Origin of the sequence: Rhizobium sp. 62_C5_N11_2 (genome assembly GCF_051811185.1) — a bacterium.
GTDB lineage: Bacteria > Pseudomonadota > Alphaproteobacteria > Rhizobiales > Rhizobiaceae > Rhizobium > Rhizobium leguminosarum.
The window spans coordinates 3927501-4040899 of sequence record NZ_JBPWPW010000001.1; the positions used below are offsets into that span (position 1 = coordinate 3927501).

108 protein-coding genes and 2 tRNA genes (2 of these 110 cut by a window edge) are annotated in these 113399 nt (G+C 61.3%); 53 read left to right on the forward strand and 57 right to left on the reverse strand.

The features are described 5' to 3' along the window. A protein-coding gene (locus AB8B31_RS19335) for a M23 family metallopeptidase (RefSeq protein WP_018243739.1) crosses the window boundary here: on the forward strand, nt 1-1729 show its 3' portion. Its footprint begins 212 nt before the window's first position; the window shows 1729 of its 1941 coding nt (coding positions 213-1941); the start codon falls outside the window, past its left edge; the stop codon is at nt 1727-1729. A gap of 98 nt (nt 1730-1827) precedes the next feature. Here the strand turns inward: AB8B31_RS19335 and clpB are convergent, their stop codons facing one another. The 6 genes from clpB to AB8B31_RS19365 all read right to left on the reverse strand — a co-directional run bounded on the left by clpB (nt 1828) and on the right by AB8B31_RS19365 (nt 11399). Then, on the reverse strand, nt 1828-4428 hold the full coding sequence (clpB, locus tag AB8B31_RS19340; protein WP_028734616.1) for an ATP-dependent chaperone ClpB: 2601 nt from the start codon (nt 4426-4428) through the stop codon (nt 1828-1830). A 252-nt stretch (nt 4429-4680) separates the two neighbouring features. Then, complete coding sequence (locus AB8B31_RS19345; RefSeq protein ID WP_028734615.1) at nt 4681-5460, reverse strand: DUF4167 domain-containing protein; 780 nt, start codon at nt 5458-5460, stop codon at nt 4681-4683. A 341-nt stretch (nt 5461-5801) separates the two neighbouring features. Continuing rightward, nucleotides 5802-6662: a peptide chain release factor N(5)-glutamine methyltransferase gene (prmC, locus tag AB8B31_RS19350; RefSeq protein WP_028734614.1), complete on the reverse strand. Its 861-nt coding sequence runs from the start codon at nt 6660-6662 to the stop codon at nt 5802-5804. Continuing rightward, nucleotides 6659-7738, reverse strand: coding sequence for a peptide chain release factor 1 (gene prfA, locus AB8B31_RS19355; protein WP_028734613.1), 1080 nt, complete (start codon nt 7736-7738; stop codon nt 6659-6661). Before prfA ends, prmC begins: the two co-directional genes overlap by 4 nt. A 29-nt stretch (nt 7739-7767) precedes the next feature. Further along, a complete protein-coding gene (ptsP, locus tag AB8B31_RS19360) occupies nt 7768-10035 on the reverse strand; it encodes a phosphoenolpyruvate--protein phosphotransferase (RefSeq protein ID WP_018243744.1) in 2268 nt (755 codons plus the stop codon). An 89-nt stretch (nt 10036-10124) separates the two neighbouring features. Then, the gene (locus AB8B31_RS19365; protein WP_011653679.1) at nt 10125-11399 is read right to left on the reverse strand and encodes an aspartate kinase; all 1275 of its coding nucleotides are present in this window, start codon (nt 11397-11399) and stop codon (nt 10125-10127) included. Nucleotides 11400-11695: 296 nt separating this feature from the next. On the opposite strand from AB8B31_RS19365, the gene ubiG reads away from it, so the two are divergent. After that, complete coding sequence (ubiG, locus tag AB8B31_RS19370) at nt 11696-12442, forward strand: bifunctional 2-polyprenyl-6-hydroxyphenol methylase/3-demethylubiquinol 3-O-methyltransferase UbiG (protein WP_028734612.1); 747 nt, start codon at nt 11696-11698, stop codon at nt 12440-12442. 81 nt (nt 12443-12523) lie between these two features. Here the strand turns inward: ubiG and AB8B31_RS19375 are convergent, their stop codons facing one another. From AB8B31_RS19375 to AB8B31_RS19390, 4 genes are read right to left on the reverse strand one after another with little or no spacing between them, the layout of a single operon-like run. Further along, nucleotides 12524-12952 carry a DUF1178 family protein gene (locus tag AB8B31_RS19375; RefSeq protein WP_028734611.1) on the reverse strand — a complete coding sequence of 143 codons (429 nt, stop codon included), beginning with the start codon at nt 12950-12952 and terminating at the stop codon, nt 12524-12526. Next, on the reverse strand, nt 12949-13806 hold the full coding sequence (locus AB8B31_RS19380) for a carbon-nitrogen hydrolase family protein (RefSeq protein WP_018448077.1): 858 nt from the start codon (nt 13804-13806) through the stop codon (nt 12949-12951). Before AB8B31_RS19380 ends, AB8B31_RS19375 begins: the two co-directional genes overlap by 4 nt. A 10-nt stretch (nt 13807-13816) precedes the next feature. After that, complete coding sequence (gene grxC, locus AB8B31_RS19385; RefSeq protein WP_011653683.1) at nt 13817-14074, reverse strand: glutaredoxin 3; 258 nt, start codon at nt 14072-14074, stop codon at nt 13817-13819. Between the two features lie 31 nt (nt 14075-14105). Then, nucleotides 14106-14882 carry a ComF family protein gene (locus tag AB8B31_RS19390; protein ID WP_018448078.1) on the reverse strand — a complete coding sequence of 259 codons (777 nt, stop codon included), beginning with the start codon at nt 14880-14882 and terminating at the stop codon, nt 14106-14108. A 77-nt stretch (nt 14883-14959) separates the two neighbouring features. Here AB8B31_RS19390 and AB8B31_RS19395 point away from each other — a divergent pair, with 77 nt between their 5' ends. After that, nucleotides 14960-15844 carry a methyltransferase domain-containing protein gene (locus tag AB8B31_RS19395; RefSeq protein WP_018448079.1) on the forward strand — a complete coding sequence of 295 codons (885 nt, stop codon included), beginning with the start codon at nt 14960-14962 and terminating at the stop codon, nt 15842-15844. A gap of 15 nt (nt 15845-15859) precedes the next feature. On the opposite strand, the gene AB8B31_RS19400 is transcribed toward AB8B31_RS19395, so the two are convergent. The 5 genes from AB8B31_RS19400 to argJ form a co-directional block, all read right to left on the reverse strand. Then, nucleotides 15860-16027, reverse strand: coding sequence for a Flp family type IVb pilin (locus tag AB8B31_RS19400; RefSeq protein ID WP_018448080.1), 168 nt, complete (start codon nt 16025-16027; stop codon nt 15860-15862). A gap of 74 nt (nt 16028-16101) precedes the next feature. Further along, nucleotides 16102-16419, reverse strand: a complete 318-nt coding sequence (locus AB8B31_RS19405; protein WP_018243751.1) for a hypothetical protein — start codon at nt 16417-16419, stop codon at nt 16102-16104. Nucleotides 16420-16545: 126 nt separating this feature from the next. Further along, the gene (mutT, locus tag AB8B31_RS19410) at nt 16546-16959 is read right to left on the reverse strand and encodes an 8-oxo-dGTP diphosphatase MutT (RefSeq protein WP_012759141.1); all 414 of its coding nucleotides are present in this window, start codon (nt 16957-16959) and stop codon (nt 16546-16548) included. Next, nucleotides 16956-17762, reverse strand: coding sequence for a GNAT family N-acetyltransferase (locus AB8B31_RS19415; protein ID WP_018448081.1), 807 nt, complete (start codon nt 17760-17762; stop codon nt 16956-16958). Before AB8B31_RS19415 ends, mutT begins: the two co-directional genes overlap by 4 nt. Then, the gene (argJ, locus tag AB8B31_RS19420) at nt 17743-18984 is read right to left on the reverse strand and encodes a bifunctional glutamate N-acetyltransferase/amino-acid acetyltransferase ArgJ (protein ID WP_018448082.1); all 1242 of its coding nucleotides are present in this window, start codon (nt 18982-18984) and stop codon (nt 17743-17745) included. The genes AB8B31_RS19415 and argJ overlap by 20 nt, the downstream gene beginning before the upstream one ends. Here argJ and AB8B31_RS19425 point away from each other — a divergent pair. Further along, nucleotides 18983-19174, forward strand: coding sequence for a hypothetical protein (locus AB8B31_RS19425; protein ID WP_018448083.1), 192 nt, complete (start codon nt 18983-18985; stop codon nt 19172-19174). The two genes, argJ and AB8B31_RS19425, sit on opposite strands and share 2 nt — an antisense overlap. Before the next feature lie 36 nt (nt 19175-19210). Here the strand turns inward: AB8B31_RS19425 and AB8B31_RS19430 are convergent, their stop codons facing one another. After that, nucleotides 19211-20092, reverse strand: coding sequence for a peptidylprolyl isomerase (locus tag AB8B31_RS19430; RefSeq protein ID WP_018448084.1), 882 nt, complete (start codon nt 20090-20092; stop codon nt 19211-19213). A 246-nt stretch (nt 20093-20338) separates the two neighbouring features. Here AB8B31_RS19430 and secA point away from each other — a divergent pair, with 246 nt between their 5' ends. The 3 genes from secA (at nt 20339) to AB8B31_RS19445 (ending at nt 25930) form a co-directional block, all read left to right on the forward strand. Further along, a complete protein-coding gene (gene secA / locus AB8B31_RS19435; RefSeq protein WP_018448085.1) occupies nt 20339-23056 on the forward strand; it encodes a preprotein translocase subunit SecA in 2718 nt (905 codons plus the stop codon). A gap of 180 nt (nt 23057-23236) precedes the next feature. After that, nucleotides 23237-24652 carry a lipopolysaccharide biosynthesis protein gene (locus AB8B31_RS19440; protein ID WP_032994771.1) on the forward strand — a complete coding sequence of 472 codons (1416 nt, stop codon included), beginning with the start codon at nt 23237-23239 and terminating at the stop codon, nt 24650-24652. Next, nucleotides 24653-25930, forward strand: a complete 1278-nt coding sequence (locus AB8B31_RS19445; RefSeq protein ID WP_018448087.1) for a GNAT family N-acetyltransferase — start codon at nt 24653-24655, stop codon at nt 25928-25930. Between the two features lie 149 nt (nt 25931-26079). Here the strand turns inward: AB8B31_RS19445 and AB8B31_RS19450 are convergent, their stop codons facing one another. Next, nucleotides 26080-27708: an AMP-binding protein gene (locus AB8B31_RS19450; RefSeq protein ID WP_018448088.1), complete on the reverse strand. Its 1629-nt coding sequence runs from the start codon at nt 27706-27708 to the stop codon at nt 26080-26082. A gap of 222 nt (nt 27709-27930) precedes the next feature. Here AB8B31_RS19450 and AB8B31_RS19455 point away from each other — a divergent pair, with 222 nt between their 5' ends. Then, nucleotides 27931-28911 carry an aldo/keto reductase gene (locus AB8B31_RS19455; RefSeq protein WP_018448089.1) on the forward strand — a complete coding sequence of 327 codons (981 nt, stop codon included), beginning with the start codon at nt 27931-27933 and terminating at the stop codon, nt 28909-28911. A 94-nt stretch (nt 28912-29005) separates the two neighbouring features. Here the strand turns inward: AB8B31_RS19455 and AB8B31_RS19460 are convergent, their stop codons facing one another. Continuing rightward, nucleotides 29006-29584: a TetR/AcrR family transcriptional regulator gene (locus AB8B31_RS19460; protein ID WP_018448090.1), complete on the reverse strand. Its 579-nt coding sequence runs from the start codon at nt 29582-29584 to the stop codon at nt 29006-29008. 128 nt (nt 29585-29712) lie between these two features. On the opposite strand from AB8B31_RS19460, the gene AB8B31_RS19465 reads away from it, so the two are divergent. After that, nucleotides 29713-31008 (forward strand): MFS transporter, encoded by a 1296-nt coding sequence (locus AB8B31_RS19465; RefSeq protein WP_018243762.1) that lies wholly within the window; start codon nt 29713-29715, stop codon nt 31006-31008. 125 nt (nt 31009-31133) lie between these two features. Then, nucleotides 31134-31218: transfer RNA gene (locus AB8B31_RS19470), tRNA-Leu, on the forward strand. A 122-nt stretch (nt 31219-31340) separates the two neighbouring features. Here the strand turns inward: AB8B31_RS19470 and AB8B31_RS19475 are convergent. Next, nucleotides 31341-31799, reverse strand: coding sequence for a DUF3237 domain-containing protein (locus tag AB8B31_RS19475; RefSeq protein WP_018448091.1), 459 nt, complete (start codon nt 31797-31799; stop codon nt 31341-31343). A 112-nt stretch (nt 31800-31911) separates the two neighbouring features. On the opposite strand from AB8B31_RS19475, the gene AB8B31_RS19480 reads away from it, so the two are divergent. Beyond that, nucleotides 31912-32769, forward strand: a complete 858-nt coding sequence (locus AB8B31_RS19480) for a LysR family transcriptional regulator (protein ID WP_128408749.1) — start codon at nt 31912-31914, stop codon at nt 32767-32769. Between the two features lie 230 nt (nt 32770-32999). Here the strand turns inward: AB8B31_RS19480 and AB8B31_RS19485 are convergent, their stop codons facing one another. Together AB8B31_RS19485 and AB8B31_RS19490 are read right to left on the reverse strand one after the other, a co-directional pair. Continuing rightward, nucleotides 33000-33287 (reverse strand): hypothetical protein, encoded by a 288-nt coding sequence (locus AB8B31_RS19485; RefSeq protein ID WP_012759154.1) that lies wholly within the window; start codon nt 33285-33287, stop codon nt 33000-33002. Nucleotides 33288-33456: 169 nt separating this feature from the next. After that, nucleotides 33457-33741, reverse strand: coding sequence for a hypothetical protein (locus AB8B31_RS19490; RefSeq protein ID WP_018243765.1), 285 nt, complete (start codon nt 33739-33741; stop codon nt 33457-33459). Between the two features lie 283 nt (nt 33742-34024). On the opposite strand from AB8B31_RS19490, the gene AB8B31_RS19495 reads away from it, so the two are divergent. After that, nucleotides 34025-35773, forward strand: a complete 1749-nt coding sequence (locus tag AB8B31_RS19495; protein ID WP_018243766.1) for a cation:proton antiporter domain-containing protein — start codon at nt 34025-34027, stop codon at nt 35771-35773. A 45-nt stretch (nt 35774-35818) separates the two neighbouring features. Here the strand turns inward: AB8B31_RS19495 and AB8B31_RS19500 are convergent, their stop codons facing one another. Beyond that, nucleotides 35819-36103, reverse strand: a complete 285-nt coding sequence (locus AB8B31_RS19500) for a hypothetical protein (RefSeq protein ID WP_018448093.1) — start codon at nt 36101-36103, stop codon at nt 35819-35821. 202 nt (nt 36104-36305) lie between these two features. On the opposite strand from AB8B31_RS19500, the gene AB8B31_RS19505 reads away from it, so the two are divergent. Continuing rightward, entirely contained in the window at nt 36306-36896 is a 591-nt protein-coding gene (locus tag AB8B31_RS19505; RefSeq protein ID WP_018243768.1) for a YqaA family protein, read from the forward strand. 78 nt (nt 36897-36974) lie between these two features. After that, nucleotides 36975-37493 carry a disulfide bond formation protein B gene (locus tag AB8B31_RS19510; protein ID WP_018448094.1) on the forward strand — a complete coding sequence of 173 codons (519 nt, stop codon included), beginning with the start codon at nt 36975-36977 and terminating at the stop codon, nt 37491-37493. Nucleotides 37494-37566: 73 nt separating this feature from the next. Here the strand turns inward: AB8B31_RS19510 and AB8B31_RS19515 are convergent, their stop codons facing one another. Next, nucleotides 37567-38124: an HNH endonuclease gene (locus AB8B31_RS19515; RefSeq protein ID WP_011653702.1), complete on the reverse strand. Its 558-nt coding sequence runs from the start codon at nt 38122-38124 to the stop codon at nt 37567-37569. A gap of 111 nt (nt 38125-38235) precedes the next feature. After that, nucleotides 38236-38928, reverse strand: a complete 693-nt coding sequence (locus tag AB8B31_RS19520) for a DNA-3-methyladenine glycosylase family protein (RefSeq protein WP_018448095.1) — start codon at nt 38926-38928, stop codon at nt 38236-38238. Between AB8B31_RS19520 and gluQRS the strand changes: the two genes are divergently transcribed. Then, nucleotides 38927-39808, forward strand: coding sequence for a tRNA glutamyl-Q(34) synthetase GluQRS (gene gluQRS / locus AB8B31_RS19525; protein WP_128408750.1), 882 nt, complete (start codon nt 38927-38929; stop codon nt 39806-39808). The genes AB8B31_RS19520 and gluQRS overlap by 2 nt on opposite strands. Here gluQRS and AB8B31_RS19530 read toward each other — a convergent pair. Then, a complete protein-coding gene (locus tag AB8B31_RS19530; protein WP_018243772.1) occupies nt 39773-40696 on the reverse strand; it encodes a YihY/virulence factor BrkB family protein in 924 nt (307 codons plus the stop codon). The two genes, gluQRS and AB8B31_RS19530, sit on opposite strands and share 36 nt — an antisense overlap. 76 nt (nt 40697-40772) lie before the next feature. Between AB8B31_RS19530 and AB8B31_RS19535 the strand changes: the two genes are divergently transcribed. The 7 genes from AB8B31_RS19535 (at nt 40773) to AB8B31_RS19565 (ending at nt 46167) form a co-directional block, all read left to right on the forward strand. Next, a complete protein-coding gene (locus AB8B31_RS19535; RefSeq protein ID WP_018243773.1) occupies nt 40773-41606 on the forward strand; it encodes an SDR family oxidoreductase in 834 nt (277 codons plus the stop codon). 18 nt (nt 41607-41624) lie between these two features. Then, the gene (locus AB8B31_RS19540; protein WP_018243774.1) at nt 41625-41828 is read left to right on the forward strand and encodes a twin transmembrane helix small protein; all 204 of its coding nucleotides are present in this window, start codon (nt 41625-41627) and stop codon (nt 41826-41828) included. 21 nt (nt 41829-41849) lie between these two features. Continuing rightward, nucleotides 41850-42428, forward strand: a complete 579-nt coding sequence (locus AB8B31_RS19545) for a cob(I)yrinic acid a,c-diamide adenosyltransferase (protein ID WP_128408751.1) — start codon at nt 41850-41852, stop codon at nt 42426-42428. Between the two features lie 33 nt (nt 42429-42461). Continuing rightward, nucleotides 42462-43247 carry a rhomboid family intramembrane serine protease gene (locus tag AB8B31_RS19550; RefSeq protein ID WP_018243776.1) on the forward strand — a complete coding sequence of 262 codons (786 nt, stop codon included), beginning with the start codon at nt 42462-42464 and terminating at the stop codon, nt 43245-43247. Nucleotides 43248-43432: 185 nt separating this feature from the next. Next, the gene (locus AB8B31_RS19555) at nt 43433-44182 is read left to right on the forward strand and encodes an electron transfer flavoprotein subunit beta/FixA family protein (RefSeq protein ID WP_018243777.1); all 750 of its coding nucleotides are present in this window, start codon (nt 43433-43435) and stop codon (nt 44180-44182) included. A 25-nt stretch (nt 44183-44207) separates the two neighbouring features. Beyond that, complete coding sequence (locus tag AB8B31_RS19560) at nt 44208-45137, forward strand: electron transfer flavoprotein subunit alpha/FixB family protein (RefSeq protein WP_018243778.1); 930 nt, start codon at nt 44208-44210, stop codon at nt 45135-45137. 148 nt (nt 45138-45285) lie between these two features. Next, the gene (locus tag AB8B31_RS19565; protein ID WP_003543296.1) at nt 45286-46167 is read left to right on the forward strand and encodes a 3-hydroxybutyryl-CoA dehydrogenase; all 882 of its coding nucleotides are present in this window, start codon (nt 45286-45288) and stop codon (nt 46165-46167) included. Between the two features lie 178 nt (nt 46168-46345). On the opposite strand, the gene tlpA is transcribed toward AB8B31_RS19565, so the two are convergent. Beyond that, entirely contained in the window at nt 46346-47008 is a 663-nt protein-coding gene (gene tlpA / locus AB8B31_RS19570) for a thiol:disulfide interchange protein TlpA (protein WP_018243780.1), read from the reverse strand. Between the two features lie 26 nt (nt 47009-47034). On the opposite strand from tlpA, the gene argH reads away from it, so the two are divergent. The 4 genes from argH (at nt 47035) to AB8B31_RS19590 (ending at nt 53084) form a co-directional block, all read left to right on the forward strand. Beyond that, the gene (gene argH, locus AB8B31_RS19575; RefSeq protein ID WP_018243781.1) at nt 47035-48438 is read left to right on the forward strand and encodes an argininosuccinate lyase; all 1404 of its coding nucleotides are present in this window, start codon (nt 47035-47037) and stop codon (nt 48436-48438) included. A gap of 132 nt (nt 48439-48570) precedes the next feature. Continuing rightward, nucleotides 48571-48783: an LPS translocon maturation chaperone LptM gene (lptM, locus tag AB8B31_RS19580; protein ID WP_018243782.1), complete on the forward strand. Its 213-nt coding sequence runs from the start codon at nt 48571-48573 to the stop codon at nt 48781-48783. 11 nt (nt 48784-48794) lie between these two features. After that, nucleotides 48795-50063, forward strand: coding sequence for a diaminopimelate decarboxylase (gene lysA, locus AB8B31_RS19585; RefSeq protein WP_018243783.1), 1269 nt, complete (start codon nt 48795-48797; stop codon nt 50061-50063). Nucleotides 50064-50429: 366 nt separating this feature from the next. Continuing rightward, nucleotides 50430-53084 (forward strand): TIGR02302 family protein, encoded by a 2655-nt coding sequence (locus tag AB8B31_RS19590; RefSeq protein ID WP_018448104.1) that lies wholly within the window; start codon nt 50430-50432, stop codon nt 53082-53084. Between the two features lie 240 nt (nt 53085-53324). Here AB8B31_RS19590 and AB8B31_RS19595 read toward each other — a convergent pair whose 3' ends face one another. From AB8B31_RS19595 to AB8B31_RS19605, 3 genes are all read right to left on the reverse strand, one after another. Further along, nucleotides 53325-53684 (reverse strand): response regulator, encoded by a 360-nt coding sequence (locus AB8B31_RS19595; protein WP_003543311.1) that lies wholly within the window; start codon nt 53682-53684, stop codon nt 53325-53327. 116 nt (nt 53685-53800) lie between these two features. Next, complete coding sequence (hpt, locus tag AB8B31_RS19600) at nt 53801-54343, reverse strand: hypoxanthine phosphoribosyltransferase (protein WP_003567049.1); 543 nt, start codon at nt 54341-54343, stop codon at nt 53801-53803. 134 nt (nt 54344-54477) lie between these two features. Beyond that, nucleotides 54478-55131, reverse strand: a complete 654-nt coding sequence (locus tag AB8B31_RS19605; protein WP_032994783.1) for a membrane protein — start codon at nt 55129-55131, stop codon at nt 54478-54480. A gap of 205 nt (nt 55132-55336) precedes the next feature. Here AB8B31_RS19605 and ftsE point away from each other — a divergent pair, with 205 nt between their 5' ends. The 4 genes from ftsE (at nt 55337) to AB8B31_RS19625 (ending at nt 58824) form a co-directional block, all read left to right on the forward strand. Beyond that, nucleotides 55337-55996: a cell division ATP-binding protein FtsE gene (gene ftsE / locus AB8B31_RS19610; protein ID WP_003543317.1), complete on the forward strand. Its 660-nt coding sequence runs from the start codon at nt 55337-55339 to the stop codon at nt 55994-55996. Then, entirely contained in the window at nt 55989-57002 is a 1014-nt protein-coding gene (locus AB8B31_RS19615; RefSeq protein ID WP_018243786.1) for a cell division protein FtsX, read from the forward strand. The genes ftsE and AB8B31_RS19615 overlap by 8 nt, the downstream gene beginning before the upstream one ends. 73 nt (nt 57003-57075) lie before the next feature. Further along, nucleotides 57076-57786 carry a YdcF family protein gene (locus AB8B31_RS19620; RefSeq protein ID WP_018243787.1) on the forward strand — a complete coding sequence of 237 codons (711 nt, stop codon included), beginning with the start codon at nt 57076-57078 and terminating at the stop codon, nt 57784-57786. A gap of 240 nt (nt 57787-58026) precedes the next feature. Continuing rightward, on the forward strand, nt 58027-58824 hold the full coding sequence (locus AB8B31_RS19625; protein ID WP_018448107.1) for a lysophospholipid acyltransferase family protein: 798 nt from the start codon (nt 58027-58029) through the stop codon (nt 58822-58824). Nucleotides 58825-58911: 87 nt separating this feature from the next. Here the strand turns inward: AB8B31_RS19625 and AB8B31_RS19630 are convergent, their stop codons facing one another. Continuing rightward, entirely contained in the window at nt 58912-59454 is a 543-nt protein-coding gene (locus AB8B31_RS19630) for a gamma-glutamylcyclotransferase (RefSeq protein ID WP_018517241.1), read from the reverse strand. A 50-nt stretch (nt 59455-59504) separates the two neighbouring features. On the opposite strand from AB8B31_RS19630, the gene AB8B31_RS19635 reads away from it, so the two are divergent. After that, the gene (locus tag AB8B31_RS19635; protein ID WP_018448108.1) at nt 59505-60521 is read left to right on the forward strand and encodes a DUF2125 domain-containing protein; all 1017 of its coding nucleotides are present in this window, start codon (nt 59505-59507) and stop codon (nt 60519-60521) included. Nucleotides 60522-60627: 106 nt separating this feature from the next. Here the strand turns inward: AB8B31_RS19635 and AB8B31_RS19640 are convergent, their stop codons facing one another. The 4 genes from AB8B31_RS19640 to AB8B31_RS19655 all read right to left on the reverse strand — a co-directional run bounded on the left by AB8B31_RS19640 (nt 60628) and on the right by AB8B31_RS19655 (nt 64090). Then, on the reverse strand, nt 60628-61047 hold the full coding sequence (locus tag AB8B31_RS19640; protein WP_018448109.1) for a GNAT family N-acetyltransferase: 420 nt from the start codon (nt 61045-61047) through the stop codon (nt 60628-60630). Between the two features lie 8 nt (nt 61048-61055). Continuing rightward, entirely contained in the window at nt 61056-61979 is a 924-nt protein-coding gene (locus tag AB8B31_RS19645; protein ID WP_018243792.1) for a prephenate/arogenate dehydrogenase family protein, read from the reverse strand. Next, nucleotides 61976-63073 (reverse strand): histidinol-phosphate transaminase, encoded by a 1098-nt coding sequence (gene hisC, locus AB8B31_RS19650; protein WP_018448110.1) that lies wholly within the window; start codon nt 63071-63073, stop codon nt 61976-61978. Before hisC ends, AB8B31_RS19645 begins: the two co-directional genes overlap by 4 nt. A 225-nt stretch (nt 63074-63298) precedes the next feature. Further along, nucleotides 63299-64090 carry a class I SAM-dependent methyltransferase gene (locus tag AB8B31_RS19655; RefSeq protein ID WP_018448111.1) on the reverse strand — a complete coding sequence of 264 codons (792 nt, stop codon included), beginning with the start codon at nt 64088-64090 and terminating at the stop codon, nt 63299-63301. Between the two features lie 53 nt (nt 64091-64143). On the opposite strand from AB8B31_RS19655, the gene gloB reads away from it, so the two are divergent. Next, nucleotides 64144-64914, forward strand: coding sequence for a hydroxyacylglutathione hydrolase (gene gloB / locus AB8B31_RS19660; protein ID WP_018243794.1), 771 nt, complete (start codon nt 64144-64146; stop codon nt 64912-64914). Then, on the forward strand, nt 64914-65336 hold the full coding sequence (locus AB8B31_RS19665) for a cupin domain-containing protein (RefSeq protein WP_018448113.1): 423 nt from the start codon (nt 64914-64916) through the stop codon (nt 65334-65336). The genes gloB and AB8B31_RS19665 overlap by 1 nt, the downstream gene beginning before the upstream one ends. A gap of 3 nt (nt 65337-65339) precedes the next feature. Here AB8B31_RS19665 and yddG read toward each other — a convergent pair whose 3' ends face one another. Next, a complete protein-coding gene (yddG, locus tag AB8B31_RS19670) occupies nt 65340-66230 on the reverse strand; it encodes an aromatic amino acid exporter YddG (RefSeq protein WP_028734279.1) in 891 nt (296 codons plus the stop codon). A 30-nt stretch (nt 66231-66260) separates the two neighbouring features. Then, complete coding sequence (locus AB8B31_RS19675) at nt 66261-67043, reverse strand: DUF3108 domain-containing protein (protein WP_018448115.1); 783 nt, start codon at nt 67041-67043, stop codon at nt 66261-66263. Nucleotides 67044-67286: 243 nt separating this feature from the next. Between AB8B31_RS19675 and rpmB the strand changes: the two genes are divergently transcribed. Then, nucleotides 67287-67583 (forward strand): 50S ribosomal protein L28, encoded by a 297-nt coding sequence (rpmB, locus tag AB8B31_RS19680; RefSeq protein ID WP_018243798.1) that lies wholly within the window; start codon nt 67287-67289, stop codon nt 67581-67583. Nucleotides 67584-67695: 112 nt separating this feature from the next. Then, nucleotides 67696-68331, forward strand: a complete 636-nt coding sequence (locus tag AB8B31_RS19685; protein WP_018448116.1) for a VUT family protein — start codon at nt 67696-67698, stop codon at nt 68329-68331. A 6-nt stretch (nt 68332-68337) separates the two neighbouring features. On the opposite strand, the gene AB8B31_RS19690 is transcribed toward AB8B31_RS19685, so the two are convergent. The 5 genes from AB8B31_RS19690 to AB8B31_RS19710 form a co-directional block, all read right to left on the reverse strand. After that, on the reverse strand, nt 68338-68904 hold the full coding sequence (locus AB8B31_RS19690) for an ATP-binding protein (RefSeq protein WP_028734278.1): 567 nt from the start codon (nt 68902-68904) through the stop codon (nt 68338-68340). Nucleotides 68905-69047: 143 nt separating this feature from the next. After that, nucleotides 69048-70085, reverse strand: a complete 1038-nt coding sequence (locus tag AB8B31_RS19695) for an esterase-like activity of phytase family protein (RefSeq protein WP_028734277.1) — start codon at nt 70083-70085, stop codon at nt 69048-69050. Between the two features lie 24 nt (nt 70086-70109). After that, nucleotides 70110-72011, reverse strand: coding sequence for a cobaltochelatase subunit CobT (gene cobT / locus AB8B31_RS19700; protein ID WP_018243802.1), 1902 nt, complete (start codon nt 72009-72011; stop codon nt 70110-70112). Nucleotides 72012-72023: 12 nt separating this feature from the next. Next, on the reverse strand, nt 72024-73016 hold the full coding sequence (cobS, locus tag AB8B31_RS19705) for a cobaltochelatase subunit CobS (RefSeq protein WP_018243803.1): 993 nt from the start codon (nt 73014-73016) through the stop codon (nt 72024-72026). Nucleotides 73017-73326: 310 nt separating this feature from the next. After that, nucleotides 73327-73944: a J domain-containing protein gene (locus tag AB8B31_RS19710; RefSeq protein WP_018243804.1), complete on the reverse strand. Its 618-nt coding sequence runs from the start codon at nt 73942-73944 to the stop codon at nt 73327-73329. A 102-nt stretch (nt 73945-74046) separates the two neighbouring features. Here AB8B31_RS19710 and AB8B31_RS19715 point away from each other — a divergent pair, with 102 nt between their 5' ends. Next, nucleotides 74047-74331, forward strand: coding sequence for a BolA family protein (locus AB8B31_RS19715; protein ID WP_018243805.1), 285 nt, complete (start codon nt 74047-74049; stop codon nt 74329-74331). A 101-nt stretch (nt 74332-74432) separates the two neighbouring features. Here AB8B31_RS19715 and AB8B31_RS19720 read toward each other — a convergent pair whose 3' ends face one another. Genes AB8B31_RS19720 through AB8B31_RS19730 form a run of 3 tightly spaced genes read right to left on the reverse strand, consistent with a single transcriptional unit; the run spans nt 74433 to nt 77460 of the window. Further along, nucleotides 74433-75743 (reverse strand): HlyC/CorC family transporter, encoded by a 1311-nt coding sequence (locus AB8B31_RS19720; RefSeq protein ID WP_028734276.1) that lies wholly within the window; start codon nt 75741-75743, stop codon nt 74433-74435. Beyond that, nucleotides 75743-76873: a 3-dehydroquinate synthase gene (gene aroB / locus AB8B31_RS19725; RefSeq protein ID WP_028734275.1), complete on the reverse strand. Its 1131-nt coding sequence runs from the start codon at nt 76871-76873 to the stop codon at nt 75743-75745. The genes AB8B31_RS19720 and aroB overlap by 1 nt, the downstream gene beginning before the upstream one ends. Next, entirely contained in the window at nt 76870-77460 is a 591-nt protein-coding gene (locus AB8B31_RS19730) for a shikimate kinase (protein ID WP_028734274.1), read from the reverse strand. Before AB8B31_RS19730 ends, aroB begins: the two co-directional genes overlap by 4 nt. A 148-nt stretch (nt 77461-77608) precedes the next feature. Here AB8B31_RS19730 and AB8B31_RS19735 point away from each other — a divergent pair, with 148 nt between their 5' ends. From AB8B31_RS19735 to AB8B31_RS19755, 5 genes are all read left to right on the forward strand, one after another. After that, nucleotides 77609-77785 carry a hypothetical protein gene (locus AB8B31_RS19735; protein ID WP_012759201.1) on the forward strand — a complete coding sequence of 59 codons (177 nt, stop codon included), beginning with the start codon at nt 77609-77611 and terminating at the stop codon, nt 77783-77785. A 5-nt stretch (nt 77786-77790) separates the two neighbouring features. Continuing rightward, nucleotides 77791-78744: a site-specific tyrosine recombinase XerD gene (gene xerD, locus AB8B31_RS19740; RefSeq protein WP_028734273.1), complete on the forward strand. Its 954-nt coding sequence runs from the start codon at nt 77791-77793 to the stop codon at nt 78742-78744. Between the two features lie 62 nt (nt 78745-78806). Beyond that, nucleotides 78807-79760, forward strand: coding sequence for an acetyl-CoA carboxylase carboxyltransferase subunit alpha (locus AB8B31_RS19745; RefSeq protein WP_028734272.1), 954 nt, complete (start codon nt 78807-78809; stop codon nt 79758-79760). 197 nt (nt 79761-79957) lie between these two features. Further along, entirely contained in the window at nt 79958-81196 is a 1239-nt protein-coding gene (locus tag AB8B31_RS19750; RefSeq protein ID WP_028734271.1) for a L,D-transpeptidase family protein, read from the forward strand. A gap of 5 nt (nt 81197-81201) precedes the next feature. Beyond that, nucleotides 81202-81426 carry a sulfurtransferase TusA family protein gene (locus AB8B31_RS19755; RefSeq protein ID WP_028734270.1) on the forward strand — a complete coding sequence of 75 codons (225 nt, stop codon included), beginning with the start codon at nt 81202-81204 and terminating at the stop codon, nt 81424-81426. A 99-nt stretch (nt 81427-81525) separates the two neighbouring features. Here the strand turns inward: AB8B31_RS19755 and AB8B31_RS19760 are convergent, their stop codons facing one another. Then, nucleotides 81526-82722, reverse strand: a complete 1197-nt coding sequence (locus AB8B31_RS19760; RefSeq protein ID WP_028734269.1) for a CobW family GTP-binding protein — start codon at nt 82720-82722, stop codon at nt 81526-81528. Between the two features lie 18 nt (nt 82723-82740). Beyond that, entirely contained in the window at nt 82741-83874 is a 1134-nt protein-coding gene (locus AB8B31_RS19765) for a D-alanyl-D-alanine carboxypeptidase family protein (protein ID WP_028734268.1), read from the reverse strand. A 157-nt stretch (nt 83875-84031) separates the two neighbouring features. On the opposite strand from AB8B31_RS19765, the gene AB8B31_RS19770 reads away from it, so the two are divergent. After that, nucleotides 84032-85195 carry a M20 aminoacylase family protein gene (locus AB8B31_RS19770; protein WP_115157139.1) on the forward strand — a complete coding sequence of 388 codons (1164 nt, stop codon included), beginning with the start codon at nt 84032-84034 and terminating at the stop codon, nt 85193-85195. Between the two features lie 54 nt (nt 85196-85249). Beyond that, nucleotides 85250-85326: transfer RNA gene (locus AB8B31_RS19775), tRNA-Arg, on the forward strand. Nucleotides 85327-85389: 63 nt separating this feature from the next. Here AB8B31_RS19775 and AB8B31_RS19780 read toward each other — a convergent pair. Further along, entirely contained in the window at nt 85390-87066 is a 1677-nt protein-coding gene (locus AB8B31_RS19780; protein ID WP_197730790.1) for a YecA family protein, read from the reverse strand. 817 nt (nt 87067-87883) lie between these two features. On the opposite strand from AB8B31_RS19780, the gene AB8B31_RS19785 reads away from it, so the two are divergent. The 4 genes from AB8B31_RS19785 to eat all read left to right on the forward strand — a co-directional run bounded on the left by AB8B31_RS19785 (nt 87884) and on the right by eat (nt 92748). Beyond that, nucleotides 87884-88462, forward strand: a complete 579-nt coding sequence (locus AB8B31_RS19785; RefSeq protein ID WP_028734265.1) for a hypothetical protein — start codon at nt 87884-87886, stop codon at nt 88460-88462. Between the two features lie 712 nt (nt 88463-89174). Continuing rightward, nucleotides 89175-90611: an ethanolamine ammonia-lyase subunit EutB gene (locus AB8B31_RS19790; protein WP_032998546.1), complete on the forward strand. Its 1437-nt coding sequence runs from the start codon at nt 89175-89177 to the stop codon at nt 90609-90611. Further along, the gene (gene eutC / locus AB8B31_RS19795; protein ID WP_018243817.1) at nt 90608-91354 is read left to right on the forward strand and encodes an ethanolamine ammonia-lyase subunit EutC; all 747 of its coding nucleotides are present in this window, start codon (nt 90608-90610) and stop codon (nt 91352-91354) included. The genes AB8B31_RS19790 and eutC overlap by 4 nt, the downstream gene beginning before the upstream one ends. 29 nt (nt 91355-91383) lie before the next feature. After that, nucleotides 91384-92748: an ethanolamine permease gene (gene eat, locus AB8B31_RS19800; protein ID WP_018243818.1), complete on the forward strand. Its 1365-nt coding sequence runs from the start codon at nt 91384-91386 to the stop codon at nt 92746-92748. A gap of 209 nt (nt 92749-92957) precedes the next feature. Here the strand turns inward: eat and AB8B31_RS19805 are convergent, their stop codons facing one another. After that, nucleotides 92958-93476, reverse strand: coding sequence for a DUF2937 family protein (locus AB8B31_RS19805; protein ID WP_028734263.1), 519 nt, complete (start codon nt 93474-93476; stop codon nt 92958-92960). 146 nt (nt 93477-93622) lie between these two features. Between AB8B31_RS19805 and AB8B31_RS19810 the strand changes: the two genes are divergently transcribed. Next, the gene (locus AB8B31_RS19810) at nt 93623-93865 is read left to right on the forward strand and encodes a hypothetical protein (protein ID WP_028734262.1); all 243 of its coding nucleotides are present in this window, start codon (nt 93623-93625) and stop codon (nt 93863-93865) included. A gap of 118 nt (nt 93866-93983) precedes the next feature. Further along, a complete protein-coding gene (locus AB8B31_RS19815; RefSeq protein WP_018448135.1) occupies nt 93984-94136 on the forward strand; it encodes a hypothetical protein in 153 nt (50 codons plus the stop codon). 80 nt (nt 94137-94216) lie between these two features. Here the strand turns inward: AB8B31_RS19815 and AB8B31_RS19820 are convergent, their stop codons facing one another. Then, entirely contained in the window at nt 94217-94507 is a 291-nt protein-coding gene (locus AB8B31_RS19820; protein WP_028734261.1) for a BON domain-containing protein, read from the reverse strand. A gap of 63 nt (nt 94508-94570) precedes the next feature. Next, the gene (locus AB8B31_RS19825; protein WP_032998545.1) at nt 94571-95221 is read right to left on the reverse strand and encodes a hypothetical protein; all 651 of its coding nucleotides are present in this window, start codon (nt 95219-95221) and stop codon (nt 94571-94573) included. Nucleotides 95222-95603: 382 nt separating this feature from the next. On the opposite strand from AB8B31_RS19825, the gene dxr reads away from it, so the two are divergent. After that, nucleotides 95604-96794, forward strand: coding sequence for a 1-deoxy-D-xylulose-5-phosphate reductoisomerase (gene dxr / locus AB8B31_RS19830; RefSeq protein WP_018448138.1), 1191 nt, complete (start codon nt 95604-95606; stop codon nt 96792-96794). A gap of 56 nt (nt 96795-96850) precedes the next feature. On the opposite strand, the gene AB8B31_RS19835 is transcribed toward dxr, so the two are convergent. The 7 genes from AB8B31_RS19835 to hemA form a co-directional block, all read right to left on the reverse strand. Beyond that, nucleotides 96851-97924 (reverse strand): ABC transporter ATP-binding protein, encoded by a 1074-nt coding sequence (locus AB8B31_RS19835; RefSeq protein ID WP_028734259.1) that lies wholly within the window; start codon nt 97922-97924, stop codon nt 96851-96853. 23 nt (nt 97925-97947) lie between these two features. After that, nucleotides 97948-99870, reverse strand: a complete 1923-nt coding sequence (locus AB8B31_RS19840; RefSeq protein ID WP_028734258.1) for a glycoside hydrolase family 127 protein — start codon at nt 99868-99870, stop codon at nt 97948-97950. Nucleotides 99871-99890: 20 nt separating this feature from the next. Next, nucleotides 99891-100754 carry a carbohydrate ABC transporter permease gene (locus tag AB8B31_RS19845; RefSeq protein ID WP_028734257.1) on the reverse strand — a complete coding sequence of 288 codons (864 nt, stop codon included), beginning with the start codon at nt 100752-100754 and terminating at the stop codon, nt 99891-99893. After that, complete coding sequence (locus AB8B31_RS19850) at nt 100751-101668, reverse strand: carbohydrate ABC transporter permease (RefSeq protein ID WP_028734256.1); 918 nt, start codon at nt 101666-101668, stop codon at nt 100751-100753. The genes AB8B31_RS19845 and AB8B31_RS19850 overlap by 4 nt, the downstream gene beginning before the upstream one ends. A 74-nt stretch (nt 101669-101742) precedes the next feature. Continuing rightward, nucleotides 101743-102981 (reverse strand): ABC transporter substrate-binding protein, encoded by a 1239-nt coding sequence (locus tag AB8B31_RS19855; protein WP_018448143.1) that lies wholly within the window; start codon nt 102979-102981, stop codon nt 101743-101745. A 54-nt stretch (nt 102982-103035) separates the two neighbouring features. Continuing rightward, the gene (locus AB8B31_RS19860; protein WP_028734255.1) at nt 103036-104013 is read right to left on the reverse strand and encodes a LacI family DNA-binding transcriptional regulator; all 978 of its coding nucleotides are present in this window, start codon (nt 104011-104013) and stop codon (nt 103036-103038) included. Between the two features lie 351 nt (nt 104014-104364). Continuing rightward, entirely contained in the window at nt 104365-105579 is a 1215-nt protein-coding gene (gene hemA, locus AB8B31_RS19865; RefSeq protein ID WP_018517247.1) for a 5-aminolevulinate synthase, read from the reverse strand. A gap of 325 nt (nt 105580-105904) precedes the next feature. On the opposite strand from hemA, the gene AB8B31_RS19870 reads away from it, so the two are divergent. The 3 genes from AB8B31_RS19870 to AB8B31_RS19880 form a co-directional block, all read left to right on the forward strand. Then, nucleotides 105905-106162 carry a YMGG-like glycine zipper-containing protein gene (locus AB8B31_RS19870; RefSeq protein WP_012759223.1) on the forward strand — a complete coding sequence of 86 codons (258 nt, stop codon included), beginning with the start codon at nt 105905-105907 and terminating at the stop codon, nt 106160-106162. A 169-nt stretch (nt 106163-106331) separates the two neighbouring features. After that, entirely contained in the window at nt 106332-108260 is a 1929-nt protein-coding gene (locus AB8B31_RS19875) for an autotransporter assembly complex protein TamA (RefSeq protein ID WP_028734254.1), read from the forward strand. Nucleotides 108261-108326: 66 nt separating this feature from the next. After that, nucleotides 108327-113399, forward strand: partial view of a translocation/assembly module TamB domain-containing protein gene (locus AB8B31_RS19880; protein ID WP_439007525.1) — the 5' portion only. Its footprint extends 1350 nt past the window's final position; the window shows 5073 of its 6423 coding nt (coding positions 1-5073); it begins with the start codon at nt 108327-108329; the stop codon falls past the right edge of the window.

A 113399-nucleotide genomic window follows, 5' to 3' on the forward strand; every position in this document is an offset into this window, starting at 1 on the left:
GAGCGTTGCGGCTGACGCGCATGAGGATACGACCGTGGTCCGTGGCGGCCGGCTGGTCGCGCCCGCCATTGCCGCAAAACCGTCTGACCGTGCCATCATGGAAGTTTCAACCGTCATCCACGACGGCGAAAAGGAAGTGGTGCGCCGCCAGCCCTTCGCGCATGTGAAGATGACGCTGGCCGCCAATCATGTGGCGACGGAGGACTATCCCGACTTCGATCCCCTGGCGATCTTTTCCGCCGACGAGCCGCAGCCCGCGCCGCAAAGCCGCACCGGCGCGCTTTACGGCTCCGACGTCGAATCCGAAGTCAGCCTGAAGACCATTCCGTTCCCGACCGGCAAGACCGGCATGCAGATGGCATCCGGCCTGTCGCTCGAGGAGGTCGAAGAGAATGTGCGCTCCAACGGCTCGGTGCTGACCGACGGCAATACTCAGCTCGCAGCCCTTTATTACGTCGATCCGCGTCGTTTCTCCAACGAGGATGCCGATGTCGATCTGACCGCCGGTCTGTCCGCCCGCGTACTCGAACAGAACATGACGGTCTCCGCATCGGAATCGATCACGCCGCAGACCGAAGAATTCGCCGACGACATCCTTCCCGTGCGCGTCGACACGCCGATCGCCAAGGCGCTGACGGATTCAGGCTATCCGCAGCAATATGCCGATGGCATTGCCGGCTACATCGCGCAGCAACTGGGTTCCAGTGATCTCGACAAGGGCGACGTGCTGCGCATCGGCATCATCCAGAAGGGCGAACAGGCAAAGATCATCCGAGCCAGCGTCTATCGCGGCACGCGCCATCTCGTCACCGTGGCCGTCGACGACAAGGGCAGATATGTGCCCGGCAGCGAGCCGCCGATGCTGGATGCCATCGCCACCGCCTTCGATGACAATTCCTTCGCACCGCCCCCCGGCCAGAACCTGCCGCGCGTCTATGACGGCATCTATCGTGCTGCCCTTTCCTACGGCATGACCAAGGATATGACGGCGCTGATTATCAAGCTGCTCGCCAGCAATGTCGATTTCCAGGCGCAGTTGAGGCCGACCGACAGTCTCGAGGCTTTCTTCTCCGTCGCCGACAGCGCCGGTCAGGCGACCGAGGATTCCGAACTGCTTTATGTCAACGCCCGTTTCGGCGACACGCAGACACGCTTCTACCGCTTCCAGGACCCCGACGACGGCACGGTCGATTATTTCGACGAGAACGGCAAGAGCATCCGCCAGTTCCTGCTGCGCAACCCGGTGCCGAACGGCATCTTCAAATCGGGCTTCGGCATGCGCCGCCACCCCATCCTCGGTTTTGCCCGCATGCACACCGGCGTCGATTGGGCTGCACCCCGCGGCACGGCGATCATCGCCGCCGGCAACGGCACGGTCGAAAAAGCCGGCTGGGATTCCGGCGGTTACGGCAACCAGACGATCGTCCGCCATGCCAATGGCTATGAATCCTCCTACAACCACCAGAGCGCCATCGCCAAGGGCGTCGTCCCCGGCGCCAAGATCCGCCAGGGCCAGGTGATCGGCTGGGTCGGCACGACGGGCGAATCCACCGGCCCACACCTGCATTACGAGCTGATCGTCAACGGCACCAAGGTCGATCCACTGCGCATCCGCCTGCCGGGCGGCAAATCGCTGCAGGGCGAGGCGCTGGCGAAATTCGAGGACGAGCGCAAGCGCATCGATACGCTGCTGAACAACCAGACGCCAGACCAGGTGGCGAGCAAGTAGCGTCTATCTACGCTGGTTCCCCTCCAGGAGACGCCTCGGCCACCAAACGAAAAATGGCGGCCCGAAGCCGCCATTTCCCATCCATCCGGCAAACCGGTTTACGCCGCTTCGCTCACCGTCTGCATCGTCCTGAACTGTAGCCGGTCCGAACCGCTCGTCACCTTTACCGTCGATCCGTCCGGCACCTGGCCAGAAAGGATCTGCTCGGCCAACGGATCCTGCACGAACTTCTGGATCACCCGCTTCAGCGGCCTTGCGCCGTAGACCGGGTCGTAACCCTTGTTCGCCAGCCAGTGGCGGGCTTCCTCGTCGAGATCGATGACGATCTTGCGCTCGGACAGCAGGGCCACCAGCCGCTTCAGCTGGATATCGACGATTGCGCCCATCTCCTCGCGCTTCAGGCGATGGAAGAGGATGATCTCGTCGATGCGGTTCAGGAATTCCGGCCGGAAATGCCCGCGCACGACTTCCATCACCTGCTCGCGAACCGTGTCGCTGTCGTCGCCGTCCTTCAGCTGCGTCAGATATTCGGCGCCGAGGTTCGAGGTCATGATGATCATCGTGTTGCGGAAATCGACCGTCCGGCCCTGGCCGTCCGTCAGACGTCCGTCGTCCAGCACCTGCAGCAGGATATTGAAGACGTCGGGATGCGCCTTTTCGATCTCGTCGAACAGCACGACCTGATAGGGCCTGCGGCGCACGGCTTCCGTCAGCGCTCCGCCTTCGTCATAACCGACATAGCCGGGAGGCGCACCGATCAGCCGGGCAACGGAGTGCTTCTCCATATATTCCGACATGTCCATACGCACCATCGCCGTTTCGTCGTCGAAGAGGAAGCGGGCAAGCGCCTTGGTGAGCTCCGTCTTGCCGACGCCAGTCGGGCCGAGGAAGATGAACGAGCCGATCGGCCGGTTCGGATCCTGCAGGCCGGCCCGCGCGCGGCGGACGGCGCGCGACACGGCCTGAACCGCATCACCCTGGCCGATCACCGATTTCGCCAGTTCGTCTTCCATCCGAAGCAGCTTGTCGCGTTCGCCTTCCAGCATCTTGTCGACCGGAATACCGGTCCAGCGGGAAACGACATGGGCAATATTGTCGGGAATGACGACCTCCTGCACCATCGCGCCGCGTTCGCCATCCTGCTTTTCGGCGTCGACGAGCTGCTTTTCCAAATCCGGAATGACACCGTAGGTCAGCTCGCCGGCACGTTGGAATTCGCCTTTGCGCTGGGCGATCGCCAGTTCATTGCGGGCATCGTCGAGCTGCTTCTTCAGATCGGCGGCAAGGCCGAGCTTCTGCTTTTCCGCCTGCCAGCGAGCCGTCAGTGCATCGGCTTCCTCTTCGAGGCCGGTCAGTTCGGTCTCCAGCCGCTTCAGCCGGTCAGCAGAGGCAATGTCGGTTTCCTTCTTCAGCGCCTCGCGCTCGATCTTCAGCTGGATGATCCGGCGATCGAGCTCGTCGAGCTCTTCCGGCTTGGAATCCACCTGCATCCGCAGGCGCGCTGCCGCCTCGTCCATCAGGTCGATCGCCTTGTCGGGCAGGAAACGGTCGGTGATATAGCGGTTGGAAAGTGTCGCCGCGGCCACCAGCGCCGCATCGGCGATGCGCACCTTGTGATGCTGCTCGTATTTTTCCTTCAGCCCACGCAAGATCGAGATCGTGTCTTCGACCGTCGGTTCGTCGACGACGACGGGCTGGAAGCGGCGGGCAAGGGCCGGATCCTTCTCGACATGTTTGCGATATTCATCAAGCGTGGTCGCGCCGACGCAGTGCAGCTCACCGCGGGCAAGGGCGGGCTTCAAGAGGTTGGAGGCGTCCATCGCCCCATCCGCCTTGCCGGCGCCTACCAGCGTGTGCATCTCATCGATGAACAGGATGATCTCGCCGTTCTCAGCCTGGACTTCATTGAGCACGGCCTTCAGCCGCTCCTCGAATTCGCCGCGGTATTTCGCACCGGCAATCAGCGCGCCCATGTCGAGCGCCATCAGCTTCTTGTCCTTGAGCGATTCCGGCACGTCGCCGTTGACGATGCGCAGCGCCAGGCCCTCGACGATCGCCGTCTTGCCGACCCCGGGTTCGCCGATCAGCACAGGATTGTTTTTGGTGCGGCGCGAAAGCACCTGGATGGTGCGACGGATTTCGTCGTCGCGACCGATCACCGGGTCGAGCTTGCCCTCGCGCGCTTCGGCGGTGAGATCGCGTGCGAACTTCTTCAGCGAATCGAAACCCTGCTCGGCATTGGAGGAATCCGCCGTCCGGCCCTTGCGGATGTCATTGATGACCTGGTTGAGGCCCTGGGCCGTCACGCCTGAATTCTTCAGCGTCGAAAAGGTCGAGGCCGAGGATTCGATCGCCAGCGCCTGCAGCAGGCGCTCGACCGTGACAAAGCTGTCGCCGGCCTTCTTCGCCGCTTCTTCAGCGGTCGAAAGGACCTTGGCGAGAGGCTGCGCCAGATAAATGTTGCCGTTGCCGCCGGAGATCTTCGGCAACTTGGCGAGAGCTGCGTCATTGGCAAGGCGGGCGGCCTTGGCATCGCCGCCGGCGCGCTCGATCAGCGATGCCGCCATGCCCTGATCGTCATCGAGCAGGACTTTCAGCACATGTTCGGGCGTAAATTGCTGGTGACCCTGCGCCAGCGCATAGGTCTGGGCGGACTGGATGAAACCGCGCACCCGCTCCGAATATTTCTCGATATTCATATGGTACCTCCATGGATCGCCCTGCCCTGACGAGGCGCAGACCGATGATTGAGATCGACCCCCTGAAAAGGCAGGTCGCGCTTTGCCCGTCTGGGATTCGGGCGAAGCAGTTCGAAGAGAATATGGTAGCCTGTTCTGCGAGTTTAAAGAGCCCGTAAAATGAAAATCCCCGGCACAAGGCCGGGGATTTTCAAGCTAATTCGAGCAGATGGCATGAACTTCACGCTCGCCCTTGAAGGGGAAGCGAAATCCTCATTCCGATGCGACGTCAGCCAGCACTGGCGCCTCGGCAGAGGCGCCCTCGCCTTCAGCGGCGGCTTCTTCGCCCTCAGCACCGCGACGCGGGCGACGGGGACGGCTGCCGGTGCTGCGGCGGCGGGGCTGGCGTTCGCGCGGCTGGCCGCCGGCACCTTCCTCGTCCATGGCGACTTCGGCCGGAATACCTTCGATCTCCGGCTGTGGGCCGGTTCCATCGATGAGTTCGGACTGGGGTGCCGGTGCCGGCGCCTGAGCGGGTACCGGCTTCGGCTGCTGCTGTGCCTGCGGCTGCGGCTGGTGCTGCCTGCTCTGCGGCTGATGCTGCCTGTTCTGCGGCGGCTGGACGATAACGACGTCGTCGCCGTCATTGTCATTGTCATTCTCATTGTTATCCATATCGTCGCCGTCGCGGTCCGCACCTTCGCGATCATTGTACTCGCCGCGGTCGTCGCGCTGGAAGCGTTCCTGCATCTGCGCCTGGGCGCTGGCGATGATACGATTGTAATGTTCGGCGTGCTGGAGATAGTTCTCGGCAATCACGCGATCGCCGGAGCTTTGGGCGTCGCGGGCGAGCTGCGCGTATTTTTCGGCGATATGCTGCGCAGTACCGCGAATCTTCACATCGGGGCCGGAGCTGTCATAGGTCCGGGTCAGCGGATTGCCGCCCTTGCGGTTGAAATTGTTGTTATTGTTATTTCCACCGCCGCCGCCACCGCCGCCGTTGTTATTGTTACCACGCCCTCGACCGCGCTTGTTCTGCTGTCCTGGCCTCATAGATCGTTCACCTGAATTCTCTGTTTGTGATGGATACATGGCACCAACCGCCATGACCGGAAACCGGGTCAGGACCTTTGTGCCGCGAGCATACTGCGCCTTTGCGCCGACCTGCCGCTTGGTTCTCAAGTCAGTTTGACTGATTCACGCATTGGGTCGTGTTCAACCGTTGAAACTCTCGTTTAAAAGAGCGGACCCCCGAGGCAAACCAAGTACCGAACGAATCTCGTTCATTCCTATCTGCCCAACACGTGACCGCAACCTATATTGCTTCACCGGGAAATCCAAGCCTTTTCTTCGCAATAACAATAATGTCCTGTTCAATGCCGGATTGTCGTCTCTCACGTGAGCGCGAACACGAGCACCCTGTCGTTCTGACCATAATCTTTCACGGATTTGAGGCACCTGAAGCCTTTCGCTTCAAAGATCGCCGTCACGTCGTTTCGCTGATCGTAGCCGATCTCCAGTCCGACGACCCCATCGGGCCTGATGAACCTTGCCGCATCCTTGGCTATGGCTTTGTAAGCGTCAAGCCCATCCGGGCCGCCATCCAGAGCCGCAGCCGGATCAAATTTCGTCACTTCGGGAGCGAGATCGTGAATGACATTGGAAGCAATATAGGGCGGATTTGAGACAATCGCGTGAAACGATCCCTGGATGTTCTCGAACCAACTCGACTGGACGACCTGAAAACGATCCTGCAACCCGTTTCTTTCTGCATTCGATCTTGCCGTCAGAAGTGCATCCGCCGATATGTCGCTGCCGACACCTGACGCATCAGGACACTCGCTCAAAAGCGCAAGGCATATCGCCCCGGTCCCGGTTCCCATGTCAAGGATATGGAGACGGCTTTGCGCCTTTGCAAGGTCTTTGAGATAGACGAGAACCGTATCGACCAGGATTTCCGTATCCGGCCGCGGTTCCAGCGTTTCCGCCGAGAGCCGCAGCGGCAGGCCATAGAATTCCCGCTCGCCGAGAATGCGATGCACCGGCTCATGGCCGAGCCGCCGCTCCAGCGCCTTGAAAATCACTTCGGCCTGTTCAGGAGAAAGCCTCTCGGCCGATCGCGTCAACAGCTCGGTCGGCGACAATTTCAGAAGGCCCGCGACAAGCAGCCGCGCATCGGTCGCCGGGTCGACGATACCGGCTTCGGTGAAGCGACGGCGCGCTTCGGCAAGCATATCGGCGACCGTCGAGCTCATTGTTGCTCGCCGAGCTGCGCCAGCTGGCTGGCCTGGTAATCGGCCATCAGCGCGTCGACGACCTCCTCGATCTCGCCTTCCATCATTCGATCAAGCTTATAGAGCGTCAGATTGATGCGATGGTCCGTCACACGCCCCTGCGGGAAATTATAGGTGCGGATACGTTCCGAGCGGTCGCCGGAGCCGACCTGGCTTTTGCGATCGGCCGAGCGCTCGCTGTCGGCCCGCTGCCGCTCCGCGTCGTAGAGCCTGGAGCGCAGCACCTGCATCGCCTTGGCGCGATTTTGGTGTTGCGATTTTTCCGAGCTGGTGACGACGATGCCGCTCGGCAGGTGGGTGATACGCACCGCCGAGTCCGTCGTATTAACGTGCTGGCCGCCAGCACCCGAAGAGCGCATCGTGTCGATGCGGATGTCTTCAGCCCGGATCTCGATGTCGATCTCCTCGGCCTCGGGCAGCACCGCCACCGTTGCCGCCGACGTATGGATGCGGCCCCCCGCCTCAGTTTCCGGCACGCGCTGCACGCGATGCACGCCGGATTCGAATTTCAGCTTGGCAAAGACGCCCCTACCGGTAATCGTCGCGATGATTTCCTTGTAGCCGCCGGCTTCGCCCTCGCTCGCCGAGAGCACCTCCACCTTCCAGCCCTTTTCCGCCGCAAAGCGCTCGTACATGCGAAACAGATCGCCGGCGAAAAGAGCGGCTTCCGAGCCGCCCGTGCCGGCGCGGATTTCGAGGATCGCGCTCTTTTCGTCCGCTGCGTCCTTCGGCAGAAGCAGGATCTGCATCTCCTGTTCCAGCACCTCGATCTGCTCTTTCACCTCGGGCAGCTCCAGCTCGGCGAGGTCGCGCATCTCGCGGTCGACCGACCTATCCTCGAGCAGCGTTTCGAGATCGGCAAGCTCGGCGACCGCTTTCTCATAGACGCGGATCTTCGTCACGACAGGCTGCAGCTCGGAATATTCGGATGCGAGCTTCACATAGACATCGGCAGCCGGGCCAGCCGACATGCGCGCCTCGATCTCGCCGAAACGACGTTCCAGCTCGCGCATCTTTTCAACGGGAAGCTTCGCCACCCTTCACTCCGATTCTTCTTAATCTCTGTCTAAAGGGGAATATTGTGGCTCTCGGCGAAGCGGGCAAGCACCTCGCGCATCGGCGTCAAGGCGTGGTGATCGTCCAGCACCTCGTCCATCGCCTTCGTCAGCGCCCCGACATCGAGCCCTAGCAGCATCGCCTTCACCGGTCCGATCGAGGCCGGTGACATCGAGATCGAGCGGAAGCCGATACCGAGCAGCGCCATCGCCGAGATGGGTTTGCTGGCGAGCTCGCCGCAGAGCGTCACCGGCGTCTTGTTCCGCTCTGCCCCGCGCACAATATCGCGCAGGATGCGCAAGAACGGCTTGCCCAGCGGATCGAAGCGGTCCGAAACCCGTGCATTGCCGCGATCGACCGCCATCGAGAACTGGAAGAGGTCGTTCGAACCGACCGAGACGAAATCGACCGCCTCCATCAGTTCGTCGAGCTGCCAAAGCAGGGCCGGCACCTCCAGCATCGCCCCGAATTGCAGCTTGCGCGGCAAGCCGTGGCCGAAGCGTGAGAGATGCTGCACTTCCTTCTGCAAAAGCTCGCGCACCATCTTCAACTCGGAAACCTCGGTCACCATCGGCACCATCAGCTTCAGCTCGGTGTCGGCCGATGCCTTTAGCAGGGCGCGCAACTGGGTGCGCAACAGTCCCGGCCGGTCGAGCGACAGCCGGATGGCGCGCCAGCCGAGTGCCGGATTTTCTTCCTCATGGCCGCGGAAATAGGGCACGACCTTATCGCCGCCGATATCGAGCGTACGGAAGGTGACGGTGCGGCCCGCCGCCTGTTTGATCACATTGCGATAGAACTGCTCCTGCTCATCCGCCTTCGGCATGGTGGAGGCGATCATGAATTGCAGTTCGGTGCGGAAGAGGCCGATGCCCTCGGCACCCGATTCCGAAAGCTGCGGCAGGTCGACCAACAGCCCCGCATTCATCATCAGCGAGATCCGCTGCCCATCTTTGGTCACCGGCTCGACGGCGCGCAGTGCCCGGAACTGTTCCTGCCGCCTGGCGCGGAAGCGGACCTTTTCCTCATAGGAACGCCGGTGATCGGCCATCGGCCGCAGATGCACATGCCCCTCGTCGGCGTCGATGATCACGGCATCACCATTCTCGGCGAGCGCCACCACACCCGCCGCCTGGCCGATGACCGGAATGCCCATGGCGCGTGCGACGATCACCACGTGGCTCGTCACCGCCCCTTCTTCCAACACCAGCCCACGCACATTGGAACGCGGATAATCGAGCAGCTCGGCTGCCCCCATGGCGCGCGCCAGGATGATTGCGTCGCTGGGGAAACCTTCGGCGGTCGTCCGGCCGGTATAACCCGTCAACTGTCTGAGCAGCCGGTTCGCCAGATCCTCGAAATCATGCATGCGTTCGCGCAGATAAGGGTCGGTCAACCGCATCATCCGCGCCTTGGTGTCGCTCTGCACCTTCTCGACTGCTGCTTCCGCCGTCAGGCCGTTGCGGATCGCCTCCTCGAGCTTGCGCACCCAGCCCTGGTCATGCGCGAACATGCGATAGGTTTCGAGCACCTCACGATGTTCGCCCTCCATCGACACGTCGCGACGCGACAGCATGTCGTCGATTGAAATCCGAAGCGAGCCCATGGCTTCGGCCAGCCGCCGGATTTCCTTCTCGGCATCTTCGTTCAGCAGGTTGGTAACGACGATGCGCGGCTCGTGCAGCACGACGTAACCGAGGCCGATGCCGTCATTATAAGTGTCGCCATCGACGGTCACCGAACGCGTCAGGTCGAGTTCGAGGCCCGGCTTGGTGATCTTCTTGAGCTCGCCGGTGGCGATCATTTCGGCAAGCACCATCGCGGTCGTCTCGAGCGCTTCCAGCTCTTCCTCGCGATAGTTGCGGCTTGCCTTGTTCTGCACGACGAGAACGCCGAGTGAGCGCCCGGTCCTGAGGATCGGCACACCGAGGAAGGAATGGTAGATTTCTTCGCCCGTTTCCGGCAGGTAGCGGAAAGCAGGGTGCGACTGCGCGTCGGAAAGGTTCAGCGGCTGGGCCGAGGCCGCGATCGTGCCGACCAGGCCCTGCCCCATCTTCAGTTGCGCCAGATGCACGGCCTCGCGGTTGAGGCCTTCGGTCGCGTAGAGTTCGAGTACGCCGTCGGCACGCAGCACATAGACGGAGCAAACCTCCGCCACCATATTGCCGGCAATCTGGCGGACGATCCGGTCAAGACGCTCCTGCGGCTCCAGCGGCTCCGCCATCAACTCGCGCAGCCGCCTGAGCAGCACGCGCGGACCGCCGGAAAGGTCTCTCATGGCGTCTCAAGCTCCCGAAACAACGCACTCAGTCCCGGCAGGCCGGCCCTCGCCTCCTCAACCTGAAGGGGCAGGCCGCCCACTGGGAATCAATTCTTATCCAGACCGTAGCAGGAATGCAAAGTCCTGACAGCGAGTTCTGCATAGGGACCGTCGATCAGGATGGAAATCTTGATCTCGGAGGTCGTGATCGCCTTGATGTTGATGCCTTTTTCGGCAAGTGCACGAAATGCGGTCGCGGCAACGCCCGCGTGGCTGCGCATGCCGATGCCGATGACCGATACTTTCACCAGCCCCGATTCGTTTTGCACGACGTCGTAGCCGATCTTCTCCTTATGGTCGCCGAGCACCTTGATCGCCTTCTCGACGTCGCCTGATGGCACGGTGAAGGTCATGTCGGTCTTCGACCCGTCCTCGGAAATATTCTGGACGATCATGTCGACATTGATATGGGATTCGGCGAGCGGTCCGAAGATCGCCGCGGACACGCCCGGCCGGTCGGCAAGACGGCGAAGCGAGATCTGAGCCTCATCCTTGGCATAGGCGATGCCGGTGACTACTTCCTGTTCCACGATTTCATCCTCGTCACAAATCAGCGTTCCGGGCGGGTTCAGCAGATCGCCCATGCCCGGAGCATCGGGGTCTTCGAATGATGAGCGCACGAAGGTGCGCACCTTGTGCACCATGGCAAGCTCGACCGAGCGCACCTGCAGTACCTTGGCGCCGAGCGAGGCCATTTCCAGCATTTCCTCGAAGGCGATCTTCTTCAGCCTGCGCGCCTTCGGCACGATGCGCGGGTCGGTCGTGTAGACGCCGTCGACGTCAGTATAGATATCACAGCGGTCTGCCTTGACAGCTGCCGCGATTGCGACGGCCGAAGTGTCCGATCCGCCGCGCCCGAGCGTCGCGATACGGTTGTCGGGTCCCAACCCCTGGAAGCCGGAGATGACGGCGACCTGCCCCTCGCCCATGCGTTTGACGATGTCAGAGCCGTCAATCTCCATGATCCGCGCCGCGCCATGCGCGTTATCGGTGCGGATCGGGATCTGCCATCCCTGCCAGGAACGGGCATTGATATCCATCGCCTGCAATGCGATCGCCAGCAGCCCGGATGTCACCTGCTCGCCGGATGCGACCACCGCATCATATTCCCGCGCATCGTAAAATGGAGAATTGGCGCCGATCACTTTCGGCGTGCCCTGGACCCAGCCGACCAGTTCATTGGTCTTGCCGGACATGGCCGACACCACTACCGCGACCTCGTGCCCGGCATCGACTTCGCGTTTTACGTGGCGGGCAACATTCTTGATGCGGTCCAGGTCAGCGACGGACGTGCCGCCGAATTTCATTACGATGCGTGCCATATGCCTCTACCACGACTGGCGCCGGGAAAGCGGAAAACCGGACCCGGCATCACGAAAGCTCTGGGGCAGACCGCTTGGCCAGAGAGCCGGATTCCCAACTTCCGGAACCGCTCTAAGGCCCAGGTCCCCAAAGGCCCCAAGTTGCGGCGTCTCTTAGCGAGTTTGGCGGGGGGAGGCAAGCGCGGGCGATAAAAGCTATTGGCGAGCGGTTCCGCCCTCGTCAGTCCTCTGGTCTGCACCCTTGACTTATGCCCCCGATCGTCCGACTTCACATCTCACGAATGAAGGAGTGGACGATGACGGAAGGCGCCAGAAGCACGATCGACCAAGGTGAAGTGGACCGCTTCTCGGCGATGGCGGCGGAATGGTGGAGCCCGACCGGCAAATTCAAGCCGCTGCACAAGTTCAATCCCGTCCGGCTCGCCTATATAAGAGACAAAGCCTGCGAGAATTTCGGCCGTGATCCGAAAAGCGCGCGCCCGCTCGAGGGCCTGCGCGTGCTCGATATCGGCTGCGGCGGCGGTCTGTTATCCGAACCTGTCGCCCGCATGGGCGCGTCCGTCGTCGGCGCCGATCCGTCCGAGAAGAATATTGGCATCGCCTCCACCCATGCGAAGGCCTCCGGCGTTTCGGTCGACTATCGCGCCGTCACCGCCGAGGAGCTCGCCGAGGCTGGCGAGACCTTCGATATCGTCTTGAACATGGAGGTGGTGGAACACGTCGCCGATGTCGAATTCTTCATGACGACCTGCGCGAAAATGGTCCGCCCCGGCGGCCTGATCTTCGTTGCCACCATCAACCGCACGCTGAAGGCGGCAGCGCTTGCCATCTTCGCCGCCGAGAACATTCTGCGCTGGCTGCCGCGCGGCACGCATCAGTATGAAAAGCTGGTACGCCCGGAAGAGCTGGAAAAGCCGCTGGCCGCAAACGGCCTCGAGATCACCGACCGCGCCGGCGTCTTCTTCAATCCGCTGTCGAACCAATGGAACCTGTCCAAGGATATGGACGTGAATTATATGCTGATGGCAAAGCGGCCGGCTTAGTCCCGCCGTCAATAAGCCGGCTACACTTTCAGCGCGATACGCAGGCCGAAATCATAGAAGGCGAGCGGCGTGGACTACACGTCAGTTTACGTCTTCCGGCAAAACAGGAATGGCTGAGATCTCGATGCCCTCTTCGAGGAGGGCCTGCGCCTCGTCGAACGTCGCCTGGCCGATGATGCCGCGGGCATCCGCCTCGCCGTAGTGGATCTTGCGGGCTTCCTCGGGAAATTGCGTGCCGACGTCCTCGGAATTGGCCTTGACCGCCGCAACGGCCTCCTTGAGCTTTTGCAGGGCCTCGCGGCGCATGGCATCCATCGCCAGCGTCTGCCTCTCGTCCTTCTTCCGCGCCGTCGACACCGAAGGCGCCATCAACAGCTTGGAAATGGCGGCGGAATGACAGACCGGGCAGGTCAGAAAACCGGTTTCGACCTGACGATCGAAATCGGCGCTTTCCGAAAACCAGCCTTCGAATTCATGGGCATTGTCACAGGTGAGGGAATAGCGGATCAAGCGGCGACGCCTCCGGCGACTGCTCCCGCAATCTTCTCGACCGAGAATTCCCGGCCATTCCTCAGGTTCGGGATCTTGTCATGCGCGGCCTTGACCGCGGCGGGATCGATCTCGGCGACGATAACCGCCGCACCGGTGGCGCCGGCCGACGCCAGCACCGTGCCCCAGGGATCGATGATCATCGAATGGCCGAAAGTCTCGCGCCCGTCCTCGTGCCGGCCGGCCTGCGCGGCGGCGATGACGAAGACACCGTTCTCGATCGCCCGTGCCCTGAGGAGGATCTCCCAATGCGCCTCGCCGGTCTGCTTGGTGAAGGCGGCGGGCACCGTCATCACTTCAGCGCCGGCCATGGCCTGGGCGCGGAAGAGCGCGGGAAACCGCACGTCGTAACAGATCGCAAAGCCCATTTCGGCAAAGGGTAGCGACAGGACACGGGCCTCCGAGCCGGCTGTATAGGCGGCACTTTCACGCCAGCTCTCGCCATTGTCGAGATCGACGTCGAACATATGGATCTTGTCGTAGCGATTGAGAATCCTGCCGTCGGGACCGAACAGGAAACCGCGATTGGCGATCTTGCCGTCGGCAAGGGCAATCGCTGTCGAACCGACATGCATGTGAATACCGAGCTCCACGGCAAGCTCTGAGCCTGTCTTGACGATGATGTCATGCGCCTCGTCGGCAAGCACGGCGCGTGCCGCCGCACGGTCTCGCTGCAGCATGCCGGTCATCTCGGGCGTCTGCACATAGGTCGCGCCCTGGGCAGCGGCCTCGCGCACCAGCCGCGCCATGGCGGCGGCATTCTTCGCCGGATCGACCCCGGAGCACATCTGGACAGCTGCGGCCTTGAAGCTCATCGGTTCTTCCTCAAGCCGCCAGCATCGGATCGAGCTTGCCGGCCCGATCGAGCGCAAAGAGATCGTCGCAACCGCCGACATGATCGGCGCCGATGAATATCTGCGGAAAAGTGGTCCGTCCGTTCGACTTGCCGATCATCTCCTGGCGAAGATCCGGCGAAAAGGTCGCGTCGTGCTCGACATATTCGACGCCCTTTTCTTCGAGAAGGGACTTGGCGCGGGTGCAATAGCCGCAAAACTGCCGTGTGTAGATGGTGACGGGTACCATAATCTCTCCAGACTGATGCCGGGTATTCCTGTCATATAGGCTCGGAGAGAGCCCTTGCAAAGGTCAAAACCGTTATGTCGGCCGCACCCGCCTTGCGCAGTGTCCGGCTTGCCGCAGCGACCGTCGCCCCTGTTGTATAGACGTCGTCGACGAGGACGATGCGCTTGCCGAAAATGTCGTTTTCGCAACCCTTGGCAATCACGAAAGCACCCCTGACATTGTCCTCACGCGCCTTGGCACCGAGGCCGACCTGCTGGCTGGTGCGCTTGACGCGAATAAGCGTGGCGGCAAGCAGCGGCTTGCCTGAGAGCCTTGCCATATGGCGGGCAAGCTCGGCTGCCTGGTTGAACTTGCGCGCCAGCATGCGGGTGCGGTGAAGCGGCACCGGGATCAGCGCATCGCAGCTCTCGACCGTCCCGTCGGAAGCGCGCAGCATCCAGGCAGCCATCATCGGCGCCAGATCTGTGCGATCGCGATATTTGAGCCCATGAACGAGATCGCGGACCGCATGGTCATGGGTCGCAGCCGACCGCAGCCGGTCGAAGGGCGGCGGGTTGGCGATCGCCTCGGCGCTGAGGATGCCGACGCCGAGATCATGCGAGAAGGGAATGCCAAGCACCTCGCAATAGGGCCGTTCGATGAAGCGGATGCCGGACCAGCATTTTGCGCAGAGCCCGCGATGGCCGCCTGTGGAAATACCGCAGACGGAGCAGGCGGGCGGATAAAAGAAATCGGCAAGCGCCGAAAACGGCCGCAAGAGATGCGCCCGCAAGAACTCTGACGGTTTTTCAACGTTGATCAGTCCCATGCCGCCGAGACTAGCCTGTTCTTCGCGAAAGGAAAATCGTCTTGCCGCACAGGCGGCGCGGGACTAAGGACATCGCCATGGAAACGATCTTCGACAGAGCCCTGATCGCCGCACATCGCCATCGCGCGCTTGTAAACAACGACCCGAAAGCCGCCTTCCTGCTCGACATTGCCGCTGAGGAAATGGCCGAGCGGCTTACTGTGGTCGAACGGACTTTCGAGACCGCCGTCGAACTGCATGGCGCAACCGGTGCTGCCGCCCGTGCCGCGCTGGCGACGGGCAAAATCGGCACGATGATACGCATCGAAAGCGAGAAGGCCTATGCCGGGCCGAGCGAAACATTGATCGAGGCGCCGCTCGAGGACGTGCCGCTCGAACAACAATCGGCCAATCTTATCCTTGCGCCGCTCAGCCTGCATCTGACCAACGATACGCCAGGTGTCTTCATCCAGATCCGCCGCGCCCTGAAGCCGGACGGCCTGTTCATGGCGGCGATCCCCGGCGCCGGCACATTGCAGGAACTGCGCGATGTGCTGCTGGCCACCGAGGTCGAGATGACGGGTGGCGCAAGCCCGCGTGTCATCCCCTTCGCCGATGTGCGCGATGTCGGCAGCCTCATGCAGCGCGCCGGCTTCACCTTGCCGGTAATCGATGCGGAGAACTATACGGTGCGCTATGATTCGCTCTTTCCGCTGATGCGGGATCTGCGAGCGATGGGCATGAGCAATCCGCTTGCGGCCCGAGCCCGGATGCCGCTGACACGCGCCTTCTTCCTGCGCGCGGCGGAGATCTACGCCGAACGTTATTCCGATCCCGATGGACGCATCCGCGCCACCTTCTCGATCATCTATGTCTCGGGATGGGCTGCCCATGAGAGCCAGCAAAAGCCGCTCAGGCCGGGTTCGGCCAAGGCGCGCCTTGCCGATGCATTGAAGGTGGACGAGCACAAGCTCAAGCAGTAACGGCCGGCTGCTTCTTCAATTCACCGTCATATTGTTGTTGATCACGTTGAAGACGTCCTGCAGGGCGCCGGTGAAGACCCCGAGACCGGAGATGAGCGCGCCACAAATGAGGGCGGCGATCAAGCCATACTCAATTGCCGTCGCACCTCTGTTATCTGCAAGAAATGCTTTCAAAATACGCATTATTTCGCGACCCTTTGAGCGAAACCGACGGCAAACGACCAATTCCACGACCATCGGGCGACGGCCGGCATTTTTCAGCAACCGGCGCCGACGCCATAGCCCTGGACGACGCAGACCGAACCGGGCGTATCTTGGAGGACGCTGCGGCGGATCGTATAACGCTTGCCGCTGTCACTCTTCGGGATCGATCCTGTCGTGATCGTATCGAAATCCGCCGGCGCGCTGGCAAAGACGCTTTTCTTCGAGGAATCCGCAAGCATTGGCGTCAGAATGAGCGTCAGCGCGACCACTGCCGTGCCGAACAGAAGGGCGATATTCAGCGCACCCGTCCTGCGCGAGGCAGACGAGGCCCGTTCCTTTTCCCGGACAGCTTTCCAGAAATCATCGTCCATGACGTCAAGCCTTTTAATACACGCACGCCAGATGCTTGATTGAGGCCGATCTTTGGCAGAAGGTGTTAAACGATCCATTAATATCCACAGCCGAAAACGATGTGGCACAATAATAATCAGATAACGCTAAAGTAAATCCTGCAACATCGGGATGAGCGGCTCGTCAGCCGGCGGCATCGGATAGTCGCGTAGCGCCTGCGGACGCACCCATTTTAGCGCCTGCCCCTCCCGGCCCTGGGGAATGCCCTCATAGCGCCGGCAGATATAAAGCGGCATCAAAAGGTGGAAGGTCTCGTAGGAGTGGCTGGCAAAGGTAAGCGGCGCAAGGCAGGCGATCTTGGTGTTGATGCCGAGCTCTTCCTCAAGCTCGCGCACCAGCGTTTCCTCCGGCGTCTCACCGGGCTCGACCTTGCCGCCGGGAAACTCCCACAACCCGGCAAGCGACTTTCCCTCGGGACGTTGTGCCAACAGGATGCGCCCATCGGCATCGATCAGCGCACAGGCGGCGACCAGCAATATCTTCCGGCCTGCCTCGCTCATCGCGGCTCCTGCTGCCAATAGCAATAATGATAGGCGTCGCGAAAACCCAGGCGCTCATAGAGTGCGATGGCCGGGCGGTTGGACAGCTTCACCTGCAGCCAGGCCGAACGGGCGCTGCGCATGCGCGCCCAGCGCAGCGCCGAGGTGAGGATTTCCGTGCCGAGCCCCTCGCGCCGCCGCGCCTCGGAGACCGAAAGCGACATAATCCCGGCAAGGTCATTGTCCTGGACGCAGAGCACGGTCGCAAGCGGGCCGTCCGCCGCATTCTCGATCATGAATAGGCCGGATGGCGGCTTGATCGCCGAAATGATTTCGGCAAGCGCCGGCTTCAGCCTCAGTGGCGCCCGGTCGACGGCGAGGTTGGCGTCGACGAAACGGCCGACATCGTGAGTCGGCAGGTGATCGAGCGTATCCGGCAGCTCCGCCTCGGCAAGGTCGCAGGTCATCACCACTGTATCGTCGAAGCGCGTCCAGTTCTGCGCGCGCAGAAGTTCGATCAGCACCGGCGAGGCAAGCGGCGTCTGGCGGACCACAGCGGCGCGGCCATAGGCCTCGAACTTTCGGCGCGCCTTTTCCAGGCGGATTTCGACATCGCGATGATCCGAGGGATCGAGCGGCACGATCGAATTCAGCCGGTTGGACGGGTGACCGGCCGTCAGCCGCACCTGCCAGCTTCCGTCATATTGCACGGATGCCGCCGGCCAGGCGCGAAAGCCGACGGCCTCCAGCCTGCGCACCAGCGGCAGATTGTGTGAGAAAATGGATACCTGCGCCAATGAACGATCAGCTCCGATAGTCGCCATTGATCGCAACATATTCCTTGGTGAGGTCGCAGGTCCAGACGGTTGCTGTGCCGCCGCCGAGGCCGATATCGACTTTGACGGGGATATCCTGCGCCTTCATGACGTTCGAGGCGGCCTCCTCGGAATAATCGGGATCACGCTCGCCATTGACGGCGACCCTGATGTCGCCGAACCAGATGGCGAGCCGGTCGCGGTCGGCCATCTCGCCGGACTTGCCGACAGCCATGACGATACGGCCCCAATTGGCGTCTTCGCCGGCGGCCGCCGTCTTGACCAGCGGCGAATTTGCGATCGATAGCGCGATACGCTTGGCGGCGGCATCGCTCTCGGCACCCGTCACGGTGATTTCAAGCATCTTGGTGGCACCTTCGCCGTCGCGCACCACCTGCAGCGACAGGTCCTTCAGCACTTCGTTGAGTGCGGCCCGGAAGGCGGCAAGGCGCGGATCGTCGGCACGTTCGATGCGGGCCTGGCCGTCCTCGGCCGCGGCACCCGTCGCAAACAGCATCAACGTATCGGAGGTGGAGGTGTCGCTGTCGACGGTCATGGAGTTGAAGGTCGGGCCAACGCCGTCAGACAGAAGCGCCTGCAGCGCGGCAGGCGCAATGTCGGCATCGGTGACAACGAAGGAGAGCATCGTCGCCATATCAGGCGCGATCATGCCGGCGCCCTTGGCGATGCCGTTGATCGTCACGGCCACGCCGCCGATTGCGGCGCTGCGGGTCGAAACCTTCGGATAGGTGTCGGTCGTCATGATCGCCTTGGCGGCCTCGAACCAGAAATCGCCGGTCGCTTCGACCTGCATTCGGTCCAGAACGCCTGAGAATTTGGTGGCATCCAGCGGCTCGCCGATGACGCCGGTCGAGGCCAGATAGACCTCGTTTTCGGCGCAGCCGACGGCAGCGGCAGCCGACTTCGCCGTCAGCGCGGTCGCCTGCCGGCCCTTCAGGCCGGTGAAAGCATTAGCATTACCGGAATTGACGACGACGGCGCGGGCGCTGCCATGGGGGAGATTGGCCCGGCAGAAATCCACCGGCGCCGACGGGCACTTCGAGCGGGTAAAAACGCCCGCAACAGTCGCCGGCCTGTCAAAGACCATCATCAGCACATCTGTGCGGTTCTTGTACTTGATGCCGGCGGAAGCCGTCGCCATCCGCACGCCGCGCAGCGGTGGCATCGAGACGAAGGATTTCGGGGCGAGCGGAGAGACGGAACCGGACATGATGAGACCTGCCAATGAGCACTTCCAGGCGAAATGGAAACCGGTTCGCCGTCCGGAAATGCGACAACAAACGATGCCAGAGCATGATGCCGAAAAGTGTCAGCGGCTTTCGGACAACACCATGCTCACCTTCTTTGATTTAGATCCGGATGATTTTAGGCCGATCAGGCCCAAAATCATCCGGATCTAATGAAGGGCCCGGAAGAACCGGGCCCCGATGCGAATATTACTGCTGCGGCGCTGGCGCGACGGGATCACTGCCCGGCTCCGGCTGCTTGTTGGCCTGGTCGTAACCCTTGCGCAGCGTCTCGTCCGTGATCTCGATCTTGGCGGAGGCCTTCGCCTTGTTCAGAAGCTCAAGATACTTGTCGCGCATGACGAGCTGACGAACCTGATCCTGCACCTGCTCGAAGGGCGGCGGCGGAGCGTCGCGCTTATCCTCAACCTTGATGACGTGGAAGCCGAAATCGGTCTTAACCGGCGTCTTGGAATAGGTGCCCTTCTCAAGCGCGAAGGCTGCGTCCTCGAATTCCTTGACCATGCGGCCGCGCGTGAAATAGCCGAGGTCGCCGCCTTCCGACTTGTTCGGATCGGTGGACTTTTCCTTGGCGAGTTCGGCGAAATCCTTGCCGGCATCGAGCTGCTTGATGATGTCCTTGGCTTCGTCCTCGGTCTTGACGAGGATGTGACGGGCGTGGACTTCCTCCTGCTTCGGCAGGGCAGCGACTTCCTTGTCGTAGCGGGCCTTGACTTCCTCAGGCGTCACGATGTCGACGACATGCTTCTTGAAATAGGCATTGTGCAGCTCGCGGTCAGTGAGATACTGCATGCGCTTCTTGAATTCGTCGGTTTGATCAAGCTTCTCAGCCGCAGCGTCGGCGGCGAGCAGCTTCACGTCGATGGCGGCGGAAAGGGCTGCGACCTTCTTCTGGTCATCTGGAAGCTGCGCCAGCTGCGGGTCGAGATTGGCGACCGCGAGGTCGAGTTCCGACTGGTGGATCTCCAGAGTGCCGACCTTGGCGATGACGGCGTCATCGGCATGGGCCGGGCCCTGGAGCGCAACAAAAGTTGCAAACGCCAGAACGGCAAGTTTGTTGGTGCTCAACATGAAATACCCTTCACAGTTACATTGCCGGTTTCAGCATCCCCTGAATCCAGCCCAAAATAGCCATCAACACCGGATTGTGGCCTTTCTGTATCCGCCAAATCCGTTGACATCATTCGACCCCCCTCTTATCTGTCACGCAACCTCGCGTCCAGAACAGTTTCCGGGCGTTTTAAGGCGCGCGCCTGATTTTCGGCTGGGCCGCGGACAAGAAACGCCGGGGATGAATATTGAGAAAGGGCCAGTCATATGGTCAGCTTTGGCGGTATAGCCCGCAAGTTATTTGGGTCTTCCAACGACCGCCGCGTGCGGTCCTACCAGCCGAACGTCACTGCCATCAACTCTATCGAAGAGAAGACGAAGGCCCTGACGGACGAGCAGCTCGCGGCAAAGACCGTGGAGTTTCGCGCCCTGCTCGCCGAGGGCAAGACGCTCGACGACATTTTGATCCCGGCCTTTGCCGTCGTGCGCGAAGCCTCGCGCCGCGTTCTCGGCCTGCGACCTTTTGACGTACAGCTGGTCGGCGGCATGATCCTGCATTCGAATGCGATTGCCGAGATGAAGACCGGCGAAGGCAAGACCCTCGTCGCCACCCTGCCGGTCTATCTGAACGCGCTTTCCGGCAAGGGCGTACACGTCGTCACCGTCAACGATTACCTCGCCCAGCGCGATGCCGCGACCATGGGCCGCGTCTACGGCTTCCTCGGCATGACCACCGGCGTCATTGTCCACGGCCTTTCCGACGAGGAACGCCACGCCGCCTATGCGTGCGACATCACTTACGCCACCAACAACGAACTCGGCTTCGATTATCTGCGCGATAACATGAAGTACGAGAAGAACCAGATGGTCCAGCGCGGCCACAACTTCGCAATCGTCGACGAAGTGGACTCGATCCTCGTCGACGAGGCGCGCACGCCTCTGATCATCTCCGGTCCGCTCGACGACCGCTCCGAACTCTATAATACGATCGACGCCTTCATTCCGCTGCTGGCGCCGAGCGATTACGAGATCGATGAGAAGCAGCGCTCCGCCAACTTCTCCGAAGAGGGCACCGAGAAGCTGGAAAACCTGCTCCGCCAGGCCGGCCTCTTGAAGGGCAACGCGCTCTACGACATTGAGAACGTCGCGATCGTCCATCACGTCAACAATGCGCTGAAGGCCCACAAGCTCTTCCAGCGCGACAAGGACTATATCGTCCGCAATGACGAAGTCGTCATCATCGACGAGTTCACCGGTCGCATGATGCCGGGCCGCCGCTATTCGGAAGGTCAGCACCAGGCGCTCGAAGCCAAGGAAAAGGTGCAGATCCAGCCGGAAAACCAGACGCTGGCCTCGATCACCTTCCAGAACTACTTCCGTATGTACGACAAGCTCGCCGGCATGACCGGCACGGCGCAGACGGAAGCGGAAGAATTCGCCAACATTTACAATCTCGATGTCATCGAGGTCCCGACCAACCTCCCGATCAAGCGCCTCGACGAGGACGACGAGGTCTACCGGACCTTCGACGAGAAGTTCAAGGCGATCATCGAGGAGATCCTCGACGCCCACAAGCGCGGCCAGCCGGTGCTGGTCGGCACCACCTCGATCGAGAAATCGGAATTGCTTGCCGAGCGCCTGCGTAAGCAGGGCTTCGACGACTTCAAGGTCCTGAACGCCCGCTACCACGAGCAGGAAGCCTATATCGTCGCCCAGGCCGGCGTGCCGGGTGCCATCACCATCGCCACCAACATGGCCGGCCGCGGCACCGACATCCAGCTCGGCGGCAACCTCGACATGCGCATTGAGCGCGAACTCGGCGAAGTCGAAGCCGGTCCGGAGCGCGACGCCCGGATCCAGGCGATCATCGAGGAGATCAAGGCACTCAAGCAGAAGGCGCTCGAAGCCGGCGGCCTCTACGTCATTGCCACCGAGCGCCATGAAAGCCGCCGCATCGACAACCAGTTGCGCGGCCGCTCCGGCCGTCAGGGCGACCCCGGCCGCTCGAAGTTCTACCTCTCGCTTCAGGACGACCTGATGCGCATCTTCGGCTCCGACCGCATGGACAGCATGCTGACCAAGCTCGGCCTCAAGGAGGGCGAGGCGATCGTCCATCCCTGGATCAACAAGGCCCTGGAGCGCGCCCAGAAGAAGGTCGAAGCCCGTAACTTCGACATCCGCAAGAACCTCTTGAAGTATGACGACGTTCTCAACGATCAGCGCAAGGTGATCTTCGAGCAGCGCCTCGAACTGATGGAATCGACCAATATTTCCGAGACCGTTTCCGACATGCGCCGTGAGGTGATCGAGGACATGGTCGAAAAGCATATCCCCGAGCGCGCCTATGCCGAACAATGGGATGCCGCCGGCCTGAAGACCGGCGCTTTGAACATCCTCAATCTCGACCTGCCGGTCGAGGACTGGGTGAAGGAAGAAGGCATCGGCGAGGACGATATCCGTGAGCGCCTGACGGAAGCCACCAATGCCGCCTTCACGGAAAAGGCCGAGCGTTTCGGCGACGACATCATGCATTATGTCGAACGTTCGATCGTCATGCAGACGCTCGATCATCTCTGGCGCGAACACATCGTCAACCTCGACCATCTGCGCTCCGTCATCGGCTTCCGTGGCTATGCCCAACGCGATCCGCTGCAGGAATACAAGTCGGAAGCCTTCGAGCTCTTCACGGCGCTGCTCAACAATCTGCGCGAAGCCGTCACCGCCCAGCTGATGCGCGTCGAACTGGTGCAGCAGGCGCCCGCCGAGCCTGAACCGCCGCTGATGCAGGCCCATCACCTGGATCCTACGACCGGCGAGGACGATTTCGCCCCGGCGATCTACCAGGCATCGGAAGTCATCGTTTCTCCTGAAAACCGCAACCCGGATGATCCATCCACCTGGGGCAAGATCGGCCGCAACGAGACCTGCCCCTGCGGCTCCGGCAAGAAATACAAGCATTGCCACGGCGCCTTCGAGCAGGTCTGAGGCAAGCCGCAAAGATCCGCGAAAATGCCGCCTCCGGGCGGCATTTTCTTTTCTGCGGCAACGCCGGAAAACCGGAATTTCAGCGTCGGACGGCAAACCAAACCAGAACCGTTTCTTAACCCTGTTCTGTCAAGACTTCCGGGGCGATTTGCCTGACCTTTAGAGTTTTGCGTGTTCATCATGGCGGTCATAGAAACAGCGGAGAAGATGCTGCCGGCGGGCCTGCGCCCGATCGGCGGCCGCACGCTGCGCATGCTTGCTGCCGTGCTCACCGAACGCGGTGAAAAGGCGGCCGCCCAGCGCATGGCGCTGACGGCCTTTTCGATTCGTATCCTCAGCGCCGCACTCGCCTTCGTCTCCCAGATCGTGCTCGCCCGGCTGATGGGCGAGTATGAATATGGCATCTTCGTTTTCGTCTGGGTGCTGGTCGTCGTCTTCGGTGATCTCTCATGCCTCGGTTTCCACACCGCGATCATCCGCTTCCTGCCGCAATACAGGGCAGCGGGCGCTTTCGAGGAAATCCGCGGCCTGACCGGCACGGCGCGCATCTTTGCGCTGCTTTCCGGCACGGCGGTGCTCGCCGCTGGCATGCTCGGCCTGCATTTCTTCGGCGATAAGATCCAGGTCTATTATCTCGTCCCGATCTTCATCGGCCTGCTCGCCATGCCGATGATCGCGCTCGGCGACATTCTGGAAGGCACGTCGCGGGCGAACCACTGGCCGGTGATGGCGCTGAGCCCGGTCTATATCGTCCGCCCGATCCTCATCATCCTTTTCATGCTGATCGCGATTGGCATCGGCGCCGAGCACACGGCCGTCACCGCGATGCAGGCAGCACTCGTCGCCACCTTCGTCACCGCCCTCGGTCAGTATGCCGCAACGCTCTACCGCCTGCGCCGGCATTATGACGAAGGCCCGCGCAAGGTCGATTTCCTCGCCTGGTTCAGCGTCGCCTTTCCGATTTTCCTGATCGAGGGCGTGAGCTTCCTGCTGACCAATTCCGACGTGGTCGTCGTCGGCATCTTCCTCGAGCCGCACGACGTCGCCATCTACTTCGCCGCCGCCAAGACGATGGCGCTGGTGCATTTCATCAATTTCTCGGTCAAGGCAGCCTCCGGCCCGCGCTTTTCCTCGATCATCGCCGAAGGCGACCATGCTCAGCTCGCGAGCGCTGCCATCGACGCCGCCCGCTGGACCTTCTGGCCGGCGCTCGGGGTCGGCCTTGTCGTGCTTGCGGCCGGTCATCTGCTACTATCGCTCTTCGGCGGCGCTTTTACGTCAGGTTATCTGGTGATGGCGATCCTGCTCGCCGGCATCCTCGCCAAGTCGCTGGTCGGCCCGGCCGAAACGCTGCTGATGATGGCAGGCAAGCAGAACCTCTGCGTCGCGCTCTATGCCGGCGCACTGACGGCCAATGTCAGCCTCAACCTCGCTTTGATCCCGCATTACGGCATCGAGGGCACGGCGATCGCCACGGCCTCGGCCATGGCCGTCGAGGCGATCCTGCTGCATGTCGCCGTGCGCCGCACGCTCGGCATCGTCCTTTTCGCTTTCGCCGGCCCCTCCGCCGCAACGCCAGAAATGAGAGTTCGATAGATGGTGCGTGTTCCCCCCGTTACCGAAAGCACCGACAGCACCGCGAACCGCATGTTGCATGATCTCGCCTCGCTGAATTTCGAAGCGCCGCAGGCCGAGGCTCGCGCCGAGATCGGCCGACCGGGCCGCGAGCTCTGCCTCTACCCCGGCAAGCTCGGCTATGAGCTCCAGGATGAGCTCGATTTCCTCTCCAACCGGGCGATGGAACCGAACGTCTTTTTCTCCGGCCGCTTCCTCGCCCCCGCCATGCCGCGGCTCGAAGATCGGCAGGTGAACTTCGCCCTGATCCGCGATCACAATGCCGGCCGCAGCCGCATGCGGTTCCTCTTGCCGTTTTCGGTCGACAAGCCGGGCTTCGCCGTCGGCCCGTCGATCATCCGCGGCTGGTCGAACAGCTTCGGTCCGCTCGGCACGCCGCTTGTCGATGGCGAGGATGCAGCCGAGACCCTCGACAATCTTTTCGAGGGGCTGACCGCTCGCGATCTCAATCTGCCCGGCATATTGGTTCTGCCGGATCTGCGGCTGAACGGTATCTTCGTGCGCATGGTCAAGGCCGTGGCGCTCGGCCGCAATCTTCCAGTCACCGTCACCAATCCTTACGAGCGCCCGATGCTGCAGAGCGAGGATGAGGCGCCCGTCTATCTCGGCAAAACCATCTCCTCCTCGCATATGCGCGAGATGCGCCGCCAGTGGCGCCTGCTGGAGGAGTTGGGAACAGCGGTCTATGCCGTCGCCCGCCAGCCGCGCGAAATCCATATCCGCTTCGAGGAATTCCTGGCAATGGAAGCCGGCGGCTGGAAGGGCAAGCGGCGAAGCGCTCTCGTCACCGATCGTTATCATACGGCCTTCGCCCGTGAGGCGGTGTCGAACCTTGCCGCCGTCGATGCCGTGCGTATTCACACGATCGATCTCAACGGCAAGGCGATTGCCGCCATCGTCGTGCTGATGATGGGCGGCGAGGCCTATACCTGGAAGACCGCCTACGATGAAAACTATGCCCGCTATTCGCCGGGCAAGCTGCTGATGAACGAACTCACCGAATGGCATCTCGACGATGCCAACATCGTCCGCTCCGATTCCTGCGCCGTCTCGGATCATCCGATCATGAGCCGCTTCTGGCAGGAGCGCGAGGAGATGGGAACGCTGGTGATCGGCCTGACGCAGAACAGTGACCGCGACATGCGCCAGGTCTCAGCCCAGCTCCACATGTACCGCAGCACCCGCAACATGGCGAAGATGCTGCGCGAAAAAATCATGTCGCTCGCCGGGCGGGGCTAAAGCCTTTCCAACAGAAGTGCCTAAAGCATGTCGCGCAAAAGTGTGCGCGGTTTTGCGATAACGACATGCGTAAAAACAAAGACCTAAAGCGCGAGTGGCAAATCTGAAAGATTGCGACGCGCTTTAGCGGTTTTGCGTCCGGAAATGCTCTATCGCTCGCTGGCCGCCCTCTCCCGCAGCAGCCGGCGGATCACCTTGCCGGTGGTCGTCAGCGGCAAGGCATCGATGAATTCCACCTCGCGGGGATATTCGTGCATCGAAAGCCGCGTCTTCACCCACTCCCTTATGTCGGCGGCCAGCGCCTCGCTTGGGTGATGGCCTGGTGAAAGCACGATATAGGCCTTGACGATTTCGGTGCGCACGGTATCGGGCTTGCCGACGGCGGCGGCAAGCTGCACGGCGGGATGGCCGATCAGACAGTCCTCGATCTCGGCCGGGCCGATGCGATATCCCGATGAGGTGATGACGTCGTCGTCGCGGCCTTCGAAGGTCACATAGCCTTCGGCGTCCTGCCGGCCGATATCTCCGGTGAGCAGCCAGCCCTTGGCGAATTTTCGTTTCGTCGCCGCCGCATCGTCCCAGTAGCCGAGGAACATCACCGGATCGGGACTGGCGATGGCGATCTGGCCCGGTTCGCCGACGGGAAGCTCGTCGCCCGTCTCGCTGACGATCGCGACGCGATGTCCGGGCACCGCCCGTCCGATGGCGCCCGCCTTGGTGACGCCATAGGCAGCGCTCGACGCGAGCACGAAATTGCACTCCGTCTGGCCGTAGAATTCGTTGACGGTGATGCCGAGCGTACCCCGCGCCCACTCATAAGTCTCGCGGCCGAGCGCCTCCCCGGCCGAGCCGATGGTGCGCAGCACCAGATCGTATTTCGAGCGCGGATCGGAAACGGATCTCATCAACCTCAGCGCCGTCGGCGGAATGAAGGCATTGCGCACATCCATCTCGGCCATGATGCGATAGGCCATGTCGGCATCGAATTTCTGCGCTGGCGACGAGACGACGGGAACGCCGAGCAGAAGGCTCGGCAGCAGCGCATTGAGCAACCCGCCGGCCCAGGCCCAGTCGGACGGCGTCCAGACTTTGTCGCCCACTTTCGGAAAGCCCTCATGGGCAAACTGCATACCGGGAATATGGCCGGGCAGAACGCGATGACCATGCAGCGCGCCCTTGGGCGGCCCCGTCGTTCCCGAGGTGAAAATCATCAGAGCCGGATCGTCGGGAGACGTCTTTTCTCCCTTGAAGAAGGGCTCGTATGACACGATCAGATCGGCAAAGGAGAGAGCATCGTGGGCATTATCGAGGCTGATCACATGCCGAAGCTCCGGCAGCCGATCGCGAATTTGCCGGATGCGATCGAGGCCGAAATCATTGGTGACGATTGCCGCTGCACCTGAGGTCCTCAGCCTGTATTCGAGCGCCTCGACGCCGAAGAGCAGCGCCAGCGGCAAGGCGATTGCGCCCATCTTGTAGATCGCAACATGAACGACCACGGTCTCGAAGGACTGGGGCATCAGAAGGGCGACGCGGTCGCCTCGCTTAATGCCGAGCGAAGCCAGCGCATTGGCGAACATGGAAGAGGCACCGGCAAGCTCACCATAAGTCAGCGAAAGATGATCGCCGTCGGGGCTGAAATGCTCAAGGCAGACGCGCTCGGGATCTCTCGCGGCCCAGTCGTCGCTGACGGCGCGGCCGATATTGAAATCCTCCGGAATCCGCCAGGAGAAATCGCGATAAAGATCGTCGTAGCGATCGTGGGACGGCAGTTGCATGGTCGGATTCCAGTAAAATGCTGCATCAGCTAACACCTTGCCGCTGGGATGTGCAAGCCGAAGCCAGAAGCGGCAGTGATGAGCGCGGCTTCAAAAGCCGATCACGGATCATTGTGCGCACGCAGCATAAATTCTTCATTTGCCGCCCCTGCGACTTTAGCCATCTCGCGCTAAATCATGGAAGCCAGCCTGGGGTCATCGAATTCATCACGGAGTCGTTTCATGGAATACGCAAAATTTGGGAAGACCGGTCTCGAAGTGTCGAAAATCTGCTTGGGCTGCATGACATTCGGCGATCCCGGCCGCGGCAATCATGCATGGAGCCTGCGGGAAGAAGAAAGCCGGACGATGATCAAGCAGGCGATCGACCTCGGCATCAATTTCCTCGACACCGCCAATACCTATTCCAACGGTTCTTCGGAGGAGATCGTCGGTCGCGCCATAAAAGACTTCGCCAAGCGCGAGGACATCGTGCTGGCGACCAAGGTGTTCAACCGCATGCGGCCGGGCCCGAACGGCGCCGGCCTGTCGCGCAAGGCGATCTTCGACGAGATCGACAACAGCCTGCGTCGTCTCGGCACCGACTATGTCGATCTCTACCAGATCCACCGCTTCGACTACACGACGCCGATCGAGGAAACGCTGGAAGCGCTGCACGACGTCGTCAAATCTGGCAAGGCGCGCTATATCGGCGCCTCCTCGATGTATGCTTGGCAATTCGCCAAGGCGCTTTACGTCTCCAGGCTGAACGGCTGGACCGAATTCGTCAGCATGCAGGACCACCTGAACCTGCTTTACCGTGAGGAAGAGCGCGAAATGCTGCCGCTTTGCGAGGATCAGAAAATCGCCGTCATCCCCTGGAGCCCACTTGCCCGCGGCCGCCTGACCCGCGACTGGGACGAGACGACGGCACGCAGCGAAACCGACGAATTCGGCAAGACGCTCTACACGCAGTCCATCGATGCCGACCGCAAGATCGTCGGGGCCGTGGCCGAAATCGCCAAGGCCCGCAACATCTCCCGCGCCCAGGTCGCAACCGCCTGGATCCTGCAGAAGAGTGCGGTGACCGCCCCGATCATCGGCGCGTCCAAACCGAACCACCTCAGAGACGCGGTTGCCTCACTCTCGGTCAAACTCACCGCCGAGGAAATCGCGGCCCTGGAAGCACCCTACATCCCGCACGCCATCGCCGGCTTCAAATAGTCGCTGGCTTCTTGGTCCTCAGGCATATGCAAGGCGGATTCTCTCCCTCTCCGCCTAGAGGGGGAGAGCGAAACCACGGCTTCCGCGACTGAGATTATGTCCGACTGGCCGGATCGAGCTGCCGGCGCATCGTCACCAAAAACTGCTCGGCAAGCGCCCTGTCCTCGACCGCGCGGGCAAGAATGACAGCACCCATCATCGACGAGAGCGTCGTCGTGGCATTGGCGCGGCGCTCCTCTTCCGTTTCGCCGGGAACGATATCAACGAGCGTATCGACCAGCACGGACAGGCCATCGCTGAAGACCGCACGGACCGCGCCGCGGCTGCGGCTCACCTCCTGGATCAGCGTTGCGAAGACGCAGCTGCCGCCCGGATCGTCAACCGTGCGCCAGTGGATGTAATGGTCGAGAAGCGCTGCCAGCGGTCGGTCCGGCGATTCGGCGATATGTTCCTTCCAGCGCTCTTCCACCCTGTCGATCAGCTTGCGGCTGACCTCCAGCGCCAGGTCGTCCTTCGAATCGAAATGACCATAGAAGCCGCCATGCGTCAGACCCGCCGCTTTCATGATGTCGGCAACGCCGACCCCGTCGAAACCGTTTTCGCGGAAAAGCACGCCGGCAACGCTCAGGATCTTTTCGCGGTTTTCGGCAAATTTTTCGCGGCTGACCCGCATTGTCATCTCCAGAAATAGTCGCTTGACAAAATATATGACGTCCATCATCAATACGCAAGAAATATGATGGCCATCATGTAAATCGATCCAGTATCTTCTCGAACCTGAATTCAAACGGAATCTTGCCCATGGTTTCCACAGCCCTCGCCTCCACCCTTGCCCGGCGCAACATCCATTACGGCTGGGTCGTCGTTGCCGCGACCTTTCTCACCATGCTGGTCACCGCCGGCGCCATGGGCGCACCCGGCGTTCTCATCAAGCCGCTGCAGGACGAGTTCGGCTGGGAGACCTCGCAGATTTCCTCGGCCCTTGCGATCCGCCTGATCCTTTTCGGTTTCATGGGTCCGTTCGCCGCCGCCTTCATGAATTATTTCGGCGTGCGCAAGGTCATCGTCTTCGCACTGGCGCTGATCGGCGCGGGCTTCGTCGGTTCGCTGTTCATGACGACGCTGTGGCAGTTGCTATTGCTCTGGGGCATTGTCGTCGGCTTCGGCACGGGTCTGACGGCCATGGTGCTCGCCGCAACAGTCTCCAGCCGCTGGTTCACCAAGCATCGCGGCCTCGTCGTCGGCATGCTCTCGGCAAGCTCGGCCACCGGCCAGCTCGTCTTTCTGCCACTAATGGCGGAGCTGACGGAACGCTACGGCTGGCGCTCGACGGTGTTTTTCGTCTGCGCCATGATCATGGTCGCAGCCCTTGCCGTGCTTGCCTTCATGCGCGACCGCCCCGCCGACCTCAACCTGCCCTCCTTCGGTGAGACGCAGGTGACACCGCCACCGGCAAGCACCTCCCTCGGCGCAGCGCTGATGACGCCGATCACTGTCCTCAAGGAAATCTCGAAGACCTCGACCTTCTGGATCCTCTTTGCCACCTTCTTCATTTGCGGTCTCAGCACCAACGGCCTGATCCAGACCCATTTCGTCACCCTCTGCGGCGATTTCGGCATCGTACCGGTGGCTGCCGCCAGTGTGCTGGCCGTCATGGGCATCTTCGATTTCTTCGGCACCATCGGTTCCGGCTGGCTGTCCGACCGATTCGACAATCGTTGGCTGCTCTTCTGGTATTACGGCCTGCGCGGCCTGTCGCTGCTCTACCTGCCCTTCAGCGATTTCAGCTTTTACGGCCTCTCCATCTTCGCCGTCTTTTACGGCCTCGACTGGATTGCCACCGTGCCGCCGACCGTCAAGATCGCCGCCGACCGCTTCGGCCGCGAAAAGACCGGCCTCGTCTTCGGCTGGGTCTTTGCCGGACATCAGCTGGGAGCCGCCACCGCCGCCTATGGCGCCGGCCTCTCGCGCACCGAGCTTTCGAGCTACCTGCCGGCTTTCTTCGTCGCGGGCGCCTTTTGCCTGCTGGCCTCGATCCTGGCGATCACGCTGAAGAAGTCCGGTCTGAGCAACCCGGCACCGGCCGCCGCCCATTGATATCAGACAGGATCCGGCCTCGAAGCGAGGCCGGATCTCTCTACCGGATCAGTCCGATAACTTCGCTTGCCCGTCTTGCGCGTCCGGGCGCTCGCATGTTAGACAGCCGCCCGTTCGTATCCGTTGCCCCATTGGCGGAATTGGTAGACGCGCTCGACTCAAAATCGAGTTTCGAAAGAAGTGCTGGTTCGACTCCGGCATGGGGCACCACCAAAATCTTCAAGATCTTTGTCGGATAGTTCAAGCAACGCAAGCGAACTGCGTCGTCTCGCGTGGACGATCTGGGAAACCCCCGCCCGCAATGTGAGAGAGCGGCGAGGACAATATCGTGGTCACAGTACTTCAAAGACTTCGTATTCCACACCGCCCGGACACCTGCCGCCCTTTGCCACCGCGACAATGCTGTTAAGCCAAGCGTGAGCAGGCGCGGCGGTCTCGAAATACGGTGTCGTGCGCAGATAATATTCCGAAGCGTCGACCGTCTCGCCGCGCGCCAAACGCTCGTCGACGGCCTGTGACGCACGCCTTATGCCGCGATAAGTCATGAGGACGAGCCCCCCGTCGTCGGCGACGAGGAGGAGCCGGACATCTTGATGAAATGTGCCGTCGGCACGAGCGAGCAGGAGATCCGATCCGATCAGCGGCGATACTTCTCCTTTCAGGCGCTCCCCTTGGAAATATCCGCCCGAGACAGGAAAAATGCGCCGGCCGCCGGCTGGCGTCTGCCCAAGCTCCAGCGTCGGATGAAGCGCGATGAAGAGTGTAAACAGGTGCTGAGATTGCAGGGACACAGTAGATCTCCTATTCTTGGCTACCTCCAAATTGCACCAGAGCGTTCCGCCTTCAAAACGCGCTTTGCTTGTCGTCACCGCAAGATAAATTGATCGTGAAGGGAAGCTGATCATGCGACCGTCCTTAGAGTCTCTGCGCGTATTGGAAGCCTGTGTCTCAGCCGGCAGCTTCGCGCGCGCAGCCGATCGCTTGTTTCTGACACCGGCGGCGGTCAGCCTTCGTATTCGCACTCTGGAGGCTGAGCTCGGTCAGCCGCTATTTACGCGCGCCGGTCGGCGAGTGGTCCCGACGGCCGCCGCCTCCGTTCTGGCAAATCGGGTCCGGGAGGCATTAACCGGGATCGGTGACGCGCTCGCAGAATTTCAGGCGGCGACGCCGCCACTCAGGCTCACGGCGCCGCCGACCTTTGCGTCACGCTGGCTTGCACCGCGTCTGGCGCGCTATCCTGCGCCAGAAGCTTCCGTCATCGAGGTCGACGTCTCGGCGGAAATACGTGATCCGGGCGCATTCGACGTCGCCATAAGGACGGGTCGCGGCGGATGGGCCGGGCTGGAAGAATATCGGCTCGCTCCCGTAGAGGTGACGCCGATGCTGTCGCCTTCCCTGCTTGGAACGCGGAAACTTGCCGCGCCGGAGGCGCTGGCTGACTTCGCGCTTTTGCCGCACCCTGATTGGCAGCAATGGTTTAAGGAGGCTCAATGCGCGACCCCGCAGGGTTTGCGCTTTTTGGCGGTCGATTACCCCACGCACGAGTTGGATGCCAATGCGGCGCTGGCAGGCGTGGGTGTGGCGCTGTTGTCGCCGTCGCTGTTTCGGCCGCTTGTGACCGAGGGCCGGTTGATCGCGCCGTTCCCCTACGTGCTGAGCGGGCCAGCCTGGCATTTTGCGCTCATCCGCTCCAATGACGCGCGCCAGGCGACGCGGCAGCTCTGCGCATGGCTTTGCGAGCAGGCGCGTGAAGTCGCATAATTCCGAACCAAAGACGCTGTGAAGGCTTGGGCGAGATGATGGCCGCGGCCGCGCGCTAGCGAAAGACGACACTGCATCACCGCCTCGACCTCCGCCCGTACCCGATAGAATTTTTATTTGCCAGGTCGCTTTGGCGGCGATCTCAAGTCTCTCCCGAAAAGTCGGATATGAGGCCGTCATATCCCGTTAGGCTGGGAGGCTTGTGAAAATACTCAGCGCCTAAGCGGAGCTTACTTGTTTTTCAGCAGCCACATCTTGCCGGCCATCGTGATGCCGTAGACGTCTTTTGTTGCGTCGTCATCCAGATGCCGCCGCTCCAGAAAACCCGGCTCCTTCAACTCGCCCAGCGTCTTGGCAGTGACCGATTTTATTTTCTGAGGTCGCTCTTTCCACCGGTCAGTTTTTGCATAAGTCACCGTCGCGTTCTCGTGCGTCCATTTATTGGCTGGCTGAGGATAAAGGTCTCCATCCCTGGCGAGTTTAAGTGCGGCGATCTGGGACGGCGTAAGCTCAATCATACTAAAAGATCCTGTGCGGGCGGTGTTTGCGCTGGGAACGCGCTGTTACCAAAGGCGTGCTCATAACACCGACAGACGACTTTCACCACTGCATTGAAATATTCGTGCCACAAAAGGCGAAATCCCGGCTCGTCGGAACCGGGCTTCGTCCTTATCGCACATTTTTTCGTTAATTGCAGCGCCGGACCGTCTTGGTGACCTCGCCCTCGTCGGTCTGTCGGGTGACGCTCCTGGTTTCGCAGCCATTATCGCGATAGCGGCGATGCTCACGTTCGCGCACGGCACCAAAAGTGACGCCACGCTCGCTGATGGTGATACCGGGTCGTACCCGCTCGTGACGATAGCCGTCGTCATAGGAACGCTCCCTGACATAGACGCTGTCGGCAAGAACAGGCGCAGCAAACGAGCAGACGGCAAGGGCCGCCACAGTACAGTTCAAGATCATCTTTCGCATGTCGTTCTCCTTTCTTGATGAAAGGGCAACGAGGCAAGACACAAGTGGTTCCAACATCGGTGACGGCCCGACCGTGCCGCGCACGAGGGCCGTGCCTACAACGCAACGCATCTTTTTAGACCTGAGAAGGACGCTTTAACATTTGGAATTGCAGCATTATTCTATCCTACCCGCCAAAATGAGAGCGAAGGGCCCCGAACAGTAGCCGGTCATCCAAATCAACTGTTTAATTTTGCTTGCGCTTCGTCCAAAGTGGCCGCCGCTATCACCAGAGAGGGCGGACGTGCATCAGGAAGTAGGACTTATCGCGACGGTCGCCGTCAGTTTCGTTTTCGCGGCGGTCCTGGGCTATGCCGCCGACCGGCTTCGGCTGCCGCCACTGGTCGGTTACCTGATGGCGGGCATCCTGATGGGGCCGTTCACGCCGGGCTTTGTCGCCGATACCGCCCTTGCCAGCCAGCTCGCCGAGATGGGCGTCATTCTTCTGATGTTTGGCGTCGGCCTGCATTTTTCCGCCTCCGACCTGCTTGCCGTGCGCGGCATCGCCGTGCCTGGCGCAATCGGGCGGATTATCCTCGCCACCCTGTTGGGCATCGGCCTTTGCAAACTCTGGGGCTGGAGCCTCGGCGCCGGCATCGTCCTCGGCCTCAGCCTCTCGGTGGCGAGTACCGTCGTGCTCCTGAAGGCGCTGGAGGAGCGCAATCTCGTCAACGCGGCAAGCGGACGCGTCGCCGTCGGCTGGCTGATCGTCGAGGATCTGGTAATGGTGCTGGCGCTGGTGCTGCTGCCGGCGCTGGCAGAGCTTCTGGGTGGTAACGCCGCCGATACGACCAATCACGGCCTCGGCGACCTGCCACTGATGCTGACGATCGGGCTGACGCTGCTGAAGGTGGCGGCTTTCGCCGCCATGGCGATCTTCCTCGGCCCTCGCATCGTGCCCTGGCTGCTGACGATGATCGCCCGCACCGGCTCGCGCGAACTCTTTACGCTGACGGTGCTGGCGATCGCACTCGGCATCGCCTTCGGTTCGGCGGCGATCTTCGGCGTCTCCTTTGCGCTCGGCGCATTTTTCGCCGGTGTTGTCATGAGCGAATCCCAGCTCAGCCACAGGGCGGCGGCCGACTCGCTGCCGTTGCAGAATGCCTTCTCCGTGCTGTTCTTCGTCTCCGTCGGCATGCTTTTCGATCCCTCGATCCTGGTGCGCCAGCCGCTGGCCGTGATCGGCGCACTGGCGCTCGTGATCCTGGGCAAGGGCATCATCACCTTCCTCATTGTCATCCTGCTCAGATATCCGATCAGCATGGGGCTGACATTGGCAGGCGGCCTTGCCCAGATCGGCGAGTTTTCCTTCATCCTCGCCGGTCTCGGCGTCTCACTCGGGCTCCTGCCGCATGAGGGCCAGGATCTGATCCTGGCTGCCGCGATCCTGTCGATCACGCTCAACCCAATCGTGATCTTCGCGACCGACGGCCTGAAGAAATACATCCATTCGAAATGGCCCTCCCTCTGGGAAAGCTACGGCAGGAGCAGGCAGAAGGCGCTCGGCAAAGAACTGGAAAAGATCAGGGCGCTCGGCGAAGAGCGCGAGCGCCAGCATCAACTGAAGATGCAGCAGCTCATCGAGACGTTCCCGCTGTTCTCCGAGGTCGACGAGGACGCGCAGGAGGAGCTGCTGCTGCTCTTCAAGGCGAAATCCGCACCGCCCGGCGAACGCGTCATCCGCCGCGGCGACCGGGGCGATAGCATGTATTTCATCTCCTCCGGCGCGGTGGAAGTGCGGCTCGCCAGTGGCGCGATCCGCCTGGAGCCGGGAGCCTTTTTCGGGGAAATGGCGCTACTGACCGGCGGACGGCGCACAGCCGACGTCATCGCCGTCGACTTCTGCCAGTTCGAGGTGCTCGAACGGCGCGACTTCAATATGTTCATGTCGCACCATCCACATCTGCGCGCCGCGGTTAGCGAAATGGCCCAGAAGCGAACGGAAATGAACGTCCTGCGTCAGCAATGGGAAAAGTCGATGGACCTGTCCTGACACAACATCACTCCTTTCAGCGGCAATCACGCTACCGTGATTGCTTCAGCCCGCCGGCCAATAGCCATCGGAGCGGAAATCCTCCGGGATCGGATCGAGCCGCGACAATGTCTCGGCTGCGAAATCGATCTGCAGCGACAAGTATTTAAGAGGTGCCAGCATCGGCACGCCGGTCGCGAATTCCCGGATGCGGGACATGTTATAACCGCTCTCGCTGATCCGCCGCGCAGCCTCCCGGCGCACGTCGTCTTTGCTTGGTCCGCGCCGCTCTTCGGACCAGTCATCCATTTGCGCCGCCTGCCCAAGGCCGCCTTCAATCACTTTGAACATTCTCTTGCCACCCTGCACGTCGACCCCAATTAGCTTGCCGCAGAATGGCCGATTCGCAATCCCGTGAAATCTTGGGAGAGGCGCCGATACCCCGCATCACGAAAATTTTTGGACGGCGGTGGCAGGAAGGACACGGGCGAGCATTTACAGCGCCGCGCACGGCCCCTAAAGCTCTTTTGCACTGCAACAGGAAGGAAACGGAATGCTCCGCAGACTTTACGACTGGACCATGTCTTTGGCCTCGCGCAAATCGGCCGAAGTCTGGCTCGCCGTCATCGCCTTCGTCGAAAGCTCCGTCTTTCTCGTCCCCGCCGATGTACTCTTTCTGCCGATGGCGCTTGCCAGGCCGGAACGCTCCTATCGCTATGCGTTGATTGCAACCGTCGCCTCCGTGCTCGGCGGCATCGCCGGCTGGGCGCTCGGCTATTACGCCTATGAGACGGTGGCGCGGCCGATCCTGGAATTCTACGGCAAGTTCGAAGCCTTCGAGCAGATGAAGGCCTATGTCACCTACGAGTGGATCCTGCTGCTGCTCGTCACCTCGGGTCTTGCGCATCTGCCGCCGATCAAGATCGTCACCATCCTATCCGGCGTCATCCACGTCAATCTGGGGCTTTTCATCGTCTCAGCGATCGTCGCGCGCGGCGCGCGTTTCCTCTTCCTCGCCTGGCTGTTGCGCCGCTACGGCGAGCCGATCCGTGATTTCATCGAAAAGCGGCTCGGCCAGATCGTCGGTATCGGTGCCGCCGCCGTGATCGTGTTATATCCCGCCTACCGCTATCTCGCGCACTAGGCGAGAATGATTTTTAGCCGAATAGGCCTGAAATCTGCTTTCGCATCTCATGCTCTACCAACGTCGCGGAGTTCCGCCATGACTGCCACTTCCTCGCCGCTCGCCCGCCCCGGCTTTATCTATTCCCTGTTGCTCGCCATCGGCATGGCGGCGGCGGTCGGCACCGCGCTCGGCTTCCAGTATATCGGCGGCTATATTCCCTGCGCGCTCTGCCTGTTGCAGCGCCAGCCCTATTATTACGCCATCCCGATCGCGATCCTGGCCGCGATATCCGAGCTCGTCGGCCTGCCGAACTGGATCACCCGGGCGCTCATTCTCGCGGCCGGCATGCTGATGCTGGTGACGGCAGGCATGGGTGTTTATCACGCCGGCGTCGAATGGCACTTCTGGCCGGGCCCGGCCACCTGCTCGACGACGGCAAGCAGCATGACGACCAATGCCGGCGATCTGCTTGGTGAGCTCAACACCATCAAGGGCCCGTCCTGCACCGATGCGGCGCTGCGGGTGCTCGGCCTGTCTTTTGCGGGCTGGAATGTGATTGCCGGAATCCTGCTCGCCGCCTTCGCCTTTGTCGGCGTTCGCAAGGCGGCCTCGTAAAATTGTCCAGCAATCCAAGCACTGCAGCGTCCGTTGCGCGTCTGAAAGGACGCGCAACGCGTAGGCCGTTCGATCAGGGCTGCAGTTCGGTATCCCAGTAGAGATAGTCGAGCCAGCTTTCATGCAGATAGTTCGGCGGGAACAGCCGGCCGTTATTGTGCAGATCCTGCACCGTCGGCTGATAGGGCTTCTGCGCCGGGAACATGCCTGCCTGCTTCGGAAGCTTGCTGCCCTTGCGCAGATTGCAGGGCGAGCAGGCTGCCACGACATTTTCCCAGGTGGTCTCGCCGCCATGGGCGCGCGGGGTGACGTGGTCGAAGGTCAGGTCGTCATGGGCGCCGCAATACTGGCACTCGAACCGGTCGCGCAGGAACACGTTGAACCGGGTGAAAGCGGGATTGCGGGACGGCTGAACGTAAGTCTTCAGGCACACGACACTCGGAAGACGCATCGAAAAGCTCGGCGAAGAAACCGAATGTTCATACTCTGCTATGATGTTCACACGGTCGAGAAATACCGCCTTGATCGCGTCCTGCCAGGACCACAACGACAAGGGGTAATAACTCAGCGGCCGGTAGTCAGCGTTCAGGACGAGCGCCGGCAGGGCCTGTGGGGAGACTGCAATCGTCAAGGGACTCTCCTGATCGATTCGGCATCTGCACCTGTATATTAGGCCGGTTGTTACAGGATTGTGAAGTCCAATAAATTCAGAGGATAAAGGCAATTTGAAGAGTGTTGCCGATCAGCCGATCGGCACCATGTCACGGCGCATCTTCGTGGCGTAGTAGGCCCAGAAAAGCCGTGCCGCCACCGAGCGCCACGGCGACCAGACTTCCGAAAGCTCAGCAAGCGCCTTCGCCTGCGGCCGTGCCGCAAGACCGAATGCCGCCCCGACGGCATTCTGCAGCGCGACATCGCCGGCCGGGAAAACATCGGCATGGCCGCCGCAAAACATCAGATAGACCTCTGCTGTCCATGGCCCGACGCCCTTCAACGCCGTCAGTTCGCCAAGCGCTTCGCCCGGCAGCTTCAGGCAGAGCCCGGAGAGATCGAGGCGGCCGGAGGTGACCGCTTCGGCGATCCGCGACAGCGTCTCGGCCTTGGCGCGTGACAGGCCGAATTCGCGCCATGCCTCGGCGTGAAGCAGTGCGTAACCTTCGGCCGTCAGCGAACCGTCCGCCGGCAGCATGCGCCGCCAGATCGCGTCGGCGCTGGCGCGCGACACCATCTGCGAGACGATGATATGGGCAAGGCCGGCAAAGCCGGGCTCGCGCAATCGCAGCGGAATGGGCCCGGCCTCCGCGACGATCGGCGCAAGGCGCGGATCGAGGCGAAGCAACGCTTCGAGCCCCTGCCTGACATCGTCTTCGTTGCGGATGATCTGCACTTTGCCTCGCAGTGGTTCAAAAACCGAATCCATGGCAGAAGAAAGCATGACCACGAGTGAGCGTCAAAAACCCGTCTTTCGTTTTGCGCCGAGCCCCAACGGACCGCTGCATCTCGGACATGCCCTCTCGGCCCTGCTGAACCGCGACATGGCGGAGGCCGAACAAGGCCGCCTGCTGCTGCGCATCGAGGATATCGACCAGGCGCGCTGCACACCTGAGTTCGAGGCCGGCATTCATAGGGATCTCGAATGGCTTGATATCAGCTGGGAGAGCCCGGTGCGGCGCCAGTCGGAACATTTCCCCGAATATCAGGCGGCGTTGCACACGCTGATCGAGCGCGGGCTGGTCTATCCGGCCTTTCTGACGCGCGGCGAGGTGAAGGCGCGCATCGTTGCCTACGAGGCAGCGGGTGAACCCTGGCCGCGCGATCCCGACGGCACTCCGCATTATCCCGCAATTGATCGCGAGCGTCCGGCAGACGAATGGCGAGACATGCTGACCTCGGGGAAGAAACATGCCTGGCGACTCGATATGCGCAAAGCGCTCGACCTGATCGGCGAGCTGCTGTTCTGGACGGAAACCGGCGACGGCAGGACAGGTGAGATCGCCGCCGAGCCCGACGTCTGGGGCGACGTCATCCTGTCGCGCTCGGATGCGCCATCCAGCTATCATCTGTCGGTGGTCATCGACGATGCGCTGCAGGGCGTCACCCACGTCGTGCGTGGGCTCGACCTCTTCCACGCGACATCGGTGCACCGGCTGTTGCAGGTGCTGCTCGGCCTGCCGCAGCCGGTCTATCACCATCATCGTCTCGTTCTCGACGCCGACGGCCGCAAGCTTTCGAAAAGCCAAGGCGACAGCGGGCTTGGCGAATTGCGTGCCCGGGGCATGTCAGGGGCGGATGTTCGCCGCCTTGTCGGGCTCTGATTGCCTTTCGACACGCTCTCTGCCGACGATCGAAAGCGTGTGGGAGAACATCCGGAAGACGCGGAACTTGATCAGCGCCGCATTGATCTCCGCGCCGATGATGAAGATGACGCCGACCATGTAGAGGAAGATCAGCACGATCATGACAGAGGCGAGACCGGCATAGGTTGCCGTATAGTTGGCGAAGGTCGCGAGATAATAGGCAAAGATCAGCGCGCCGGCGAGCCAGAGAAGCAGCGTCAGCAAGACGCCGGGAATGACGTCGAAGACCCGCCGCTTGCCGGCCGGCAGCCAGAGATGCATGACCAGCAGTCCGACCGTCAGAACCACCAGCGTGCCATAGATGCGCCAGCTGAAGACGATATCGAGCGTATCGGCAAACAGCGGAAACCACTTCCTGGAATAATCGAGCGCCAGCGGCAGGGCGACGAGCAGAATGCTGATCGCCGTGAAGATGATAACTGCGATCAGCACGTAGCCCAGGCTGGCGAGACGGGTGAAATACCAGGGCCGCGTTTCCTGCACCCGGTAGGCGCGATTGAGCGAGATGCGCAGCGCCTCGACGCCGTTCGAGGCGAAATAGGCGGCCGCCAGCACCGAGATCGTCAGCAGCCCGCCGCGCGGAATGGTCAGCACCTGCAGCACCTGGTCGGCAAGCGGCTTGGCGATCGCCTCGGGCCAGGTGTCGAAGATCAGGTGGATGGCGGTCGAGGAAAACTGATCGGCGCCGAGGAAGCTTGCAAGCGCCGTGCCGAAGATCAGGAAGGGAAAAACCGCAAGCAGGCTCGACAGCGCCACGTGACTTGCCATGGCGAAGCCGTCGTCCTCGACCATGTGACAGATCGCGTCATAGATCACGTCGTAGATCGTGCGCAGCACCTTCAGCATTCCGTCTCCGGCTTTCCAGATTGTATCCTCTGGCCGAATATGGGAAACGAGTCCCATTTTGTACAGGAATCATTCCATGGCGGAGCAGCGCACCATCGTCGTGACCGGATGTTCGTCCGGTATCGGCGCTCATTGCGCACGGGCGCTGAAAGCCGATGGTTGGCGTGTCTTCGCGACGGTGCGCAAGCCGGACGATCTCAAGGGGTTGGAAGCGGAAGGCATCGAAGCCTTCCTGATGGACTATGCCAGGACCGAGACGATTTCCGACCTGGTCGGCGCAGTTCTGGAACGCAGCGGCGGTCGTATCGACGCGCTCTTCAATAACGGCGCCTACGGCCAGCCGGGCGCCGTCGAGGATCTATCGACGGCAACGCTGCGCGCGCAGTTCGAGGCGAATTTCTTCGGCTGGCACGAGCTGACGCGGCAGATCATTCCGCTGATGCGCAAACGCGGAGAGGGGAGGATCGTGCAATGTTCGTCGATCCTCGGCATCGTCCCCTATCGCTTTCGCGGCGCCTACACCGCTTCCAAATTCGCGCTGGAAGGTCTCAGCATCACCCTGCGCATGGAGCTGCAGGGCAGTGGCATCCATGTCAGCCTGATCGAGCCGGGACCGATCGCCACGCGGTTCACCGCCAATGCGCTCGCCAAGATCAAGGAGCATATCGATCTCGAGAATTCGCCGCACGCGGTCGATTACACCAGACAACTGGCGAGACTCGACGGATCGGGGCCGGTCAACCGCCATAAGCTCGGCCCGGAAGCGGTCTATTCCGTGTTGAAACACGCATTGAACTCGAAAAATCCGAGGCCACATTATCCTGTAACGACTCCGGCTAAGCAGGGCATGTTCCTGAAGCGGCTGCTTCCGGCAGACCTCTTCTATCGCCTGATGCGCTGGACGGACTGACTGAGAAAGCAGAACGCTATGTCCACGGTCACCTATATCCTCGCAATCATCGTCATGGGCGTCGTCGCCCTCGTCCTGATCCGCGGTCTCTTCAACATGATGAAGGGCGGCGATGCCAACCGTTCCAACAAACTGATGCAGCTTCGTGTGCTGTTGCAGGCGATCGCCGTCGTCCTGATCATGCTGACGCTCTGGCTGACCGGCGGCGGCCGCCCGACCTGACCGGACTTCAAGGGGGAAACCATGGTCAAGCTCAACAAGATCTACACGAAAACAGGCGATGACGGCACGACCGGGCTGGTTTCCGGCCCGCGCCGGCGAAAAGACGATCTGCGCGTCGAGGCCTACGGCACGATCGATGAGGCCAATTCCGCGATCGGCCTGGCGCGGCTGCACACGGCCGGCTTGCCCGAACTCGATGCCATGCTGATGTCGATCCAGAACGATCTCTTCGATCTCGGCGCCGATCTCGCCACCCCTGACACCGGTGAGCCACCGACCTACGAGCCGCTACGGATCGCCGAGACGCAGGTCGACCGTGTCGAGCACGATATCGACCGGCTGAACGCCGGGCTGGAGCCGCTGAAATCCTTCATCCTGCCAGGCGGCAGCCCGGCTGCCGCCCATCTGCATCTTGCCCGCACGATTGCGCGGCGCGCCGAGCGTTTGATGGTCGCGCTTGCCCGCACCGACGGCGAAATCGTCGGCGAGCCGGCGATGAAATACGTCAATCGCCTCTCCGATTTCCTCTTCGTCGCCGCGCGTCATGCAAATGACCAGGGCCATGCAGATGTACTTTGGGTTCCGGGAAAAAACAGATAGGCTTGCCTCGATCACGATCGCCGGGGGGCCTTTATGTTCATACCACTTCACGATGCCAATACGCTGAAATATATCAAGGTTCAGTGGGTGACGCTCACACTGATCGCGCTGAATATCGCGGTCTGGCTTTTGACCAGCCTGGAGAGCGAACAGGCAGCCCAGGCGACGACCGTCGGGCTCGGCTACATCCCGGCGATTGCCTTCGGCCATGCGATGCTGGCGCAGGGACTCGAAATCGTGCCGGAACCGCTGACCTACCTCACCTATGCCTTCGTCCACACCGGCTTCTGGCATCTGGCCGGCAACATGATCTTCCTCTGGGTCTTCGGCGACAACGTCGAGGATGCGATGGGACATCTGCGCTTCCTGATTTTCTATCTCGTTTGCGCCGCCGCCGGCGCGCTTTGCCACGGCCTGCTGACCATGACCTCGGAAGCGCCGCTGGTCGGCGCATCGGGGGCGGTCTCCGGCGTCGTTGCCGCCTATGTCTTGCTGCATCCACGCGTCAGGGTCTGGGTGCTGGTGTTTTTCCGTGTGCCGTTGCCCCTGCCGGCCTTCGTGCCGCTGCTTTTGTGGATAGGACAGCAATTCTTCATGCTGGCGATCGCACCTGACGGCGACGTTTCCTGGGGCGCGCATGTCGGCGGCATCCTTGCCGGGGCTTTCCTGATCCTCGTGTTGCGCCGGCCGGGTGTGCCGCTCTTCGACCGGCAGATCGTCACGCCCCGCGCCGTCAGAAACGACCCAGGCGCCGGCCCGGCCATCGCAGCCGGCACGGACGGGCGGACGGCACAGCGATTTCCCTGGGGCCGTCGCTGACGACAATATTGACGTGAACGTAAACGTCCATATATTGCCGAGGCAAATTGCCTGTCGGCGTCATGGAAGCGTTGAAATTGGAGGAAAAACGCGTATCCATGTCGCCATTCGACAATCGGAGCGGCGCCCAAGCGCGCATTTTCTAAAAAGCCTCTGAAGCCAGTTTCTCCTGAAGGAAGGACCCCATGAAGATACTCGTCCCAGTCAAACGGGTTGTCGACTACAACGTGAAGATCCGGGTGAAGCCGGATGGCACGGGTGTCGAGCTTGCCAATGTGAAGATGTCGATGAACCCGTTCGACGAGATCTCGGTGGAAGAGGCGCTGCGGCTGAAGGAAGCCGGCAAGGCTGAGGAAGTGGTGGTCGTTTCGATCGGTCCTGCCAAGGCCGAGGAGACGCTGCGCACCGCACTTGCCATGGGTGCCGACCGGGCGATCCTGGTCGAGACCGACGATCAAATCGAGCCGCTCACCGTCGCCAAGATCCTCAAGGCTGTGGCCGATGCCGAACAGCCCGGGCTGATCATCGTCGGCAAGCAGGCGATCGATGACGACAGCAACCAGACCGGCCAGATGCTGGCGGCGCTGCTGGGCATGCCCCAGGCGACCTTCGCCTCGAAGATCGAGATCGGCGATGGCAAGGCTCAGGTGACCCGCGAGGTCGATGGCGGCCTGCAGACGATCGAGATCAAGCTGCCGGCGGTGGTCACCACGGATCTGCGCTTGAACGAACCGCGTTATGCCTCGCTGCCGAATATCATGAAGGCGAAGAAGAAGCCTCTCGACAAGAAGAGCCCTGATGATTTCGGCATCTCGACCACGCCGCGCCTCAAGGTCCTGAAGACCGAGGAGCCGTCGGGCCGCAAGGCCGGCGTCAAGGTCAAGTCGGTCGCCGAACTCATCGACAAGCTCAAAAACGAAGCCGGCGTGCTGTAATCAGGTTGGAACAGGAACCATCATCATGACCATTCTTCTTCTGGCTGACCACGACAATGCAAGCCTGTCCGACCAGACCGCCAAGACGTTGACGGCCGCAACCAAGATCGGCGGCGACGTGCATGTGCTGGTCGCCGGCAAGGCTGCCAAACCCGCTGCCGATGCCGCCGCCAAGCTTGCCGGCGTCTCCAAGGTGCTGCTCGCCGAAAGCGACGAACTCGCCAATAATCTCGCCGAGCCGCTGGCCGATCTGATCGTCTCGCTGGCGGGAAGCTACGACACGATCATCTCGGCCGCCACCTCGGTCGGCAAGAACGTGCTGCCGCGGGTGGCAGCCCTGCTCGATGTCGCCCAGGTCTCGGAGATCATCGAGGTGATCTCTGCTGACACCTTCAAACGGCCGATCTATGCCGGCAATGCCATCCAGACGGTGCAGGCGACCGATGCCAAAAAGGTAATCACCGTGCGCACCGCATCCTTTGCCTCTGCACCGGAAGGTGGCTCGGCCACCGTCGAGGCGATCCCGGCGGTTTCCGATCCGGGGCTGTCGACCTTCGTCAGGGACGCGCTGTCGGCCTCCGACCGTCCGGAACTGACGTCTGCGAAGATCATCATCTCCGGCGGCCGGGCACTCGGCTCTGCCGAGAAGTTCAGGGAGGTCATCCTGCCGCTCGCCGATAAGCTCGGTGCTGCCGTCGGTGCATCGCGTGCCGCTGTCGATGCCGGTTATGCGCCGAACGACTGGCAGGTCGGCCAGACCGGCAAGGTGGTGGCGCCGCAGCTCTATATTGCCTGCGGCATTTCAGGCGCCATCCAACATCTGGCCGGCATGAAGGATTCGAAGGTGATCGTCGCCATCAACAAGGACGAGGAGGCGCCGATCTTCCAGGTCGCCGACTACGGATTGGTCGCCGATCTCTTCGACGCCCTGCCGGAATTGCAAAAGGCGCTCTGACCGCGCCAAATGCTTTTCTTTCGCACTTGCGAATGACTGGAAAATTATCTTTTATCGGGCTACTACTGCTGCCGGGCGATCCTTCGTCCGGCAGTATTGCTAGAAAAATGCGGCGGCGCGGGGGCGAATGCCGTGCGGGGGTTTGGAGATGAATGCGGTGTTGAAGAATATTGGTATTATCGGTGCCGGTCAGATGGGCTGCGGCATCGCGCATGTTTCGGCCGCCGCAGGTTACAGGGTTCACATCTACGATCTCTCGCAGGACCGCATCGAATCTGGCCTTGCCACCATCAACGGCAACCTGGCCCGCCTGGTGACGAACGGCAAGATGACCGAAGAGGAGCGCAAGTCGACCTTGTCGCTCATCACAGGCTCGTCCGATGTCAATGATCTCGCCCCCTCCGATCTCGTCATCGAGGCCGCCACCGAGGATGAAACGGTCAAGCGCAAGATCTATACGCAGGTCTGTCCGGTCCTGAAGCCGGAAGCACTGCTTGCCACCAACACCTCTTCCCTGTCTATCACCCGGCTTGCTGCCGCCACCGACCGCCCCGAGCGCTTCATGGGCATACATTTCATGAACCCGGTGCCGGTGATGAAGCTGGTCGAACTGGTGCGCGGCATCGCGACCGACGAGAAGACCTTTTCCGCCGCCAAGGAATTCGTCGGAACTCTGGAAAAGACCATCACCGTCGCCGAGGATTTCCCTGCCTTCATCGTCAACCGCATCCTGCTGCCGATGATCAACGAAGCGATCTACACGCTCTATGAAGGCGTCGGCACGGTCGACGCCATCGATACGGCGATGAAGCTCGGCGCCAACCACCCGATGGGACCGCTGCAGCTTGCCGATTTCATCGGCCTCGACACCTGCCTCTCGATCATGCAGGTGCTGCATGACGGCCTGGCGGATTCGAAATATCGTCCCTGCCCGCTGCTGGTAAAATATGTCGAAGCCGGCTGGCTCGGACGCAAGTCCGGCCGCGGCTTCTATGACTATCGTGGCGAAGTGCCGGTCCCGACGCGGTAAGCGGCCATCACCTGAAAGGGCGAATAGACCGAGCGCCCGCTAAATGCTTTCTTTGCCGGGAACGGGAGGAAACGCCATGTCGACCGAAACACCCATGTTCCTGCTGCAATGCTGCGTCCTTATCGGAATCGCCGGCGTCTTTCTCATGAGAGGAGATGGGGACTCCTGATCAACGTCGTTACGACCCGATCGCACCCTTGATTAGCGCCTTCGCGTCTTCGCTATCCCACGCGGCCGGGCCGTTCATGGCGGAGATCAGGCAGCCCTTGTCGTTGAGCAGCAGCGTCACCGGAAGGCCGAAGGCAAGGCCTTCCTTCTTCAGGCTGTTGAACACGCCGATCGTATTGTCGCGGTAGAGCTGCAGCGCATCGACGCCGGTTTCAGTCAGGAACGTCTTCGGCTTCTCATCGTCGCCGGTGTCGATATTGACCGGCACGACCTGGAACCTGTCGCTACCCATCTCCTTTTCGAGTGCGTTCAGCGCCGGCATTTCCTCGCGGCAGGGCACGCACCAGGTGGCCCAGAGATTGAGAAGCACGGTCTTGCCGGCGAAATGATCGAGCGTCAGCGGCTTGCCATCCGGCCCGTTGAAGGAAACCGCCGTCAGCTTGCGCGGCTCGGTGGCGGCAACCATGGCGGCCACCTGCCCCTTCATGAGCGGTGCCAGATTGGCAGCACGCTCCTTCGCCAGCGAGCATTCGGCCGAAGCGCTGCTGCCGATCCCATTGCCAATTCCCTTCTCCTTCACGTATACCGCTGCCGCACCTGCAACGACACCTGCGACGGCGGCGATTGCGATCAATTTTCCGGACGGCAGGCCGAAGGGTTTTTTCGTCGTCATTTCATTCTCCAGGACGGGCATCTTCCATGGCCGAGAACAACACGGACACCAAATCCTCCAACCAGATGTGGGGTGGGCGCTTCGCCTCCGGCCCGGACGCGATCATGGAGGAGATAAATGCCTCGATCGGTTTCGACAAGAAGCTATTCGCCCAGGACATCCGCGGTTCGATCGCCCACGCGACCATGCTTGCCCATCAGGCGATCATTTCATCAGACGATAAGGACAAGATCGTTCACGGGCTAAACACGATCCTGTCAGAAATCGAAAGCGGCAATTTCGAATTCTCGCGTCAGCTCGAAGACATCCACATGAATGTCGAGGCACGCCTGGCGACGCTGATCGGACCGGCGGCCGGCCGCCTGCACACCGCCCGCTCGCGCAATGATCAGGTGGCGCTCGACTTCCGCCTCTGGGTGAAGGAAGAGCTGCAGAAGACCGAGCAGATGCTGACCGGCCTGATCGCGGCCTTCCTCGACCGCGCCGAAGAACATGCCGAAAGCGTCATGCCGGGCTTCACCCATCTGCAGACCGCCCAGCCCGTTACCTTCGGCCATCACTGCATGGCCTATGTCGAAATGTTCGGCCGCGATCGCTCGCGCGTGCGCCACGCCATCGAGCATCTGGATGAAAGCCCCATCGGCGCCGCAGCCCTTGCCGGCACCGGCTATCCGATCGACCGCCACATGACAGCCAAGGCGCTCGGTTTCCGCGAGCCGACCCGCAACTCCATCGATACGGTCTCCGACCGCGATTTCGCCATCGAATTCCTGTCGATCGCGGCGATTGCGGGCATGCACCTGTCGCGTCTGGCAGAAGAGATCGTCATTTGGTCGACCCCGCAATTCGGATTCGTGCGTCTCTCCGACGCCTTCTCGACCGGCTCGTCGATCATGCCGCAGAAGAAGAATCCGGATGCCGCTGAACTGGTGCGCGCCAAGACCGGCCGCATCAACGGCTCGCTGGTGGCGCTGTTGACGATCATGAAGGGTCTGCCGCTCGCCTATTCCAAGGACATGCAGGAAGACAAGGAACAGGTCTTCGACGCAGCCGAGAGCCTGGAACTGGCAATCGCTGCCATGACCGGCATGGTGCGCGACATGACCGTCAACACCGCGCGCATGAAGGCGGCGGCCGGCTCCGGCTATTCGACGGCGACCGATCTTGCCGACTGGCTGGTGCGCGAAGCCGGCCTCCCCTTCCGCGATGCCCATCACGTGACCGGCCGCGCCGTAGCACTCGCCGAAAGCAAGGGCTGCGACCTTGCCGAACTTCCGCTTTCCGATCTGCAGGTGATCCACCCCGACATCACCGACAAGGTCTACGACGTGCTGACCGTCGAGGCCTCGGTCGCCAGCCGCAAGAGCTTCGGCGGCACGGCACCGTCCGAAGTGCGCAGGCAGATCGCCTTCTGGCGCGCCCGCAACTAAGAGATATCAGGCGTGGCGAAGAGCCGCCACACCCTTCCTGCAGGTGGAAAGACCGTCCAACAATCAGGGTGCACAAGGCGGATAAACTTCGCTATGAAGATGTCCATCATTCGATATGAATGATGCCAGCACATGCCGCAGAAGAGGATATCCATGAAGAGCTTGCCGCATCTCATCCGCCTGACGGCGGTTCTCGCCGTCATCGGCCTTGCCGTTGCCGGATGCGGGCGCAAGGGCGACCTCGATCCGCCGAGTGCTGCGGCAACCAAGGAAGGCGACGTTTCCAAGCCGACGAAACAGCCGGGAACTGTCGACAAGCCCTTCCTTCTCGATCCCCTTCTTTAAGGCATAAGCCCGTGAACCATTTCGAGTACCGTGACGGCGTCCTCCATGCCGAGAACGTTCCCGTTCCCGAGATCGCCAAGGCGGTCGGCACACCTTTCTACGTCTATTCCACCGCGACGCTGGAACGCCACTACCGCGTCTTTTCGGAAGCGTTCGCCGACATGGACTCCATGGTCTGTTATGCGATGAAGGCGAATTCGAACCAGGCGGTGCTGAAGACGCTGGGCCGCCTCGGCGCCGGCATCGATGTCGTCTCGGAAGGCGAGCTGCGCCGCGCGCTTGCCGCCGATATTCCGGCGAGCCGCATCATGTTCTCAGGTGTCGGCAAGACGCCGTCCGAGATGGATTTTGCGCTTGAGGCCGGCATCTACTGCTTCAACGTCGAATCCGAGCCCGAGCTCGAGATCCTCAATCAGCGCGCCGTCAGCGCGGGCAAGAAAGCGCCGGTCTCCTTCCGCATCAACCCGGATGTCGATGCGAAGACGCATTCCAAGATCTCGACCGGCAAGAAGGAAAACAAGTTCGGCATCTCCTGGGAGCGCGCCCGCGCCATCTATGCCCATGCCGCCAAGCTGCCGGGCATCGAGGTTACCGGCATCGACATGCATATTGGCAGTCAGATCACGGAACTGCAGCCCTTCGACGACGCCTTCAAGTTGTTGCACGACCTTGTCGCGACGCTCCGCGCCGACGGCCACACCATCCACCACGTCGATATCGGCGGCGGCCTCGGCATCCCCTACAAGGACGACAACAATCCGCCGCCGCTGCCGGATGCCTATGCGGCAATCGTCAAGAACCAGCTGCGCGGCTTGGACTGCAAGATCATCACCGAGCCCGGCCGCCTGATCGTTGGCAATGCCGGTATCCTCGTGACCGAAGTCCTCTATGTGAAGGATGGCGGCGAAAAGACCTTCGTCATCGTCGACGGCGCGATGAACGACCTCATCCGCCCGACGCTCTACGAGGCCTATCACGAGATCCGGCCGGTAACAATTTCAGCGGCCAACGCCCCCCGCATCCGCGCCGACGTGGTCGGCCCCGTTTGCGAGACCGGCGATTATCTGGCGCTCGACCGCGAGATGGCGATGCCGAAGCCCGGCGACCTGATGGCCGTCAGCACTGCCGGCGCCTACGGTGCGGTCCAGGCCGGCACTTATAACAGCCGCCTGCTGGTGCCCGAAGTTCTGGTCAGGGGCAGCGATTTCCATACGATTCGACCGCGCAGAACCTATGCCGAACTGATCAGCCTCGATTCCGTTCCGGCCTGGCTCGACTAGCGCATCGGCCCGAAAATCGGACGATTTTCGGAAAGCACGATGCGAGCATTGAAAGAGTTAGAGCGTCCTTTGTGCGTCCGAAAGGACGCACGGCGCTTCTAAGCATGTCGCGCAAAAGTGCGCGGCGGTTTTCCGATAACGACATGGGTAAAACAAAGACCTAAAGCGCGCGAAGCAATCCGAAAGATCGCGACGCGCTTTAAGTCGCATCACTTTTTGGCGAATAACCGTGAAAAGCCAGTATTACTGGCCGCTCGCCCTCGCCTTCGCCACAAAGAGTGTTATCCTTTCGTTCATGAGCGTATTGCCCTGCAATCGCCGGAAGCGCCCTCTGTTCCAGAACGCCAGATCGCGGAGACCGGACCGATGACAAGCCCCTCGAGGCAGAAGAAAGGTGCATTTGCGTTCCGGCCCTCGCTTGCCCGGCTGGTGACGACGAAACGCCTGCTGGCGCGCATCGTGCTCTTTTTCGAGCAGCTGCTGCCGCCTCTGATGCCGGTACTATCCGTCATTGCCTTTTATCTCTCCGCCTCGTGGTTCGGTCTCTTCCGCAGCGTGCCGGACTGGCTACGCATCCTGCTGCTCATCGCCTTTGCCGGTGCTTTTCTCGTCTCGCTCCTCCCCTTCCGCACCCTGCGCTGGCCGAGGATCGCAGAAGCCGACCGCATGCTGGAGGAGCGCAACGGCCTGCCGCACCAGCCGGTCACCGTCCAGGAAGACGAGCCGGCCTTCGATACGCCCTTCGCCCGAGCGCTCTGGCGCGAGCACCAGACGCGCATGGCCGAAAAGATCGCAGCACTCGATGCCGGACTGCCGCGGCCTGATATCGCCGCGCATGACCGTTTCGCGCTACGCGCCGTCCCGGCGCTGCTGCTCGTCACGGCCTTCGGTTATTCGCTGTCGATCAACGGCGGCTCGATCCGCGACGCATTGCAGGCAGCACCCGAGCAAGTGGTCAGCGATCCGGCGGTGCGCATCGACGCCTGGGTGACGCCGCCTTCCTATACCGGCCGCGCCCCGATCTATCTGACGGCTGACGGCAGCGAGCAGGCGCCGATCGGCATTCCGCAGTTTTCGGGCCTTACCGTACGGGTCAGCGGCGGAAAGACGGCTGAAAAAGTCGTGTTCCGCAAGGCGAACGGCGAGGCGCAGGATATATCAGTACAGGCGGATACCAAACCGCAGCAGACGGCGGCATCCGGAAGCGAGCAGCCGACGGCGGCACCTGCCAGCCAGGCTCTCGTCGCGCAGACGCATATGATGAAGCTCCAGGAGAACGGTGCACTTGAGGTCAACGGCCGGCGCTGGAGCTTCGAGGTGCTCCCCGACAAGGCGCCAGAAATTGCCTTCGACGGCCTGCCGAAGCGCAGCGTCAACGGCGCGCTTGAAATCGCCTTCACGGTCAAGGACGATTACGGGGTCCAGGAGGCGCATGCGGAGATCGTTCCCGTCGAAACCGATCCGACGGCAACGCCGCTCTATCCGCTGCCGGAATACCGGCTGGATATTCCCCGCCGGAACGCCCGCGACGCCAAGGGTGTGACCAGCCGGAACCTGACCGAACATCCGCTTGCCGGCAAGCGCGTGCGCATCACGCTCGTCGCCAAGGATGCCGCCGGCCAGACCGGCCGCAGCCCGCCGTATGAGATGGCGCTGCCGTCGCGGCCGTTCAACGAGCCGCTTGCCGCGGCCGTCGCCGAAGAGCGGCAGGTTTTCGCGCTCGATACGCGCAAGATGCCGCAGGCGATCGCGCTGAACGAGGCGTTGACCATCCGCCCCGAGGAGACGATCCCCAAGCTCACCAACTACCTGCTCTTGGAATCCGCCCTGGCGCGCATGAAGCTCGCAAGGGGCGAAGATGCGCTGAAGGATACGGCCCAGTATCTGTGGGAGATCGCCCTCGGCATGGAGGACGGCGATCTTTCGCTTGCCGAGCGCAAGCTGCGCGAAGCCCAGCAGAACCTCGCCGACGCGTTGGATCGCAACGCCCCGGACGCGGAGATCAAGAAGCTGATGGACGAACTGCGCAAGGCGATGCAGGACTATATGACCGAGCTCGCCCGACGCATGCAGAACGCGCCGATGCAGCCGAACCAGAACGCGCAGAATATCCTGCGTCAGCAGGATCTGGAACGGATGATGGACCAGATCGAGAATCTCGCCCGCTCCGGCAATCGTGACGCCGCCCAGCAGATGCTGTCGGAATTGCAGCGGATGATGAACAACCTGCAGGCGGGCCGTCCGCAGCGCGGCCAGCAGAGTCAGGAAAACAGCGAGGCCCGCAAGCAGATCGACAAGCTCGGCGAGATCCTGCGCGACCAACAGAAGCTGATGGAACAGACCTTCCGGCTCGACCAACAGCTCAGGGACCGCATGCAGCGCGGTGAGTCTGATATGGGCGAGAACGATCCGCTGCTCGACGAGATGAACCCCGGAGAGAACGGCGAGCCTCAGGATCAGCAGCAGGGCCAGCAAGGCAAGGAAGGCCAGCAGCCCTCCGACCAGATGACGGCCGAGCAGCTGCGTGAGGCGCTGAAACAGCTGCGCGCCCAGCAGGATGCGCTCGGCAAGCAGCTCGGCGAATTGCAGAAGAGTCTCGGCGAGATGGGCATGAAGCCTGGCCCGGGCTTTGGCCAGGCGCAGCGTGAAATGGAGGGCGCCGGCCGTGAACTCGGCCAGGGCCGCGGCCAACCGGCCGTCGAGGGCCAGGGCCGCGCGCTGGAAGCACTTCGCCAGGGCGCCCGCGACATGATGAACCAAATAATGCAGGCGCAGCAGGGCCAACAGGGTCAAGGTCCGAACGGCCAGGTTGGCCAGGGCGACCAGAACGGCCGCGACCCACTCGGCCGGCCACGCCGGCCCCAAGGGCCGGATTTCGGCGACAACAGCGTGAAGGTGCCCGACGAAATCGACGTTCAGCGGGCGCGAGAAATCCTTGACGCGATCCGGGAAAAGCTCGGCAACAATCCGCCGCAGGAAATGGAACGGCGCTATCTCGAGCGGCTGCTGGACATCCAGTAGCACCGCAACGCGATGGACAGCAGGCGCGTTAGAACAAGATCATTCCAGGCCGAACCGGCCTAAAGCATGTCGCGCAAAAGTGTGCAGCGGTTTTGCGATAACGACTTGCGTAAAAACAAAGACCTAAAGCGCAAGGCGCGAATCTGAAAGATGGCGACGCGCTTTAGAATCTGAAACGTGATCTCAATCAAAGAAATGGAGCATGATTTCGCCCGAAATCACGCTTTCAGCATCCTGGCTCTAAGCGACAAGCGCTCGGGCGACTGCCTTGCGGATATCGGGAAGCGCGAATGGCTTGGCGACGACGTCGATGATCTTTTCGGCAAGATCGTCGGCCCGTTCGCGCTGTTCGGCATAGCCGGTCATCAGCAGGATTTTCAAGCCAGGAAAAGCGTCTTTTGCCTGATGGGCGAGTTCAATGCCGTCCATCACGGGCATGCGGATATCTGAAAGCAGTAGATCGTAGACCCCGTCTTTGAGCTTCTCCAAGCCCTCGGCCCCATCGGCCGCCTCATCGGTCTCGTGGCCATCAAGCCTAAGGGCCCGGGCTACGAAGGACCGCAGGGAGTCCTCGTCTTCCGTAATCAGAATTCTTGCCATATGTGCATCGCTCCGTATCAGCCCCGCGACGGAAATCACCAGACTTTCCTTTTCGATCGGTAAAGATGACGAAGCGATGGACGAGATGGTTAACAACCCGTCTTGAAGGCAACAGTTCAGGCGTCCCCGGTAACCACGCCGACGAAGGGCAGTTCGCGAAAGGCATAGGCGACATCCATGCCGTAGCCCACGACAAAATAGTCGGGGCATTCGAAGCCGACATAGTCAGCCTCCAGCTTTTCCTTGCGCTTGACGCGCTTGTCGAGCAGCACGGCGATCGTGACGTTGCGCGCGCCACGCTCGAAGAGCAGTTCCTTGGCAAAGAGCAGCGTTCGGCCGGATTCGAGGATATCGTCGATCAGCAGAACGTCGCGGCCATGGACGTCGCTGTCGATATCCTTGACGATGCGCACGCCCTGCGAAACCGTGCCGATGCCGTAACTCGACAAGGTGATGAACTCGACCTCCGGGGCAAGCCCGCTATCATGCAGGGCGCGGATCAGGTCGGCGGCGAAGATGAAGGAGCCCTTCAGCACGGCGATGACGAGCAGGTCCTTGGTCGGGCCATTGGCGATCTCCCGCGCCATCGAATGATTGCGCTCGGCGATCTGCTCGGCGGTGAAGAGCGGCTCGATGTTTTTTCCGCGCACGACAGGCATAAGGGCTTGCTCCATGAAAAGAAGGGTAAGCCGTTAGCACATATGCGAGCCTGAAACAGCCTCGTCGGCTATGAAATTAACGCGATTGGCGCGACCTGTGGCGGGAAAGTCGGCCATTCCATGTCCTGTTACATCTATGGCAGGAAGGAAAGCCGGACCTCCGGCATTTTTCCGCCGGCATGCTGGACGCGAGCCGAGAAGCCCCGGCTCTGACCGCTATAGATCACATCCGCCGGCGGGTTGATGACGATGCTTGCGGTCAGCCGCTCGTCGGTCACGAGATCGGCACGGATCGGATGCACCGTCTGCGTCGTGCCACTCTCATTTTCGATGATGCCGTTGATGACGAGAACGCGCATGCCGTTCGCATCACGCGGCGTCACCGTGACATGGGTGAAATGCAGCGGCGCTCCGGAATAGGCTCGCTCGCCGGAAAGGCCGGAAAAACCACCGGCAAGCCCGAAGACGAGCACGACGAGCGCCAACACCAGCGCTGCGAAGCTCCGCATCGACGCGCGCTGCAGCCAGGATTCCACTGTCCTCAGAACGGAAGCAGCCATCGCCGGCATGAGCGCCGGCTGTGCGGCCTGTGCGGCAGCCATGCGCTTGCGGTTGTCGTTATAACTCCTTGCACTGAATTCCCTGGGCCGCACTTTGCCGAGGGTAACGAATTCGGCGTCGGAGATATCGGCAGGTCGCGCCGAGCGGTACTGGCGGTTGGCGGGTTCCGGCGGCAGGAAATCATAGGCCTGGCCCGGCGTCCGGCGACTGAAGGAGGATGCTTCCATGGTGGCTGCCTCGCAGATGTCCACATGGTTTCGTTGCCAGGAGAAATCTGGCATTGAAACGAATCCTGCTCAGTCGTAAATTTTAATGGTTAATGCTTCGCAAAGATCGCCATCAAACGGGCGTCTTTCCAGCAAAATTTACCGGCTGTTAACGGTGTTGGTTAACAAGTCGTGCGGTGAAACCCACAACAGACTGAGCTGCCCGTTGATCCACTTCGAGAATGTCGGTTTGCGTTATGGCATGGGCCCGGAAATCCTCCGGGACCTGACCTTCGACATTCCGAAGAAATCCTTTCAGTTCCTGACCGGCCCATCGGGCGCCGGCAAAACGTCGCTGCTGCGGATGCTTTTCATGTCGCTGCAGCCGACACGCGGCCTGATCCGCATGTTCGGGCGCGATATTTCCGAAATCCCCCGCCCCGAACTGCCGCTTCTGCGCCGCCGCGTCGGCATCGTCTTCCAGGATTTCCGCCTCCTCGACCATCTCACAACCTATGAGAATGTCGCTTTGCCCTTACGGGTACGTGGCAAGGATGAGAGCTCCTACAAGACCGATGTCCTGGAACTGTTGAAATGGGTCGGCCTTGGCGAACGCATCAATGTGTTGCCGCCCGTGCTCTCCGGCGGCGAGAAGCAGCGCGCCGCAATCGCCCGGGCGCTGATGGACCGGCCGGAAGTGCTGCTGGCCGACGAACCCACAGGCAATGTCGATCCGCCGATGGCCAAGCGCCTGCTCAATCTTTTCCTCGAGCTGAACCGCCTCGGCACGGCGGTCGTGATCGCCACCCATGACCTGGCGCTGATGGAACAGGTGGAAGCCCGCCGCATGATCCTCTCAGAGGGGCATCTCGATATCTATGACTGAGCCCCCGTCCAGAAACCCCGAGAAGGCGTCGGCCAAGATCCAGCAGAAGCGGCCGGAACTGCGCGTGCGTCCGACGGCGCCGATCCTGCCGCCTTCCAACATCCAGGGCAGTGCGTTGATGGTGGTGATATCAATCATGGCCTTTCTCGCCTGCCTGACGCTCGGCGGCGTCAGCATGGTGCGCTCGACGGCGGCAAGTTGGGAGAGCCAGATCTCCCGCGAGATCACCATTCAGATCAAGCCGGACGACAATCTCGACATGGAGAAGGCGCTGACCCAGGCGCGCGACCTGGCGCTGACCTTCGTCGGCACCAAGAGCGGCCAGATCGTCGACGAGGCGGCGACCGCTCGCCTGCTCGAACCCTGGCTCGGCCCCGGTCTCGATCTCAAGGATCTGCCCGTTCCCCGTCTCGTCATCATTACCATCGACGAGAGCAATCCGCCGGATTTCGATTCGATGCGAGCGCTGCTCAAGGACAGTATCCCGCAGGCCAGCCTCGACGATCACCGCACCTGGGTCGACCGGCTGGTGTCCATGGCGCACACGACTGTGATGATCGGCACCGGCATCCTGCTCCTGGTTTTCACGGCGATGGTGCTTACCGTCGTCTTCGCTACGCGCGGCGCGTTGTCGGGCAATCGTCACGTCGTTGAAGTGCTGCATTTCGTCGGCGCCGAAAGCTCCTTCGTCGCCACCGAATTCCAGAAGCATTTTCTGAAGATCAGCCTGAAGGGCTCGGCGATCGGCAGCGCGCTTGCCGCTCTCTTCTTCGCCACCGCCGGTTTCTGGCAGAGCCGCACCCTCGCCACCCCGGAAACGGACCAGGCGACCGCGCTTTTCGGCACCTTCTCCGTCGGCGTGCTCGGTTATGCCGGCATCTTCGCAACGATGATTGTCATCGCGCTCCTCACCACCTTCACCGCGCGGCTGACCGTCATGCGGACGATCTACGAGATCGATACACTACGCTCGGACCCGACACGCACCGACGGCATCGGAAGTTGATCGTGACCGGGCCGTTTTGCCATGAAAGCGTCTGTTCTGCGCCGCAATCAGCGTATAATCACGATTCATGACCATGGGACATACGACACCCAACCCGATTCATCAGGGCCCGGAGCTTGATCGCCCGGTGGGTCTGCCGCCGCGGCGCGGGCCGATCCGCCGCCTGCTGCGCTGGGGCGGCTTTGCCTGCCTGCTGGCAATCGCCCTGGTGTTCGGCGGTTTTCTGCGTTTTGCTGATTCGGTGACGACGCTCCGGCCGCCGGCCGAGCCGAAGGCGGATGCGATTGTGGTACTGACGGGTGGCTACCAGCGCATCGACCAGGCGGTGGAGCTGTTGCAGAAGGGTGCCGGCAAACGCTTGCTCATTTCCGGCGTCCACCCGACGACGACACCGGCACAGATCCGCAAGATGACGCAAGGCTCGGCCGATCTCTTCTCCTGCTGTGTCGATATCGGCTACGATGCGATCGACACGATCGGCAATGCCGAGGAAGCTTCGAACTGGATCCACGCCAAGGGATACCGGAGCGTTCTGATCGTCACCAACAATTACCACATGCCGCGAAGCCTCGCCGAACTCTCCTATGTCGATCCCGACATCGAGTTCATCGCTTATCCCGTGGTCAATTCGGATTTGAAGAGCAGCAACTGGTTCACCGACCCGAATGCGATGCGCGTCATGCTTGCCGAATATGCGAAAGTGCTGCTGGCGGGCGCCCGCAACATCACCGGCTTCGGCCGCCACACCGGGCTGCGCTCGGCAAATGCGTCCGGTCAGCAATAGAGCCGCGCGTCGGATAGGACGCTCCATCGATTTAAAAGTTGCGCATAATCCTTTCGGAAAATCGATTCCGATTTTCGGGGTCATGCGCAATCTTTTGCGTTTGCGCAATTCCGGACGTAAAACCGCTGCGCACTTTTGCTGGAATTGCTCTAGGCTTTTACATCAGGGCGTCATCAAATGCTTTTTATGACCGGCAATATCGTGTAGGCCGGTCGCGTGAGCATGCCTCGGGAAAGTTTCATGATCGCCCTGCGTTCCGTTCTCTTCAACACGATCTTCTATGCCAACCTCATCATCCGGATGATCGTGCTCTCACCCTACTATTTCGTGGTGCCGCGCAAGATCGCCTATGCGATCCCGAAGAACTGGGCGCGCTCCAACCACTGGCTGATGCGAGTGATCGTCGGCACCACCTTCGAGATCGAGGGCCTGGAGAACCTGCCGGATGGCAGTTACATCCTGGCGCCGAAGCACCAGTCTTTCTGGGATACCTACGCGCTGCTGCCCTGGTTGAAGGATCCGGTCTATATCCTGAAGCGCGAACTGATGTGGATTCCCCTCTTCGGCTGGTATGCGAAGAAGCAGCGCATGATCCCGGTCGATCGCGGCGCTCGCGGCAAGGTGATGGTGGAAGTGCTGAAACGCACGAAGGAAGAGCTTTCGACCGGCCGCCAGCTCATCATCTATCCCGAGGGGACCCGCCGCGCGCCGGGCGCGGAGCCGGTCTATAAATACGGCATCGCCCGCATGTACCGCGACCTTAACCTCCCCGTCGTGCCGGTTGCCATGCATCCCGGTCTCTTCTGGCCGAGGCGGAGCATTCGTCGTTATCCCGGTCATTTCAAAGTGAGAATCCTGCCGCCGATCATGCCGGGAATGGATCCGGACGCCTTCTTCGCCCATTTGATCGAGGTATCGGAACGGGCAAGCGACGAGCTTCTGCTCGAAACCGTCGAGCGAAATCCGCATCTGCCGCTCCCGCCGACGGCGATAGAAAGGCTGGCGGAGCTGCGAAAATTGAACGCTGCGACGGCCTGAGATTGCAGCGCCACGCGTCTCTTCGAGAGCCGCAAAGGATCCTGCAGCACTTTGAATGGCTGCATAACTCCTTAAATCGATACCGATTTAAGGAGTTATGCAGACGGCGCGCAGCCGCTCCACTTCGTTGACGACCTGCTCCAGCCAATGGTCGCGAATGCCCATCTCTTTCAGATGCGTCAGCGTATTGAAGACATAGGCATCATTCGGACCTGACTGGCCTTCTGCTTCGTTCACCACCCGTGCCGCCGCAACCGCATCCAGCGCGCCGGCATATTGCTCATGATCACGATCGATGATGTAGGCGACCGCTTCCACTCGGCGCCGGCCGGCAAGCTGCAGCCGCACCCGGCGTTCCAGGTAGACATTGGTGACCAGCTCGCGGGCGCGAAGATAATCGATCACCTCATCCCATTTTTCAGGCGAAATGCGGAAAGCCATGCCGCGGCAGGCGCCCCCCCTGTCGAGGCCTAGAACCAGGCCCGGATTGTCGCGGGTGCCGCGATGGACAAAGGAGCGGACGCAAAGCGAACGCCTGTAGCCGTAGACCAGGGCCTCTGCCCGCTCCATGAACTCGAAGCCCGGATTCCACATCAGCGAACCGTAGCCAAATACCCAAAATTCGTCCATATCGCACGCCAGACCGGAATCACATTTGCGATTCACCATTGGAGAACATCATGGCAGCGTCAAGCCAATCCGGCAGCAGCCAATCCGGCAGCGGTAAGAAATTCTGGTTGCTGGGTGGAGGCGTCCTCCTGGTGATCGCACTTTACACCGGTGGCTGGTTCTATGCGGCGTCAGCATTGAAGACCACGGTGCTGAAAGCGATTGCACCGCGCGATCAGGCAGGCGTCAGCGGCGAATGCTCCGATATCGAATTCCGCGGCTATCCCTTCCGCATCGGCCTGTTCTGCTCCAAGATCGACGTCGACGACAATGTCAACGGCGTCTCCGCCACCTTCGGCGCGCTGCGCTCGGCAGCACAGATCTACGCGCCCGGCAATATCGTCTGGGAGCTCGATTCACCGGCCGAGATCCGCACCACCAACGGCCTTTCGATCTCGGCTCAATGGACGAACCTGCAGGCGAGTCTTGCAACCAGGCTGCAGGGCGTCGACCGCAGCTCGACCGTCATCGAGGGTCTGAAGGCGATGGCCGTCTCCTCCTACACCGGTCAGACCATCAGCTTCGATGCCGCCCGCACCGAAATCCATCTGCGCCAGAACGGCGCCGATCTCGATGGCGCGATCTCCGTGCAGGATGCCAACACGGCGATCAAGGACTGGCCGCAGATCTTTCCGAAAATGTCTGCCAGCATCGATCTGACCGTCGCCGGCAAGGCCGGCCTGATCGACGGCAGCGACCGAAGCGGCCTCAATGGCGCCACCGGTGAACTGCGCCGCATCGTCGCCGACATCGGCGATGGCAAGGTGATGACGCTCACCGGCCCCTTCTCCTTCGACGAACAGGGCTTCCTCTCGGGAAAATTCAAACTGGAGATCGAACAGCTCGGCCCCTGGGGCGACAGCCTGAAACAGGCCTTTCCGGATATCACCTCGACCGTCAACACGGCAACGAAGCTCTTGAAGGCGCTCGCCGGCGGCGGCGACAAGGTCTCTGTCGATCTCGTCGTCGATCGTGGCAATGCCACCGTCAGTGGTTTTATCCCGCTCGGCCGGATTCCGCCGATCTGATGCATCTCGCCCAAAAGTGTCCAGCGGTTTTGGGATAACGGGGATGCATAGGAAATAGGAAAAAGCCTGAAGCGCGTCGCATGATTCCGGTTCGACGCGATGCGCTTCAGGCTATTCGCTTGATGAAGAAGACTTCCGGCACCGATTGCACGCCGGGCAGCTCGATCGCGCCGGTTTCGCAAAATCCGTTGCGGCAATGCCAGTCTTGAGGTCGGCTTTCGTCGCATTCGCTCGACGTCATCAGCAGGCGGGCGCCGTCGCCGCGCATGGCTTCTTCCCAGGCGAGAAAAAGCGCCGTTCCAACGCCCGACCGGCGATGCTCGGGCAGGACGCGGATCATTTCCATATAGGGAACCCTGCCCCAGAAGCGGGAGAAGCGCAGGAAGCCGACGATCTCGCCGGCCTGCCAGGCAAGGAGATATTCGCCGAGCGCGACGCAGCGCGATACCCATGCCTCACCGGAGCTGGCGTCCTCGCGAACCAGCCAGTCAATATCCGCCCGGCCGGCACGTGCCACCTCCACCATCGCGGCGGCTACTTCTTGTCCAGCGCATGACGACCGAAATCAGGCGCGTCGACATCCTGGCCGGCCTGGACGATCGAACGGCGGATGGCGCGCGTGCGGGTGAAGAGTTCGAAGATCTTGTCGCCCTCGCCCCAGCGGATGGCGCGCTGCAGATAGGCGAGATCCTCCGAGAAGCGCGCCAGCATTTCGAGGATCGCATCGCGGTTGTGCAGGCAGACGTCGCGCCACATGGTCGGGTCGGAGGCAGCGAGGCGAGTGAAATCACGAAAGCCAGAGGCGGAATATTTGATGACCTCAGACTCCGTCACCGTCTCCAGATCGTCGGCTGTGCCGACGATATTGTAGGCGATGATATGCGGCAGGTGCGAGACGATGGCGAGCACCTTGTCGTGATGCTCCGCATCCATCTCGTCGACCTTCGAGCCCAGCGCTTCCCAGAAGCTGCGCAGCCGCTTCAGCGCCGTCTCGTCGGTGCCGGCGACCGGCGTGAAGATGCACCAGCGGCCTTCGAAGAGGCCGGGAAAGCCGGCATCCGGGCCGGATTTTTCGGTGCCGGCCAGCGGATGGCCGGGGATGAAATGCACATTATCAGGCATATGCGGCAGCATCTGCGCAATGACAGAAGCCTTGGTGGAGCCAACATCGGTGACAACAGCCCCGGGCTTCAGGCTTCCCGAGATCTCCTTCGCCACACTTTCCGAGGCGCCGACCGGCACCGAGACGATCACCAGATCAGCATCCTTGACGGCATCCTGCGAAGACGTCGTGTAGCGGTCGCCGAGGCCGAGTTCTTCCGCGCGCTTCAGCGTATCGGGGCTGCGTGTGGCGACGACGATCTCCCTTGCAAGACCAAGCCGTCTGATGTCGTAGGCAAGCGAAGAGCCGATCAGGCCGATGCCGATCAGCGCAATCCGATCGAACTGCACGCTCATGCCTGATGTCCCATGAATTCGGTGAGCGCGGCAATCACGCCGCGGTTGGCCTCCTCAGGACCGATGCTCATGCGCAGCGCATTGGCGAAGCCATAGCCGCGCACGGCGCGCAGGATGTAGCCGCGGCTCGTCAGCAAATCGTCGGCATCCGCGGCCCGCTTGCCGTCGATCTCGGGGAAATGGATGAGGACGAAATTGGCGACGGATGGCGTCACCTTCAGCCCGATCGCTTCGAGCGCCTGGGTCAGCGTCTCCACCCACATCTGGTTGAAGGAGACGGTCTGCTGGACGAAGGCCTGGTCGCGGATGGCAGCGGCAGCGGCGGCGATTGCCGGCGCGTTCAAGTTGAACGGCGCACGCACACGGTTCAACGCGTCGACGATCTCAACGGGCGCATACATCCAGCCGACGCGCAGCGCCGCGAGACCATAGGCCTTCGAGAAGGTGCGGGTCATCACCACGTTGGCATTGGAGGATACGACCTCTATGCCGGCTTCATAATCGTTGCGGCGCACATATTCGGCATAGGCAGCATCGAGCACGAGGACGACATGTTTCGGCAGTCCAGCCTGCAGGCGGCGGATCTCGCTGACGGAAACATAGGTGCCTGTGGGATTGCCGGGATTGGCGATGAAGACGATTTTCGTCTTCTCCGTCACCGCGGCAAGGATCGCATCGACATCGACGGTATAGTCCTTCTCCTTGACAACGACAGGCGTGGCGCCCGCGCCCAGGATCTGGATCTTGTAGACGAGGAAACCGTGCTCGGTGATGATGCCCTCGTCGCCGGCGCCGAGATAGACATGGCAGAGCAGGCCGAGCAGCTCATCGGAACCGTTGCCGCAGAGGATGTTTGCCGGATTGAGACCGTGCACGGCGGCGATTGCCTCGCGCAGTTCGATCGCCTGCCCGTCAGGATAACGCCCCAGATTGTCGGCAACCGTCTTGAAGGCCTCGATTGCCTTGGGGCTGGCGCCGAGCGGCGTTTCGTTGGACGAAAGCTTGTAGACACGGGCAACACCCGGCGCATGTTCCTTGCCCGGCACATAGGCTGCGATATCGAGAATACCGGGACGCGGAACGGGCTTGCTCATCTCAACGCTCATGGGTTCGACCTTGGAATTGCCGGAAATCCGGGCTGAAAAACACCAAGTGGCATTAAAGCGGAATGCGATTGTTGTCGAGAGGTATGGGCGTGACACAAGCAGTTGGAGACCGCCGATAGCGACGTCATCTACTGCATAATTCCTTAAAATCGGAATCGATTTAAGGATAAAATTATGCAGCAATTCAAAGTGCTACAGCGTCCTTTGCGCGTCTCAAAAGACGCGCGGCGCTGTAGTGCGTGTGGTCGGCACGCCATGCGGGGCGAGAACCGGCACGAAGACGCGGCGGGAGGCCCGCGCCGCCACCGGCAATCCCTGATAGAGCCGCTTCTGCGCTTCGACGATGATGACGCCCGAGAAGGCCGGCCACAATGTTCGGCCGATCCGCTCGAAGGCGCGGCGAAGCCGCAGGATGGTCCTGAGCTTCGAGGGCGGGAAGAACAGCGCTTCAGCCGTTGCGCCCGGTGTGAAGTTCGTCTCGCGCAGCAGATTTGTTAACTGACCGCGGGAATAGGGCCGACCCGAACCGAAGGGCGTATGCTCCATGCGCGCCCAGACGCCGCGCCGGTTCGGCACGACGATGACCAGCCGTCCGCCCGGCGCCAGCACCCGCCAGAGCTCCTTCAGCGTCTCGCGCGGGCTTTCGGCGAATTCCAGCGAATGCACCATCAGCACCCGGTCGATCGAGGAATCCGGCAGCGGCAGTTCCTCGTCGAAAATCAGCGCCGTCGTCGAGAGCGAGCCCATCGGCCAGTTCACCGCGCCCTGCCCGGCCGGCATGAAAGCGAAGGTGCGCTCGGTATCGGCCTGGAAACGGTCGAGGAAGGGCACGGCATAACCGAGCCCGACCAGACGCTCCTGCGGCAGCCGCACCCAGAGCGATGACAGCGCCATGGCGATCGACTGCTCGGCAAGACGTCCAAGCTCGGAGTGATAGAATTGGCGTAGGTCGACGATATCGGCGTGCATTGCGACAAATGTTATCAGCGGGCGGTTGGACTTCAAGGCCGGAACCTCTACATTTCCGCGAGACTCCTGGGATAAGGGATTATTGGACGATGAAACCTTTGGAATTAGACGTTTTTCTCTGCCGCACCGACAATTTCGGCGTTCTCGTGCACGATCCGGAGACAGGTTTTACCGCGGCGATCGATGCGCCGGAGGAGGCGCCGATCCTGGAAGCGGCGACACGTCGCGGCTGGAAAATCACCCATATCTTCACCACACATCATCACACCGATCATGTCACCGCCAATCTGGCGCTGAAGGAGCAATTCGGCTGCGAGATCATCGGCCCGATCAACGAGGCCATCGCCATTCCCGGCCTCGATCGGACGATGGCCGATGGCGACAGCTTCCATTTCGGCGATCACACGGTCAACGTCATCGAGACGCCCGGCCACACCGCCGGCCACATCTGCTATCATTTTGTCGACGATAAGCTGCTGTTTGCCGCCGACACGCTGTTTGCGCTGGGCTGCGGCCGGCTGTTCGAACGCCCGGCTGCCGACATGTGGCATTCCCTGCAGAAGCTCGCCGTTCTGCCCGATGAGACCGCCGTCTATTTCGGCCATGAATACACATTGTCCAATGCCCGTTTCGCGCTGACCGTCGATCCCGACAATGAGCGCCTCAAGAGCCGCGCCGCCGAGATCGAAGCCTTGCGCGCCGACGGCAAATTCACCATCCCGACGACATTGGGGCTGGAAAAGGAAACCAACCCGTTCTTGCGCGCCGCCGACCCGGCGATCCGCCGCAATCTGCTGATGGAAGGCAAGACGAACGAGGAAGTCTTTGCCGAGATCCGCAAGCGCAAGGACAATTTCTGATGTCGCCCGAGGACATCATCCGCGAACTCGGCATGCAGCCGCATCCCGAAGGTGGCTGGTACGTGCAGACATTCCGCGATACGGCGGGCGGAGAACGCGGCCACTCGACGGCGATCTATTATATGCTGACCAGGGGACAGCGTTCGCACTGGCATCGCGTCCACGATGCGGCCGAGGTCTGGCATTATTACGCCGGCGCGCCGCTCTCGCTGCACCGCTCGGAAGACGGGACGGCAAGCGAGACCCTGACGCTCGGAGCGAATCTTCCTGCCGGCGAGCGGCCGCAGGCGATCATTCCCGCCAATTGGTGGCAATCGGCCGAAACTCTCGGCGATTTCACCCTGGTCGGCTGCACCGTCTCGCCCGGCTTCGAATTTTCAAGCTTCGAGATGGCGCCGCCCGATTGGAAGCCCGGCAGCTGAAGCCTATTCCGCGGCCGCGGACTGCGCCGGAATTTTACGGCGAAACATCTCCTGGGCAGCCAGCACCGCCCCGCCGGTCACCAGCAGGCAAGCCAAGGCAATGCGCCAGCTCGGCTCGGCAAATCCGAACAGCACCAGGATAAGCGTCGAAAGCAGCGGTGCTGCGTAACTTGCCGCGCCGAGGATCTGGATGTCGCCGTTCTTGACGCCATAATCCCAGACGTAGAAGGCCGACCCGACCGGAAAGAGGCCGAGCCCGATGACGGCGACCCATTCGAAGCCGGTTTCCGGCCAGACGGTCGTCTCCAGGCCGAGATGGCAGAAGAGCGACAGCATGGAGGTCGCAAGGCAGAAGCCGGTGACGACATCCGTGGAGACGGCGTCGAAACGGCGCGTCAGCAGCGAATAGCCGGACCACGTGAAAGCGCTGAGAAAGGCCGCCCCGTAACCGACGGCATAGGCGCCGTCGAAATCGATGCCGTTGCGGCCGACGATCAGGAAGGTGCCGCAAAGCCCGGCAAGCGCACCCGCCACATGATACCAGCGCAGCCGTTCGCCCGGCAGCAGCGCCGAACCGACGACGATCAACAGCGGCCAGAGATAGGCGACCAGCCCCGCCTCCACCGCCGGAGCGTTCCGGAGCGCAGTGAAGTAGAGGAAATGATACCCGAAAAGCCCTGAAATACCTGTCACCCAGACCTTGGCCGGCTGCTTCAGCAGCGCCAGCCGCGCGGGGTTGAGGATAAGCACGACGAGGCCGGGAATGCTGCCGATCGCAAAGCAGATGGTTGAAAGTTGGAACGGCGGCATCTTGCCGGAGGCAGCCGTCAACAGCGCGAGGAACGACCACATCAGGATGGCCGTAAAACCGATCAACGTCGCGCGAAGCTTCACCTGTCCCCCTTCACGGAGACAGAAGCCCCGTCAGCTGTTGCTGCCGTATTTGACGGCAGTGATCGTCACCATTCCATATTCGGTTGGAATGCGCACATAGACAGGAGCGTATACATTTGCCGCGTCCGACTTGGCAAACCAGATTTCCATGCGGTCGCTCTTGCTGAGATAGTCGATGTCCTTGCGGCCCTTCTTGTAGCCCGAGCGCGGCACGAAGCGCACGCCGCAGACAACAGCCTTGCCCTTGAAGCCATTGGTGGAAAAATCCTCGTCGCCCTTTGGCGACAGCACCAGATCCATGCGTGTCTCGCCGTCGAAGATCGGCAGCGTCTGCGAGCAGACCTTGGTATCGCCGGTGAAGACCAGGCCGGAGATCGGATCGAGCACCGAGCGCATGTCGCGTGGCGTGACGTCGATCCAGTTCTTCGGACGCTTCGGCATCGGTGTCGTCGTCGCCGAGATGATGTTGCCGTTGCGGTAACTGACCTCGTAGACGCGGGCCTTCCTCTTGCCACTCTTGTAGTAGAGTGAGTACTTCAGCGCCTGCAGCCTGTCATTGCGCACGACCCCGGTGACGCTGGTCTTCGCCGAAATCGTCGTGATGAGATCGGCAAGACCGGAGGAATTGATGTCGCCGGCGATCTTGTAGCTGTGATCGTCCTCGATCTGCGTCAGGAACGCCGCGCGCGCGATCGGCAAGCCGGCGAGCGCCACACGGTATTCCGTCCGATGCTGGATTTCGGCCGCAGATGCCGGTATGGCAAGAAGTGCGGCGATGGCCGAAATGAAAATCCGTCTGCCCGAATGAGCCATGGAAAAAAGCCTTGTCTTGCTGCGCGCTGGCAGGCCCTTGCTGAGCGCTCTATACTCCTGCCGTGAAGGGAAGAAAACAGCAGCTTTTTGACAGAATTGCGGGAAAGGCCAAGGTTTGGCTTGACGCGCGCGGCCTGTCTGACTATAGAACCGCAACTTTCCAATCATGCCCGTTGGATTGCGCGCCTGGCTTTGCCGGGAATGGCAATTCGACGGCCCGAGAAAAACAAGAATAGGTGTTCCATGTCCCGCGTGTGCGAATTGACCGGCAAGGCCGTCCTGACTGGTAACAATGTCAGCCATGCCAACAACAAGACCAAGCGCCGGTTCCTGCCGAACCTGTGCCAGGTAACGCTGATTTCCGACGCTCTCAACCAGCGTTATCGTCTTCGCGTTTCGGCTGCCGCTCTTCGCTCCGTCGAGCATCGTGGCGGCCTCGATGCCTTCCTGCTGAAGGCTAGCGAGAACGAATTGTCGATGCGCGCGCGCCTGCTGCGCCGTCAGATCGCCAAGAAGACCGCCGAAGCCGCTGCTGCGTAAGCTTCTGCCCTTCTTTCATACGGCTTCAAAAGGCTTGAACGGATAATACCGGACAAGCCTTTTGCTTTGCCGGTTTACTCCTCCAACTGGTGGCATCACCCAGGATAAAAAAATGCTGAAGACCCGCTATACCATCGCCTATGTCGCGCTGATGACGCTCGTCGTCGTCGCCTCCAACTTCCTCGTCCAGTTTCCGCTGAACGCCGAAGTCGCCGGCATCAACCTTGCCGACATCCTGACCTGGGGCGCCTTCTCCTATCCTATCGCCTTCCTGATCACCGATCTGACCAACCGCCAGTTCGGCCCGCAGGCAGCCCGCAAGGTCGTGTTTGCCGGCTTCGTCGTCGGCGTAACGCTCTCCTTCTTTACTTCGGTGCCGCGCATCGCCATCGCTTCCGGCTCGGCCTATCTCGCCGGCCAGCTGCTCGATATCGCCGTGTTCAACCGTCTTCGCCGTCAGGCCTGGTGGCGCGCCCCGCTGGTCGGTTCGCTGATCGGCTCGGCGCTCGATACGGTGATGTTCTTCTCGCTGTCCTTCGCCGCGTTTTTCGTCCTCCTCGGCCCGAACGATCCCTTTGCGCTGGAAGCAGCTCCGATCCTGGCCGTCTTCGCCACGGAGGCACCACGCTGGATTTCCTGGGCGATCGGCGATTTCGCCGTAAAGATGATCGTCGGCCTGGTCATGCTGCTGCCCTATGGTGCGCTGATGAACGTGCTGCGGCCGATGCAGGCCGCTCGCGCCAGCTGATTTAGATTACGGACGCCGCCGGACTGCACCGGCGGCGATGGCAGGATGCAGCAGCACCTCCGCCGCCAGATCGTCGATACCAAGCGATGAATCGAGCCGCAGCACCGGCGCTGTCTGTGTTTCCAGCCATTGTTCATGTGCCGCAAGGCTGCGGCGCTCGGTACCGGCCGTGTCATAGCTGGCCGCCCATTCCAGGAATTCCCCGCTTTTTGCGGCCATGTCGCCGCCGGGCCCGATTCTGCTGCCGTAGCGGGCAAGCTCCCGCGCAAGAATGCGCGCCATTCTAAGCTCGGGGTCTATCCTGAGGAACACGATCAGATCGTAGAGCGGCTCAATCGGCCTTCCCCATTTCAGCGCCGATCCGGAGAGGACCCAGCCGTCGTGCCGCGCCGCTTCCTCGAGCAGCAGCCGGATGCGCTCGTCGGCATTCCTCGGCGTCGTGAACGGCGGATCGGTCGGCATCCAGAAGAAATCGTCGGTGTCGAGATGGGCGATATCGAGCCTTTCGGCAAGCGCGCGGCCAAGCGATGTCGTGCCGGAACCGGACGCGCCCAGGACGTGGATATGCACCATGAATCTCCCTCCAAAGACTGCTTCCCGATACGGCAGCCGGCCGATTGCGGCGGGATAGCCGAGGCATAGGACATCGGTCTGACGTGAATCTAGGCATCGTGCTTTCCGAAAATCGATTCCGATTTTCGGGCCGATGGCTTGGATCAATTCCGCTTCTGGGAACTCGGCGCTGCCCACGCGGCCTCTTCCGAAAGCCGGAATTCCAGCATCAGATTGCGCTGCAGGATCGAATGATTGTCGTCCGAGACCAGAATGATATGAGTCGTGCCGTCCGCAGCCTGGAAAGCATCGAGCCCTTCCATATTGTCGATCTGCGAGTTGAAATTGCCTTCCAGCAGCAATTCGCCCTCAACGACGGCGCCAGGCCTGATAGCGGCGCCCCGGATGCGCCGAAGACGCATGCCGATGCCTTCGGCCATGTTGAAGCGACGCTCCAGCAGCAGCAGGTCGCCGTTCGGCAGGAAGGCGCCGTCAGTGATGTCGAAGCTGCCGTCCCGCTTAACCGCGAAACGCCCTTTCAGCGGCCCGCTGAGAATGGCCGCCAACCGGTTGCCGTCTTTGTCGAGACCACGTTCGGAGACGATGACCACGCCACCCCTAAGCGGGCTCGATGCCGGCGCCACGGTGATGGTCTCGATGCCGCGATTGTCGCTCAGCATCTTCCGCGGGATGAGGATCGGCAAAGTGGCGATCGCGCCCGAATCGGCAAAGCCGGGATCGGGATAGACATCGACGCGATGATCCTGCTCGAAGGAAACCAGGATCCGGTCGCCGTCGAGCGCCAGGCCCTCGGCATCCATATGCCCCTTGCCCTCGAAGCTGCGCCCGGCGCTGTTCTTCATCGGCGTGATCTCGACATCCGAAAGACCGGAAAGCCTGCCCTTGACGTCACGTTCGATGCTGCCGGTCAGCCACTGGCCGGTATCGAGCACGACGACGAAATGTTTTTGGTCCTGCCGGAAACGAATGGAGGAGAGCGAGCCGAACAACGCTCTGCTGGAGACCATCTCCAGACCGCCGACAAATTCCAGCGATCCGAATTTCGTCTCCGAAGAGCCGATCCTGAAATCGGAGATTTGCCGGCTAATGACCGGCACGTCGTCGCCGGCCCACGACGGGAAAGCGCCTGACGCGATACAAAGAACAATCGACGCCGTATGGCAGAGGCGCTTGAGCGTCATGCCAGGCATTTCCTTTGAGCGGCGTCAGCCGGCACGGCGTAGCCGGCCGCCGCGCGGCTGGACGGATTGGTCTTCGAACAGCGAAGCAAGCTGCTCGGTCATCGCACCGGCAAGCTCATCCGCATCGACGATCGTCACGGCGCGGCGATAATAGCGCGTCACGTCGTGACCGATGCCGATCGCCAGCAACTCGACAGGCGAGCGCGTCTCGATCTGTTCGATGACGGCACGCAGGTGCCGCTCCAGATAATTGCCCGGATTGACCGACAGCGTCGAATCGTCGACCGGCGCCCCGTCCGAGATCATCATCAGGATGCGGCGCTGCTCACGGCGCGCGAGCAGGCGATTATGCGCCCAGATCAGCGCCTCGCCGTCGATATTTTCCTTGAGTAGGCCCTCGCGCATCATCAGCCCGAGATTGGCGCGCGCGCGCCGCCACGGCGCGTCGGCCGACTTGTAGATGATGTGGCGCAGGTCGTTGAGGCGGCCCGGCGTCTGCGGCTTGCCGCCGGCAAGCCAGTTTTCACGCGCCTGCCCGCCCTTCCAGGCTTTGGTCGTAAAGCCCAGGATCTCGACCTTGACGCCGCAGCGCTCCAACGTACGGGCGAGAATGTCGGCGCAGGTGGCGGCAACCGTGATCGGCCGGCCACGCATCGAGCCGGAATTGTCGATGAGCAGGGTGACGACGGTATCGCGGAACTGGGTGTCGCGCTCCATCTTGAAGGAAAGCGCCTGCATCGGATCGATGATGATGCGCTGCAGCCGGGCCGGATCGAGATAACCCTCTTCCAGGTCGAAATCCCAGGAGCGGTTCTGCTGCGCCATCAGGCGGCGCTGCAGCCGGTTGGCGAGACGGCCGACCGCGCCCTGGAGATGCGCCAGCTGCTTGTCGAGAAAGGCGCGCAGGCGCTCCAGCTCGGCGGCGTCGCAGAGTTCCTCGGCGGTGATGATCTCGTCGAACTCTTCGGTAAAGACGTGATAGTCGACCTTTTCGTTGAAATCGGCGAAAGGCGTGTTTGGACGGCGGGTCTCGCCCGGCGTTTCCGAATCGTCCTCGCCTTCTTCCATCATGTCGTCGTCGGAGATTTCGGCGCCTTCGGTCTCGCCGTCCTCCATCTGCTCGTCGGCGACCTCGCTGTCCTCGACAGGGGCGGCATCCGTGCCGGCATCCTCGTCGACCTCGTCCTGGTCCTGCTCGTCGCCGCTCGACTGGTCTTCCTGCTCCGACTGATCGTCATTGTCGGCATCGCTGTCGTCGTCGCCGTATTCCTCGGCCATTTCCATGGCCGACAGCATGTTGCGGATGACCTTGGCAAAGGCTTGCTGGTCGTTGATCGCGCTCGACAGGTTGTCGAGTTCAGGCCCTGCCTTGTCCTCGATAAAGTCACGCCAGAGGTCCAGCACCTTGCCGGCGGAGCCGGGCGGGCGCTGGCCGGTCAGCTTCTCGCGCACCATCATCGCGACGGCTTCGCCGACCGGTGCGTCTTCCTGGCGCTCGATGCCGGTGAAATTCGCCTTGGAGTATTTCTCTTCCGTCATGGAGCGCAGGTTCGACGCCATGCCCTCCATGCGCAGCGCGCCGATCGATTCGACGCGCGCCTGCTCGACCACATCGAAGATCGCCCGGGCGTCCGAGCCCTGCGGCGCCATCGTCGCATGCACCTTCTCGTCATGGCAGGCAAGGCGCAGCGCCATCGAATCGCCGAGCCCGCGGGTGACCGCCAGCTCATGCGCCGTCGGCCGCTTGGAAAGTTCCGGCAGCCGAATGCGCTCGCCGGTCATCCCCGGCCGTTCATTGGCGAAGGTCACCTCGACATCGCCGTCGCCGGCGATCGAGCGCACGCAGCCGGTTATCGCCCGGCGCAATGGCTCGACGTCGACAGGCGCGCCGGGTTTTGCTTTCGAATTGTCACCGCGAGCTGCCATGATCGGTCGGTCTCAAGCCCCGAGAACGATGTTGGCGGCACTTTCCTTCAGCTCGACGCCGAAGGCGCGCTGATAGTGCTCGGCGACCAACGGGCGTTCCAGCTCGTCGCACTTGTTGAGGAAGGTGACGCGGAAGGCGAAGGCAAGATCGCCGAAGATCTCGGCGTTTTCGGCCCAGGTGATGACCGTGCGCGGGCTCATGACTGTGGACAGATCACCGTTCATGAAGGCCGCGCGCGTCAAGTCGGCGACGCGCACCATCTTCGAAACCGTCTCGCGGCCGTTCTTGTCACTGCCGAAGCTCTTCACCTTGGCGGCGACGATATTCACTTCGTGATCATGCGGCAGGTAGTTCAGCGTGGTGACGATCGACCAGCGGTCCATCTGCGCCTGGTTGATCTGCTGCGTGCCGTGATAGAGGCCGGTCGTGTCGCCGAGGCCGATCGTGTTCGCAGTCGCAAACAGACGGAAGGCCGGGTGCGGCCGAATGACGCGGCTCTGGTCGAGCAGCGTCAGGCGTCCGGAGGATTCGAGCACGCGCTGGATGACGAACATCACATCGGGGCGGCCGGCATCATATTCGTCGAAAACGAGCGCCACATTGTGCTGGTAGGCCCAGGGCAGGATGCCATCCTTGAACTCGGTGATCTGCAGCCCGTCCTTGACGACGATTGCATCCTTGCCGACGAGATCGATACGGCTGACATGGCTGTCGAGGTTGATGCGCACGCAAGGCCAGTTGAGCCGCGCCGCCACCTGCTCGATATGCGAGGACTTGCCCGTGCCGTGATAGCCGGAGATCATCACGCGGCGGTTATGGGCGAAGCCGGCGAGAATGGCGAGCGTCGTGTCGCGGTCGAACAGGTAGTCGGTATCGAGGTCCGGCACATAGGCGTCGCCCTTGCTGTAGGCAGGAACGCGGATATCGGAATCGATGCCGAAGGTCTCGCGGACCGAAACGGTGGTATCGGGCAGTTCGGATATATCAAGGTCGATCTTGCTCATCATGTCTCCAAGGCGGGTGATGCCACCCGGCCATACTGTCTCAGGCCATGTCGCAACCGTGACGCCGCGTTTTTTATTCCGCGCCCGTCCAGGTCGGAACGTCGGCGATGCTTCTCCGGGACTGAAACGAAACCTCGGCGGGATAATGACCGCGTGCGAGCATTCTTGAAAGAGTCCCGGACAAGAAACGCCGCGTCCGGAAGGTCGGCGGAGGCGATGTCGGGAAAACGCACAAATATGAGCCGCGTTTGCCTGCGGCCTCAGCCGATTTGGACCATACCCGATTGAAGCCCAAGAGCAAGGACGGGAATTAACAAAAACCGTTCTGCTTCAACAATTGATAGGCCTGGATGACGGCGCGGAAACGCTCCTCCGAGCCGCGGTCGCCGCCATTGGCATCCGGATGGTGTTTCTTCACCAGCTCCTTGTAGCGGCTCTTGATCTCCGCCGATGTCGCATTGGCGTCGAGCCCCATCGTTTCGAAGGCCTTGGTTTCCAGCGATTTCAGCTTGCGCGCCTGGGGGAAACGCGGCCCGCTGCCCTTGCCGCCTTCCTTGACGAAGCCGAAGGGATCGCGAACACGCGTATAGGCACCGGAGCGCACCTCCGAATGCAGCGGACTGTCCTTCGCCGCCTTGTTGACGCCGACCGTCCATGTCGGCCGGTGGCCGGTGATCGCCTCTTTCTGGTATCGCGCGATCTCGCCGTCCGAAAGACCGGAGAAATAATTGTAGCCCTTGTTGTATTCCTTGACGTGCTCGAAGCAGAACAAAAAGAACTGGCCTTCCGCATTGCGGCCGACGGGAGCGCGATGCGCCCCCTTCTTGTCGCAGCCGTCCCACTGACAGGTAGGCGGCGCCTGCTCTGTCTCCTGCTCGCGTTTGCGGCGTGTTCGGATGCGATCGAAATATTTGGAATCAAGTCTCATGACGGCGCTAATTATGGGGCTGTCGCGAAGCGACAACAAGAATTGACAAACGGGAATGTTGCTGGCTTGGTAGGTACCCTTTTCGCGAACCAGCAAGACCGGATGATGACCCTGCGAACCCGCATCGAAGAAAAACTTGTCGAAGCCTTCGCGCCCGAGCGCGTAAGCGTCATCGACGAAAGCCATCTGCATGCCGGCCACCAGCCTGATATCACCGGCACCGGCGAAACCCATATGCGGGTGAGGATCGTTTCCGGAAAATTCGCCGGCATGTCGCGGCTGGCGCGCCACCGGGCAATCACCGACCTGTTGAAACCGGAGCTCGATGCCGGCCTGCATGCGCTGGCCGTCGAACCGGCAGCACCCGGCGAACCGACCCGCTGGTAGCGGCACCAAAGCCTATATAGGCATTGGCGGCCCGCAATCCTACAGCGCCGCGCGTCTTTTCAGACGCGCAAAACACGCTGTAACAATTTGAATTGTTGGGGTCAGGATGGCTTTGCGCCGTCTTCCCCGGCAGGACGGATGCGCAGCTTGGTGATGCGGTTCTTCTCCCGTTTCATGACGATAAAACGCTTGCCGTAGAAGGTGAAGGCTTGGCGCTCTTCGGGGATGGTCATCGATTCATGGATGACGAGGCCCGCAATCGTCGTCGCCTCCTCGTCGGGCAGGCTCCAGTCGAGCGCGCGGTTCAGATCGCGGATCGGCACGCCGCCGTCGACGACGACGGAACCATCGGCCTCCTGACGTACGCCCTGTATCTCGATATCGTGCTCGTCGGAAATGTCACCGACGATTTCCTCGAGAATATCCTCCAGCGTGACGATGCCCTGCACTTCGCCATATTCATCGACGACGACGGCGAAATGCTGCTTGCGGCGCAGGAAGGCGTTGAGCTGGTCCTCGAGGTTGGTGCTGTCGGGCACGAACCACGGCTTCTGCGCGATCTTCACGATATCGAGGTTCTGCGGCTCCATGTTCGGCTCGGCAAGTGCCCGCAGCAGATCCTTGGCATGAACGACACCGATGATGTTGTCGATCGTGCCACGCCACAACGGCATGCGCGTATAGGGACTTTCGAGGATGACGCGCACCACCGCTTCCGGCGGATCATCGGCGTTGATCGCCCGCATCGCGGTGCGGTGGACCATGATGTCGGACAGTTCGAGTTCGCTGAGATCGAGCACGCCGCCGAGGCGGTCGCGGTCAGCCTTCACCACCGATCCCTCGCGGTGCAGCAGGTCGACGGCGCCGCGCAGTTCCTCATGCGCCGTCAGCATCGATGTCTCTCGTGACAGATTGATGCCGAACAGCGAAAGAATCTGCCGCACAATCGCATTGACGAAGGAGGAAATCGGCCCGACGACGGTGACGAAGAGCTTGGCAGGCAGCGCGATGGCGAGTGCGAAGCGCTCAGGCGCCGAAATCGCCCAGCTCTTCGGCAGCACTTCCGCGAAGATAACCAGGATGACGGTCATCGCGAGTGTCGCCAGCGCCACGCCGGAACTGCCGAACAGCCCCAGAAAGAGGCTGGTGGCGATCGAGGAGGACAGGATGTTGGCGAGATTGTTGCCGATGAGCAGCGCGCCGATCAGCCGGTCGCGCCGCTCGATCAACTGCCGGACGAGGCCGGCGCGTTCGTCGCCGTTGACTTCGAGTGTATGGATACGGCTGCGCGAAACGGCGGTCAGCGCGGTCTCGGAGCCGGAAAAGAAGGCGGACATGAGCACGAGCGCCGTGATCGAAAGGATCTCCGGCCAGTATGTCTCGAGAAATGCCAGAGCGCCTTCGATCGACATCAGGCGTGTTTTTCCCGGAGAAAGGTGATCACTTCGGACGCCGGAACATCGTCGGCGACGAAGGACTGACCGATGCCGCGTGTCAGGATGAAGGTGAGCTTGCCGCTCTTGACCTTCTTGTCCTGGGCGATCGCGTCCATCAGCGTTTCGGCCGGCGGCAAGTCGCCTGGAATATCGGACATGCGGGTCGGAAGGCCGACCTCCTTCAGATGCCGCTCGACGCGCCGGGCATCGTCGGGGCTTGCAAGGTTCATCCGTGCGGAGAATTCATGCGCCAGCACCATGCCGATCGAAACGCCCTCGCCATGCACGAGGCGGGAGCTGTCATAGGCGGTCGCCGCTTCCAGCGCATGCCCGAAAGTATGGCCGAGATTGAGCAGCGCCCGCTGACCGTTCTCGCGCTCGTCGGCAACGACGACATCGGCCTTCGCCTGGCAGCTCGCGGCAATCGCCTCGATGCGCGCGGAGCCGCCGGTAAAAACCGCCTTCCAGTTCGCTTCCAGCCAGGCAAAGAAATCCGGCTTGTCGATCAGCCCGTATTTCGCGACCTCGGCGTAACCTGCGCGGAATTCGCGCGCGCTCAGCGAATTCAGCACATCTGTATCGGCCAGAACCAGGTCCGGCTGATGGAAGACACCGATCAGATTCTTGCCATGGCGGGAATTGATGCCGGTCTTGCCGCCGACGGAGGAGTCGACCTGCGACAACAGCGAAGTCGGCACCTGGACGAAGCGCACGCCGCGGCGGACGATGCCGGCCGCAAATCCCGAAAGATCGCCGATGACGCCGCCGCCGAGCGCGATGACGTAATCGTTACGCTCGACGCGGGCTTCGAGCACCTTGTCGCAGGCTGTGATCAGATGTTCGAAGCTCTTGGTCTTCTCACCGGCCGGCAGGACGACCTCTGCCGAGGCGATACCCGCTTCACCCAGACTTGCGACGAGGGCCTTGAGATAGAGCGGCGCGACATTTTCGTCGGTGACAACAGCCGCCTTGCGGCCCTTGAGCCGGGTGGCGATCTCGGCGCCGGCTCGCGCAATCAACCCCGGCCCGATCAGGATGTCGTAGGCGCGCTCGCCGAGCGGCACATGCACCGTTCGGATGGCGGAGGCGGAGGTTATCGCATTCATGACGCTGCACTTTCCTTCTGAGCTTCGATCACGGCCTTTAAGACCTCGTCGGCCATGATTTCCTTGCGCACGTCGCGCGAAAGCACGGTGATATCGGCCTGCGCATAGATCGGATAGCGCGCATTCATCAGGCCCTCGAGCGTCTGCTTCGGATTTTCGGTCTTCAGCAGCGGCCGCGTGTCGCGTTTGTTGACTCGCTCCCACAACACGTCGAGATCGGCCTTCAGCCAGACGGAAAGGCCGCCCTTCTTGATATGCTTGCGCGTCCGGTCGTTGATGAAGGCGCCGCCGCCGGTGGAGACGACACGCGGCCCGCTCTTTAGCAGCCGCTTCACCACCCGCGCTTCCAACGCCCGGAACTCTTGCTCGCCATAGGCGGCGAAAAGCTCGGCGATCGTCATGCGCGACACCCGCTCGATCTCCAGATCGCTGTCGATGAAGGGAATGGCGAGCTGGTTGGCGACGATGCGGCCGACGGAGGATTTGCCGGCGCCCATCAGGCCGACAAGGATCAGATTGCGTGAACCGAGCGCGGCGCGAGCTCTGTCTTTCAAGCTGTCAGCAACGGTCAGCAGTTGTTCACTCATCGGTCCATTCACACTTTGTTTGCAAACGGTATCGACAAATGCAGGTGGAGCGTCAAGTCGCGGACAAGGGAATCATGGCTTGAATACCGCTTCTTGCACTTGCAGATAGGCTTCTTATAACAGAAGCAGAGCATGAAGGAGTTGCTGAATGCCGACCCTGTTCCGTTTCCTGTTCGTCTGCGCGATCCTCGCCGGGACGGTCTACGGAGCGATGCTGGCGCTTGTGACCTTCGTGGAGCCGCAGCAGCGCGACGTGACGATCCGCATTCCGTCCGAGCGGGTCAATCCGCCCGCCACGGGTGCGATCGACACGACCAGGAAGTGACCGGCATGGTGGATCTCGGTCGCGTCCATGTGGAATCCTTCCTGGAGATGATGAGCGCCGAGCGGGGTGCTGCCGCCAACACGCTGCAATCCTATGAACGCGATCTCGACGATGTCAGATCCTTCCTGAAGGAGCGCAGCATACGGCTTACCGAAGCCGCCTCCGCGGATCTTGCCGCCTATCTCTCCTCACTCGCCGGAAAGGGCTTCAAACCCTCCTCGCAGGCGCGCCGGCTTGCGGCCATGCGGCAGTTCTACAAGTTCCTCTATGCCGAGGGCCTAAGGACCGACGACCCTACAGGCATTCTCGATGCGCCGAAGAAGGGCCGTCCGCTGCCGAAGACGATGGGTGTCGAGGAGGTCGGCAGGTTACTTTCGCAGGCAGAGGCCGAGGCGGAGGATGCGGCTCCGGGCCAGTTGCACCGCCTGCGCATGCTGGCATTGCTGGAACTGCTCTATGCCACCGGAATGCGTGTCAGCGAACTCGTTTCGCTTCCTGCCCGCGTGCTCGATCAGGAAGGCCGCTTCCTGATGATCCGCGGCAAGGGCAACAAGGAACGGCTGGTGCCGCTGTCGCAATCGGCGATATCAGCCCTCAAATCCTACGGGCGCCTGCTGGCGACCGAAAATGCAGCAATGAAGGAACCGCCGGAAAGCGCCTGGCTGTTTCCCTCCGCCTCGAAGGAGGGATATCTGCCGCGCCAGGTTTTTGCCCGCGACCTCAAGAACCTGGCGATCCGCGCCGGCCTGACGCCGTCGCTGATCTCGCCGCATGTCATGCGCCACGCCTTTGCCAGCCACCTGCTGGCCAACGGCGCCGATCTGCGCGTCGTACAAGAACTCCTCGGCCATTCGGACATTTCGACCACGCAGATCTACACACATGTCCTCGAAGAGAGGCTGCAGCAGCTTGTCCAGACGCATCACCCCCTTGCCAAACAGGCGAAAAAGCACGAATAGGACCGGCGACATGGGGCGGAGCCAGGAAAACGCCCCGGGCACAAGGAACGGAAACGCACCTCATGCACAATTATCTCGACTTCGAAAAGCCGATCTCCGACCTCGAAGGCAAGATCATCGAGCTGAAGAAGCTCGCAACGGAAGACGAGAGCATCGACACCACCGATGAGATCGGCCGGCTGGAGGTTCGCGTCCGTGAGGCGATCGTCGAAATTTACTCCAAGCTCAATCCCTGGCAGAAGACGCAGGTCGCCCGCCATCCGCAGCGCCCGCATTTCGTCGATTACGCCAAGACGCTGTTCCAGGAATTCACGCCGCTCGCCGGTGACCGCAAGTTTTCCGAGGATGCAGCGATCCAGGCAGGCCTTGCCCGCTTTCGCGGCCAGCCGGTCGCCGTCATTGGCCAGGAAAAGGGCAACGACACCAAGAGCCGCATCAAGCACAATTTCGGCAGCCCCCGTCCGGAAGGCTACCGAAAGGCGATCCGCATCCTTGAGATGGCCGATCGTTTCGGCCTGCCGGTGATTTCGCTGGTGGATACGGCAGGCGCCTATCCCGGCGTCGGCGCCGAAGAGCGCGGCCAGGCCGAGGCGATTGCCCGCTCGACGGAAATGTGTCTCGGCGTCAAGGTTCCTCTCGTCTCCGTCGTCATCGGCGAAGGCGGCTCGGGCGGCGCCATCGCCATCGCCACCGGCAACAAGGTCTATATGCTCGAGCATTCGATCTACAGCGTCATCTCGCCCGAAGGGGCAGCCTCCATCCTCTGGCGCGATTCCACCCGCGCCCGGGAAGCGGCGACCAACATGAAGATCACCGCTGAAGACCTGAAATCGCTCGGCATCATCGACGGCATCATTTCCGAGCCGCTCGGCGGCGCGCATCGTGATCCGGACAGCGTCATTGCCGCGACCGGCGATACGATCGCCAATGCGCTGGCCGAAATGGCGTCCCGTTCCGGCGAGCAGTTGCGCAACGACCGCCGGCAAAAATTCCTCGCAATGGGCCGCAATCTCTAACAGACATCCGGCTCTTCGCCGATTGGGGCCAAATCTTGGCCACATTGATGTTATCTGTAACACTCGCGCTTGCGGGGACGTTCGTGGCAAAGTCATAGGCTGGTAAGGGTTTATAAAGTATAAGCCGCCTATGATTCCTTCTGATGCCCGGACTCCATAGGCGGACCGGGTGGCACTATCTTTATGGGCTAGTTTGGATGCGCATACGTCATTTTGCCTATATTTCCCTCATGGCGCTGGCTCTGTCCGGCTGCAATGACGCGTTGGAAACCGCGCAGGTCGATCTTTCCAAGGTCAAGAACAAGGTCGAGCAGCCGCTTCCCGGCCACATCCTCGCTCAGATGTCCGCCAAGGGCATGGACCGCAATTCGCCGATCATGATCCGCATCTTCAAGGAAGAAGGTGCCATGGAGATCTGGAAGGCGAAGACCGACAACCGTTTTGACAAGATCGCCGATTACAAGATCTGCGCCTGGTCCGGCCGTCTCGGCCCGAAGGTAAAGACCGGCGACCGGCAGGCGCCGGAAGGTTTCTACGAGCTGACGCGCGCCAACCTGAACCCCAATTCCAAATATTATCTGGCGATCAACACCGGCTTCCCGAACCGCTACGACGCGGCGAACGGCCGCACCGGTTCCGATCTGATGATCCACGGCGCCTGCTCCTCCTCCGGCTGCTATTCGATGACCGACCAGCAGGTGCTGGAGATCTACGCCTTCGCCCGCGACGCTTTCAAGGGCGGCCAGGCGACGGTGCAGCTGCAGGCCTTCCCCTTCCGCATGACCGCGGAAAACATGGTCAAGCATCGCCTCGACAGCAGCTACGACTTCTGGAAGATGCTGAAGGTCGGCTACGACAATTTCGAAGTGACGAAGCGCCCGCCCGAGGTGAATGTCTGCGAGAAGAAATACGTCTTCAATCAGCAGGCAACCGACGGCGGCGCCTTCAACGCCGCCGGCAAGTGCCCGGCTATGTCGACGCCGCCGGCGCTGACCGCAGCTCTCGCCTCCTACGGCAAGACCTACGATGCCGATTATGCCAAGGCGATGAGCAAATTTGACGGCATGGCCTGGTACGATCCCACCGAAGCCGAGCGCAAGGCCGTGGTCGCCAAGACGCGCAAGGGCCGCGAACTTGCTTACGCCCCGACCGGCACCTCGCTGGAAGCCGGCCGCATGGTCAAGGTCGCCGAACTCGAAGACCTGATGGCCAAACGCACCGCGCAGGGCCTCGCCGCCAAAAGCGCGCCTGGCGCCACGCCTGCAGCACCTGCCCAGCCGCAGCCAATGGCCGTCGCTGCCGCGACACCTGCGGTCGTGCCGGTGCCGATGCAGAACCCGATGCAGAATCCCCTCGCCTACACGGCTCCCGAACCGCAGGAAACGGCGGAAGCCGCGGCAAAGAAGCCGTTCTGGAAATTCTGGGCGCGGAACTGAACGGCTTGCCCCCCGTTCTCTACGATCTTCGCGGCCTGAAATGCCCCTTCCCCGTGATCAAGACACGCAAGAAGCTCGCCGCCATGGCGAGCGGCACGCTCATTCGCGTCGACACCACCGATCCGCTTGCTGTGATCGACATGCCGCATTTCTGCAATGAGGACGGCCACGAACTGGTCGAGACGGAAAAGACCGAAAGCGGCCATCGCTTCCTGATCCGCAAGCGCTAAAGCGCGTCGCGATCTTTCAGATTCGCTTCCCGCGCTTTAGCTCTTTGTTTTACGCATGTCGTCATCGCAAAACCGCTGCACACTTTTGCGCGACATGCTCTAAATTCTGAGGCCGGGAATGGCGAGCGGATTGTCGGAGAGCGCCGCACGATCCGGCATATCGATGCGCGGCTTGCCGAGGAAGGCGTCGAAGAGATCCTTCACGAAGGCTTCCGGCAGATCCCTGGTGATCAGCACCATGCGTGTGCGCCGGTCTTCCCCCGGCCAGGCGGGAAGCCGCACCGGCGGATGGAAGATGCTCTGCACCCCATGCAGCACCAGCGGCCGATCCGGCCGGTCGGAGACCGACACGATCGCCTTCATCCTCAACAGCTTCTCGCCATGGGCCGAACGCAGGAGATCGATGAACATCTCGAGCGCCATCGGATCGATCGGCTTCTCCTCAATGATCGAGAAAGAACGGATCGAGGCATCGTGACGATTGACGTCATGCGGATCCTGATCCGCATGAGCGTGATGATGGTGGTGGTGACCAGCATGATCATGGCCATGATCGCCATCACGATTATCATCGTGATTGTGATGTCCATCACGACCGTGGTCGTGATTGTGATGCGCCTCGTGTGCATCCTCGTCCTGCAGCCAGCGGCCGACATCGGCAATCTTCGACGCCGGATCGTAGAGCCCGTTGACCAATACTGCGGCACTGCCCGCATCAGTGCTGTCGGCATCCATCATCACGGCACGCGGATTGAGCGCCCGCAGGCGCTTTTCCAGCCCGTCCGTTGCCTCGGCCATCGACTTTTTCGAGACGATCAACCGGTCGGCGACCGCTGTCTGCTTGCGCGCTTCCTCGTGATTATCGAGCGTCTGCAGCCCATTCACCGCGTCCACGACGGTAACGACGCCGTCGAGCTCGAAATTTGTGGCGATGACGGGATTGCCCATGATCGCCTGCATAACCGGCGAAGGATCGGCAAGGCCTGTCGTCTCGATGACGACGCGCTTGACCGGCTTGACGCGGCCCGTCTGCACGGCGTCCATCAGGTTCGCCAGCGTATCCACAAGTTCGCCACGCACGGTGCAGCAAAGGCAGCCGTCGGACAGCTCGATGATCGAATCGCCGGAACTTTCGACCAGGAGGTGGTCGATGCCGACATCGCCGAATTCGTTGATGATAACGGCCGCATCCTTCATCACGGGGTCTTTGAGGATGCGGTTGAGCAGCGTCGATTTGCCGGCGCCGAGAAAGCCGGTCAGGATGGTGACCGGAATCCTGTCGTTGAGCGCGCTCATGTCATCTACCTTAAAAGCTTAAAAGGATGTCGGGCGCGGCATCGGCACCGGCACGTTGGTGAGGGTTCCCGCGGTATCGCCCCGTGCCATTTTTTCCGGCTGCGCAGCCGGCTGCGGATCCTGGCCTGGGATCAGGCCGGCAAAGACGAATTGCGGATCGTGGTCCATCGGCTGGATATAGGGTGACTGCACCCTCATGCGGCCGACCTCGTCGCGCGTTTCGCTGCGCACCTTTGCGCCCTTGGCGCTGCAGATATCGGCGCTGATGTCGGTCACCTGGTCCTGTCCCGACCCGTAGGGTCTCAGCGAACCCAATGTGTCGTTGCTGGCAGGCTGGGTGGTGAAGCCCTTCTGCAAAAGGTTCGCCGTCGCATCGGCGCGCGCTGCAAGGCTGTCGGTGCCAAGCACGACGGAGACCAGCGTGCGGCCATTGCGCGTCGCCGAACCGATCTGGTTGAAGCCCGAGGCGCAAATGAAGCCGGTCTTCATGCCATCGGCGCCGGCGAAGCGGCCGATCAGCATGTTGAGGCTCGGCACGTTCTGCTGGCCGTTGGTGAAGCCCTCCAGCGCGAAATAACCGGCATATTGCGGAAAGTCGCGGCGCAGCGCCACCGTCAGCACCGCAAGGTCACGCGCCGTTGTATACTGACCCTTGCCGGGCAGGCCGTTCGGATTGACGAAATGCGAATCCGTCATGCCGAGCTTCAGCGCCTCGCCGTTCATCCGCGTCACGAAGCCTTCCTGCGTGCCGCCGATGGCTTCGGCGACCGCGACCGCGATGTCGTTAGCCGATTTCACCATCAGGATCTTCAGCGCGCTGTCGAGCGTCAGCTTCTGGCCCGGCTTGAAATACATCTTGGCGGCCGGCTGCGCGGCGGCGCGCTTGCTCATGACGATCGGCGTATCGAGGCTGATCTGCCCGGCGCGGATCGCATCGAACACGGTATAGACGGTCATCAGCTTGGTCAGCGAGGCCGGATACCATTTGCGGAAGGCTTCTTCATGCTCGAGCACGCGGCCGGTCTGCACATCGACGAGAATATGCGGATTGGCCTGGGCAAGCGAAACGGAGCCCAGAAAAACGGCAGTCGCCGCTGATACGAAAGAAAGCGGCCGCAAGGCAGCAAACAAACGGAAGTGGCGCGTCGACACGGTTCGTCCTTCAGATATCAGGAAAATCTCGAAATCTTCCCCTATTTAGCCTATATGGCTATGACATGGCAAAGGTCATTGACTAAGTAATTTCCACAGCCTCACACCCTTGTGATGCGATGAAAGATTGTCGAGATTTCATAACAGGAACGCCGATATGCCGATTTTGAACAGAGCCGCGGAGTTGCAGGACGAGGTCGCCGAATGGCGCCGCCATATTCATGCCCGGCCCGAGCTCCTCTTCGCGGTGGAAAATACGGCCGCCTTCGTCACCGAAAAACTCAAGGAATTCGGCGTCGACGAGATCGCCACCGGCATCGGCCGCACCGGTGTCGTCGGCCTGATCAAGGGCAAGGGCGAAGGCTCCCGCACGGTCGGCCTGCGCGCCGACATGGACGCCCTGCCGCTCACGGAGATCACTGGCAAGCCCTGGGCTTCGAAGACACCGGGCAAGATGCATGCCTGCGGCCATGACGGCCACACCGCCATGCTGCTCGGCGCCGCGAAATACCTGGCCGAAACCCGCAACTTCAACGGCAATGTCGCCGTCATCTTCCAACCCGCCGAAGAAGGCGGCGGCGGCGGCAATCTGATGGTCAAGGACGGCATGATGGAGCGCTTCGCTATCGAAGAGGTCTACGGCATGCACAACCTGCCGGGCCTGCCCGTCGGCCAGTTCGCCACCCGCAAGGGCGCGATCATGGCGGCGACCGACGAATTCACCGTCACCATCAAGGGCCGCGGCGGCCACGCCGCCCAGCCGCACCGGACGATCGACCCGATCGCCATCGGCGCCCAGATCGTCGCCAACCTGCAGATGATCGCCTCGCGCAGTGCCGATCCGCTGCGCTCGGTCGTCGTCTCGGTGACCAAGTTCAATGCCGGTTTCGCCCATAACGTCATTCCGAACGATGCGACCTTCGCCGGAACGGTCCGTACCCTCGACCCCGAGGTGCGCACGCTCGCCGAGACGCGGTTCCGGCAGATCGTCGAGGGATTGCTTGCTGCCCACGGCGCCGAGGCCGAAATCAGCTTCCACCGCAACTATCCCGTCACCGTCAACCACCCCGATGAGACCGAGCATGCGGTCGCCACAGCCAGCGCCATCGCCGGCGAGGCGAACGTCAACGCCGAGATCGATCCGATGATGGGCGGCGAGGATTTCTCCTACATGCTGAACGCCCGCCCCGGCGCCTTCATCTTCATCGGCAACGGCGACAGCGCCGGCCTCCACAACCCGGCCTACGACTTCAACGACGAAGCCATCGCCCACGGCATTTCCTATTGGGTCCGCCTCGCCGAACAGCGCCTCGGCCTCTAGCAACAATTAAGGCTTGGCTTCACGCCAAGCCTTTTGTATGCATGGCACTCAAGTGGTCCCGTAGCTCAGCAGGATAGAGCACCAGATTCCTAATCTGGGGGTCGCGCGTTCGAATCGCGCCGGGATCACCACATCATCTCAAATACTTACCGCTTTTGCTGGGGACAAAATTTAACGATCAATTGCCGGTCGGGTCACAAAAGCGCCCGTCGCTGCGCATTGGCAGCCTTATACTGCTGACTGCTAATCCACATCGATTTCGTATATTCTCGAGCAACGCGTACGCGCGCTTCGGCGAGGCGGAGGTTCTTGAAGTGCGCAACAGCGGGGTTTCGTTCGAAGAAACTGTCAACCTGATCTTGCGCCATGTTGGCGTGCGCCTTTAACAGCCAGTCGTAGAGATCGAAGGGATCATCACTACGAAGGCCGCGAGACGCGTTGTCTTTGCCGAAGACCGCATCGGTATAGCGGCGTGCGGCTTCGGCTTCGCCTGCCGTCAGGGGCATTTGCACGAACCAGTGGTGACCTTTCGCTCCGACTGCAACCATGACCTTATCGTCCAACGAGCTGACTTCTTCCACGGTAGCTTCGACGGTCTTGCCATGCATGTCCGGCACCTCGATGACGTCGCCGATCTTGATCGTGCGCTGCGGCTTGCCGTCACTGTCGAGCAGTTCAGGGGGCGAGCCGTCGAACGTGGTCGGCACGGTACTAGCCGTCTTCCACGCTTCCATAAGCCAGAAAATATCGCGGTGCTTGTCATAACCTTCAAGAGCAGCTTCGATTTCCACGGGCCGCCCGAAGGGGTAGTCATCGATCTTTATGGTTTGCAGGAAGCCGAAGCACGGGCGGCCCGTCACGCCTTCGTCGGCAAGGAACGTGTGGTTGGTGATGACAACATAGGCGGGCGCGATCGGCTGGCCCTCCACGGTCATGTTGTTCTCCGCGTCGCGGATCGCAGCTTCGGCCACATCCGCGACGACGCGCCATTCCGCTTTGGCCGTCATGGTGGGGATGCTCAGCTCAAACCAATAGACCGGATTCTTGAGCTTCTTCTTCGACGCTTTGTAAATTTGATTGCGCACATAGCCCTGCAGTTCGCGCTGAAACTCCGCGTTCGTCACATCGTCTGTGGGCGCTTTCCAGCCGTTCTTGCGCTTGCCTTCGACCTCATAGGTCTTTCCCGACGCCTTGGATTTCGCCCTGAACTCCGGCGTCGGCGCCGATCCGGCCCCCGTCTCCGCGCAGGAAATTTCCATGCCAGCGACCGCGAGCGCCGCCCCCATAATGGCCTCGTGATAGGCGGGAAAGAACATTACTGGATTACGGAGCCGATCCAACAGTCGTTCCGGGATTTCGTCGTGGTGAGCGATTAGGTAGAGCGCATAGGCAAGGTGCAGCCAGCACGCCATGAAACCCATCATCACAACGGACTTCACCTTCGGTTCACCGGGCTTATGGCCGCTGTACGCCTGAGTCTTTTGCAGCCACCGGAATATCGGATGCTGCCCGTTGTGACGTTCGCGCTCGCCCCACTCATGGCCGAGCGTCTTTTTCAAAAAGTAGTCGAGGAAGTTGGGAAAAATAACCCAGTCCTTTCCCCAATGGACCGTCTGCTTCACCGCAACGAAGCGGAGACCTTTTGTGTCATCCGTCCAAGACACGATGGGGTTGCCGTGGCCTTGCTGTTGTTGCCGCACGCTCTCGGCGGCTTGATGTTGTCGCAGCATGGCTTGCGCCTTCGCCAATAAAGCAGGGTCACTTTGAATCAACGGTCGACGTTGCGCACCCGGTTTGGTAGCGTTCAAACAGCATTTCTTGAACTTCTTGCCGCTGCCACACGGGCACAGCTCATTCCTACCGGTTTTCATTCTTGAAATATCGCAGAGTCGTGCCGCTGTGTCATGCCTAGCGGCAAGACCATCTACGTCCCCGACAACGGCTACAGCCGCGATGCCGATGTTCTGCGCCGAGCGTCGTCACGGCTCGCACTGAGACAGATCCGACCTCTGCTTTGCGACGCAACCCTGTCACAAATAGTCGACGTCAAGATCGATGTCACGGCACGTAACGTAACGGGTACATGTAACGGCTAGCTATCCCCTAGTGTGACGTGCCATTAACCGGGATTCAAAATGAGGTGGCATTTAAACAGTCTACCGCTGCCTGAGGAGGTACGTCGCTAGGGCATTCGCCTGTATTCGTGCACCGATGGCGACCCCCTTCTGAGGTCGATGTGTAATCGACAGACGTCGACGTGGATACGGGAGGATGGGCGCAAGGTCACATCCGGAGGAGGTCGAGTACTCGAAGATGCTCAAGGGAGTGTGGTAGATGCTTGCCGCTTTCCGATCACCGTCGCGACGATCGAAAGGAAAAAACCTGCGATGGGTATCCATGCCAGCCCGGCAGGCGGTGTGCCGAGCTGCAACACAGCGAGGAATGACGCTATTACCCATAGGAAGAAGACGCTGACGTAGAGGAAGCGTTGGGCGACCTTGCCGACGAATTTGGCATGACGCGTAGCCACATTGACGCCGGCGGCGTCACGATGGACTGATAGGTCTTCTGGCGACGTGCAAAGTGGGGACGAGTTTGAAAAATTTCTTATCGCTATGCGCGGGGGTTGGGTTTCTCGCCTCAGGAGTAATCGCTCAAGATGTAAGGCCGGGATCGGTCGAGGAGTTGATGAATGACCTCGCAAGCACCAACCCTTTTCTTCACGCGATTTTCTCAGATCATATGGATGAAGCGAAGGAGATAAACGCGAAGTTTCAGGCAGGAGACGAGGAGGCCGCGTTGAAAGCCGCGGACGACATGCTTCGAAAATACGGACACGCCGCACTCTCGCGTGCGAGCGACGCTTCTGCGATTGAGGTGCTGAAGACGGCAGGCGATGTCATTGATGCTCTGGGCGATCACTATCCGCGAGGATGCATCGAGTTCGTTCACAATGATATCTCTTCCGAAGCGCTGTCTGTTCGCAGCGTGAATGAGGCCTATCGGAAGTATCAAGAGGCTCAGCTTGATGCATATGAGGATGGAAAGTATCGCGAACCGATTCCGAGGATGGAAATCGGAGATATGTTCCAGGTAGTTACCGAGGATCTGAAAGTAAGCAGAGCCGAGATGCATACGTTGCTCAATCCAGAAAACGTGGCCGCCATCGAACTATGCGCAATCATAAGAAAGGACCTCAACATATCAGCCGTGCGGGAACCAATGCGCGGGCCATACGCGAGGGCCAATATTTCATCAAAGAAATAAGCATCTTCGCATTATGAAATGGGGGAGCGCGATATGTCGGTGGTTCTCACTTGGGTTGGCCTGGAGACGCCGCGGCAGCGGAATCCGGATCGGGTTTTCCGAAGCACTCCTTGAACTTGGATATCGACTTAGCGGCGCCTCTAAGGCTGACGGCGATGCGCTCAGCCTTCGCCAGAAGCGCTGCCACGGCCCGCCCAGCTGCCGATAAAGCCAATTGGATCCGCACCCTCATGGCGGTTACGGTTCACGATCTTATAGCCGGTCTTCGCGAAACGCCCGAACTCTTGGGCAAGGGATTGGCGATCGACTGGACTCATTCAACTGGCTAGTTTTTCGACATCGGCGTCGATCCACGGTCAGTTCGCTCAAAATTGACGATCGCGTCTCAGCACAGACTGCCCCACCGAACAAGCACCTCGTGCCAGAACCACGGATCAGCACGATCAACGAATATTTTCGCAATCAGCGTTGAGCCGGGCGCAAATGTGCGCATATCGGAGCATGTTATCGTAATGTGGATACAACCACCCTAAATTGAAAACAGTCGCTGCGAGAGCCGAGCTGCGTAAGCGGTCATAGCCCGCCATGCAGAGCCTTTGGAACGGTTGCCTTCGTACGTTAGCCCATTAAATGGCACGCATCTTGCGTTGCTGGATATGGGGCCGAGCAAAAACATGCTCGGCGGAAGCCGGCGAATGCCCATAAAAGGTGGATGGGCATTGAGGATAGGCTGATCGACGGCCAGGAGCAGATGACAACATATTCGATCGTTCTAGGACGCGAACGCCATGTCTTTCAGGATCTGAAATCAGTATTGGCTTGCGCTTCGCCGCTGAAATCAGGTGACGTGCTGGCCGGGATCGCAGCGTCAAGCAATGAGCGGCGCGTGGCCGCCCGTTACCTGCTCGCGGATATGCCTCTCAAGACTTTCCTGGAGGATCTCGTCATCCCATACGAGGTCGACGAGGTCAGTCGACTGATCGTCGACCGCCATGATGGGATGGCATTCGCGCCGGTATCTCATATGACGGTCGGTGAGTTTCGCGATTGGCTTCTCTCTTATGACGCGACCGCCGAAAAACTGCTTGCCATTGCACCAGGCCTCACCCCCGAAATGGTCGCGGCGGTCTCCAAGATCATGCGCAACCATGATCTGATCACCGTCGCCGGCAAATGTAAGGTGGTCACCGCCTTTCGCTCCACGATCGGTCTGCCCGGCCGACTATCGAGCCGTCTTCAGCCCAATCATCCCACTGATGATCCTGAAGGCGTTGCCGGCTCGACGCTCGACGGACTTCTCTACGGGATCGGCGATGCGGTCATCGGCATCAACCCGGCGACCGACAATCTCGAGGCCTGCACAAGATTGATGGTTCTTTTCGACCGGCTGCGCGAACGGTTCGATATCCCGACCCAATCCTGCGTGTTGACCCATGTCACCACGTCAATCAAGGCGATCGAGGCTGGAGCGCCGCTCGATCTGGTGTTCCAGTCAATCGCCGGCTCGGAAGCCGCCAACAAGGGTTTCGGCGTCGACCTCGCCATCCTCAGGGAAGGCCAGCAGGCAGCACTTTCCATGAAACGCGGCACGGTCGGAAACAATGTCATGTATCTGGAGACCGGCCAGGGCAGCGCTCTCTCGGCCGACGCCCATCATGGTGTCGACGAACAGACGGTCGAGACGCGGGCCTATGCCGTTGCACGTGAACTCAATCCGTTGCTCGTCAATACGGTGGTTGGCTTCATTGGCCCCGAATATCTCTTCGACGCCAAACAAATTATCCGCGCCGGGCTCGAAGATCATTTCTGCGCCAAACTGCTTGGCGTGCCGATGGGGGTCGACGTTTGCTACACGAACCATGCGGAAGCCGACCAGGACGATATGGACAATCTGATGGTGTTGCTGACTGTCGCGGGCGTCAGCTTCCTCATCGCGGTGCCCGGCGCCGACGACGTCATGCTCAATTATCAGAGCCTTTCCTACCACGATATTGTCGGCCTCAGGCACCAGTTCAATCGTCCGCCCGCTCCGGAATTCGAAGCCTGGCTTCATCGCATGGGCATGCTTGATCACGCGGGTCGTCTTGCGCCGGCCAGCGCCTCGGGCGCCTTTTCTCGCAATCTCTTGAGCTACAGGGCATCGGCATGAGTCCCTTCGAACGAGATCCGTTTGCACGGTTCCGCAACGCCACACGCGCCCGGATTGGGCTTGGAAGAGCCGGCGACGCCTTGCCGACATCGGCAATTCTCGACTTCCAGCTTGCCCATGCCCGGGCGCGGGATGCCGTACATGGGCACGTGGATTTTGTCGCCCTTGCCAAACAGCTTGCGCCCGTGCCGACGGTCCGGATTCGGTCTCGCGCCAAGGACCGTACGATCTATCTGGCGCGCCCGGATCTCGGCCGCCAGACCAACGCAGACGATCTCCCGAACCCAGGCGATCGTTATGATATCGCCTTCATCATTGCAGACGGGCTTTCGGCCTCGGCGGTCGAGCACCACGCAGTGCCGTTGTTTAAGGCCTGCATGAAGCGTCTCGGAGGCTTCAGCGTCGCCCCGGTGATATTGGGCGAGCAAGCGCGGGTGGCATTTGGTGATGAGGCGGCGGCGGCGTTTGGTGCGGAAGTCGCCATCGTGCTGATCGGCGAGAGGCCGGGACTAAGCGTGCCTGACAGTCTCGGCGCCTACATCACGTTCCGACCGCAATCGGGACGGCGGGACAGCGAGCGCAACTGTATTTCAAATATTCATGCCGACGGGCTCAGCTACGAGATCGCAGCGGACAAGATCGTTTGGATCGTCCGGGAGGCGCTTCGCTTGCAGCTGACCGGTGTCGATCTCAAGGAAAATGCCGAAGGCGCCATAGAAGCGCTGCCACACCAAGAAACATAAAGTTCAATCTACAAAAAAGGGGAACAATCATGTCAAATTCTCAACCGACGCTCGCCAAGAGCCTGACCGGGCTGCATTTATGGGGACTTGCAGTCGGCCTCGTCATCTCGGGCGAATATTTCGGCTGGAGCTATGGCTGGGCGGCCGCCGGCACACTCGGCTTTTTGATCACCACGATCCTGATTGCCGTCATGTATACCACCTTCATTTTCTCCTTCACCGAGTTGACGACGGCTATTCCCCATGCCGGCGGACCGTTTGCGTACGCGCTCAGGGCCTTCGGCCCGCTCGGCGGCTTCGTTGCGGGTTTTGCGACACTGGTGGAATTCGTCTTCGCCCCTCCGGCCATCGCGCTTGCCATCGGCGCCTATCTCAATGTGCAGTTCCCAGGGCTTGATCCGAAAATGGCGGCCGTCGGCGCCTATATCGTCTTCATGGCGCTTAATATTGTCGGCGTCACCATCGCTGCGACATTCGAGCTCTTCATTACCATCCTCGCCATTATTGAACTCCTGGTCTTTATGGGTGTCGTTCTGCCCGGCTTCTCCGTCGCCAACTTCGCGGCCAATGGCTGGGCTGGCGCCCCCGAATTCTCGGTCGGCGCCATTGGAGGCATCTTTGCCGCCATTCCATTTGCCATCTGGTTTTTCCTGGCGATCGAAGGCGCGGCAATGGCTGCCGAGGAAACCAAGAACCCCACCCGTACCGTGCCGATCGCCTATATCGCAGGTATTCTCACTCTCGTATTCCTGGCTTTCGGCACGATGATCTTCGCAGGAGGCGTTGGCGACTGGCGCACGCTGTCCAACATCAACGATCCGTTGCCGCAGGCGATGAAGGCTGTCGTCGGAGAATCCTCCGGCTGGCTGCATATGCTGGTCTGGATCGGTCTGTTCGGCCTGATCGCATCGTTCCATGGCATCATCATGGGCTATTCCAGGCAGATTTTCGCGTTGGGCCGCGCAGGCTACCTGCCGGAAGTTCTCGCGAAGATCCATCCGAAATTCCGCACGCCATATCTTGCTATCCTCGCGGGGGGCGTTGTCGGCATTGCCGCGATCTTCTCCGACAACCTGATCCAGATCGGCGGCTTGCCGCTGACTGCCAATATCGTCACGATGTCGGTGTTTGGCGCGATCATCATGTACATCGTCTCCATGGCATCGCTGTTCAAACTTCGTCGGACCGAGCCCGAGCTTGCCCGACCGTTTAAGGCATGGGGCTATCCGGTTGTCCCGGCCATTGCCCTTGGGCTTGCACTCGTCGCGCTGGCGGCGATGATCTACTACAACTTCCTGATCTTTTTGATCTTCCTGGCGATGGGCGCGGTGGCGTTCGGTATCTGGCGCTTGCTGTCAGGCGGCGTCGCCAAGGAAGCGGCAGCTTCCGCGTAACAAGGCTCTCTGGCTCGATCATCCAGCAGGCAATCGGACGAACCGGTTCCATCGACATCAACGACCCCCGCCGAGTTTGGCGGGGGAATTCGAGCGCAAAGCCCGGATGGCCTTACCATCACGTTCCGCAAAGTTCTTAAATTCCTCCTCGAGACAAGCTCGAGGCTATTCGATCTTCCGTGCATCAGGTCGCGTTCGCCGTCGTGGGTTTACCGCACCTGACGATGGACCCGTCGCGTCCTCACGGCCCGCCGCGCGCCCAATCCCAGCAGCGCCGCCACGATCCAGCCACCGATAAAACCGATCGCTCCCCAGACGAGACCCGCAAAGCTGACGGGGACGCCGGGCACGAAGTCGCGCCAGGTATTGGCGAAAACGACGTCATCTGCGTCTTGCAGCAGCACGAAAGGCTTGGCGACGGGTGCGGCGGTGCCGAGGTGGAGTTGCTGCGACAGTAGCGTTTCGTAGCGTGAGATCGTGCTTTGCATCGAAACACCACGGTCGCGCAGGAAATCGTCGGATGATTGCGCATAGGCGTTCAGCGCCTGCTGGCGATCGAGATGGTGTTCGGCCGCCTGGGCATTGAAATCCTCGACGATGACTCGCAATTCGTCGATCGCCCCGCCGATCCGCTGGCGGTATTGCTGCGCAAATTCCGGCGCCTGCGAAAACACCGTGCCGCCGGCAAGCCCGGCGACGACGGTGATGATCCTTGCAATCGGTCCCATGAATGATGCCTCCGGCTATCCCCTGCGCTAACGATCCGGCGCGTCAAAGGTTTCTGCCTCCGTCACAATCGGTAACTCTATGTGATTGAACCGACTGTGCTTCCAGCGAGTTGATGCCGTGACCAACTCAGAAAGAGAGGCTTGTCATGAAGCAGATTATCCTTGCCTGCACGCTCACTGCAGCGTCCATCTTTTCCGCAATGCCGTCCCATGCGGCAAGTGTGACCATCACCACGGATGATGCGCGCCCCACTTACCGTCATGCGGAACGGCCCTATTACCGCCATCACATGCGGCCGCGTCACGTCTCCCAGGACTGCTTCACCAAGACGGAAAAAATCCGCCGTCACGGCCATACGGTCGTCAAGGAAACCCGAATCTGCCGATAAGGCAAATCCATGCAGAAAAAGCCCGGCTGATCCTTCAGTCGGGCTTTTCTCATCTGATCTCGCCGATGAGGAACTTCGCAATATCAGCCGCGTTTATTGTGAAACGGGAGTATTCATCATGCGTATCAAGATGATTCTTTTGGCCATCTCTTATGTCGCCGTCAGCGTCGTGCTGCTTGCCATCGCCTATCAGCCGCAGAGTTCGGGCGCCATGCAGAAAACCGATCGTCTGGCCGGCTCGTCCTTCCTTGTCGAACGCTTCGCCGGTTGATCAGCTGAGCGCCGGCTTATAGGCGAAGACGTGCTATTCCTCGTCCGGCAGGTCTGCACCCGGAGCAGCCCGCCGTCTGGTCAATGCGTATCGTCAAGCGAAGATCCGCCAAGCAGAATCCGGTTCTGCACCGCATGCACGCCCTCGACGGCCTTGGCGACCGCGGTTGCCCGTTCGATTTCGCCCACCGTGCCGACTGTGCCGCTCAACACGATCTGGTCGTTCTCCATCGTCACTTCGACATCAGACGCATCGATGCCACCGGCGATCGCCAGCGCATTGGCAACGGCCGCCTCGACCGATGCGCGATTGGCGATTTCGGCTTCCATCTCGGGTTCGAGCCCGTGAAATGTCTGCTCCTTGAAAACCATGATCCATTCCTCCGTGAAACCTGCGGAGGAAACGCCCTTCGACAGAGTTTGGTTTCAGCACCGCTACCAGTTAACGCGATAGCGGAGATTGACGCTGCCAGCCTCACCCCCCGAAAATGGATTGTTCATCGACGCATCGAGGTTGAGGTTCGGCAGGATGGTCTGGCTGACCGCCACCGTACTTGAGAAGTCGCCGCTGGCATTGCTGACGCCTGTGCCTGCCGAAAGCGAGGTTCCCGTCCAGGGATGGATCAGTTTCAGCGCTTGGGATGCCGTCACAGAAGCCTGCCGGGCATCGACCGCGTCAAATTGAACGCTGATGGACCGGCTCGATTGCATGTCGAGCGAATCGGACAGGATCCAGCTACGCGAGCGGCTGAGGGTCAGCGCGCCGCTGCCGCGCAGCATATCGACGCTGACGCTCGCGCCCTGCTGTGACTGGCTTGCCGGGGTGACGTTCGTCCTGGTGATCCTGCCCCAAAGCATTGCCTGTTCGGAATCGGGCAGTGGCGCCCCGCCCTTGGTCGAGGCAAGCGCGATGTCGGCGCCAGCGCTCGTTTCCCATTCCGCCGGCAGGCGAAACCCCATCGTCGCCTTGTAGGACCGGTCCGAAAGCTTGGTCGGCGACCAGATCAGCAGGTCGTCCGCCCGCGCCGCGGTGGTGAGCGAGGGCAGGATGGCGAATAGAATGCATGCTATTTTGGATGTCGTCATGAAGTAAGAACATTTTGCCTGACACGGGGCCGCGGCTCCGAAACCGAAGCAGCAGCACACATGAAGCGCTCGCAGCGAACGCGATCAGGGATCACGGCCAAGCCGCTCATCCCGGTTTCATCCTCGATTTAATGGTTGGCTCGGAAAGCCGGCGGCACTGAGTGCCTGTTCTTCAATAGACGCCTTAGCGCCCCGAATTGCCCATGCGACCGAAACCAGCCGCAGCGGAACCGCGATTCCTCAAGCAATGTTATAAGGATCACATCCAACCGCCGTTCTGTAAACCCCTTAAGGGTTGAAATCTGCTGCACCGCACACTTGCCGCCCCCTCCAAAGCCTAGTAGAGCCTGAGCCTACGAGAGAAATTTTCGCGAAATTCCACATGATGACCGGCAAAAGCGCGCCGCGGCGCCTCAGCATCTTCGGTTCGACGGGTTCGATCGGCCAGAATACACTCAATGTCGTCGATCATCTGGGCGGACGGGAGAACTTCGAAATCTCCGTGCTGACCGGCAGCGGCAATGTCGAATTGCTGGCCCGGCAGGCGAAATCCTCGGGTGCGCGGCTGGCGGTGACGGCAAACGACCGGCATTACGAATCACTGAAGAGCGAACTTTCCGGCAGCGGCATCGAGGTCGCCTCGGGAAAATCCGGCCTGATGGAAGCCGCCGACCGCGAAGTCGACTGGGTGATGGCGGCAATCGTCGGCACCGCGGGCCTGGCGCCGACCCTTGCCGCCGCGCGCCGCGGCGCCGATATCGCTCTTGCCAATAAGGAATGCCTGGTATCGGCCGGCGATCTGTTCATCGCAGCGATCCGCGAAGGCGGCGGCAAGCTGCTTCCTGTCGATAGCGAGCACAACGCCATCTTCCAGGTGCTGGAAGAGAACCAGCGTCACGCCATCGAGCGGGTCATCCTGACGGCGTCGGGCGGTCCCTTCCGCACCGCCTCGCTGCGTGACATGGCTGATGTGACGGTGGAAACCGCACGCGCCCATCCGAACTGGTCGATGGGATTGAAGATCTCGATCGACAGCGCCTCGATGTTCAACAAGGCGCTGGAGATGATCGAAGCCCGGCACCTTTTCGGTCTGAGACCCGAACAGATCGAAGTCATCTTCCATCCGCAATCGATCATCCATTCCATGGTCGGCTATACCGATGGGTCGGTGCTGGCGCAGCTCGGCGCGCCCGATATGCGCACCGCCATCGGTTATGCCCTGTCCTTTCCGCGCCGGCCGAACCTGCCGGTCGAGCGGCTGGATTTCGCCAAGCTCGCCAGGTTGGATTTCGAGGCGCCGGATGAGGTGCGGTTTCCGGCGTTGCGGCTCGCACGCCTGGCGATGATGCGCGGCGGCGTTCAGGGCGCGGTGTTGAACGGCGCCAAGGAAGTGGCGCTCGAAGCCTTCATCGAAGGGCGGCTGTCCTTCCTCGCCATGGCCGAGGTCACCGAGAGGGTCATGGACGATCTGGCCGGCCTGCCGCCGGCTGCCGGCATGGACGATGTCTTCGCCGCCGACAGGGAGGCTCGGCAAAGGGCGGCGGAGCTCATGACACTGGCGATCGCCGAGTGAAGATCAGACGGGCCGATCGCCGAGTGGTCGCCCGCCTGTGATCCCGACGACCGCCATTAGCGCAACCGGTTCCCGCTCTCGTCGAACAACCGGCAATCCGACGGTTCAAACAGCAGGCTCACCTGCTCGCCCGCCGCGATACTGATCGGTGACCGATGCTCGACGGTGAGCGACTGGCCATCGGCAAGCTGGCAATAGAGATATTGCGTTCCCCCGAGATATTCTGAGAAATCGACCTTGGCCGTCAGGCTGCCCGATAGATCGGATGCCACCTTCAGATGCTCCGGCCGCAGACCGAGCGTCACCGCGACACCAACCGGCCTGTCCGCCGGCGGCAGGCCGCTTTCGATACGCCGACCGGCGACTTCGACCAGGCCTCCCTCACCCCAGCGGGCATTCAAAAGGTTCATCCGGGGCGAGCCGATGAAGCCCGCCACGAAGGTATTCGAGGGATTCTCGTAGATTTCCCGCGGCGTTCCCGCCTGTTCGACGCGGCCGTCGCGCAGTACCACAATCTTGTCGGCGAGCGTCATCGCCTCGGTCTGGTCGTGCGTGACATAGATCATCGTGTTGCCGAGTTCGCGGTGGAGGCGGGCGATCTCGATGCGCATCGAAACGCGCAGTTCGGCATCGAGATTCGACAGCGGTTCGTCGAACAGGAAGACATCGGGCTTGCGCACGATCGCCCGGCCGATCGCCACACGTTGCCGCTGGCCGCCGGAAAGCTGTCCCGGCCGCCGGTCGAGAAGATGGTCGATCTTCAGGATTGAGGAGGCGGCTTTGACGCGCGTCTCTATCTCCGCAGCATTGGTGCGCGCCATCTTCAATCCAAAGGCCAGGTTGTCGCGCACGCTCATATGCGGATAGAGCGCGTAGGACTGGAAGACCATGGCGATGCCGCGCTCGGATGGATCGAGATCGGTGACGATACGCCCCTTGATCTCGACCTCCCCGTCGGTCACGTCTTCCAGGCCGGCGATCATGCGAAGAAGCGTCGATTTTCCGCAGCCGGAAGGGCCGACGAAGACGACGAATTCACCCTCCGCGATCGTCAGGTCTATCCCGTGGACCACCTGCAGATTGCCATAGCTTTTTCGCACGTCCTGGAGCACGACGCTCTTGTTAGCCATACCGTTCGTCATCCCCAAAAGACCTACTTGTCCGACTGGACCCAGACGAGCATCTCTCCGGGCGCGCGGTTGTCCCAGAGATGATAGGGCACGAAACGTGCGGTGGCGACCTGCCTTTCGGCCGGCGCCTTGCGGTAGAGCGGAGTTCCCCAGTTCGACGTTTCCTCGCGCTCGACCCTGAGATCGAGGGCGACGGCATCATTCAGATCCTTCAGCACGACGGTTTCGGCTGTGGAGAGCTCACGGGGGAGGACGATGGCATTGAGGTCTTCGCCATTGTCCGTGGTTTCGACGCAATAGACGAGCGGGCCGCGCATCAAGGCGACGCGGCCGGCATCCTGGCGCACCTTCGGGTTGGCATATTGCGGGCGAAGCGCCAGCGGCAGGTAGAGGGCGACACGATCGCCCGCGGCCCAGTCGCGATCGATCCAGGCATATCCGTCCCGGAGATTGGCGTTGAGATCGAGCATCTCTCCGTTGACGCTGAGGGTTGCACCATCGGCCCAGTCCGGAATACGCAGCGACAGCGCAAACCTCGCCGGCTTCTCCAGCCTGGTGGTAAAGGCGATCGCACCGTCCCACGGGTAGTTGGTGGTCTGCTCGAGCTCCACCTCGGCGCCATTGGCCAGCTTCAGTCGCGCGGTGCTCTCGCCATAGAGGTGCACGGCGATCTCATTGTCCGAAACGGCGTACATGTAGGAGCCGATCGAGGTCACCAGTCGGGCGATGTTGGGCGGGCAGCAGGGGCAATGGTGCCATTTCCACCGGTGATGTTTGCCGGCACTTTCAAGCGGGTTGTCATAGAAGAACGTCTTGCCGTCTGTGGAAAGCCCGGGCAGCGCGCCGTTGTAAAGCGCCTGTTCCATGATGTCGGCATAGCGCCGATCCGGACCTCGTCCGAGCATGCGGCTCGCCCAGAACACCAGCCCGACCGAGGCGCAGGTCTCCGCATAAGCGGTATCGTTCGGCAGATCGAAGTAATCGGTAAAGCCTTCGTTGGAGGCCGCCGGCCCGATGCCGCCGGTGATGTACATCTGCTTGGTCGTCAGATCGTCCCAGAGCGTTTCCAGCGCTGCTGTCAGGCTGTCGTCCTTGTATTCGGTGGCGATGTCGGCCATGCCCGAATAGAGGTACATGGCGCGTACCGCGTGGCCGACGACCTTTGTCTGCGCGCGCACCGGCTGGTGCGCCTGCGCATATTCATAGGTCTTCTGGTGGTACTGGGAGACATCGCGGCCGTCCCGGCTTGCTTCCGCCGTGAAGAAATGCGGTTCGGTGCCGCGTTCGTCGATGAAGTATTTCGACAGGTCGAGATATTTCTTCTCGCCGGTCACGCGGGCGAGCTTGACCAGCGCGAGCTCGACTTCCTCGTGGCCGCAATAGCCTGATATCTGGCCTTCGCCATGACCGAAAATCTTGATCATGTAATCGGCATAGCGGCACATGATGTCGAGCAGCTTGCGTTTGCCGGTCGCCTGATAATAGGCGACCGCGGCTTCCATCAGGTGGCCGGCGCAATAGAGCTCGTGATGGTCGCGCAGGTTGGTCCAGCGGCGGCTCGGTTCCACACGCTGGAACCAGGCGTTCAGATAGCCGTCCTCATCCTGCAGCTTCTCATACATATCGATGATCTCGTCGGCGCGCGCTTCCAGCTTCGGATTCGGCCGGCGATAGAGCGAATAGGCGATGGTCTCGATCGACTTGCCGAGGTCGGAATCCCAGAACATCTGCGTCGTCCCGCCCCATAGCTGAATGGGAATGACGACCCCGGGGCTCGGCTGATCGACATCGATCGCCTTGAGCATGCCTGCCTCGACGCAGCGGTCGAGCAGGGTCTCGGCGGTGGAATTGCAGACGGCGTCCTGCCATTTGCCCCAGAACCCGCCGAGCTCCACATCGGGAACGGCGACGGGACGAAACTGGCGGTCGTTGCTTGGTTTGGTCATGGGCTCCACTTTCTCTAAGATCATTTCACCGCGCCGGCCATCAGCCCGCGCATGTAGTAGCGTTGCAGGAGCAGGAAGACGATCAGGCAAGGGATCGTCATGACGACGACACCGGCCTGGACCGCTCCCCAGTTGATGGCGCCGAGCCGTCCGGCGCGAACCGCCGTCATCAGCACCGGCAGGGTGTATTTCTCATTGCTGGAGAGCAGCACGAGCGCGGCGAGAAACTCGTTCCAGGCATTGAGGAAGGCAAAGATCGCAACCGTCGCGACGCCGGGAAGCACCAGCGGCAGAAGAACCCGGACCAGAAGCCTGAGGTCGCGCGCGCCGTCGATGCGTGCGGCCTCTTCGATCTCCTTCGGCACGGCGTCGAAGGCGTTGCGCATCATGAAGACCGAGAAGGGCAGCTGCAGCGTCACATAGACGAGCGTCAGCCCAAGCAGCGAATTGTTGAGACCGAGCTTTGCCAGGATGATGAAGAGCGGCGTCAGGATCGACTGGAACGGGATCATCAGCGTCGCGATGATCAGCACGAAGAGCGCATTCTTCAGCGGGAATCGATAGCGCGAGAAGCCGTAACCGGCGAGCAGGCTGACGGCGACGGTCAGCACCACGGTGGCGACCGAAACGAACAGCGAATTGATCATGTGCCGCCAGATGCCGGCGCCGAACGTATCGAGCAGCGCGTAGGAATCGATGCTGACGCCTGAGGTCGGCCACGGCGGCAAGGGCGGCAGGCTGGCCTCCGTGCCATGCCGGAAGGACGACAACAGCGTGATCACGAAGGGGGCGAGAAAGAAGATCGAGATAGTGATGCCGGTCAGATGATAGGCCGACTTTGTTCGGACGGCCTTGCGCGCGCGGCGTTCCTTTGAGGTGGTCATGGACGCTCCTCCCCAACGCGAAGCAGCCAGAGCTGCACGATGCTGATGGCGACCAAGATGGCGAGAAGCACGATCGAGAGTGCTGCGCCATAACCGAGATTGAACGAAACGAAGGACTGGTTGAAGATATAGTAGACTACCGAGATCATCTTGTTCTGCGGACCGCCCGCGGTCATGATGTAGAACTGGTCGAAGGCGAGGATCGAACCGGTGACGGAGACGATCAGCGCCAGCGCAATCGTCTTGCGCATCAGCGGCAGCGTCAGATGCCTGAACCGCTGCCAGCGGCCGGCGCCGTCGATGCGGGCGGCCTCCGTCAGCTCGGACGGAATGGCCTGAAGCCCGGTCAAAAGAATGATCATGGTGAAGCCTGCGATCTTCCAGACGACCATCACCACGATCGTCAGAAAGGCGGTGTCGAAGGTCGCAAGAAGATTGGGGCTCTTTTCGACAAGGCCGAGCGCCTTCAAGGCCGGGCCGATGAAGCCGCTATCGACATTGGCGAGCCAGACCCAAAGCAGGGAGGCTGTGGCAAGGCCGACCACGACGGGCAGGAAGATGATCGTGCGGTAGGCGCTGACGAACTGCCGTTCCTTTTCGACGAAGATTGCCAGCGGAAAGGCGATTGCGAAGATCGCGATAGTGACGATCACGGTGTAATAGGCCGTGAAACTCAGCGCCGTCATGAAGCGGGTGTCGTTGGCCATGCGGAAATAATTGTTGAAGCCGATCCAGCGGGACGCCCCCATCAGCGGCCAGTTGTGAAGGCTCATCCATCCGGTGAAGAGAACCGGCATGATGAAGAAGACGATGACCAGCGCCATGGCCGGCACGATGTAGACGAGGCCGCGCCAGTTCGATCGGCGCCGTCGCCTGCGCCGAGGCAATAGAATCTCTGAACCGGAACCGGTCATCAAAACGCTCCGCATCTGTCGAGTGGAATTGGCCGGGAAGCTGCCACCGCTCCCCGGCCGCGGCCGGGAGAGAGTTATTGGCCGCTATCGATGATCGATTGCATTTCCGACTGGGCGCTCGAAAACGCGCCGTCGACATCGTCGCCGAAGATCGAGGCGTTGGTGAAGCTGGCCCAGGGTCCGTTGGCGCTGTTGATCAAGTCGTTGAACTGCAGCGTATAGGGTGTCTTGGCGACACCGATCGCCTTCAGGCCGACCTGCATGCGCGGATCGAGACCTTCCAACACCTTATCGGCGATATCGCCGCGCGTCGGCAGGCTGCCATACTTCGCCATGATCTTCTGGCCATCCATCGAATACACATATTCGAGGAACTCCTTCACCGCGTCGATCTTCTTCGTGCCCTTGGTGATCACGAAGTTGTCGCCGCCGGCAAAGGACGAAGGCTTCCCGTCGACGCCAGGAATGAGGGTTACGCCGAAGTTGATATCGGGATGCTCGGTCACCAGCGTGCCGATGGCAAAGGCGCCGAGGCTTTGCTGGCCGATCTTGCCGTTGGTGAAGGTCAGGAAGTTGGCGCCGTTGTCGCTGGCGGCTCCCGCCGGCACGAGGTCCTTCTTGACCATGTTGCGGTAAATATCAACGGCCTTGCGCATCTGGGGCGTATCGAGCGTCGCCGTCTTGCTATCGGCCGACAGGATATCGGCGCCCGCACCCCAGACGAGCGGCGTGAAGGTGAAGATCATGCAGCCGCCGCAGCCGCCGCCGGAGAAATAGAAACCGTAGGTATCGTCACCCAGCGCCCGGATCTTCTCGGCATTGGCGGTAATTTCGTCCCAATTCGCCGGTGCCTTTTCCGGGTCGAGGCCGGCCTTCTTGTAGAGATCCTTGTTCCAGGCAAAGACGGAGGTTTCGACCGACAGCGGCAGGCCGTAAATCCGGTCCTGATAGGTGCCGAGGCGAACATGCGATGGCGAAAGCGAGTTGAAATAGGGCAGGGATTTTGCCCAGTCCGTCAGGTCTTCCAGCTGCCCGGCCGCAGCAAAGGCAGGGTTATAGATGAGATCCATCGACAGCGCGTCTGGCGCCTGTCCGCCGGCGATCGCCGTCGCATATTTCTGCACCAACTCGGAGAACGGCACTTCGGTCATCACGACCTTGCTCTCGTGACCGGAATTATAGGCTTCGACAACCTTCTTAAAGGCGTCGCCGATCCCCGAGCGAACCCACATTTCGACATTTTCGGCAGCCGACGCGGCCGACACCAGACATAGGGTAGCGATGCTGGTCGCCGCCAATAGACGCTTGATCATGACACTCCTCCCGATATGGCGCATCTCCTCGCGCCTTTGCTCATTCACGTGTTCTCATTCCGTGGGGGCTTTCCCCCCGCATGACTGCCGGACGATCAGCCGGCACGGCAATTTCCTCACTCCCGGCTCGACAGGCCGTCCTTCCGCAAGCGCGAGCACCGTCAATCCGGCTTGTCGCCCGAGCTCCTTCAGTTCCATGTCCACCGTTGTCAGCGGCGGCCGCGTCTGGGCAGCGACAATCTCCCAATTGTCGAAGCCGATCACCGAGACGTCCTGCGGCACCTTGACGCCGCGTTCGCGCAACGCATCCACAGCACCCCGGGCGATCTGATCGTTGCCGCAGAAGAGCGCGTCCGGCTTTTCTCCCGGTCTCTTCCAAAGCTGTTCGACCGCCTCATGGCCCCAGTTTTCCGACCAGACGCCGTAGAGCACCGGCTCGCGGTGACCTGCGACCTCGTGATAGGCGCCGGCACGCTCCCGCACCGAGAAGAAGTCCTCCGGACCGGTGATGTGCGCAATCCGCCGCCGCCCGATCTTCACCAGCCATTCCACCGCCAGCCGCGCACCCTGTTCGTCGTCAGACCGGAAGGTAACGCTGTTCTGCGTCCCCTCCGTGAATGCGTAGACGACAGGCACATGCAAATTCGACAGATCGACAGGCAGACGTCTGTCCAGACGTTTTCCTGTCGCGATGATGCCGTCGACCTGTTTGTCGAGCATCGCGTCGACATGGATCTGAGCGAGCGCCGGATCGTCTTCGATGGCGCACAGGAAGACCGAAACGCCGTGATCGACGAGAGCGTCGGAAATACCCGCCATGACAGGCAGCGTGAACCGGCCATAGGTGTCGTTCGTCAGCAGCCCGATAGTGAAGCTGCGTTTGCTGAGAAGACCTCTCGCCAGCGCATTCGGCCGATATCCGATTTCGGCGGCGATCCGTTTCACCCGCTCGCGCGTTTCCGACCCCATCCGGCCGGTATCATTGAGAGCTTTCGACGCCGTCGAGATGCTCACCGCGGCAGCCGCCGCCACCTCGTGGATGGTGATCCTGCCTCTTTTTCCTCCCGATATGTTCAGAACGTCCTCCTTCTGAAGTGACCTGAGAAAAGCTTTTACCAATCTCTATGTCAAGTGAGAAAAGGTTTTCTCATGCGGCACCAAGGCGACGCAGTTTGCGGGAGGACGCAAGCGCAGGGAAAGATCCATGCGCATCGGTCGGGCCGATTGCGATGTGTCATCGGTGTTAAGACCAGGCGCAGAGCGGATGATCTTGAACGGGCATGGGAGGCTTGTTGCAGCGTCTTGCGGGAGCAAGACTGATCGCTGTCAGAACCTCCAGTGGAGGCCCTGAATTACGGTTGGAACCGAGCGATCATCGAAAAATCAGGCGACGTGCCTTGCGAGCGCGCAGCGCGACCACAGCGAATGCAGCGCCTCGACCAGATGGGCGATATCGGCGTCGGAATGCAGCGGCGTCGGCGTGATGCGCAGGCGCTCGGTCTTCTTCGGCACGGTGGGATAGTTGATCGGCTGGACGTAGACGCCGCAATTGTCGAGCAGCAGGTCGGAGATCCACTTGCACTTGGCCGCATCGCCGACCAGCACCGGCACGATATGGCTCGGATTGGGCATATGCGGGATCCCGCGCTGGTCGAGCAGCGCTCTCAGCTTGCGGACACGGTCCTGATGGCGGGCGCGTTCGAACTGGCTGACCTTCAAATGCTGGATCGAGGCGACGGCGCCGGCGGCAAGTGCCGGCGGCAGCGCCGTGGTGAAGATGAAGCCGGAGGCAAACGAGCGGATGAAATCGCAAAGCGCCGTCGAAGCGGCGATATAGCCGCCCATCACCCCGAAAGCCTTGCCGAGCGTACCCTCGATGACCGTCAGCCGGTCCATCAGCCCCTCGCGCTCGGCAATACCGCCGCCGCGCGGGCCGTACATGCCGACGCCATGCACTTCGTCGAGATAGGTCATCGCCCCATATTTGTCGGCGAGATCGCAGATCTCCTTGATCGGGGCGATATCGCCATCCATCGAATAGACGCTCTCGAAGGCGATCAGCTTCGGCGCCTTCGGATCGGCGGCCTTAAGCTTGGCTTCGAGATCGGCCACATCGTTGTGCTTCCAGATCACCTTGTCGCACTTGGCATAGCGGATGCCCTCGATCATCGAGGCATGGTTCAGCGCGTCGGAGAAGATGATGAGGCCGGGAATCTTCGCGCCGAGCGTGCCGAGGGCTGCCCAGTTGGAAACATAGCCAGACGTAAAGATCAGCGCCGCTTCCTTGCCATGCAGGTCGGCAAGCTCACGCTCGAGCATGACGTGATGGTGGTTGGTGCCAGAAATATTCCGGGTGCCTCCCGCACCCGCGCCACAGTGGTCGATGGCGTTCTTCATCGCCTCGATCACCTTCGGATGCTGGCCCATGCCGAGATAGTCGTTGGAGCACCAGACCGTGACTTCCTTTTCGCCATCCACGGTGTAACGCGTCGCGCGGGGAAAATTGCCGCGGTGACGTTCGAGATCGGCAAAAACGCGGTAACGGCCCTCGGTACGAAGCCCGTCCAGCTCGTTTTTGAAAAACGCTTCGAAATCCATCATATGCTCCAGTATCACGCGGATGTTCTTGATGACTGGACGTCCGCGCGTCAATGCTTACCCTTTGCTTTAACATCAACTGCGGCAAAAGGCCCAGATTTTTGAATGATTCCAGATAAAAAATATGCGAGCCGCGATCAACGAAATTGATGCCGCAGACGGCAGCCGAATTTGCGGACCGGGCAAAAGGCGACCCAGCCTGATCGCAAAAAAATCAGCACATCGGATGGACAACCCTTTCTTCCGACATAGTTTTCGGTCTAGCCTGACAAAAAATAAGAAGGGACGGCCTTTGCCCGCTGGGCAACAACCTCGGAGAAAAAAGATGAAGAAAGTTGTCATACTGGCATTGATCGGCCTGTCGATCGCAAGCTGCACGCCGACGCAGCAAGGCGCCGGCATCGGCGCTGCATCAGGTGCCGTCATCGGCGGCGTAGTCACCGGCAACGTCCGTGGCGCGGCAGTCGGCGCCGCTATCGGCGGCGTGTCCGGCGCCCTCATCGGCAGCGTCGCGGAACAGCCTGGCCAGTGCTACTATCGCGACCGCTACGGCCGCCGCTACATCGATAGTTGCCCGCGCTGAGAGCGCTTGGAAATCGGCAAATTCAGGAAATCCCGGACACACGTCCGGGATTTTTTGTGCTAAATTAGCGCGTTGGCAATTTAAAATGGTACACCCCGCGCGATTTTGTCGCTAAGCTGTTCATGGCTGGGCAACGAAGCTTCAATGTAGACACAACCAAAAGCGGCGGATGCGGATCAGAGGGACAGGCCCGAAAACAGGTACTGCGTATCGGCGAACAGGCACCATGATGGTAGTCGCAGCGGCAGCTGCGTTCTCACCGGTCCTGATCGGCGACGCTTATGCCTTCAAGCTTTTCGGCATCACCATTTTCGGCAAAGAAGAAGACGAAGGCGAACAGGTGCCCGATCCGGTGCGCTACCACGTAGACCTCAGGGCCGATACCGCCGATCCCGACCTGAAAGAAGCGCTGGAAAACAGTTCCCGTCTCCTCAGTGACCAGAAGCAGCCGGTTTCCGGCGATCTCGGCATCGTCGTCAAGGCGCGTGACGACCGTGAGCGGCTGATCGCCGCCCTGTATGAAAAGGCCCGTTATGGCGGCCTGGTGACGATCACCATCGACGGCAAGAATATCGACGACCTGCCGCCCAATCCGACATTCGACCGGTCAGGGCCGATCCCCGTCACCGTCGACATTGCTCCCGGCCCTGTTTTCAAGGTCAGGGAGGTACAGTTCGGCGGCGATGCCGCAAACCATAATCCCGCCGATTACGACCTCGCCCCCGGCGCGCAAGCCGGCTCGCTGGCGATCATCAAGGCCGGCGACAAGATCGTCGAACAATTGAAGAGCGAAGGCCGGCCCTTCGCCAAATTGACCGAACGCAAGGTCGTCGCCGATCATAACAGCGACACCGTCGATATCGTCCTTGCTGCCGAGGGCGGTCCCATCGCCCCGATCGGCGATGTCGGCGTCACCGGCGAGAAGACCGTCAGGCCAGGTTTCATCCAGCGCTATTCCCGGCTGAACAAGGGCGAAGCCTACTCCCCGGAAGCGCTGAAGAAAGCCGGCGAGCGGCTTCGCGCCCTCGGCGTCTTTTCGAGCGTCACCATTCACGAAGGGGATGCGCTGGCGCCTGATGGCACCTTGCCGATGACGATCGAGGTTTCGGAAGGCAAGAGGCGCTACTTCGGCGTCGGCGCGCAATATTCCACCACCGACGGCTTCGGCATTCAGGGCTATTGGGGCCACCGCAACCTGTTCGGCGAAGCCGAAACGCTGAGGATCGAGGGAGCGGTCTCGCGGCTTGGCGAAACGACGGATGTCGGCAGCCTCGACTATTCCGCCGGCATCCTCTTCACCAAGCCCGGCGCCTTCTTTCCCGCCGCCACCCTGAAGGCGGGCATCGTCGCCAAGACCGAAAATCCGGATGCCTATAACGCGACGCTCGTCACCGCCTCGCTCGGCCTTTCCTACGAGCTGACCGACCGGGACACGGTCTCGGCGAGCGGCGAGGTCAGCTGGGAGCGCGACGATGACGCCTTCGGCGAGAACGACTATCTGACCTTCACCCTGCCGATCCAATATGATCGCGACGCACGTGACGACAAGTTCAACCCGACGGAGGGTTATCGCGCGACATTCTCGGCAAAGCCCGGCTACGAAATCTTCAACGCCACGCCCTATGCGGCATTCGAGGGCTCGATCTCCGGCTACCTGCCGTTCGGCCAGGAGGACGGCGTGGTGCTTGCCGGCAAGGTTGCCGCCGGCGTCCTGATCGGCGGCGATAGCATTGGGGATATTCCCGCCACGCAGCGCTTCTTTGCCGGCGGCGGCGGCTCCGTGCGCGGATACAGCTATCAGGAAATCTCGCCCTATAACGACAATGGCGATGCCACCGGCGGCCGCTCCTATGTGACCGGTTCGCTGGAGGCCCGCATCAAGATCACCGATACGATCGGCATCGTGCCCTTCATCGATGTCGGCACCGTATCGGACAGCACCTTTCCGGGTTTTTCCGATATTCGCGCCGGTGCCGGCGCCGGAATACGATATGCAACGCCTTTCGGCCCGCTGCGGCTTGATTTTGCCATGCCGCTGAACAAGTACGAAGATGGCACAGATTACGGAATCTACGCCGGCATCGGCCAATCTTTCTAGAATTGCCGATTCCCCCGTGTTTTCCGATCTGTGAGCCGTCATGAAAACGGGGTAGTGTCCGCGCCGATGCAAATGCTGGCAAAAATCGTCAACTGGATCGTACGGCTGACCGGCTATGCCGTCGGCGTCACTTTGATTCTCGCTGTCGCGGCCCTTGCGATCTTCGGCTTCACCAGTTTTGGCGCCCGCATCGTCACCGAAAAGATAGCCTCCACGCTTTCCAACCGCGACATGACGATCCAGGTGCGTGAACCGCAAGGTCTTCTGACCGGCGGGCTTCGCGCCGCCGAGATCTCCATCTCCGACACCAGGGGCGTCTTTGCGGAAATTCATGGCATCGCGATCGACTGGAATCCGCTGGCGCTGCTGACCGGAACCTTCCACGCCAAACGCTTCGAGATCGAAGCGATCAACGTGCTGCGCAAGCCGGTGCGCACCCTGCCGTCGCGGCCCGGAGCTGAACATTCCGGCGGATTCGTTCTTCCGATCAAGGTCGATATAGACCGCGTCGCGCTGCCCGATATCAAACTTGCCGCACCCGTTGCCGGCCGCGCCTTTGCGCTCGCCGCCGAGGGCAGCCTTTCGGCGAACGGCGATGGCGGCGAGGCCGTCGTCAATGTCAGCCGTCACGCGGTTCCGGATGCGCGGCTTGCCGCCGACATCGCTTTTGCGCCAGCCGAAAACCGGCTGCGGCTGAAGGCGCAGCTTTCCGAGCCGAAGGGCGGGCTGCTGGCGGGCTTTCTCGGCTTGCCGGATAGCCCGGCCGTCAATATCGATCTCGACGGCCAGGGGCCGATATCCGATTGGAAAGGCAAAGTGCAGGCCGCCCTCGACGGACAGCAGCGCGCCGCAATCGAAGCCCGGCATCAGATCACGGCAGACGGATTGCACCACCTCGACCTCAAGGGCGGCGGTGACTTGAGCTCGCTGCTTCCATCGGCATTCCGGCCGCTTTTTGCCGGCCAGACCAATATCGATCTTGCCACCACCTTCGACGACCGCGGCAAGATCGATATCCAGACCGGCAATATCGCCACCGGCAGCGTCGTGATCGCCGCCTCGGGCACCCTCGATCCAGCCGGCAACAACAGCCTGAACGCCAATCTGCTCGGCACGTCGGGGCCTGTCGATTTCCGCTGGCCGCTCGCTGAAGGCGAAGCGCGCTTCCTCATTTCTGGCCTCAACCTGGCGCTAACCGGCGATGCCCAGGCCGCCCGACTGAACGTCAGCGGCTCGCTCGACACCGCAACCCTTCCGCAGGCCAATATCGGCAACATCAAGCTGACCGCAAAGAGCGACGCCTTCAATCTCGCCGCCCGTTCCGGCAGCGTCCAGTTGCGCCTCGTCGCCGGCGATACGACCTTCACCGACCCGAAGCTCAATCGCGCCGTCCAAGGCCCGGTCACGATCGCCTCGCCGCTGCAGATCTCGCCCTCCGGCATCGGCTTCAACGGCACCACCGTCGAAAGCGCCAATATCAACGGCGGCCTCAATGGCTCCTACCGGCTGGCAGACAAAGCGCTGACCGGCAACCTCAAGCTCACCATCAACCCGGCAGCTCTGCCGGCTGCGGTGACAAGCAGGTTCGACGGACCGATCTCGCTCGAAAGCCAGGTGGTCGGCACCATCCCGTCAAAATTCGCACTGTCCAATCTCGTCCTGAAATCCGGCACGCTCGAAGCCGCCGGCAACGTCGCGCTCGACGGCGGGATGTTGAATGCCGATCTTTCCGGCCGGCTGCCTGACGTCGGCAAGCTCATCCCCGGCGCCAATGGTGGCGCGGGTTATGCGCTGAGAGTGGGGGGTGAGCTCCCGGCAATCTCCGTGACGGCCAATCTCAAGGCCGCCAGCCTTGAAATGGCCGACCGCGTGGTCGGCAACCTCAATATCGACCTGTCGGGTCTCGCCGATCCCGAGGCGCCGCAGGGCAGGATCGCCGCCACAGGCACGATCGATGGCCAACCGATCGGCATCAACGGCGACATCACCTCGCAGGACGGCAAGATAAGCATTCCGGCGCTGACCGCCGATATCGGCGGCAACCGGCTGACCGGCAATGCGGAATTCTCGCCTACCCTGGAGCCAACAGCCGCACTGACCTTCGATTTCCCCAATGTCGGCCTGCTCGCCGCACTCGGCGGACAGAAGGCCGAAGGCGATCTCAAGGGTTCGCTCGGCGTCAGCAGCGACAGTGGCAGGATTGCGCTCAAGCTGCTTGCAACGGGCGGCTCGATCCACCGTGATACGCTTGCGATCGTCAAGCCGGATATCGATGTCACGATCAGCGATCTCAATGCCCTTGCCGCAAACGGCACTATCAAGGCCGAGGGGGTAAGCGCCGGAACGAACAAGCTTGCCGGCCTTTCGCTGGGTTTTACCAAGCAGCAGAACCATACCGACTTCGATCTCGATGCTGCCTATGACGGCAATCCCGTGCTGGCCGCGGGCAATATCGAGGCTCAGGACGGCACGATCCACCTGAACCTTGATCGCTTCTCGGCAAGCCCCCGCAATATCCCGATCGAGCTGGCCGCACCGACGCAGGTCGCCATCGGCGGCGGCGCCGCCAATCTGAACGGACTGATGCTGAAAACCGGCACCGGCTCGGTAACCGTTAGCGGTTCCGCCGGCGAAACGCTGAAGCTTGATGCAGATATCCGCGAGCTGCCGGCAGCGCTCGCCAACGGTTTCGTGCCCAACCTTTCAGCCGGCGGCACGATCTCCGGAACGATTGCCGTGACGGGAACGCCGGCAGCACCGGTCGCCGACTTCAAGCTCGACTGGAAGGATGCGACGACGGGCCAGACCAAGGGCGCCGGCCTGGCGCCGCTCGACATCACCGCCGGCGGCAAATTCGCCGACAACAAGCTCGATTTCGACACGACGGTCGGCAGCAATGACGGCCTCTCGCTCAAGGCCGCCGGCAATGTCGCGCTCGCCGACCCGAAGGCACCGGTGCTTGATGTCAACGCCGATATCCTCAACCTGCCTGCCCGCATCGCCAACGGTTTCGTTCCCGATCTCGCCGCCGCAGGCACGATTACAGGAAAAGTGGCGGCCTCCGGCTCCCTCGCTGCGCCGACCGCCAATTTCGATCTCAACTGGAAAGACGCGGCGACGAGCCACACGAAGCGTGCCGGCCTTGCGGATCTCGGCGTGAAGGCATCCGGAAAATTCGCCGATAGCAAGCTCGATTTCAATACAGTGGTCGACGGCGCCAACAGCCTCTCGCTGAAAGCAACCGGCAATGTCGCCATCACCGGCACGACGATCGACAACGTCAAGGTCGATGCAGCGCTGGCAAATGTCCCGGCAAATATCGCCAACAGCTTCGTCGCCGATCTCGCCGCCGAAGGCGTGATCTCCGGAAAGATCGCGGCCAGCGGGTCGCTTTCCGCCCCGAGTGCCGATTTCGATCTCACTTGGAAAGACGCGGCGACGAGCCACACGAAACGCGCCGGCCTTGCAGCGCTCGGCGTGACCGCATCGGGAAAATTTGCCGACAACAAGCTTGATTTCAATGCGGTGGTTGGCGGCGCCAACAGCCTCTCCTTAAAGGCAATCGGCAATGTCGCCATCACGGGCACGACGATCGACAACCTCACGGTCGACGCCACACTGGCGAATGTTCCGGCAAATATCGCAAACAGCTTCGTCGCCGATCTCGCCGCCGAAGGTGCGATCTCAGGAAAGATCTCGGCCACGGGATCCCTCCCGGTTCCGAATGCAGATTTCGATCTCACTTGGAAAGACGCGGCGACGAGCCACACGAAGCGTGCCGGCCTTGCAGCGCTCGGCGTGACCGCATCGGGAAAATTTGCTGAAAACAAGCTTGATTTCAATGCTGCAGTCAGCGGCGATAAAGACCTCTCACTGAAGGCCATGGGCAATGTCGCACTCGCCGGCACGGCGATCGACAGCATCAAGGTCGATGCCGAGATTGCCAAGCTTCCGGCCAGTCTCGCAAATGCGTTCGTTCCCAATCTGGCGGCCGGCGGCACGATATCCGGCACTGCGTCCGCCTCAGGGACACTCGCCGCACCGAAAGCCGACTTCAAGCTCGACTGGACGGATGCTGCGACCAGCCAGACCAGAAGCGCTCATCTCTCGGGCCTCGCGCTCACCACATCCGGACGCTTCGCCGACGACCGGCTCGATTTCGATGCCAATCTCGCCGGCCAGGACGGCCTCTCGCTGAAGGCCGCCGGCAACGTCGCGATATCAGGCACCTCCGTTAAAACCCTCGACGTCAAGGCCGATCTTGCCAACCTGCCGGCAGGCCTCGCCAACGGCTTCGTCCCGGGTCTTGGCGCAGAGGGCGCCGTGTCGGGAACTGCATCTGCCTCCGGAGCGCTTCCGAAACCGGCCGTCGATTTCAAACTCGACTGGAAGAACGCTTCGACCGCCCAGACCAAGAGCAGCGGCCTTTCGGGCCTGAGTGCTGCGGCGTCCGGCAAGTTCGCCAACGACCGGGTCGATTTCGATGCCAATCTCGCCGGCAAGGACGGCGTGTTGGCCAAGGCGACGGGCGGCGTCACGATCGCGGGAACGGCCATCCGGGACCTTTCGATCAATGCCGATATCCCGGCGCTGCCGGCAAATATCGCAAATGCTTTCGTTCCCGGTCTCGGTGCCGAGGGCACGCTTTCGGCAAGCGCCATAACGTCGGGAACGACGGCAAATCCGATCGTCGATTTCAAGCTCAACTGGAAAGATGCCGCGACCAGCCACACCAAGGCTGCCGGCCTTTCCCGCCTTGCGCTGGCGGCGACCGGAAAATACGCCGGTGACAGGCTGGATTTTGATGCCGCGCTCAACGGCAGCGGCGGCATTGCGCTGAAAGCCGCCGGCAATCTCGCCATCGCAGGCACGTCGATCAAGTCTCTCGATGTTACGGCGAATACCACCAATCTTCCGGCCAGCATCGCCAACGGCTTCGTTCCCGGCCTTGCAGCCGAGGGCGCGGTGTCGGCAACCGCAAAGGCCACCGGCACGCTATCGGCGCCCTCCGTCGACTTCAAGGTCGACTGGAAGAACGCGGCGACGAGCCAGACCAAAGGTGCCGGCCTTTCGCCGTTCAGCATCGGTGCATCAGGCAAACTTGCCGGAAACAGGCTGACGGTCGACACCAGCCTTGCC

Coding starts and splice junctions, on each gene's coding strand:
- AB8B31_RS19780 (WP_197730790.1), bottom strand. CDS start 87,066: ATGAAAACCGGTAGGAATGAGCTGTGCCCGTGTGGCAGCGGCAAGAAG.
- AB8B31_RS19540 (WP_018243774.1), top strand. CDS start 41,625: ATGTCCACGGTCACCTATATCCTCGCAATCATCGTCATGGGCGTCGTC.
- clpB (WP_028734616.1), bottom strand. CDS start 4,428: ATGAATATCGAGAAATATTCGGAGCGGGTGCGCGGTTTCATCCAGTCC.
- tlpA (WP_018243780.1), bottom strand. CDS start 47,008: ATGACGACGAAAAAACCCTTCGGCCTGCCGTCCGGAAAATTGATCGCA.
- AB8B31_RS19845 (WP_028734257.1), bottom strand. CDS start 100,754: ATGACCACCTCAAAGGAACGCCGCGCGCGCAAGGCCGTCCGAACAAAG.
- AB8B31_RS19810 (WP_028734262.1), top strand. CDS start 93,623: ATGAAGCAGATTATCCTTGCCTGCACGCTCACTGCAGCGTCCATCTTT.
- AB8B31_RS19490 (WP_018243765.1), bottom strand. CDS start 33,741: ATGCGAAAGATGATCTTGAACTGTACTGTGGCGGCCCTTGCCGTCTGC.
- AB8B31_RS19750 (WP_028734271.1), top strand. CDS start 79,958: ATGCGCATACGTCATTTTGCCTATATTTCCCTCATGGCGCTGGCTCTG.
- AB8B31_RS19760 (WP_028734269.1), bottom strand. CDS start 82,722: ATGAGCGCGCTCAACGACAGGATTCCGGTCACCATCCTGACCGGCTTT.
- hisC (WP_018448110.1), bottom strand. CDS start 63,073: ATGAGCAAGCCCGTTCCGCGTCCCGGTATTCTCGATATCGCAGCCTAT.
- dxr (WP_018448138.1), top strand. CDS start 95,604: ATGATGACCGGCAAAAGCGCGCCGCGGCGCCTCAGCATCTTCGGTTCG.
- AB8B31_RS19870 (WP_012759223.1), top strand. CDS start 105,905: ATGAAGAAAGTTGTCATACTGGCATTGATCGGCCTGTCGATCGCAAGC.
- AB8B31_RS19595 (WP_003543311.1), bottom strand. CDS start 53,684: ATGGCAAGAATTCTGATTACGGAAGACGAGGACTCCCTGCGGTCCTTC.
- AB8B31_RS19715 (WP_018243805.1), top strand. CDS start 74,047: ATGATGACCCTGCGAACCCGCATCGAAGAAAAACTTGTCGAAGCCTTC.
- AB8B31_RS19460 (WP_018448090.1), bottom strand. CDS start 29,584: ATGCGGGTCAGCCGCGAAAAATTTGCCGAAAACCGCGAAAAGATCCTG.
- AB8B31_RS19415 (WP_018448081.1), bottom strand. CDS start 17,762: ATGGCGACTATCGGAGCTGATCGTTCATTGGCGCAGGTATCCATTTTC.
- aroB (WP_028734275.1), bottom strand. CDS start 76,873: ATGAATGCGATAACCTCCGCCTCCGCCATCCGAACGGTGCATGTGCCG.
- cobT (WP_018243802.1), bottom strand. CDS start 72,011: ATGGCAGCTCGCGGTGACAATTCGAAAGCAAAACCCGGCGCGCCTGTC.
- argJ (WP_018448082.1), bottom strand. CDS start 18,984: ATGTCCGGTTCCGTCTCTCCGCTCGCCCCGAAATCCTTCGTCTCGATG.
- AB8B31_RS19635 (WP_018448108.1), top strand. CDS start 59,505: ATGGCAGCGTCAAGCCAATCCGGCAGCAGCCAATCCGGCAGCGGTAAG.
- AB8B31_RS19630 (WP_018517241.1), bottom strand. CDS start 59,454: ATGGACGAATTTTGGGTATTTGGCTACGGTTCGCTGATGTGGAATCCG.
- AB8B31_RS19590 (WP_018448104.1), top strand. CDS start 50,430: ATGACAAGCCCCTCGAGGCAGAAGAAAGGTGCATTTGCGTTCCGGCCC.
- AB8B31_RS19505 (WP_018243768.1), top strand. CDS start 36,306: ATGCTCCGCAGACTTTACGACTGGACCATGTCTTTGGCCTCGCGCAAA.
- AB8B31_RS19685 (WP_018448116.1), top strand. CDS start 67,696: ATGCTGAAGACCCGCTATACCATCGCCTATGTCGCGCTGATGACGCTC.
- xerD (WP_028734273.1), top strand. CDS start 77,791: ATGGTGGATCTCGGTCGCGTCCATGTGGAATCCTTCCTGGAGATGATG.
- AB8B31_RS19620 (WP_018243787.1), top strand. CDS start 57,076: ATGGGACATACGACACCCAACCCGATTCATCAGGGCCCGGAGCTTGAT.
- AB8B31_RS19710 (WP_018243804.1), bottom strand. CDS start 73,944: ATGAGACTTGATTCCAAATATTTCGATCGCATCCGAACACGCCGCAAA.
- prmC (WP_028734614.1), bottom strand. CDS start 6,662: ATGAGCTCGACGGTCGCCGATATGCTTGCCGAAGCGCGCCGTCGCTTC.
- eutC (WP_018243817.1), top strand. CDS start 90,608: ATGAGTCCCTTCGAACGAGATCCGTTTGCACGGTTCCGCAACGCCACA.
- AB8B31_RS19480 (WP_128408749.1), top strand. CDS start 31,912: ATGCGACCGTCCTTAGAGTCTCTGCGCGTATTGGAAGCCTGTGTCTCA.
- AB8B31_RS19825 (WP_032998545.1), bottom strand. CDS start 95,221: ATGACGACATCCAAAATAGCATGCATTCTATTCGCCATCCTGCCCTCG.
- AB8B31_RS19840 (WP_028734258.1), bottom strand. CDS start 99,870: ATGACCAAACCAAGCAACGACCGCCAGTTTCGTCCCGTCGCCGTTCCC.
- AB8B31_RS19735 (WP_012759201.1), top strand. CDS start 77,609: ATGCCGACCCTGTTCCGTTTCCTGTTCGTCTGCGCGATCCTCGCCGGG.
- AB8B31_RS19485 (WP_012759154.1), bottom strand. CDS start 33,287: ATGATTGAGCTTACGCCGTCCCAGATCGCCGCACTTAAACTCGCCAGG.
- AB8B31_RS19665 (WP_018448113.1), top strand. CDS start 64,914: ATGTCGCCCGAGGACATCATCCGCGAACTCGGCATGCAGCCGCATCCC.
- AB8B31_RS19465 (WP_018243762.1), top strand. CDS start 29,713: ATGGTTTCCACAGCCCTCGCCTCCACCCTTGCCCGGCGCAACATCCAT.
- AB8B31_RS19675 (WP_018448115.1), bottom strand. CDS start 67,043: ATGGCTCATTCGGGCAGACGGATTTTCATTTCGGCCATCGCCGCACTT.
- AB8B31_RS19645 (WP_018243792.1), bottom strand. CDS start 61,979: ATGAGCGTGCAGTTCGATCGGATTGCGCTGATCGGCATCGGCCTGATC.
- AB8B31_RS19730 (WP_028734274.1), bottom strand. CDS start 77,460: ATGAGTGAACAACTGCTGACCGTTGCTGACAGCTTGAAAGACAGAGCT.
- AB8B31_RS19615 (WP_018243786.1), top strand. CDS start 55,989: ATGACTGAGCCCCCGTCCAGAAACCCCGAGAAGGCGTCGGCCAAGATC.
- AB8B31_RS19395 (WP_018448079.1), top strand. CDS start 14,960: ATGGAAACGATCTTCGACAGAGCCCTGATCGCCGCACATCGCCATCGC.
- AB8B31_RS19820 (WP_028734261.1), bottom strand. CDS start 94,507: ATGGTTTTCAAGGAGCAGACATTTCACGGGCTCGAACCCGAGATGGAA.
- AB8B31_RS19445 (WP_018448087.1), top strand. CDS start 24,653: ATGGTGCGTGTTCCCCCCGTTACCGAAAGCACCGACAGCACCGCGAAC.
- AB8B31_RS19625 (WP_018448107.1), top strand. CDS start 58,027: ATGATCGCCCTGCGTTCCGTTCTCTTCAACACGATCTTCTATGCCAAC.
- AB8B31_RS19455 (WP_018448089.1), top strand. CDS start 27,931: ATGGAATACGCAAAATTTGGGAAGACCGGTCTCGAAGTGTCGAAAATC.
- AB8B31_RS19550 (WP_018243776.1), top strand. CDS start 42,462: ATGTTCATACCACTTCACGATGCCAATACGCTGAAATATATCAAGGTT.
- AB8B31_RS19790 (WP_032998546.1), top strand. CDS start 89,175: ATGGGCATTGAGGATAGGCTGATCGACGGCCAGGAGCAGATGACAACA.
- AB8B31_RS19785 (WP_028734265.1), top strand. CDS start 87,884: ATGAATGACCTCGCAAGCACCAACCCTTTTCTTCACGCGATTTTCTCA.
- gluQRS (WP_128408750.1), top strand. CDS start 38,927: ATGACCACGAGTGAGCGTCAAAAACCCGTCTTTCGTTTTGCGCCGAGC.
- AB8B31_RS19720 (WP_028734276.1), bottom strand. CDS start 75,743: ATGTCGATCGAAGGCGCTCTGGCATTTCTCGAGACATACTGGCCGGAG.
- AB8B31_RS19560 (WP_018243778.1), top strand. CDS start 44,208: ATGACCATTCTTCTTCTGGCTGACCACGACAATGCAAGCCTGTCCGAC.
- hpt (WP_003567049.1), bottom strand. CDS start 54,343: ATGCCTGTCGTGCGCGGAAAAAACATCGAGCCGCTCTTCACCGCCGAG.
- AB8B31_RS19640 (WP_018448109.1), bottom strand. CDS start 61,047: ATGGTGGAGGTGGCACGTGCCGGCCGGGCGGATATTGACTGGCTGGTT.
- AB8B31_RS19565 (WP_003543296.1), top strand. CDS start 45,286: ATGAATGCGGTGTTGAAGAATATTGGTATTATCGGTGCCGGTCAGATG.
- AB8B31_RS19815 (WP_018448135.1), top strand. CDS start 93,984: ATGCGTATCAAGATGATTCTTTTGGCCATCTCTTATGTCGCCGTCAGC.
- AB8B31_RS19500 (WP_018448093.1), bottom strand. CDS start 36,103: ATGTTCAAAGTGATTGAAGGCGGCCTTGGGCAGGCGGCGCAAATGGAT.
- AB8B31_RS19695 (WP_028734277.1), bottom strand. CDS start 70,085: ATGACGCTCAAGCGCCTCTGCCATACGGCGTCGATTGTTCTTTGTATC.
- hemA (WP_018517247.1), bottom strand. CDS start 105,579: ATGGATTTCGAAGCGTTTTTCAAAAACGAGCTGGACGGGCTTCGTACC.
- AB8B31_RS19345 (WP_028734615.1), bottom strand. CDS start 5,460: ATGAGGCCAGGACAGCAGAACAAGCGCGGTCGAGGGCGTGGTAACAAT.
- AB8B31_RS19530 (WP_018243772.1), bottom strand. CDS start 40,696: ATGCTGAAGGTGCTGCGCACGATCTACGACGTGATCTATGACGCGATC.
- AB8B31_RS19450 (WP_018448088.1), bottom strand. CDS start 27,708: ATGCAACTGCCGTCCCACGATCGCTACGACGATCTTTATCGCGATTTC.
- AB8B31_RS19875 (WP_028734254.1), top strand. CDS start 106,332: ATGCGGATCAGAGGGACAGGCCCGAAAACAGGTACTGCGTATCGGCGA.
- AB8B31_RS19430 (WP_018448084.1), bottom strand. CDS start 20,092: ATGTTGAGCACCAACAAACTTGCCGTTCTGGCGTTTGCAACTTTTGTT.
- argH (WP_018243781.1), top strand. CDS start 47,035: ATGGCCGAGAACAACACGGACACCAAATCCTCCAACCAGATGTGGGGT.
- AB8B31_RS19440 (WP_032994771.1), top strand. CDS start 23,237: ATGGCGGTCATAGAAACAGCGGAGAAGATGCTGCCGGCGGGCCTGCGC.
- rpmB (WP_018243798.1), top strand. CDS start 67,287: ATGTCCCGCGTGTGCGAATTGACCGGCAAGGCCGTCCTGACTGGTAAC.
- AB8B31_RS19770 (WP_115157139.1), top strand. CDS start 84,032: ATGCCGATTTTGAACAGAGCCGCGGAGTTGCAGGACGAGGTCGCCGAA.
- AB8B31_RS19390 (WP_018448078.1), bottom strand. CDS start 14,882: ATGGGACTGATCAACGTTGAAAAACCGTCAGAGTTCTTGCGGGCGCAT.
- AB8B31_RS19855 (WP_018448143.1), bottom strand. CDS start 102,981: ATGATCAAGCGTCTATTGGCGGCGACCAGCATCGCTACCCTATGTCTG.
- mutT (WP_012759141.1), bottom strand. CDS start 16,959: ATGAGCGAGGCAGGCCGGAAGATATTGCTGGTCGCCGCCTGTGCGCTG.
- gloB (WP_018243794.1), top strand. CDS start 64,144: ATGAAACCTTTGGAATTAGACGTTTTTCTCTGCCGCACCGACAATTTC.
- AB8B31_RS19555 (WP_018243777.1), top strand. CDS start 43,433: ATGAAGATACTCGTCCCAGTCAAACGGGTTGTCGACTACAACGTGAAG.
- secA (WP_018448085.1), top strand. CDS start 20,339: ATGGTCAGCTTTGGCGGTATAGCCCGCAAGTTATTTGGGTCTTCCAAC.
- ptsP (WP_018243744.1), bottom strand. CDS start 10,035: ATGAGAGACCTTTCCGGCGGTCCGCGCGTGCTGCTCAGGCGGCTGCGC.
- lptM (WP_018243782.1), top strand. CDS start 48,571: ATGCCGCAGAAGAGGATATCCATGAAGAGCTTGCCGCATCTCATCCGC.
- cobS (WP_018243803.1), bottom strand. CDS start 73,016: ATGAGCAAGATCGACCTTGATATATCCGAACTGCCCGATACCACCGTT.
- AB8B31_RS19745 (WP_028734272.1), top strand. CDS start 78,807: ATGCACAATTATCTCGACTTCGAAAAGCCGATCTCCGACCTCGAAGGC.
- AB8B31_RS19850 (WP_028734256.1), bottom strand. CDS start 101,668: ATGACCGGTTCCGGTTCAGAGATTCTATTGCCTCGGCGCAGGCGACGG.
- AB8B31_RS19805 (WP_028734263.1), bottom strand. CDS start 93,476: ATGGGACCGATTGCAAGGATCATCACCGTCGTCGCCGGGCTTGCCGGC.
- eat (WP_018243818.1), top strand. CDS start 91,384: ATGTCAAATTCTCAACCGACGCTCGCCAAGAGCCTGACCGGGCTGCAT.
- AB8B31_RS19400 (WP_018448080.1), bottom strand. CDS start 16,027: ATGCGTATTTTGAAAGCATTTCTTGCAGATAACAGAGGTGCGACGGCA.
- AB8B31_RS19365 (WP_011653679.1), bottom strand. CDS start 11,399: ATGGCACGCATCGTAATGAAATTCGGCGGCACGTCCGTCGCTGACCTG.
- AB8B31_RS19380 (WP_018448077.1), bottom strand. CDS start 13,806: ATGAGCTTCAAGGCCGCAGCTGTCCAGATGTGCTCCGGGGTCGATCCG.
- AB8B31_RS19835 (WP_028734259.1), bottom strand. CDS start 97,924: ATGGCTAACAAGAGCGTCGTGCTCCAGGACGTGCGAAAAAGCTATGGC.
- AB8B31_RS19510 (WP_018448094.1), top strand. CDS start 36,975: ATGACTGCCACTTCCTCGCCGCTCGCCCGCCCCGGCTTTATCTATTCC.
- ubiG (WP_028734612.1), top strand. CDS start 11,696: ATGACGGAAGGCGCCAGAAGCACGATCGACCAAGGTGAAGTGGACCGC.
- grxC (WP_011653683.1), bottom strand. CDS start 14,074: ATGGTACCCGTCACCATCTACACACGGCAGTTTTGCGGCTATTGCACC.
- AB8B31_RS19405 (WP_018243751.1), bottom strand. CDS start 16,419: ATGGACGATGATTTCTGGAAAGCTGTCCGGGAAAAGGAACGGGCCTCG.
- AB8B31_RS19690 (WP_028734278.1), bottom strand. CDS start 68,904: ATGGTGCATATCCACGTCCTGGGCGCGTCCGGTTCCGGCACGACATCG.
- AB8B31_RS19545 (WP_128408751.1), top strand. CDS start 41,850: ATGGTCAAGCTCAACAAGATCTACACGAAAACAGGCGATGACGGCACG.
- AB8B31_RS19605 (WP_032994783.1), bottom strand. CDS start 55,131: ATGGAAGCATCCTCCTTCAGTCGCCGGACGCCGGGCCAGGCCTATGAT.
- AB8B31_RS19535 (WP_018243773.1), top strand. CDS start 40,773: ATGGCGGAGCAGCGCACCATCGTCGTGACCGGATGTTCGTCCGGTATC.
- AB8B31_RS19520 (WP_018448095.1), bottom strand. CDS start 38,928: ATGCTTTCTTCTGCCATGGATTCGGTTTTTGAACCACTGCGAGGCAAA.
- AB8B31_RS19425 (WP_018448083.1), top strand. CDS start 18,983: ATGATGAGACCTGCCAATGAGCACTTCCAGGCGAAATGGAAACCGGTT.